The sequence below is a fragment of the Rhizobium sp. IY2 genome, from assembly GCF_047532935.1.
Lineage (GTDB): Bacteria > Pseudomonadota > Alphaproteobacteria > Rhizobiales > Rhizobiaceae > Rhizobium > Rhizobium anhuiense.
This window is the reverse complement of the sequence record NZ_JBLKNU010000008.1, coordinates 167,962-277,238: the sequence shown is the minus strand read 5'-3', so window position 1 is coordinate 277,238 and position 109,277 is coordinate 167,962. Positions and strand designations below refer to the sequence as shown.

General features: G+C 62.3%; 114 protein-coding genes, 1 tRNA gene and 1 pseudogene. 70 read left to right on the top strand and 46 right to left on the bottom strand.

The window, feature by feature from the left end:
• The first annotated feature begins 6 nt into the window (after positions 1 to 6).
• The 3 genes from ACMUVN_RS23675 (at position 7) to ACMUVN_RS23665 (ending at position 6,717) form a co-directional block, all read left to right on the top strand.
• Positions 7 to 3,555, top strand: a complete 3,549-nt coding sequence (locus ACMUVN_RS23675; protein WP_414815505.1) for a DUF5801 repeats-in-toxin domain-containing protein — start codon at positions 7 to 9, stop codon at positions 3,553 to 3,555.
• Positions 3,556 to 3,637: 82 nt separating this feature from the next.
• Positions 3,638 to 5,362 carry a type I secretion system permease/ATPase gene (locus ACMUVN_RS23670; RefSeq protein ID WP_063474800.1) on the top strand — a complete coding sequence of 575 codons (1,725 nt, stop codon included), beginning with the start codon at positions 3,638 to 3,640 and terminating at the stop codon, positions 5,360 to 5,362.
• Positions 5,363 to 5,364: 2 nt separating this feature from the next.
• Positions 5,365 to 6,717, top strand: a complete 1,353-nt coding sequence (locus ACMUVN_RS23665; RefSeq protein WP_245434858.1) for an HlyD family type I secretion periplasmic adaptor subunit — start codon at positions 5,365 to 5,367, stop codon at positions 6,715 to 6,717.
• 18 nt (positions 6,718 to 6,735) lie between these two features.
• Here ACMUVN_RS23665 and ACMUVN_RS23660 read toward each other — a convergent pair whose 3' ends face one another.
• Positions 6,736 to 8,319 carry a peptide chain release factor 3 gene (locus ACMUVN_RS23660; protein ID WP_132573759.1) on the bottom strand — a complete coding sequence of 528 codons (1,584 nt, stop codon included), beginning with the start codon at positions 8,317 to 8,319 and terminating at the stop codon, positions 6,736 to 6,738.
• A 90-nt stretch (positions 8,320 to 8,409) separates the two neighbouring features.
• On the opposite strand from ACMUVN_RS23660, the gene dut reads away from it, so the two are divergent.
• Positions 8,410 to 8,880, top strand: a complete 471-nt coding sequence (dut, locus tag ACMUVN_RS23655; protein ID WP_414815504.1) for a dUTP diphosphatase — start codon at positions 8,410 to 8,412, stop codon at positions 8,878 to 8,880.
• A complete protein-coding gene (locus tag ACMUVN_RS23650; protein ID WP_414815503.1) occupies positions 8,880 to 9,779 on the top strand; it encodes a GNAT family N-acetyltransferase in 900 nt (299 codons plus the stop codon). Before dut ends, ACMUVN_RS23650 begins: the two co-directional genes overlap by 1 nt.
• 35 nt (positions 9,780 to 9,814) lie before the next feature.
• On the opposite strand, the gene ACMUVN_RS23645 is transcribed toward ACMUVN_RS23650, so the two are convergent.
• Positions 9,815 to 10,279 carry an Lrp/AsnC family transcriptional regulator gene (locus tag ACMUVN_RS23645; protein WP_028757687.1) on the bottom strand — a complete coding sequence of 155 codons (465 nt, stop codon included), beginning with the start codon at positions 10,277 to 10,279 and terminating at the stop codon, positions 9,815 to 9,817.
• A 112-nt stretch (positions 10,280 to 10,391) separates the two neighbouring features.
• Here ACMUVN_RS23645 and ACMUVN_RS23640 point away from each other — a divergent pair, with 112 nt between their 5' ends.
• Positions 10,392 to 11,294, top strand: a complete 903-nt coding sequence (locus tag ACMUVN_RS23640; protein WP_028757397.1) for a DMT family transporter — start codon at positions 10,392 to 10,394, stop codon at positions 11,292 to 11,294.
• Between the two features lie 47 nt (positions 11,295 to 11,341).
• Here the strand turns inward: ACMUVN_RS23640 and ACMUVN_RS23635 are convergent, their stop codons facing one another.
• The gene (locus ACMUVN_RS23635) at positions 11,342 to 11,860 is read right to left on the bottom strand and encodes a Dps family protein (protein ID WP_028757396.1); all 519 of its coding nucleotides are present in this window, start codon (positions 11,858 to 11,860) and stop codon (positions 11,342 to 11,344) included.
• Between the two features lie 234 nt (positions 11,861 to 12,094).
• On the opposite strand from ACMUVN_RS23635, the gene ACMUVN_RS23630 reads away from it, so the two are divergent.
• From ACMUVN_RS23630 to ACMUVN_RS23620, 3 genes are all read left to right on the top strand, one after another.
• Positions 12,095 to 12,712 (top strand): LysE family translocator, encoded by a 618-nt coding sequence (locus ACMUVN_RS23630; protein WP_414815502.1) that lies wholly within the window; start codon positions 12,095 to 12,097, stop codon positions 12,710 to 12,712.
• 144 nt (positions 12,713 to 12,856) lie between these two features.
• On the top strand, positions 12,857 to 13,819 hold the full coding sequence (gene cysK, locus ACMUVN_RS23625) for a cysteine synthase A (protein ID WP_097617054.1): 963 nt from the start codon (positions 12,857 to 12,859) through the stop codon (positions 13,817 to 13,819).
• 389 nt (positions 13,820 to 14,208) lie between these two features.
• Positions 14,209 to 15,276 (top strand): DUF4037 domain-containing protein, encoded by a 1,068-nt coding sequence (locus ACMUVN_RS23620; RefSeq protein WP_028757394.1) that lies wholly within the window; start codon positions 14,209 to 14,211, stop codon positions 15,274 to 15,276.
• Positions 15,277 to 15,386: 110 nt separating this feature from the next.
• On the opposite strand, the gene ACMUVN_RS23615 is transcribed toward ACMUVN_RS23620, so the two are convergent.
• The 5 genes from ACMUVN_RS23615 to ACMUVN_RS23595 all read right to left on the bottom strand — a co-directional run bounded on the left by ACMUVN_RS23615 (position 15,387) and on the right by ACMUVN_RS23595 (position 21,806).
• Positions 15,387 to 16,919 (bottom strand): YifB family Mg chelatase-like AAA ATPase, encoded by a 1,533-nt coding sequence (locus tag ACMUVN_RS23615; protein WP_414815501.1) that lies wholly within the window; start codon positions 16,917 to 16,919, stop codon positions 15,387 to 15,389.
• A 172-nt stretch (positions 16,920 to 17,091) separates the two neighbouring features.
• Positions 17,092 to 18,039, bottom strand: coding sequence for a glutathione synthase (gene gshB / locus ACMUVN_RS23610; protein WP_028758391.1), 948 nt, complete (start codon positions 18,037 to 18,039; stop codon positions 17,092 to 17,094).
• An 86-nt stretch (positions 18,040 to 18,125) separates the two neighbouring features.
• The gene (locus ACMUVN_RS23605; protein WP_028757442.1) at positions 18,126 to 19,160 is read right to left on the bottom strand and encodes an ABC transporter permease; all 1,035 of its coding nucleotides are present in this window, start codon (positions 19,158 to 19,160) and stop codon (positions 18,126 to 18,128) included.
• Positions 19,144 to 20,679 (bottom strand): ATP-binding cassette domain-containing protein, encoded by a 1,536-nt coding sequence (locus ACMUVN_RS23600; protein ID WP_049816522.1) that lies wholly within the window; start codon positions 20,677 to 20,679, stop codon positions 19,144 to 19,146. The genes ACMUVN_RS23605 and ACMUVN_RS23600 overlap by 17 nt, the downstream gene beginning before the upstream one ends.
• 140 nt (positions 20,680 to 20,819) lie before the next feature.
• Positions 20,820 to 21,806 carry a sugar ABC transporter substrate-binding protein gene (locus ACMUVN_RS23595; protein WP_028757440.1) on the bottom strand — a complete coding sequence of 329 codons (987 nt, stop codon included), beginning with the start codon at positions 21,804 to 21,806 and terminating at the stop codon, positions 20,820 to 20,822.
• 333 nt (positions 21,807 to 22,139) lie between these two features.
• On the opposite strand from ACMUVN_RS23595, the gene ACMUVN_RS23590 reads away from it, so the two are divergent.
• Positions 22,140 to 23,192 carry a LacI family DNA-binding transcriptional regulator gene (locus ACMUVN_RS23590; protein ID WP_414815500.1) on the top strand — a complete coding sequence of 351 codons (1,053 nt, stop codon included), beginning with the start codon at positions 22,140 to 22,142 and terminating at the stop codon, positions 23,190 to 23,192.
• A 22-nt stretch (positions 23,193 to 23,214) separates the two neighbouring features.
• Here ACMUVN_RS23590 and ACMUVN_RS23585 read toward each other — a convergent pair whose 3' ends face one another.
• The 4 genes from ACMUVN_RS23585 to ACMUVN_RS23570 all read right to left on the bottom strand — a co-directional run bounded on the left by ACMUVN_RS23585 (position 23,215) and on the right by ACMUVN_RS23570 (position 25,266).
• Positions 23,215 to 23,718, bottom strand: coding sequence for a cupin domain-containing protein (locus tag ACMUVN_RS23585; protein ID WP_414815499.1), 504 nt, complete (start codon positions 23,716 to 23,718; stop codon positions 23,215 to 23,217).
• A gap of 117 nt (positions 23,719 to 23,835) precedes the next feature.
• Positions 23,836 to 24,204 (bottom strand): YraN family protein, encoded by a 369-nt coding sequence (locus ACMUVN_RS23580; protein ID WP_028758388.1) that lies wholly within the window; start codon positions 24,202 to 24,204, stop codon positions 23,836 to 23,838.
• Positions 24,194 to 25,111, bottom strand: coding sequence for a 16S rRNA (cytidine(1402)-2'-O)-methyltransferase (gene rsmI, locus ACMUVN_RS23575; protein WP_097543188.1), 918 nt, complete (start codon positions 25,109 to 25,111; stop codon positions 24,194 to 24,196). Before rsmI ends, ACMUVN_RS23580 begins: the two co-directional genes overlap by 11 nt.
• Positions 25,108 to 25,266 (bottom strand): hypothetical protein, encoded by a 159-nt coding sequence (locus ACMUVN_RS23570; RefSeq protein ID WP_184390063.1) that lies wholly within the window; start codon positions 25,264 to 25,266, stop codon positions 25,108 to 25,110. The genes rsmI and ACMUVN_RS23570 overlap by 4 nt, the downstream gene beginning before the upstream one ends.
• Positions 25,267 to 25,359: 93 nt before the next feature.
• Here ACMUVN_RS23570 and dnaN point away from each other — a divergent pair, with 93 nt between their 5' ends.
• The 7 genes from dnaN to ACMUVN_RS23535 all read left to right on the top strand — a co-directional run bounded on the left by dnaN (position 25,360) and on the right by ACMUVN_RS23535 (position 30,847).
• Positions 25,360 to 26,478 carry a DNA polymerase III subunit beta gene (gene dnaN, locus ACMUVN_RS23565; RefSeq protein ID WP_028757665.1) on the top strand — a complete coding sequence of 373 codons (1,119 nt, stop codon included), beginning with the start codon at positions 25,360 to 25,362 and terminating at the stop codon, positions 26,476 to 26,478.
• Between the two features lie 54 nt (positions 26,479 to 26,532).
• Complete coding sequence (locus tag ACMUVN_RS23560; RefSeq protein ID WP_097543186.1) at positions 26,533 to 27,444, top strand: DUF72 domain-containing protein; 912 nt, start codon at positions 26,533 to 26,535, stop codon at positions 27,442 to 27,444.
• Between the two features lie 96 nt (positions 27,445 to 27,540).
• Positions 27,541 to 28,140: a phospholipid N-methyltransferase PmtA gene (pmtA, locus tag ACMUVN_RS23555; RefSeq protein WP_028758385.1), complete on the top strand. Its 600-nt coding sequence runs from the start codon at positions 27,541 to 27,543 to the stop codon at positions 28,138 to 28,140.
• A gap of 1 nt (position 28,141) precedes the next feature.
• The gene (locus tag ACMUVN_RS23550; protein WP_028758384.1) at positions 28,142 to 28,723 is read left to right on the top strand and encodes a histidine phosphatase family protein; all 582 of its coding nucleotides are present in this window, start codon (positions 28,142 to 28,144) and stop codon (positions 28,721 to 28,723) included.
• Between the two features lie 6 nt (positions 28,724 to 28,729).
• Positions 28,730 to 29,437, top strand: a complete 708-nt coding sequence (gene pyrF, locus ACMUVN_RS23545; protein WP_028758383.1) for an orotidine-5'-phosphate decarboxylase — start codon at positions 28,730 to 28,732, stop codon at positions 29,435 to 29,437.
• Between the two features lie 28 nt (positions 29,438 to 29,465).
• On the top strand, positions 29,466 to 29,753 hold the full coding sequence (locus tag ACMUVN_RS23540; RefSeq protein WP_028758382.1) for a DUF1330 domain-containing protein: 288 nt from the start codon (positions 29,466 to 29,468) through the stop codon (positions 29,751 to 29,753).
• Between the two features lie 113 nt (positions 29,754 to 29,866).
• Complete coding sequence (locus ACMUVN_RS23535; RefSeq protein ID WP_063474811.1) at positions 29,867 to 30,847, top strand: complex I NDUFA9 subunit family protein; 981 nt, start codon at positions 29,867 to 29,869, stop codon at positions 30,845 to 30,847.
• A gap of 634 nt (positions 30,848 to 31,481) precedes the next feature.
• On the opposite strand, the gene ACMUVN_RS23530 is transcribed toward ACMUVN_RS23535, so the two are convergent.
• Positions 31,482 to 32,279, bottom strand: coding sequence for an undecaprenyl-diphosphate phosphatase (locus ACMUVN_RS23530; protein ID WP_028758379.1), 798 nt, complete (start codon positions 32,277 to 32,279; stop codon positions 31,482 to 31,484).
• 230 nt (positions 32,280 to 32,509) lie between these two features.
• Here ACMUVN_RS23530 and ACMUVN_RS23525 point away from each other — a divergent pair, with 230 nt between their 5' ends.
• The 3 genes from ACMUVN_RS23525 to ACMUVN_RS23515 are packed head-to-tail and all read left to right on the top strand — an operon-like array spanning position 32,510 to position 35,241.
• On the top strand, positions 32,510 to 33,202 hold the full coding sequence (locus ACMUVN_RS23525; RefSeq protein ID WP_028758378.1) for a glutathione S-transferase family protein: 693 nt from the start codon (positions 32,510 to 32,512) through the stop codon (positions 33,200 to 33,202).
• A 12-nt stretch (positions 33,203 to 33,214) separates the two neighbouring features.
• Positions 33,215 to 34,372 carry a tRNA epoxyqueuosine(34) reductase QueG gene (gene queG / locus ACMUVN_RS23520; protein ID WP_414815498.1) on the top strand — a complete coding sequence of 386 codons (1,158 nt, stop codon included), beginning with the start codon at positions 33,215 to 33,217 and terminating at the stop codon, positions 34,370 to 34,372.
• Entirely contained in the window at positions 34,372 to 35,241 is an 870-nt protein-coding gene (locus tag ACMUVN_RS23515) for an SDR family oxidoreductase (RefSeq protein ID WP_063474813.1), read from the top strand. The genes queG and ACMUVN_RS23515 overlap by 1 nt, the downstream gene beginning before the upstream one ends.
• Positions 35,242 to 35,777: 536 nt before the next feature.
• Here the strand turns inward: ACMUVN_RS23515 and ACMUVN_RS23510 are convergent.
• The gene (locus tag ACMUVN_RS23510; protein WP_414815512.1) at positions 35,778 to 35,978 is read right to left on the bottom strand and encodes a hypothetical protein; all 201 of its coding nucleotides are present in this window, start codon (positions 35,976 to 35,978) and stop codon (positions 35,778 to 35,780) included.
• On the opposite strand from ACMUVN_RS23510, the gene ACMUVN_RS23505 reads away from it, so the two are divergent.
• The 6 genes from ACMUVN_RS23505 (at position 35,920) to ACMUVN_RS23480 (ending at position 42,979) form a co-directional block, all read left to right on the top strand.
• Positions 35,920 to 36,282, top strand: coding sequence for a septal ring lytic transglycosylase RlpA family protein (locus ACMUVN_RS23505; RefSeq protein WP_028758939.1), 363 nt, complete (start codon positions 35,920 to 35,922; stop codon positions 36,280 to 36,282). The genes ACMUVN_RS23510 and ACMUVN_RS23505 overlap by 59 nt on opposite strands.
• Before the next feature lie 122 nt (positions 36,283 to 36,404).
• Positions 36,405 to 37,694: an RsmB/NOP family class I SAM-dependent RNA methyltransferase gene (locus ACMUVN_RS23500; RefSeq protein WP_168332474.1), complete on the top strand. Its 1,290-nt coding sequence runs from the start codon at positions 36,405 to 36,407 to the stop codon at positions 37,692 to 37,694.
• A 238-nt stretch (positions 37,695 to 37,932) separates the two neighbouring features.
• A complete protein-coding gene (locus tag ACMUVN_RS23495) occupies positions 37,933 to 39,210 on the top strand; it encodes an imelysin family protein (RefSeq protein WP_063474815.1) in 1,278 nt (425 codons plus the stop codon).
• A 46-nt stretch (positions 39,211 to 39,256) separates the two neighbouring features.
• On the top strand, positions 39,257 to 40,795 hold the full coding sequence (locus ACMUVN_RS23490) for a di-heme oxidoredictase family protein (RefSeq protein ID WP_414815497.1): 1,539 nt from the start codon (positions 39,257 to 39,259) through the stop codon (positions 40,793 to 40,795).
• Positions 40,795 to 41,895 (top strand): imelysin family protein, encoded by a 1,101-nt coding sequence (locus ACMUVN_RS23485; RefSeq protein WP_063474817.1) that lies wholly within the window; start codon positions 40,795 to 40,797, stop codon positions 41,893 to 41,895. The genes ACMUVN_RS23490 and ACMUVN_RS23485 overlap by 1 nt, the downstream gene beginning before the upstream one ends.
• 4 nt (positions 41,896 to 41,899) lie before the next feature.
• Positions 41,900 to 42,979, top strand: coding sequence for a DUF1513 domain-containing protein (locus tag ACMUVN_RS23480; protein ID WP_414815496.1), 1,080 nt, complete (start codon positions 41,900 to 41,902; stop codon positions 42,977 to 42,979).
• A gap of 56 nt (positions 42,980 to 43,035) precedes the next feature.
• On the opposite strand, the gene ACMUVN_RS23475 is transcribed toward ACMUVN_RS23480, so the two are convergent.
• A complete protein-coding gene (locus tag ACMUVN_RS23475; RefSeq protein WP_414815495.1) occupies positions 43,036 to 44,112 on the bottom strand; it encodes a DUF2252 family protein in 1,077 nt (358 codons plus the stop codon).
• A 267-nt stretch (positions 44,113 to 44,379) separates the two neighbouring features.
• Between ACMUVN_RS23475 and ACMUVN_RS23470 the strand changes: the two genes are divergently transcribed.
• The 4 genes from ACMUVN_RS23470 to rpiB all read left to right on the top strand — a co-directional run bounded on the left by ACMUVN_RS23470 (position 44,380) and on the right by rpiB (position 47,623).
• Entirely contained in the window at positions 44,380 to 44,829 is a 450-nt protein-coding gene (locus ACMUVN_RS23470; protein ID WP_003544704.1) for a PaaI family thioesterase, read from the top strand.
• On the top strand, positions 44,826 to 45,464 hold the full coding sequence (locus ACMUVN_RS23465; protein ID WP_047617570.1) for a 5'-methylthioadenosine/S-adenosylhomocysteine nucleosidase: 639 nt from the start codon (positions 44,826 to 44,828) through the stop codon (positions 45,462 to 45,464). Before ACMUVN_RS23470 ends, ACMUVN_RS23465 begins: the two co-directional genes overlap by 4 nt.
• A 91-nt stretch (positions 45,465 to 45,555) precedes the next feature.
• Positions 45,556 to 47,118: a glutamine-hydrolyzing GMP synthase gene (guaA, locus tag ACMUVN_RS23460; RefSeq protein WP_097543179.1), complete on the top strand. Its 1,563-nt coding sequence runs from the start codon at positions 45,556 to 45,558 to the stop codon at positions 47,116 to 47,118.
• Positions 47,119 to 47,173: 55 nt separating this feature from the next.
• Positions 47,174 to 47,623: a ribose 5-phosphate isomerase B gene (gene rpiB, locus ACMUVN_RS23455; protein ID WP_097543178.1), complete on the top strand. Its 450-nt coding sequence runs from the start codon at positions 47,174 to 47,176 to the stop codon at positions 47,621 to 47,623.
• 53 nt (positions 47,624 to 47,676) lie between these two features.
• Here rpiB and ACMUVN_RS23450 read toward each other — a convergent pair whose 3' ends face one another.
• Positions 47,677 to 48,558: an AraC family transcriptional regulator gene (locus ACMUVN_RS23450; protein ID WP_097543177.1), complete on the bottom strand. Its 882-nt coding sequence runs from the start codon at positions 48,556 to 48,558 to the stop codon at positions 47,677 to 47,679.
• Positions 48,559 to 48,996: 438 nt separating this feature from the next.
• Here ACMUVN_RS23450 and ACMUVN_RS23445 point away from each other — a divergent pair, with 438 nt between their 5' ends.
• Complete coding sequence (locus ACMUVN_RS23445) at positions 48,997 to 49,488, top strand: GNAT family N-acetyltransferase (RefSeq protein ID WP_097543176.1); 492 nt, start codon at positions 48,997 to 48,999, stop codon at positions 49,486 to 49,488.
• 73 nt (positions 49,489 to 49,561) lie between these two features.
• On the opposite strand, the gene ACMUVN_RS23440 is transcribed toward ACMUVN_RS23445, so the two are convergent.
• Positions 49,562 to 50,107, bottom strand: a complete 546-nt coding sequence (locus tag ACMUVN_RS23440; protein WP_063474823.1) for a YbhB/YbcL family Raf kinase inhibitor-like protein — start codon at positions 50,105 to 50,107, stop codon at positions 49,562 to 49,564.
• Positions 50,108 to 50,145: 38 nt separating this feature from the next.
• A complete protein-coding gene (locus ACMUVN_RS23435) occupies positions 50,146 to 51,000 on the bottom strand; it encodes a helix-turn-helix transcriptional regulator (RefSeq protein WP_414815494.1) in 855 nt (284 codons plus the stop codon).
• 249 nt (positions 51,001 to 51,249) lie between these two features.
• On the opposite strand from ACMUVN_RS23435, the gene ACMUVN_RS23430 reads away from it, so the two are divergent.
• Positions 51,250 to 51,525, top strand: coding sequence for an AbrB/MazE/SpoVT family DNA-binding domain-containing protein (locus ACMUVN_RS23430; RefSeq protein ID WP_097543174.1), 276 nt, complete (start codon positions 51,250 to 51,252; stop codon positions 51,523 to 51,525).
• The gene (locus ACMUVN_RS23425; protein ID WP_097543173.1) at positions 51,512 to 51,901 is read left to right on the top strand and encodes a type II toxin-antitoxin system VapC family toxin; all 390 of its coding nucleotides are present in this window, start codon (positions 51,512 to 51,514) and stop codon (positions 51,899 to 51,901) included. The genes ACMUVN_RS23430 and ACMUVN_RS23425 overlap by 14 nt, the downstream gene beginning before the upstream one ends.
• Before the next feature lie 16 nt (positions 51,902 to 51,917).
• On the opposite strand, the gene ACMUVN_RS23420 is transcribed toward ACMUVN_RS23425, so the two are convergent.
• Positions 51,918 to 52,814, bottom strand: coding sequence for a LysR family transcriptional regulator (locus tag ACMUVN_RS23420; RefSeq protein WP_414815493.1), 897 nt, complete (start codon positions 52,812 to 52,814; stop codon positions 51,918 to 51,920).
• 106 nt (positions 52,815 to 52,920) lie between these two features.
• On the opposite strand from ACMUVN_RS23420, the gene ACMUVN_RS23415 reads away from it, so the two are divergent.
• Entirely contained in the window at positions 52,921 to 53,295 is a 375-nt protein-coding gene (locus tag ACMUVN_RS23415) for an Atu4866 domain-containing protein (RefSeq protein ID WP_414815492.1), read from the top strand.
• Between the two features lie 107 nt (positions 53,296 to 53,402).
• Entirely contained in the window at positions 53,403 to 54,137 is a 735-nt protein-coding gene (locus ACMUVN_RS23410; RefSeq protein ID WP_097543261.1) for an SDR family oxidoreductase, read from the top strand.
• Positions 54,138 to 54,158: 21 nt separating this feature from the next.
• Here the strand turns inward: ACMUVN_RS23410 and ACMUVN_RS23405 are convergent, their stop codons facing one another.
• Positions 54,159 to 54,722 (bottom strand): methylated-DNA--[protein]-cysteine S-methyltransferase, encoded by a 564-nt coding sequence (locus tag ACMUVN_RS23405; RefSeq protein ID WP_097543171.1) that lies wholly within the window; start codon positions 54,720 to 54,722, stop codon positions 54,159 to 54,161.
• Between the two features lie 252 nt (positions 54,723 to 54,974).
• Here ACMUVN_RS23405 and ACMUVN_RS23400 point away from each other — a divergent pair, with 252 nt between their 5' ends.
• The 4 genes from ACMUVN_RS23400 to ybaK all read left to right on the top strand — a co-directional run bounded on the left by ACMUVN_RS23400 (position 54,975) and on the right by ybaK (position 57,713).
• Positions 54,975 to 55,583 carry a 2'-5' RNA ligase family protein gene (locus ACMUVN_RS23400; RefSeq protein ID WP_127431548.1) on the top strand — a complete coding sequence of 203 codons (609 nt, stop codon included), beginning with the start codon at positions 54,975 to 54,977 and terminating at the stop codon, positions 55,581 to 55,583.
• A 98-nt stretch (positions 55,584 to 55,681) separates the two neighbouring features.
• Positions 55,682 to 56,743 (top strand): succinylglutamate desuccinylase/aspartoacylase domain-containing protein, encoded by a 1,062-nt coding sequence (locus ACMUVN_RS23395; RefSeq protein ID WP_127431547.1) that lies wholly within the window; start codon positions 55,682 to 55,684, stop codon positions 56,741 to 56,743.
• 116 nt (positions 56,744 to 56,859) lie between these two features.
• Positions 56,860 to 57,210, top strand: coding sequence for an ArsC family reductase (locus ACMUVN_RS23390; RefSeq protein ID WP_063474830.1), 351 nt, complete (start codon positions 56,860 to 56,862; stop codon positions 57,208 to 57,210).
• Positions 57,211 to 57,239: 29 nt separating this feature from the next.
• Positions 57,240 to 57,713: a Cys-tRNA(Pro) deacylase gene (gene ybaK, locus ACMUVN_RS23385; RefSeq protein WP_063474831.1), complete on the top strand. Its 474-nt coding sequence runs from the start codon at positions 57,240 to 57,242 to the stop codon at positions 57,711 to 57,713.
• Positions 57,714 to 57,747: 34 nt separating this feature from the next.
• On the opposite strand, the gene ACMUVN_RS23380 is transcribed toward ybaK, so the two are convergent.
• Positions 57,748 to 58,191 carry a MarR family winged helix-turn-helix transcriptional regulator gene (locus ACMUVN_RS23380; protein ID WP_063474832.1) on the bottom strand — a complete coding sequence of 148 codons (444 nt, stop codon included), beginning with the start codon at positions 58,189 to 58,191 and terminating at the stop codon, positions 57,748 to 57,750.
• An 82-nt stretch (positions 58,192 to 58,273) separates the two neighbouring features.
• Between ACMUVN_RS23380 and ACMUVN_RS23375 the strand changes: the two genes are divergently transcribed.
• Both ACMUVN_RS23375 and ACMUVN_RS23370 read left to right on the top strand, forming a co-directional pair.
• Complete coding sequence (locus tag ACMUVN_RS23375; RefSeq protein WP_063474833.1) at positions 58,274 to 58,957, top strand: glutathione S-transferase family protein; 684 nt, start codon at positions 58,274 to 58,276, stop codon at positions 58,955 to 58,957.
• Between the two features lie 126 nt (positions 58,958 to 59,083).
• Positions 59,084 to 60,337: an aminopeptidase gene (locus ACMUVN_RS23370; protein ID WP_063474834.1), complete on the top strand. Its 1,254-nt coding sequence runs from the start codon at positions 59,084 to 59,086 to the stop codon at positions 60,335 to 60,337.
• 114 nt (positions 60,338 to 60,451) lie between these two features.
• Here the strand turns inward: ACMUVN_RS23370 and ACMUVN_RS23365 are convergent, their stop codons facing one another.
• Together ACMUVN_RS23365 and xseA are read right to left on the bottom strand one after the other, a co-directional pair.
• On the bottom strand, positions 60,452 to 61,045 hold the full coding sequence (locus tag ACMUVN_RS23365; protein ID WP_063474835.1) for an NAD(P)H-dependent oxidoreductase: 594 nt from the start codon (positions 61,043 to 61,045) through the stop codon (positions 60,452 to 60,454).
• 2 nt (positions 61,046 to 61,047) lie between these two features.
• On the bottom strand, positions 61,048 to 62,628 hold the full coding sequence (gene xseA, locus ACMUVN_RS23360) for an exodeoxyribonuclease VII large subunit (RefSeq protein WP_063474836.1): 1,581 nt from the start codon (positions 62,626 to 62,628) through the stop codon (positions 61,048 to 61,050).
• 306 nt (positions 62,629 to 62,934) lie between these two features.
• Between xseA and ACMUVN_RS23355 the strand changes: the two genes are divergently transcribed.
• Positions 62,935 to 63,180, top strand: coding sequence for a hypothetical protein (locus tag ACMUVN_RS23355; protein ID WP_063474837.1), 246 nt, complete (start codon positions 62,935 to 62,937; stop codon positions 63,178 to 63,180).
• Between the two features lie 28 nt (positions 63,181 to 63,208).
• Here ACMUVN_RS23355 and ACMUVN_RS23350 read toward each other — a convergent pair whose 3' ends face one another.
• Positions 63,209 to 65,056: a hypothetical protein gene (locus ACMUVN_RS23350; protein WP_414815491.1), complete on the bottom strand. Its 1,848-nt coding sequence runs from the start codon at positions 65,054 to 65,056 to the stop codon at positions 63,209 to 63,211.
• Positions 65,057 to 65,217: 161 nt separating this feature from the next.
• Here ACMUVN_RS23350 and ACMUVN_RS23345 point away from each other — a divergent pair, with 161 nt between their 5' ends.
• Positions 65,218 to 66,225 carry a glycosyltransferase gene (locus ACMUVN_RS23345; protein WP_097594983.1) on the top strand — a complete coding sequence of 336 codons (1,008 nt, stop codon included), beginning with the start codon at positions 65,218 to 65,220 and terminating at the stop codon, positions 66,223 to 66,225.
• Entirely contained in the window at positions 66,222 to 66,599 is a 378-nt protein-coding gene (locus tag ACMUVN_RS23340; RefSeq protein WP_028757858.1) for a GtrA family protein, read from the top strand. The genes ACMUVN_RS23345 and ACMUVN_RS23340 overlap by 4 nt, the downstream gene beginning before the upstream one ends.
• A gap of 103 nt (positions 66,600 to 66,702) precedes the next feature.
• Here ACMUVN_RS23340 and ACMUVN_RS23335 read toward each other — a convergent pair whose 3' ends face one another.
• Positions 66,703 to 67,689 (bottom strand): Gfo/Idh/MocA family protein, encoded by a 987-nt coding sequence (locus tag ACMUVN_RS23335; RefSeq protein ID WP_414815490.1) that lies wholly within the window; start codon positions 67,687 to 67,689, stop codon positions 66,703 to 66,705.
• A gap of 181 nt (positions 67,690 to 67,870) precedes the next feature.
• On the opposite strand from ACMUVN_RS23335, the gene ACMUVN_RS23330 reads away from it, so the two are divergent.
• Both ACMUVN_RS23330 and ACMUVN_RS23325 read left to right on the top strand, forming a co-directional pair.
• A complete protein-coding gene (locus ACMUVN_RS23330) occupies positions 67,871 to 68,818 on the top strand; it encodes an aldo/keto reductase (protein WP_048338482.1) in 948 nt (315 codons plus the stop codon).
• 15 nt (positions 68,819 to 68,833) lie between these two features.
• Entirely contained in the window at positions 68,834 to 69,277 is a 444-nt protein-coding gene (locus ACMUVN_RS23325; RefSeq protein WP_048338481.1) for a GNAT family N-acetyltransferase, read from the top strand.
• A gap of 8 nt (positions 69,278 to 69,285) precedes the next feature.
• Here the strand turns inward: ACMUVN_RS23325 and ACMUVN_RS23320 are convergent, their stop codons facing one another.
• Positions 69,286 to 69,903 carry a hypothetical protein gene (locus ACMUVN_RS23320; protein WP_048338480.1) on the bottom strand — a complete coding sequence of 206 codons (618 nt, stop codon included), beginning with the start codon at positions 69,901 to 69,903 and terminating at the stop codon, positions 69,286 to 69,288.
• A gap of 150 nt (positions 69,904 to 70,053) precedes the next feature.
• Between ACMUVN_RS23320 and ACMUVN_RS23315 the strand changes: the two genes are divergently transcribed.
• A complete protein-coding gene (locus ACMUVN_RS23315) occupies positions 70,054 to 70,551 on the top strand; it encodes a ferritin-like domain-containing protein (RefSeq protein WP_028757863.1) in 498 nt (165 codons plus the stop codon).
• Positions 70,552 to 70,584: 33 nt separating this feature from the next.
• Here the strand turns inward: ACMUVN_RS23315 and ACMUVN_RS23310 are convergent, their stop codons facing one another.
• On the bottom strand, positions 70,585 to 71,493 hold the full coding sequence (locus tag ACMUVN_RS23310; protein ID WP_047617531.1) for a LysR family transcriptional regulator: 909 nt from the start codon (positions 71,491 to 71,493) through the stop codon (positions 70,585 to 70,587).
• 124 nt (positions 71,494 to 71,617) lie between these two features.
• Between ACMUVN_RS23310 and ACMUVN_RS23305 the strand changes: the two genes are divergently transcribed.
• Positions 71,618 to 72,613, top strand: a complete 996-nt coding sequence (locus ACMUVN_RS23305; protein ID WP_047617530.1) for an aldo/keto reductase — start codon at positions 71,618 to 71,620, stop codon at positions 72,611 to 72,613.
• Positions 72,614 to 72,703: 90 nt separating this feature from the next.
• Complete coding sequence (locus ACMUVN_RS23300; protein ID WP_028757866.1) at positions 72,704 to 73,063, top strand: nuclear transport factor 2 family protein; 360 nt, start codon at positions 72,704 to 72,706, stop codon at positions 73,061 to 73,063.
• A gap of 55 nt (positions 73,064 to 73,118) precedes the next feature.
• On the opposite strand, the gene pheT is transcribed toward ACMUVN_RS23300, so the two are convergent.
• The 5 genes from pheT to infC all read right to left on the bottom strand — a co-directional run bounded on the left by pheT (position 73,119) and on the right by infC (position 78,312).
• Positions 73,119 to 75,554, bottom strand: coding sequence for a phenylalanine--tRNA ligase subunit beta (gene pheT, locus ACMUVN_RS23295; protein ID WP_414815489.1), 2,436 nt, complete (start codon positions 75,552 to 75,554; stop codon positions 73,119 to 73,121).
• Between the two features lie 16 nt (positions 75,555 to 75,570).
• The gene (gene pheS / locus ACMUVN_RS23290) at positions 75,571 to 76,653 is read right to left on the bottom strand and encodes a phenylalanine--tRNA ligase subunit alpha (RefSeq protein WP_028757868.1); all 1,083 of its coding nucleotides are present in this window, start codon (positions 76,651 to 76,653) and stop codon (positions 75,571 to 75,573) included.
• 148 nt (positions 76,654 to 76,801) lie between these two features.
• Positions 76,802 to 77,206, bottom strand: a complete 405-nt coding sequence (rplT, locus tag ACMUVN_RS23285; protein WP_027682113.1) for a 50S ribosomal protein L20 — start codon at positions 77,204 to 77,206, stop codon at positions 76,802 to 76,804.
• Between the two features lie 38 nt (positions 77,207 to 77,244).
• Positions 77,245 to 77,448 carry a 50S ribosomal protein L35 gene (rpmI, locus tag ACMUVN_RS23280; protein ID WP_003570998.1) on the bottom strand — a complete coding sequence of 68 codons (204 nt, stop codon included), beginning with the start codon at positions 77,446 to 77,448 and terminating at the stop codon, positions 77,245 to 77,247.
• Between the two features lie 327 nt (positions 77,449 to 77,775).
• On the bottom strand, positions 77,776 to 78,312 hold the full coding sequence (gene infC, locus ACMUVN_RS23275) for a translation initiation factor IF-3 (RefSeq protein ID WP_080759946.1): 537 nt from the start codon (positions 78,310 to 78,312) through the stop codon (positions 77,776 to 77,778).
• Between the two features lie 177 nt (positions 78,313 to 78,489).
• On the opposite strand from infC, the gene ACMUVN_RS23270 reads away from it, so the two are divergent.
• On the top strand, positions 78,490 to 79,314 hold the full coding sequence (locus ACMUVN_RS23270; protein WP_063474844.1) for an alpha/beta hydrolase: 825 nt from the start codon (positions 78,490 to 78,492) through the stop codon (positions 79,312 to 79,314).
• A 165-nt stretch (positions 79,315 to 79,479) separates the two neighbouring features.
• Entirely contained in the window at positions 79,480 to 80,079 is a 600-nt protein-coding gene (locus ACMUVN_RS23265) for a transglutaminase-like cysteine peptidase (RefSeq protein WP_414815488.1), read from the top strand.
• 159 nt (positions 80,080 to 80,238) lie between these two features.
• On the opposite strand, the gene mbfA is transcribed toward ACMUVN_RS23265, so the two are convergent.
• Positions 80,239 to 81,222, bottom strand: a complete 984-nt coding sequence (gene mbfA, locus ACMUVN_RS23260) for an iron exporter MbfA (protein WP_414815487.1) — start codon at positions 81,220 to 81,222, stop codon at positions 80,239 to 80,241.
• A 171-nt stretch (positions 81,223 to 81,393) separates the two neighbouring features.
• On the opposite strand from mbfA, the gene ACMUVN_RS23255 reads away from it, so the two are divergent.
• Positions 81,394 to 81,861 (top strand): group III truncated hemoglobin, encoded by a 468-nt coding sequence (locus ACMUVN_RS23255; RefSeq protein WP_414815486.1) that lies wholly within the window; start codon positions 81,394 to 81,396, stop codon positions 81,859 to 81,861.
• A 21-nt stretch (positions 81,862 to 81,882) separates the two neighbouring features.
• On the opposite strand, the gene ACMUVN_RS23250 is transcribed toward ACMUVN_RS23255, so the two are convergent.
• From ACMUVN_RS23250 to ACMUVN_RS23240, 3 genes are all read right to left on the bottom strand, one after another.
• Complete coding sequence (locus ACMUVN_RS23250) at positions 81,883 to 82,794, bottom strand: EamA family transporter (RefSeq protein WP_414815485.1); 912 nt, start codon at positions 82,792 to 82,794, stop codon at positions 81,883 to 81,885.
• A gap of 168 nt (positions 82,795 to 82,962) precedes the next feature.
• On the bottom strand, positions 82,963 to 83,514 hold the full coding sequence (gene recX / locus ACMUVN_RS23245) for a recombination regulator RecX (RefSeq protein ID WP_047617521.1): 552 nt from the start codon (positions 83,512 to 83,514) through the stop codon (positions 82,963 to 82,965).
• A gap of 9 nt (positions 83,515 to 83,523) precedes the next feature.
• Complete coding sequence (locus tag ACMUVN_RS23240) at positions 83,524 to 84,549, bottom strand: histone deacetylase family protein (protein ID WP_097594986.1); 1,026 nt, start codon at positions 84,547 to 84,549, stop codon at positions 83,524 to 83,526.
• 135 nt (positions 84,550 to 84,684) lie between these two features.
• Here ACMUVN_RS23240 and ACMUVN_RS23235 point away from each other — a divergent pair, with 135 nt between their 5' ends.
• Positions 84,685 to 85,296, top strand: coding sequence for an HAD family hydrolase (locus ACMUVN_RS23235; RefSeq protein WP_414815484.1), 612 nt, complete (start codon positions 84,685 to 84,687; stop codon positions 85,294 to 85,296).
• Between the two features lie 15 nt (positions 85,297 to 85,311).
• Here ACMUVN_RS23235 and ACMUVN_RS23230 read toward each other — a convergent pair whose 3' ends face one another.
• Both ACMUVN_RS23230 and ACMUVN_RS23225 read right to left on the bottom strand, forming a co-directional pair.
• A complete protein-coding gene (locus tag ACMUVN_RS23230) occupies positions 85,312 to 85,830 on the bottom strand; it encodes a GNAT family N-acetyltransferase (RefSeq protein ID WP_028757878.1) in 519 nt (172 codons plus the stop codon).
• A gap of 23 nt (positions 85,831 to 85,853) precedes the next feature.
• Complete coding sequence (locus ACMUVN_RS23225) at positions 85,854 to 86,417, bottom strand: helix-turn-helix domain-containing protein (protein ID WP_414815483.1); 564 nt, start codon at positions 86,415 to 86,417, stop codon at positions 85,854 to 85,856.
• 137 nt (positions 86,418 to 86,554) lie between these two features.
• On the opposite strand from ACMUVN_RS23225, the gene tenA reads away from it, so the two are divergent.
• From tenA to ACMUVN_RS23205, 4 genes are all read left to right on the top strand, one after another.
• Entirely contained in the window at positions 86,555 to 87,253 is a 699-nt protein-coding gene (gene tenA / locus ACMUVN_RS23220; protein ID WP_132573827.1) for a thiaminase II, read from the top strand.
• Positions 87,254 to 87,329: 76 nt separating this feature from the next.
• Entirely contained in the window at positions 87,330 to 89,162 is a 1,833-nt protein-coding gene (gene lepA, locus ACMUVN_RS23215) for a translation elongation factor 4 (protein WP_028757881.1), read from the top strand.
• A gap of 58 nt (positions 89,163 to 89,220) precedes the next feature.
• Positions 89,221 to 89,451: a type II toxin-antitoxin system CcdA family antitoxin gene (locus ACMUVN_RS23210; RefSeq protein ID WP_047617515.1), complete on the top strand. Its 231-nt coding sequence runs from the start codon at positions 89,221 to 89,223 to the stop codon at positions 89,449 to 89,451.
• The gene (locus ACMUVN_RS23205) at positions 89,451 to 89,750 is read left to right on the top strand and encodes a CcdB family protein (RefSeq protein ID WP_097543152.1); all 300 of its coding nucleotides are present in this window, start codon (positions 89,451 to 89,453) and stop codon (positions 89,748 to 89,750) included. Before ACMUVN_RS23210 ends, ACMUVN_RS23205 begins: the two co-directional genes overlap by 1 nt.
• Before the next feature lie 4 nt (positions 89,751 to 89,754).
• On the opposite strand, the gene ACMUVN_RS23200 is transcribed toward ACMUVN_RS23205, so the two are convergent.
• Entirely contained in the window at positions 89,755 to 90,207 is a 453-nt protein-coding gene (locus ACMUVN_RS23200) for a GFA family protein (RefSeq protein WP_028757882.1), read from the bottom strand.
• 112 nt (positions 90,208 to 90,319) lie between these two features.
• Entirely contained in the window at positions 90,320 to 91,753 is a 1,434-nt protein-coding gene (locus ACMUVN_RS23195) for an MFS transporter (RefSeq protein WP_210212252.1), read from the bottom strand.
• Positions 91,754 to 91,867: 114 nt separating this feature from the next.
• Here ACMUVN_RS23195 and ACMUVN_RS23190 point away from each other — a divergent pair, with 114 nt between their 5' ends.
• The gene (locus ACMUVN_RS23190; RefSeq protein ID WP_127431539.1) at positions 91,868 to 92,344 is read left to right on the top strand and encodes a winged helix-turn-helix transcriptional regulator; all 477 of its coding nucleotides are present in this window, start codon (positions 91,868 to 91,870) and stop codon (positions 92,342 to 92,344) included.
• A gap of 54 nt (positions 92,345 to 92,398) precedes the next feature.
• Here the strand turns inward: ACMUVN_RS23190 and ACMUVN_RS23185 are convergent, their stop codons facing one another.
• Together ACMUVN_RS23185 and ACMUVN_RS23180 are read right to left on the bottom strand one after the other, a co-directional pair.
• On the bottom strand, positions 92,399 to 92,947 hold the full coding sequence (locus tag ACMUVN_RS23185; protein ID WP_127431538.1) for a sugar O-acetyltransferase: 549 nt from the start codon (positions 92,945 to 92,947) through the stop codon (positions 92,399 to 92,401).
• A gap of 12 nt (positions 92,948 to 92,959) precedes the next feature.
• Positions 92,960 to 93,697, bottom strand: coding sequence for a type 1 glutamine amidotransferase (locus ACMUVN_RS23180; protein ID WP_127431537.1), 738 nt, complete (start codon positions 93,695 to 93,697; stop codon positions 92,960 to 92,962).
• A gap of 130 nt (positions 93,698 to 93,827) precedes the next feature.
• Here ACMUVN_RS23180 and ACMUVN_RS23175 point away from each other — a divergent pair, with 130 nt between their 5' ends.
• Positions 93,828 to 94,121: a SelT/SelW/SelH family protein gene (locus ACMUVN_RS23175; protein WP_028756410.1), complete on the top strand. Its 294-nt coding sequence runs from the start codon at positions 93,828 to 93,830 to the stop codon at positions 94,119 to 94,121.
• A 28-nt stretch (positions 94,122 to 94,149) separates the two neighbouring features.
• Here the strand turns inward: ACMUVN_RS23175 and ACMUVN_RS23170 are convergent, their stop codons facing one another.
• Positions 94,150 to 94,563 carry a BA14K family protein gene (locus tag ACMUVN_RS23170; protein WP_097543148.1) on the bottom strand — a complete coding sequence of 138 codons (414 nt, stop codon included), beginning with the start codon at positions 94,561 to 94,563 and terminating at the stop codon, positions 94,150 to 94,152.
• A 168-nt stretch (positions 94,564 to 94,731) separates the two neighbouring features.
• Between ACMUVN_RS23170 and ACMUVN_RS23165 the strand changes: the two genes are divergently transcribed.
• Together ACMUVN_RS23165 and ACMUVN_RS23160 are read left to right on the top strand one after the other, a co-directional pair.
• A tRNA-Leu gene (locus ACMUVN_RS23165) sits at positions 94,732 to 94,818 on the top strand.
• A 240-nt stretch (positions 94,819 to 95,058) separates the two neighbouring features.
• Entirely contained in the window at positions 95,059 to 95,340 is a 282-nt protein-coding gene (locus ACMUVN_RS23160) for a poly(hydroxyalkanoate) granule-associated protein (protein WP_097543147.1), read from the top strand.
• Between the two features lie 563 nt (positions 95,341 to 95,903).
• Here ACMUVN_RS23160 and ACMUVN_RS23155 read toward each other — a convergent pair.
• Complete coding sequence (locus ACMUVN_RS23155) at positions 95,904 to 96,200, bottom strand: DUF982 domain-containing protein (protein ID WP_028756405.1); 297 nt, start codon at positions 96,198 to 96,200, stop codon at positions 95,904 to 95,906.
• Between the two features lie 199 nt (positions 96,201 to 96,399).
• On the opposite strand from ACMUVN_RS23155, the pseudogene ACMUVN_RS23150 reads away from it, so the two are divergent.
• Positions 96,400 to 96,525, top strand: a pseudogene (locus ACMUVN_RS23150) (glutamine--scyllo-inositol aminotransferase); the annotation flags it as partial.
• A gap of 36 nt (positions 96,526 to 96,561) precedes the next feature.
• Here ACMUVN_RS23150 and ACMUVN_RS23145 read toward each other — a convergent pair.
• Together ACMUVN_RS23145 and ACMUVN_RS23140 are read right to left on the bottom strand one after the other, a co-directional pair.
• A complete protein-coding gene (locus ACMUVN_RS23145; RefSeq protein WP_028757897.1) occupies positions 96,562 to 96,891 on the bottom strand; it encodes a hypothetical protein in 330 nt (109 codons plus the stop codon).
• 57 nt (positions 96,892 to 96,948) lie between these two features.
• The gene (locus ACMUVN_RS23140; protein WP_168332491.1) at positions 96,949 to 98,562 is read right to left on the bottom strand and encodes a GumC family protein; all 1,614 of its coding nucleotides are present in this window, start codon (positions 98,560 to 98,562) and stop codon (positions 96,949 to 96,951) included.
• 135 nt (positions 98,563 to 98,697) lie between these two features.
• On the opposite strand from ACMUVN_RS23140, the gene ACMUVN_RS23135 reads away from it, so the two are divergent.
• From ACMUVN_RS23135 to ACMUVN_RS23100, 8 genes are all read left to right on the top strand, one after another.
• Positions 98,698 to 99,747, top strand: a complete 1,050-nt coding sequence (locus tag ACMUVN_RS23135; RefSeq protein WP_127431530.1) for a glycoside hydrolase family 5 protein — start codon at positions 98,698 to 98,700, stop codon at positions 99,745 to 99,747.
• Positions 99,748 to 99,749: 2 nt separating this feature from the next.
• Complete coding sequence (locus tag ACMUVN_RS23130; protein WP_063474854.1) at positions 99,750 to 101,030, top strand: hypothetical protein; 1,281 nt, start codon at positions 99,750 to 99,752, stop codon at positions 101,028 to 101,030.
• Positions 101,031 to 101,198: 168 nt separating this feature from the next.
• Positions 101,199 to 102,215, top strand: coding sequence for an acyltransferase family protein (locus ACMUVN_RS23125; protein ID WP_028757900.1), 1,017 nt, complete (start codon positions 101,199 to 101,201; stop codon positions 102,213 to 102,215).
• Positions 102,216 to 102,477: 262 nt separating this feature from the next.
• Positions 102,478 to 103,362, top strand: coding sequence for a formyltetrahydrofolate deformylase (gene purU / locus ACMUVN_RS23120; RefSeq protein WP_028757901.1), 885 nt, complete (start codon positions 102,478 to 102,480; stop codon positions 103,360 to 103,362).
• Positions 103,363 to 103,479: 117 nt separating this feature from the next.
• Entirely contained in the window at positions 103,480 to 106,407 is a 2,928-nt protein-coding gene (locus ACMUVN_RS23115; RefSeq protein WP_168332493.1) for an aminotransferase, read from the top strand.
• Between the two features lie 522 nt (positions 106,408 to 106,929).
• The gene (locus tag ACMUVN_RS23110) at positions 106,930 to 107,124 is read left to right on the top strand and encodes a hypothetical protein (RefSeq protein WP_003544544.1); all 195 of its coding nucleotides are present in this window, start codon (positions 106,930 to 106,932) and stop codon (positions 107,122 to 107,124) included.
• Between the two features lie 129 nt (positions 107,125 to 107,253).
• Complete coding sequence (locus ACMUVN_RS23105; protein WP_168332494.1) at positions 107,254 to 108,249, top strand: P1 family peptidase; 996 nt, start codon at positions 107,254 to 107,256, stop codon at positions 108,247 to 108,249.
• 54 nt (positions 108,250 to 108,303) lie between these two features.
• Positions 108,304 to 109,224, top strand: coding sequence for a LysR substrate-binding domain-containing protein (locus ACMUVN_RS23100; RefSeq protein ID WP_047617496.1), 921 nt, complete (start codon positions 108,304 to 108,306; stop codon positions 109,222 to 109,224).
• Positions 109,225 to 109,277: the final 53 nt, after the last annotated feature.

Below are 109,277 nucleotides of genomic sequence, written 5' to 3'. Positions count from 1 at the left end.
ATCTCCATGGCACTCGACATCACGACCCAAGACATCATCATCGATGAAACCGCCGGTCTGACCGACGACGATATCAGCCCCTCTGCTCCGCCGCACGTCGGCAACACCACGCTGCAATATCTGTTGGGTCTCGACGCTGCGGGCGGGCTAGCCTCACCGGAGGTCGCCTACCAGAGCAACTTCGTGGTCGCATCGGCGAGCGCTGGAGAAACCATCACCTCGGTCGTTCTCACACAGAATTCTTCCGGGACCCCGTTTTCCACCACAGTCGGCGTCAACAGCGGCATCCGGACGGTGGATGGCAATTATGTCTGGCTGTTCCAGGATCCGACGCATCCAAACGTCGTGATCGGCGTCATTGGTACTGCCAACCCGCTCGCCGAACCCGCCGAGACCGGGCCGCTTGCCTTCTCGCTCGCACTGATCAGCACCAGCGCCACCAATGCGGACCTCTATACGGTTCAATACGTGCCCTTGCTCCATACCGATGCGACCAACCCCGACGACCGCATCGATCTGACCAACAAGGTATTCGCCTCGGTCACCGGAACGTCGGTGGTGAATTTCAGCCAGCTTGACGACGCCCCGTCCGGACACAACAACTGGTATATTCTCGACGCCGATGCAGCGAGTCCGCAGAAGATTCTCGTCACGGCTCACGACGCCGGCGTGCAAGCGGAAGTCAATGTCAGCACGCAAGGCTTCGGTGTCGCATCGCAAGACGTCCGCTTCGGCCGCGAGCTTCAAATCGACTTGATCACCGGCGGCACCCAGAGCGCGGGCAAAGACTTTACCGACACGCCAACCGCGCCTGACTACGGCTCTCACCTCGAGAACGTCTCCAGCGCGGGTTTTACGATCTCGCAGTCCACGCCGACCGACAGCCTGGCTGACATCGAGATCCATGCCTATAACAACAACGACAATGTTGAAGGCGCGGCGTTCCCCGGTGACGACAATGATACCGAGATCAATATCACCGGCGTGACCTTCAAACTGAACGGCGTCGCAACGACTGCCGCGGCGCTCGGCATCACCGTCAACCTCACCGGCAATGGCCTGATCCTGGAGAATGTCGGCGAGGGCGTGACGATCGATTTCACCACCGCGGGCGGGGCTGGCGGAACCTTTGACCGCTTTACCATCGCGAATATCGACACCGAGCATGACTTTTTCGATGTCAAGGAAGTGCATTATGGCGGTGAGGTCAGCAACGCTTATAACGAAGAGGTCGGCTCCTTCATCAACTTCGACGACGACGGACCGACGATGACGGCAACCGGCGTCCCCCCGGAGCTGACGGTCGACGAGACCAACCTGGCCGGCAACGACAGCGCCGACTTCTCGACCTTCTTCACCTCCAATGCCGGTGCAGATGGCGACGACATCACCTATGCGCTCGGCATCAACCAGGTCACCAATGTCAGCGGTCTCACCGACACCGAAACCGGCCAGTCCGTCCTGCTCTTCATCGAAGGCGGCAACGTCGTCGGCCGTGCCGGCTCGGCTGCTGGTGCGATCGTCTTCACCGTCAGCGTCAGCGCTGCCGGCGTCGTCACCCTCGACCAGGCCCGGGCGGTCGTTCACGCCGACGCCACCAACCCGGACGATAGCAGGACCTTGGCTGCCGCCGACCTCGTCACTCTGACGGCGACCATCACCGACGGTGATGGCGATCAGGCCACAGCCACCCACAATATCGGCCAGAACTTCAACTTCGAGGATGACGGACCGACGATCACGGCAACCGGCGTCCCCCCGGAGCTGACGGTCGACGAGACCAACCTGGCCGGCAACGACAGCGCCGACTTCTCGACCTTCTTCACCTCCAATGCCGGTGCAGATGGCGACGACATCACCTATGCGCTCGGCATCAACCAGGTCACCAATGTCAGCGGTCTCACCGACACCGAAACCGGCCAGTCCGTCCTGCTCTTCATCGAAGGCGGCAACGTCGTCGGCCGTGCCGGCTCGGCTGCTGGTGCGATCGTCTTCACCGTCAGCGTCAGCGCTGCCGGCGTCGTCACCCTCGACCAGGCCCGGGCGGTCGTTCACGCCGACGCCACCAACCCGGACGATAGCAGGACCTTGGCTGCCGCCGACCTCGTCACTCTGACGGCGACCATCACCGACGGCGATGGCGATCAGGCCACAGCCACCCACAATATCGGCCAGAACTTCAACTTCGAGGATGACGGACCGACGATCACCGTGCCGTTCGATGGCAACCCCGCTATCACGGGCATCCAGCATGAGACCCTGGCGAATGTGCTCAACGCATCGGCCAGCGGAGCCTTCGGCTACAACATCGGCGCGGATGTTCACACGGCCGCATTCTACACCGGCGGCGGTTCCGACTTCGTCGATCAGAATGGCGCGGCCGGCGTCCAGATCGGACTGACCGGCACGATCACCGGCGGCGGCGGAGGCAACCTCCTCACCTCGAATGTGACGCTTGCGTCGGAGAACCTCACCTCCGCGACGTTCAACTTCACCTTCACCTATGACAAGGACCCGGCGGCGGGCGTCCAGACGGGCACCGCAGGAGGCACCCTGGTCTTCGACAAGGTCGCCGACACCTATACCATCAACCTGACCGACCCGCTCGAAGGCTTCACCTTCGACGTTCTCCACACCAGCGAGCTCTTGTCCAAGGAGCCCACGGGCAATACCGGCCATCCGCAGATCGTGGTGGAACGGCTGCAGGCGGACGACCCGAACACGGCTGCCGATGAAGACTTCTACGTGCAGTTCACGGGCAACGCGATCGGCAGATCCAACCCGTTCCGCCTGACGAACAATGGCGAAGGCACATCGGCCGACGCCACCTTCACCATCGGTGGCCACGAGATGGTCAGCAACAACAATGAGACGTGGGTGTCTGCGACGCAGAGCACCAACGGTGTCGCCGGCGACACGATCCAGAAAGACGAACTGCTCACATTGCGGTTCTTCAACAGCAATGTCGGCATTGCCAACGAGGCCACCGCCCCGACAGCGACCGCCGGCACCATGGCCATCAAGTTCGACGGCATCGGCAACAGCGAGGACCTGATGCTGATCCTCAACCTGATCGACATGAACGGCGCCGACAACATCGCCGGCACTGCGGACGACAACGCGACGATCACGCGGGCCATGTATGTGTCGAATGCCGACATCTACAGGACGGGTCAGGTGCCGGCCCCGTACAATAGCGAGTTCACGCTCGACAATAATGACGGCCTCGTGATCGTCGAGCAGAACGACTACAACGCCGCCGGCGAAGACTACGTGCTGCAGGGTGTCCAGATCATGCAGTCGGGCAACGGGATCACCGGCAACAATACGGCGATCGACCTGAACAGGACGACCGGCTCTGGCGGCGGCAGCAATGCGACCACCAGTCTGGTGAACTTCGACGCCACCGATAACGACGTGCTGAAGATCACGGATATCGGCTTCACCTCGACGGTGACCGAGACGCCGAATGCCAATCTCGACTTCGCCTTCCAGGTGGCGGACGCGGATGGGGACCAGACAGCGATGCAGCACATCCTTGTCGACGTCGCCTGACACTTGAGCAAACGGGGGCAGCCGAGGCTGCCCCCGTACTGTCTTTGCATGCTGTGTAATCTCGTACACCAGAGACATAGTGATGAAAACAAACCAACAGCCCCCTGCCCTGCAGGTGGTGATGAAAGAAGCCAGACGCGCCATCCGGCCGCTGGTCTGGTTCAGCGCCGGCATCAACGTGCTGATGCTGACCGGGGCGCTTTATATGCTGCAGGTCTACCACCGCGTCTTGTCCAGCCACAGCCTGGAGACCTTGCTGATGCTGTCGCTGATGGCGGCGGCGGCCCTGGCGACAATGGCGGGGCTGGAGGTGGTGCGCGGGCGTCTTCTGGCAACCGTCGGATCGTGGATGAACGCGCGCCTGGCGCCGGTTCTCCTGACCGCATCGGTGGAATATGCCGCCACGGCGCCCGGCCAGGCCAATGCCCGGCCGCTGCGCGACCTCGACCAGGTGCGGAATTTCTTCACCAGCCCGAGCATCTTCCCTATCCTTGACGCACCTTGGGCGCCGCTGTTTTTCGCCGCCATATTCTTCATGCACCCTTGGCTGGGCTGGCTGGCGCTGTGCGGCGGGATCGTCCTGTTTGCGTTGGCGTTGCTCAACGAATACCTCACACGCAAGCCGTTGACCGAGGCTGCAAGCGCGCAGTCGCGGGCATACGTCCAGGCCGAGGCGGCAATCCGAAACGCCGAGGTCGTGCAGGCAATGGGCATGTTGAAGCCACTGCTGGAGGGTTGGAAGGTCCAGCAGGACGAGGCAAACAAAGGACAGGTTCTTGCTGCCAACCGTGGCGGCGTCATCGCAGCCCTCGCCCGTTGCCACCGGCTGGCCCTGCAAATGGCCATACTGGGCCTTGGGGCTTATCTCGTCCTTCGGAACCAGGCTTCACCCGGGATCATGATTTCCGCCTCAATCCTGATGGGCCGCGCATTGTCCCCGGTCGAACAAGCGATCGGAACATGGAAGGCGACGGTCGGAGCGCGCGCCGCCTACAAGCGTCTCACCGCCGTCGCCGGGCAGCACCCGGAGGCCACGCCGGTTCTGCCACTACCGCGACCGAAAGGCAGGTTCGAGGCCGACAATATCGTGCTTGGCCGGCAGGGCGGCGAGCCTATCCTGAAAGGCATCAGCTTCCACCTCGAGCCGGGTGAAGCAATGGCGCTGATCGGCCAGAGCGCGGCCGGCAAGACGAGTCTGGCGCGAATACTGGCCGGTGCCTGGCGCCCATCCGGAGGGCGTGCCTTGCTCGACGGCATGGACGTTGCCCAATGGGCAGCGGAGGACCGTGGTCATTATGTCGGTTATCTGCCGCAGGACATCGAGCTCTTCGCCGGCACCGTCTCCGAAAACATCTGCCGTTTCGCAAAGCTCAGCCCGGTGGTCTTCGACAAGGTGGTCAAAGCCGCGCAGCTGGCGGGCGTTCACGAACTGATCAAAGGACTGCCGAAGGGTTACCTCACCGAGATCGGCGAATCCGGCGCGGTCCTCTCAGGCGGGCAGCGCCAACGCATCGGGTTGGCGCGGGCGCTTTACGACGACCCGGCCCTCATCATCCTGGACGAGCCCAATTCCAACCTCGACCGCGACGGTGAGGAGGCGTTGATCGCAGCCCTCGGCACGGTCAAGGCGGCGGGCACGACCGTTATCCTGATCGCGCACCGACCGAACATCATGGAGACGGTCGACAAAATACTCGTGCTCAACCGAGGCCAACAGGACCTCTTCGGCCCACGCGACTATGTCTTCAATGAACTCGCCGCGCGGGTCCGCAAGGTCACCCAGATGCCGACCATCGTGGCGAAATAGGCATGAAAATGAAAACAGACATGAAGGACATGAAGGTCGTCCCCTTACCCGTTTCGCCACCCGCTGCGCCGGTACCGTTGCGTCTTGCGGGCGTGACCTTCGCCGGATTCGCGATCATGTTCCTGTTCTTCGGCGGGGCCCTGGGTTGGGCAGCGCTTGCACCGCTGGACAGCGCCGCAGTGGCGCCTGGCGTCATCAAGGTTGCCGGCGACCGCAAGCTCATCCAGCACCTCGAGGGCGGCATCATCGCGGAGTTGAATGCCGCCAACGGCGATATCGTCGAGACGGGTAAGGTCCTCATCCACCTCGACAGCACACAGGCAAAGGCGAAGCTTGATCTGATCCAGAACCGGATAGCAACGCGCGAGGCGCTGGCAGCTCGCCTCAAGGCCGAGCGTGATGGCAAGGCCGAGATCGAGTATGATCCCGCCTTGCTCGCAAACTCCGCCAAAGCGGCAAAGGATGCGGTGGCCTCACAGCGTGACGTCTTCGCGGCAAAGCACCACAATTTGCAGGACGAGCGGGAAATTCTCAGCCAGCGCCGTCGCCAGACCGCGGAAGAGATCACCGGACTGGAGGAACTTATCATCACCGAGGACAAGCAGATCGAGGCGCTCGAGGGCGAAACCAAAGACCTCGACAGTCTGCTCAAGCGGGGGTTGGTCACGCGCGAACGGAACCTGCTGCTCAAACGGCAACAGCGGGAGATCGAGGGAGAGCGCGCCACCAACGTCGCGGCCATCGCTCGCGCCAAAAGCGCCATGGCCGAGATCGACATGCAAAGCTTGAACCTCGGCACGGTGCGGCTCAACGAGGCCGTCGAGGAGTTGAGCAAGGTCGAGGCGGAGTTGTTCGACCTCAGACAGGAGGAACGTACCGCCAGGGACGTGCTTGCCCGCACCAATGTGGTCGCACCCGTTGACGGCATCATCATGGACCTGAAGGTCCACACGGCGGGCGGTGTCGTGAAACCCGGCGAGACACTGATGACGGTCGTGCCGCTCGGGCAGCAGCTCGTGGTCGAGGCCATGGTCAGACCGGAGGACGTCGAGACGATCGCTCCCGGCCAGGCCGCGCGCGTCAGTTTCCCGGCCTTTGCCCGCTACAACCTCCCGCCACTCGACGGCGTCGTGGAGATCATCTCGGCTGACCGGATGGTGGAGGAGCGCAGCGGCGCGCCCTATTTCGCCGCGACCGTCCTGATCGACAAGAGCGAACTCGCCAAGCTGGAGGGCCGCAAGCTGCTGCCCGGCATGTCGAGCGAGGCGATGATCCGGACGGGCGCCCGCACCGTGCTTGCTTATCTGGCTGAACCGATCACCCAGAACTTCCGCCGGGCGCTGCGGGAAAAATAGCCCCAGGCCGCCAACCGATCACGCCGCCTTTGCGGCGTGATATTCCTTGATGGCGACCATCTTGATCGCCGGATAACGCTCGGATTCATAACGCAGCGAGAAACCGTCCTGGGCGAGGAAGACCGGATCGCCGTCGAGATCGCGGGCGATGTCGCCGCGCTTGACAGTGAGGAACTTGTCGAGATCGGCCGGCTGCTCGGCCGAGATCCAGCGGCAGACGGAGAAACGCGACATTTCAAAGGAGACCGGCAGGCCGTATTCGGCCATCAGCCGCTCCTTCAGCACGTCGAGCTGCAGGGCGCCGACGACGCCGACGATCGCCGGCGAGCCGTCTTCCGGCGAAAACAGCTGGACGACGCCTTCCTCGGCCATCTGCTGCAGGGCTTCCTTGAGCTTTTTTGCCTTCATCGCGTCTTCCAGGCGCACGCGGCGCAGAATCTCAGGCGAGAAGTTCGGCACGCCCTGGAAGACCAGGGATTCGCCTTCGGTCAGCGTATCGCCGATCCGGAGCGTGCCGTGGTTGGGAATGCCGACGACGTCACCGGCATAGGCGGTGTCGGCGAGCTGGCGCTGCGAGGCGAAGAAGAATTGCGGCGCCGTCAGGCCAAGCTGCTTGCCGGTGCGGGCGAGCCTGGCCTTCATGCCGCGCTCGAGCTTGCCGGAGCAGATGCGGGCAAAGGCGATGCGGTCGCGATGGTTGGGGTCCATGTTGGCCTGGATCTTGAAGACGAAGGCCGTCATCTTGTCGTCGGTCGCATGCACGGTCCTGGTATCGGCGACCTGGTCACGCGGCGGCGGCGCGAAATCGCCGAGCGCATTGATGAGGTCGCGAACGCCGTAATTGCGCAACGCCGAACCGAAGAAGACCGGCGTCATATGGCCTTCCAGGAAGGCCTGGCGGTCGAAGGGGCGGCAGGCCTCGATCGCGAGCTCCGTCTCCTCGACGAATGCCTGGCGCTCGTTTTCCGGCAACCGGCCAGCCACGCTCTGCGGGCCGTTGACCGGCGTTCCCTCGATTTCGGTATCCGACCCGCGCACCGTGTTGGCGGCAATATTGTAGGAACCGCAGAAGGTCTTCGAGCGGCCGACCGGCCAGGTGATCGGCGCCGTATCCAGCGCCAGCTTCTCTTCCACCTCGTCGAGGATCTCGAAGGGATCGCGGCTTTCGCGGTCCATCTTGTTGATGAAGGTGATGATCGGGATATCGCGCATGCGGCAGACTTCGAAAAGCTTCAGCGTGCGCGGCTCGATACCCTTGGCGGCATCGATGACCATGACGGCGGCGTCGACGGCCGTCAGCGTGCGATAGGTGTCGTCGGCGAAATCCTCGTGACCCGGCGTGTCGAGGATGTTGAAGACATTATCATTATATTCGAAGGTCATCACCGAGGTGACGACGGAGATGCCGCGTTCGCGCTCGATCTTCATCCAGTCGGAGCGCGTCTGCATGCGATCCTTCTTGGCCTTGACTTCGCCGGCAAGCTGAATGGCGCCGCCGAACAGCAGCAACTTTTCGGTGAGCGTCGTCTTACCCGCGTCCGGGTGGGCGATAATAGCGAATGTGCGGCGGCGGGAGACCGCCTCGGCGAGACTTTCGGCCATAATGTGAATCCTGTGGAATTGCCGCTTAACTAGCGACTAAAGCCCGGCTTTGCAATTGACCTTGCCCGCGCAGGCGCAAAGTAATGGGCCATGACCATTCATCACGATATAAGACCGACGCTGAACCTCATCCGCTTGGCCAACGGCGAAGGCCTCGACCTGCCTGCCTATGAAAGCAGGGGAGCGGCCGGCATGGACCTGCGCGCCGCCGTCGACGAGGCGGCCCCGCTGACGCTTCTGCCCGGCAAACGGGCGCTGGTGCCGACCGGCTTCATCTTCGAGATTCCCGAGCATTTCGAGGGACAGGTGCGGCCGCGCTCCGGCCTGGCCTTCAAAAACGGCATCACCTGCCTGAATTCGCCGGGTACCGTCGACAGCGACTATCGCGGCGAGGTGAAAGTGCTGCTCGCCAATCTCGGCGAAGAGCCCTTCGTTATCGAGCGCGGTATGCGCATCGCCCAGATGGTGATCGCGCCGGTGACGCAGGCGCGGGTGGTGGAGATCACCGAGGCCAGCGAAACGCTGCGCGGCGCAGGCGGCTTCGGCTCCACCGGGGTGTGATGACCAGGCGCTTCGACAGCGCTGGCCTGACCTTCCGGCAGGATTATTTCGGCGATCCCGCCGGCTGGGCGGCGCTGGTCAACCTGCTTCAGGATATTTTCGGCATCGATATCGGGCCGCTGCAACAGCTCGGCGGACCCGATCCCTCCAGCATGCCTTTCGGCTGGTTTGACGGCGATGGCGAGCTTGCGGCGAATATCTCGGCCTTTGCGCTGCCCTTCGTCATTAACGGCAGGATCGTCCATGCCGCCGGGCTGCAATCAGGCGCCGTGCGGCCGCCATGGCGTGGCCGCGGGCTCTATCGCGACGTGACGGTAAAGGCGCTCGACTGGTGCGAACGGCAGGGTTTTGAAGCCGTCATCCTCTATACCGACAAGCCGTCTCTCTACGAACCCTATGGTTTCCGCGCGATACCGCTGCACCGATACGAGGGAGCGGCGCCCGCCCCTTCGGCATCAGCCGCACCCGCCCGGCTGCTTGCGCCGACGCATGCGGATGATCTTGCACTGCTGCACTCGCTGCTGAAAAGACGAAGCCCGGTTTCGACGTCGCTCGGTGTCACCGTCAATGCGGCGATGTTTCTGATCAATACCCAGCTCGATCCCGATATCCGCCTCAGCTTCCTGGAAGACCGGCAGGCGGCCATCGCCTGGAAGATCGACGAGACGGGCCGCTTCCGTCTTCTCGACGTGGTGGCGGCGGAGATGCCGTCGCTCGCAGCAATCCTCGGCGGGCTGGAGATCGCGCCTGCCGCCGTCGAGGTGCTTTTCTGTCCCGACAGGCTCGGCTGGGCAGGCGTCCCGCAACCGTTGGAAAGCGGCACGAGGCTGATGCTGCGCGGGCTTGGCGATACTATCCCGAATTTCCCGGCGATGCTGTCGCCGATGGCGGATTTTTAGAGCAGCTCCAGCAAAGGGACCGGTTCTGTCGACGTTTACTTTTTCCGGGAAAGCGGCGGCAGGCGGCGTTTGACCGGTGAGGCCTTGATCATCGAGGTGTTGGTTTCTGCCCTTTCGGCAACCCGGTCGAGCAGGCCGTCGAGCTCCGCCATCGAGCGGATGACCAGGCGGGCGATGAAGCAATCCTCACCGGTCACCTTGTCGCATTCGACGATTTCGGGAATGTCCTGGATGATGCGCTCGACGATGTGCAGCTGCCCCGGCAACGGACGCACGCGCACGATCGCCTGCAGGGGATAACCGACGGCGGCGGGATCGAGATCGATGGTGAAAGCCTTGATGACGCCGCGCTCCTCCAGCCGGCGCAGGCGCTCGGCGGCACTCGGCGAGGACAGGCCGACCTGCTGCGCCAGCTCCTTCAGCGAGATTCGAGCATTGCCGGCCAGCGCTTCGAGGATGGCCTGATCGACCTCGTCGAGCGATTGCACATCATTAGCCATGGCGATCCACTTTCCTATGATGATTAGGCGATATCGATCATCTTCCTTTTTATCCTTATATAATGTCGCTTCCGGCCGCAATATTATCATGCCATCAAAGGCGGAGGTTATCATGGGTAGCGACATCAGACGGGGCACGGTGGAAATGACGGCAGCGATGCTGATCTCGGGGACGATCGGCTGGTTCGTCGTCATGTCGGGACAGCCCGTCAGCGGCGTGGTCTTCTGGCGCTGCCTGTTCGGCGCGCTCACCTTGCTTGTCATCTGCGGCGCTCTCGGGCTGCTGCGGCCCGGTATCATCACGCTGCGCGCCTTCGGCATCGCCATTTTCGGCGGCGTCGCCATCGTTTTGAATTGGCTGTTGCTGTTTGCCTCCTATTCGCATGCGACGATCTCGATCGCGACGACTGTTTATAACACCCAGCCTTTCATGCTGCTGGTGCTCGGTGCGCTCTTCCTCGGCGAGAAGATCACCGCCACCAAGCTGTTCTGGCTGACGCTCGCCTTCGCCGGCATGATTGCCATCGTCGAGGCAAAACCGGAGGCGGGCGGAGCGATATCGGAGGGCTACGGCCTCGGCATCCTGATGGCGCTCGGCGCCGCCTTCTTCTACGCGCTGGCAGCGCTGGCCGCGAAATGGCTCAAAGGCACGCCGCCGCATCTGATCGCGCTTATCCAGGTCGCCACCGGCATGCTGATGCTGGCGCCGATGACCGACTTTTCAAATCCGCCGCAGGATGTCGGCGGCTGGGCGATCCTCGTCACCGTCGGCGTCGTCCATACCGGGCTGATGTATGTGCTGCTCTACGGCGCGATCCAGAGGCTGCCGACGCATCTCACCGGCGCGCTGTCCTTCATCTATCCGATCGCCGCAATCCTCGTCGACCGGCTGGCTTTCGGCCACGCGCTGCAGCCGATGCAGATCGCCGGTGCGGCGATCATCCTGCTTGCCGCCGCCGGCATGAATCTCGGCTGGACGCCGCGCTGGCTGCGGCCGCGGGCGCTCGAGGGCTGAGAGCCGGGCGTCCCGACAGCGACGGCTGAGACGTCCGGTTGCCGATGTTACCTCTGCGGGCGTGTCGTTTCGAACAGGAACCAGGTGCGGCGCTCGCCCTCGTCGATCCAGTTCTCTATCAGGCTGGCGGTCGCGACGTCATTATGCTCGTCGCAAAGGCCATGCACCTCGCGCAGCAGCGAAACGAGCTGCGCATTGTCCTCGCGCAATTCCGACAACATGTCTTCGGGCGTAACGAAATCGGCGTCATTGTCCGAAAGGCGCTGCTGGCGGGCGATCTGGCCAATGGAGCGCAGCGTCGTGCCGCCGATCTTGCGGGCACGTTCGGCAATGTCGTCGGTCATGGCGAAGATCTGTTCGGCCTGTTCGTCGAGCAGCAGATGATAGTCGCGAAAATGCGGGCCGGACATGTGCCAGTGGAAATTCTTGGTCTTCAGATAGAGCGTGAAGACATCGGCAAGCAGGGCGGTCAGCGCCGCCGAAATATCGGTAATGGCGTTGGTCGACAGGCTGGACGGCGTCTTGAGCGGCGAAAGCCTGCGGGTTTCGGCTGAGCTGGGGGACATTCATTTTCTCCTTGGTGATGAAAATCTCCGCGGCGTTGCGCTCCCTTTCGGGAGGCGCGGAGGACGCTGATCGCGCATTTGCAGAGGGAGAGATAGCAAGGGGGGGTCGCTTTCCAAGTAGATGATGGTTCAGCAGACCTATTCTTTATGGTTATGGACAGATCAGCGCCAAAGCATTGATGAGGGCGCAGCGCTTGCCTATAGAGGGCGGCAGAAGCCCTGTGGGTTAAGAAGATGAGCCTCACCGTCCTGATCACCTATGCCGGAGCGCTGTTCATCGCCGCGGCCATTCCCGGACCTGGGATCACCGCGATCGTCGCACGCGCGCTCGGCTCGAATTTCCGCGAGACCTTCTTCATGGGCCTCGGCCTGGTGCTCGGCGACATGACCTATCTCACCGCGGTCATTCTCGGCCTCGCCTTCGTGGCGCAGACCTTCACCGAGGTGTTCATCGCCATCAAGATCGCCGGCGCCCTCTATCTCGGCTACATCGCCTGGAAGCTCTGGACGGCGGGATTGCTGCCGCAGGATATCGCGGCGCGCAAATCCACCAATATCGGCCTGTCCTTCCTCTCCGGCCTGCTGGTGACGCTCGGCAATCCGAAGACGATGCTGTTTTATGTCGCCCTGGTGCCGACGCTGATCGATATCGGCCATATCGGCTTGTCAGACTATGCGCTCCTGCTCACTGTTACCTTCGTGGTGCTGATCGTCGTGCTGGTGCCCTATATGCTGCTTGCCTCGCGAGCCCGGACGATGCTGAGAGAGCCGCGGGCCTTGCAGGCGCTGAACCGGGTTGCGGCCGGTATTCTGGCGGGCACGGCGGCCTTCATCGCCACGCGGGCTGCCTGAAATAAACATTCGGCAAGAAGCGGTTTTCAAAGGTTATTTTCTCCGCGGACCGCATCTCCAGGCCGAACGCGCTCTGGCCTAGACCGGCCTTTGACCCTATTCTCCCCTCGATTCCAGGGGCAGGATTTCAAAGGGAGAGCACCCATGTCGCACAAACCCGGCCGCGGCCGCATCTATTCCTCGATCACCGAAACCATCGGCGATACGCCGCTCGTGCGCTTCGACAAGCTGGCGCGGGAAAAAGGCGTCGTGGCGAACCTGATCGGCAAGCTCGAATTCTTCAACCCGATCGCCTCGGTCAAGGACCGCATCGGCGTCGCGATGATCGAGGGCCTCGAAGCGCAAGGCAAGATTACTCCCGGCAAGACGGTGCTGATCGAGCCGACCTCCGGCAACACAGGCATCGCGCTTGCCTTTGCCGCCGCCGCCAAGGGTTATCGGCTGATCCTCACCATGCCGGAAACGATGTCGGTCGAGCGCCGCAAGATGCTGGCGCTGCTCGGCGCCGAACTGGTGCTGACCGAGGGCCCGAAGGGCATGAAGGGCGCCATCGCCAAGGCCGAGGAACTGGCGTCGTCGCTGCCCGATGCCGTCATTCCACAGCAGTTCGAAAACCCGGCCAATCCGGAGATCCACCGCAAGACGACGGCCGAGGAAATCTGGAACGATACCGACGGCACGGTCGACATCGTCGTCTCCGGCATCGGCACCGGCGGCACGATCACCGGCGTCGGACAGGTGCTGAAGAGCCGCAAGCCCGAGATCAAGATCATCGCCGTCGAACCCGCCGACTCGCCGATCCTGTCCGGCGGCAACCCCGGCCCGCACAAGATCCAGGGCATCGGCGCCGGCTTTGCGCCGAAGATCCTCGATACCGGCATCTATGACGAGGTCGTCACCGTCACCAATGACGAAGCCTTCGAACAGGCGCGCCTCGTCGCCCGGCTCGAAGGCGTGCCGGTCGGCATCTCCTCGGGTGCGGCACTGACGGCGGCGATCAAGGTCGGCGTCCGTCCCGAGAACGCCGGCAAGAACATCGTCATCATCATCCCCTCCTTCGCCGAGCGTTATCTCTCGACGGCGCTGTTTGAGGGGCTGGGGAGCTGAGGCAGAGCTTGGCCGGGCATTCATCTTCTTACGTGGCGCGGCGCTTCGGTCATGCTCGGGCTTGTTCTGCAGCCCGGTTGATATCCAGCGGATCCTCGCATCAGGCTACGGCAGTCCGGTTTGCGCCGAATGACTGCCCCTCACCCTAACCCTCTCCCCGTAAACGGGGCGAGGGGACGTGCCCTGAGAGGCGGGAGAGGAACGGAGAGGTTACGGCTATCCCCCTTCGCCCCGCGAGCGGGGAGAAGGTGGCGGCAACCGGATGAGGGGCTGGCCTCGGCAATCTCCTTGACCGAGGTGTCGAAGATGACCACACCGATCATTTTCGGTTGGCCCTCTGAGGCGGCTGCGTTCCAATCGTAATGGCATCAAGACCACGGCGAGAAGTCATGCAAGGGATCGAATTATCACGCGGTTTCTATACTGATATCGTTCGGCCCTGGTTGAGCGAGGCTGCGCCAGAGCTCCGCTATTCCGCCGCACTGATCGGCTATGGTTCGGAGCTCATCGGTTTTGACGACGAGGTTTCCAAGGACCACAATTGGGGGCCACGCGTCCACATCCTCCTGAGCCGAGATGATTTCGGCAATTGTGCACGGCGATTGGTCGATGAATTTTCCAAATTTGCGCCGGCTGACTATCTTGGAGAACCTATCGGCTGGCGCAGCCGACCACATCCGGCGTCAAATAGCGTCGAGGCAGCCGGAGCGCTTGAACACGGACTGGAATTTCATACGCTCGAAGCGCTACTGGAAGGCCACTTCGCCGTTCGGTCGGTGGAAAACCTCAACGCGCTTCAATGGCTGGGCTTCGCAGAGCAAAAGCTTCTCGCCTTCACATCAGGCGCCGTCTTTCATGATGACGACAGCCGCTTGAGCCAGGCCCGTGATCGCCTGGGATATTTCCCAGAAGACGTGTGGCTCTACAAGATTGCGTGTCAGTGGCGGCGCATCGCTGAAGAGCAGGCATTTGTCGGTCGCGCGGGGCAAGTCGGAGACGACCTGGGTTCGCGGGTCATCGCCGCGCGGCTGGTGCGGGACGTGATGAGAATGGGGTTCCTGCTCGAGCGCCGGTACGCCCCCTATTCGAAATGGCTCGGCAGCAGCTTTGCCAGGCTCCCGATCGCAGAGGCGCTCTCACCCCACCTGAAGCGGGCCTTACATTCGAATGCATGGACGGAGCGAGAGGACGCGCTCGCTTGGGCTTACCTGGAATTGGCGCACAGGCAAAATGCGATCGGCATCGCCTCCTTCGAGCCAATCGTGGGTCCATACCACGACCGGCCATTTACGACCATCAACGCTGACGATGCGGTAGAGACCACGTGTTCAGCGATAGCGGACGCGTCGATCAGACAGTTGCCGATTGTCGGCTCTTTGGATCAGGTCAGCGACCTTACGCCCTTGCTTGAAGACGCCAAGCTCTCTCAAAGGATGATGAGCCAGTTACGCAGTTGATCGCTCTGTCATTCCGAAAGCGGGCCGTTGCACAGCGTGTGTTACTATCCTGCGCATGACGAATTGAAATTCATTTTACAGAGTATTTGAGTGCTTCGGCGCCCCTTTTCCTACGCCGCCGCCGTCAGCCTCTCCCCGGCGATCCTGTAGGAGATCGCTTCGGCGAGATGGATGCGGCCGACCGTCGGTTTGCCGTCGAGATCGGCCAGGGTGCGGGCGACCTTGAGGACGCGGTGGTAGCCGCGGGCGGAGAATTTCATCTTTTCGGCGGCATCGCGCAAAAGCTGTAGGCCGGCGGCGTCAGGCTCGGCCATTTTCTCGATCATTGCGGTGGAGCAGCGGGCATTGGTGCCGATGCCTTTTGCGCCGGCACTTTCGAAGCGCTCCTGCTGGATCTCGCGGGCGCGGGCGACGCGGCGGGCGACGTCGGCGCTGCTTTCGGCCGCCATCGGCCGGATGAGATCGGCGGCGGAGACGGCCGGCACGTCGATGCGGATATCGATGCGGTCCATCAGCGGGCCGGAGATGCGGGCCTGGTAATCGCTCATGCAGCGCGGGCCGCGGGCGCAGCTATGACCGGGCTCGCCGGCCATGCCGCAGCGGCAGGGGTTCATTGCCGCGATCAGCTGGAATTTCGCCGGATAGGAAACGCGGTGATTGGCACGCGCGATGACGCACTCGCCGCCTTCGAGCGGCTGGCGCAGCGCATCGAGCGCCTGCGGCGTGAACTCTGGAAATTCGTCGAGAAACAGCACGCCGTGATGGGCAAGCGAGGCTTCGCCCGGACGGGCGCGCAGGCCGCCGCCGACGAGGGCGGCCATGGTGGCGGAATGATGCGGGGTGCGGAAGGGCCGGCGGTCGGAAAGCTTGCCGCCGGAGAGCTGGCCGGCGATCGAGTGGACCATCGACACCTCCAGCAGTTCGGCGGCCGAAAGCGGCGGGAGGATCGACGGCAGCCTGGCCGCCAGCATCGACTTGCCGGAGCCGGGAGGCCCGACCATCAGGAGATTATGGCCGCCGGCGGCTGCGACCTCCAGCGCCCGCTTGGCGCTTTCCTGGCCCTTGATCTCGGCAAGGTCCGGCAGGTTGGCTGCATTGGCGCGGATCGATGCCTCCGGCCTCGACAGCACCTGCGTGCCGCGGAAATGATTGGCAAGGGCGATCAGGCTGCGGGGCGCGAGGATATCGACATCGGCGCCCGCCCAGGCAGCTTCGGCGCCGCTTTCGGCCGGGCAGATCAGCCCCTTGCCGAGCGCATTGGCGCCGATCGCGGCCGGCAGCGCACCTGCGATGGCGGCGATCGTGCCATCGAGGTTGAGCTCGCCGACGACGACAAAATCCGACAGCGCATCGGCGGGAATGGCACCGAGGGCGGCCATCAGCGCAAGCGCGATCGGCAGATCGAAATGCGAGCCTTCCTTCGGCAGATCGGCGGGCGCCAGATTGACGGTCACGCGCTTGGCCGGCAGCGCCAGGCCGGAGGCATGGAGGGCCGCCTGCACCCGCTCGCGGCTTTCGGCAACCGCCTTGTCAGGCAGGCCGACGATCTGCATGCCGACCTTGCCGGGAGCGACCATGACCTGAACCTCGACCGGCACGCCTTCGATGCCCTGGAATGCCACCGTGCTGACACGCGCGACCATAAACCCATCCCCTTGCCGCAAACTCTTATACCGCCCCCGGCCCTTGAAAGCCAGCGGTTGCAATCTGGCATGGAAGCGGGAATAAAACAAGAACAATCAAGGAACGTATCTGGATATCCGCGGCGACCGGGTTGTACCCGGCCGCGGGATCAAAACGGGCATGATTTGCCGGTCAGCCGCGTTTGCGTTCGATCGCATCCCAGAGCAGGCTTGATATATCGGCGCCGCCGAACTTCTTGACCTCGCGGATGCCCGTGGGCGAGGTGACGTTGATCTCGGTCATGTAATCGCCGATCACGTCGATGCCGACGAGCAGGAAGCCGCGTTCTCTCAGCGCCGGGCCGATGCGGGCGCAGATTTCCTGTTCGCGCGGCGTCAACTCGGTCGCCTCGGCGCGGCCGCCGACATGCATGTTGGAGCGGCTGTCGTGCTCGGCCGGGACGCGGTTGATGGCGCCGGCAAATTCGCCGTCAACGAGGATGATGCGTTTGTCGCCCTTGCGCACGTCGGGCAGATATTGCTGGGCGATGAAGGGTTCGCGGAACAGCTGGCCGAACATCTCCAGCAGCGAGGAGAGGTTGCGGTCGTCGCGGGTCGAATGAAACACGCCGGCGCCGCCATTGCCGTAGAGCGGCTTCAGGATGATATCGCCCATCTCGTCGCGGAAACGGCGGATCTCGGCCGGGTCCTTGGTGATCAGCGTCTTCGGCATCAGGTCGGAAAATTCGGTGACGAAGATCTTCTCCGGCGAGTTGCGCACCCAGGCCGGATCGTTGACGACGAGCGTCTTCGGGTGAATGCGCTCGAGCAGATGCGTCGAGGTGATATAGGCCATGTCGAAGGGCGGGTCCTGGCGCAGCAGCACGACATCCATGGTCGCGAGATCGACGCGCTCCGGCGCGCCAAGCTCGAAGTGGTCGCCCTTGACGTCGCGCAGCAGCATCGGCTCGACGCTGGCAAAGAGCTTGCCGTCGCGGAAGCTCAGGCGGTCGGGCGTATAATGGAAGAGCCGGTAGCCGCGCGCCTGGGCTTCCAGGCTCATGGCGAAGGTGGAATCACCCGCGATATTGATGCCGGCGACATGATCCATCTGGACCGCTACATTGGTGATCTTGGCCATTTCCGTCCCTTCCTGACTGCCGGACAGATGTAGGTCGGCCAGATTTCAAACGCAACGGCCAATCAAGGCCTTCCGGCGCACCCTGATCATCGCGTCTCAAGGATGCGCATCAGCCGGCCGCGATAGCTGTCGAGAATGACGGCGAGCACGATAACGGCGCCGATGACGATCGGCTTGATATTGTCGTCGGCGCCGAGCAGTTGCAGTCCCGTCGACAGCACCTGCAGAATGCAGGCGCCGACCAGCGTGCCGATGATCGAGCCTTTGCCGCCTGAGAGGCTGGTTCCGCCGATAATGACGGCGGCGATGGCGTTCAACTCATAGCCGATGCCGGCAACCGGGCTGCCGACATTGAGGCGGAGCAGATAGACCATGGCGGCAATGCCGGCGGTCAGCCCGGAGATCGTGAAGACCGCGATCTTGTATCTTTTCGGCTGATGCCCCGACAGCCGCACCGCCTCTTCATTGGTGCCGATCGCAAAGACGAAGCGCCCGAAGACGGTGTAGCGCAGCACGAACCAGCCGATCAGGACGACGACGATCGCAATCAGGAAGATCGACGGAAAGATGCCCCAGAAGATCAGGTTGCCGAAATCGACGAAAGGCTGCGGCAGGCCTGTTATCGTGGAGTTGTCGCTGACCACGCGGGCCAGGCCGCTGGCGACGTTCAGCATGCCGAGGGTGACGATGAAGGACGGAAGCTTCCACTTCTCGCAGATCCAGCCATTGACCGCGCCGAGGATGGCGCCGGTGCCCATCGACGCCAGACAGGCGAGAACAATCGCCTGCCATGGCGAAAACGCCGGATTGATCATGATCGTCGCACCGATGACCGTGCAAAGGGCAAGCAGCGAGCCGACGGAGAGATCGATGCCGCCGACGAGGATGACGAAGGTCATGCCCGCGGCCAGCACGGTGTTGATGGCGATCTGCACGAAGATCTTCAGAAAATTCTCCGGCGTCGCGAAATAGGGCGCCGTCGCCGAGAAAAACGCCAGGATCAGGATGAGGGCGATGGCGACGCCCGCTTCCTTCATCGAGATCCGGATCAGCTTGTCCCAGACGCTCACCTCTTTCGCCCCAGTTTTCGCCTCGGTCTGTTCTTCAATGTTGGCGGACACGGCTATACTCCTTGTAGGCGAGCGAAAGGATCCTGCTCTCGTCGAATTGGTCCCGGGCTATTTCCCCTGCGATCTTGCCGTCGGAAAAGACGATGATGCGATGGCAGATGCCGATCAGTTCCGGCAGATCGGAAGACACGACCAGCACACCCTTCCGCTCGGCCGCAAACTTCCACAGGAGCTCATAAATCTCGGCCTTGGCGCCGACATCGATCCCGCGGGTCGGCTCATCGAAAATCAGCACCTTGGGACCGCGGAACAGCCATTTGGCAATGACGACCTTTTGCTGATTGCCGCCGGAAAAGGTCCTGACGGCCTGACGGATGGACGGGGTCTTGATCCGCAGCTCACGCACGAGGCGCTGCGCGTGATCCTCCTCGGCCCTTCGCTTGATCAAGCCGTTGCGGGAGATCTTGGCGAGATCGGTGATGGTGGTATTTTCGGCGCAGCTCATATCGAGCATCAAGCCCTGCATCTTGCGATCTTCGGTCGCCAGGCAGAGCCCGGCCGCAACGGCATCCTGCGGCGAATTGATCTCGACCGGCTCGCCATTCAGGCGAATTTCGCCGGCCGCCTTGGCGTCGGCGCCGAATATGGCGCGAACCGCCTCCGTCCGGCCGCTGCCGACGAGACCGGCAATACCGACAATCTCGCCCTTTGCCACGGAAAATGACAGTTCCGGGCTATGGCGCGTCACCTTCAGGCCGGAGACGCCGAGCGCCTCGCCTGAGACCACGCTGTCGCCGCGGAAAATGCCGTGATCCGAAAGCTTCCGCCCGACCATGAGCTCGACGATGTCGGGAATAGCCAGTCCTGCCAGCGGCCGGGTGATCACGTGCTGGCCGTCGCGCAGCACCGTCACATCGTCACCGACTTCGAAGATCTCCTCCAGCCGGTGCGAGATATAGAGCGTGGTGACGCCACGCTGCTTCAGGCGTTTCAGAATTTCAAAGAGGCGATCGACCTCCTTGGAGGTCAGGGTTGCCGTCGGTTCATCGAGAACGAGAAGCTTGCTTTCGTAACAAAGCGCCTTGGCGATCTCGACCAGCTGAAGCTGCGCGACGCTGAGGCGGCTTGCCAGCGTCGTCGGGGCCACGTCGAGGCCGACCTCTTCCAGGAGTTCGGCTGCCCTCTTGTTCATTTCCTTGTAGTTCACCAGGCCGTAGCGGCGCGGCAGATGCTCGAAGAGCAGGTTTTCGGCAACCGTCAGGTTGGAAAGCGGATGCAGTTCCTGGTGAATGACCCGGATGCCCGCCTTGAACGCCTCCAACGGCGAGGCAGGATGGTATGGCTTGCCGTCAAACAGGATGTGGCCGTCATCCGGCCTGAAGACGCCGCCGAGCAGATTGATCAGGGTCGACTTTCCAGCCCCGTTCTCGCCCAGAAGAACATGCCCCTTGCCGCGGCCGATCCGCATGGAGACATCCTTGAGCGCCACAACGCCGGGGAAGCGCTTGCCGATCCCCTCCAGCCTCAGAATGTCGTCATCTGCTGTGTCTGACACGTCGACCTCATGCATGGTCTCTTCAAACCTCGGCTCAACGCGCATCGGAGAGGCTCGAACGAGCCTCACCCGGAGCGATCAACGCGTCAATCGGTTGGTGGAAATGGCGTCGGCCGCAGCCGGCGCCACATTTGCTTTTGGGGCTGGCAATCCGACTATTTCAGATCGGCTGCCGTGACCAGCTTGACGTCGGTCTTGACCCAGCCGGTGAATTTTTCGCCGGCCAGTTCCCGCATGCCATAGTCGATGCCCATGACCGCCATCTGCGCGCCATACTGCTCGACGGTGGCAAGCATCTTACCGTCCTTGATCAGCGGCTGAACCGGCGGGATGTTGTCGAAGCCGACAACCTTGATCTTGCCGGCCTGGCCGGCCGCATCGAGCGCCTTGACGACGCCGAGGGCCATGGAGTCGTTGGCGGCCATCACGCCCTGAATATCCTTATATTTCGTCAGGAAATTCGTCATGACGGTATTGGCTTCCTCGGTCTCCCAATGGGCCGTCTTGCTGTCGAGAAGCTCAAGCTTGCCCGACTTGACGGAATCCATGAAGCCTTCCTTGCGCTCCTTGGCATTGTCGGCCTCGGGATTGCCCTCGAGGATGACGACCTTGGCGCCCGGCCCCAGATCCTTGGCCAGTGCATCGCCGGCAAGCTTTGCCCCTTCCTGATTGTCAGGGCCGAAGAAAGCGAGATCGATCCCCGCCTTCTTCTTGGCATCGGCATCGAGCGGCACGTCGATGTTGATGACCTTGACGCCGGCCTTCACAGCCTTTGCCAGCGGGGTCGCCATCGCCTTGGAATCGGCGGGCGCCACGACGATGATATCGTATTTCTGCGTGACGAAGTTTTCGACGGCATCGACCTGCGAGGCGAAATCGCGCTCGTCCTTCATGCCGACGGCCTTGAAGTCGAACTTGTCCTTGTTCTCGGCCGCATATTTGTCGGCGCCGGCCTTCATCTGCTTGAAGAACTCATTGGACAAGGACTTCATGATCAGGCCGACCTTCGGCTTGCCGGCGGCAAAGGCGGGCGACACGCCGCAGGACAGCGCCAGCGCCAGGGCGCCGGCAAGTCCGACCTTCAATGCCGTACGGCGCGGCGCACTGATCAAGACGGATTCACGCTTCATAGAATGGGACATTTTTCTCCTCCCGAACGGTTCTGGGCTCAGCTCCATCTGAGTTGCCCGCGGCAATGAACCGTTTCCAACGCCATCTGGGTAACACGCTCCAAAAAATTGTCAAGCTGCCGAATTCGGGCCGAATGACCTCAAGGATGACCCCGCCGAAAACATCTAAAAGCGTGAACGATGAACCGTTTCCATTGCGCGTGGCGGTGCTCATGCTATGGATGATGGGCCGTCCCAATGAAATTCGGCCCTTTGACGAGAGCCGCAAAGACCATTAGCTGGAAGCCTCGATCAGACGCCCCGGGCGTGTTGTGAAGGCGAAGATGAAGGGCCACTGTTTCCGTTATGTCAAAGGTCGGAATTAGAGACGTTGCCAAGCTTGCGGGCGTTTCCACCGGGACCGTTTCCAGGGTTTTGAACGATCATCCCTCGGTGACGAAGGAATTGCGGGCGCGCGTTACCGGGATCATCAAAGAGCTCGGCTATATGCCGGACCCGTCGGCGCGAAGCATGCGCAGCAAGGTCAGCCGCCTCATCGGCATCATCATTCCGGATCTGACCAATCCGTTCTTCTCGGAACTTGTCCAGTCCGTGGAACAGGCAGCGGCCAATCACGGCTATAATATCATCGTCATGACGTCGCTCGATCATGCGGCCAAGGAGGCTGATCGCATCAAGCAGCTGACAAGCCGAAAGGTCGACGGGATCATTCTGGTTCCGAGCATCGATTTCCATACGATCAAGCTGCCGAAAGGATTGCCGATCGTCGTCATCGACCGTCTCATGCCAGGATATTCCGGTATTGCGGCCGATCACCGCAATGGCGTTCGCCTTGGCGTCGAGCACCTTCTGCAGCTCGGCCATCGCCGCATCGGCTTCATTTCCGGGCCCAGCCACTCCGTCCCCGCCAATGATCGCCTCAGAGGCTACCTCGATGCTATCGAGCAGGCTGGCGAGCAGGCTGGCGAGCAGGCTGGCGGCCAGGCGGACGGCCGCTCGGCAATGGCGGGATCACCGCTGATTGCCGAGGCGGCTTTCGACTATGAGAGCGGCCGTTCGGCAGGAAATTATCTTCTGGCGCGGGCGCGCAACGAGCGGCCGACGGCGATCTTTGCAAGTTCCGACCAGCAGGCGATCGGCTGCATGCGGGCGGCGCATGATCTGGGAATCCCGATACCGGCAGCCCTTTCCGTCATGGGCTTCGACGGCATCCCGCTCGCCAGCATGACCACGCCGCGCCTGACGACCGTGAAGCAGCCGATTCAAGACATGGCTGCAGCGGCGGTCGCCGTTCTGTTGAACAAGCAGACTGCGCCTGATCTCGACAATCCGATCCTGTTTGCGTGCGAGATTCTCAAGGGGGAGACGACCGCCCCGCCCCAGCCCGATAAGCACTAACCTCGAAAATCGAAATCGATCTTCAGGCGGCGATGCCCTGGTTGCCGCCATTGCGCAGCATGTTGCGGAGGCGGTAGGCGATCGCCAAGGGCTTTGGGAAAGGCTTGCGCAGGAAGGCGACTTTGCGGACGTAGTTGTCGACCCGCCAGCTCGCCCAGGTTCCACCGGCGAAAAAGGCGACGTCGCCGGTGCTGAGGGTTCGTTCGGTGCCGTCCTCGGCGGTGATATGGACCTCGCCCTCGAGGATCATTACCGTCTCGTCCCAGCCGAAATACCAACGGAATTCGCCCGCCGTGCAATCCCAGATCGCCGTCAGCGACGCCTCGTCATGACCGCGGGAATGTTCGGCGGTGCGGGCCTGCGGGTTGCCGCTGACGATCCAGTCCGGGTTGATCGGCGTGGACTTCAGCGGCAGCAGGCCGCTCGCATGGGCAACGAAGGATTTCCCGGCCGGCTTCGCCGCGGCATAAGGCACCGAGCGCGCGGCCATGGCGACCGCACTCGCAAGCATCAGCTTCCAGGCCATGAAACAATCCCCAATTGTTATCCCTACCGAGATTTGGGGTAGCAGAGAGTCGTAAGAAGCTGGTTCACGCGGGAACTAAAAGTTTAACGATCCGGAAATCCGATGGGTCGAAAGAGGTCAGAAGGCGTCAATGAAGTGCCGCGGCAGCCGGCCCGGCATGATCGCCACGATATCGTAGCGCAGGGAAAGACGGGCCTGATCCGCCTGGCGGGCGAGCCAGAGATCGCTTGCCGCCCTTATCCGCTTCTGCGCGGCGATGGAGACGGCGTCGACCGCCGCAGCTTCGCCCCGCCGGGCCTTGACCTCGACGAAGACGGCGAGATCGCCCTTGCGGGCAATGATGTCGATCTCGCCGAGCCGGGTGCGGTGGCGCAGCGCCAGGATGCGGTAACCCTTCAGCATCAGGAAGACGGCCGCGACATATTCCGACATGCGGCCCCGGCGCAGCGCCTTCCTCCTGATGGCGGTGAGGTCGCTATCGGCCATCGGCGTTCTTGATCTCCAGCAGGCGCTGATAGAGCACCTTGCGCGGCAGGCCGGTCAGGCGGGCCGCCTCGGTCGCGGCGCCTGCCGTCGGCATTGATTTCGACAGGTCGGCGAGCACGGCGTCGACGTCGGCCTCATCCGTCTCGACCGGCTCCGGCGGACCGATGACGAGAACGATCTCGCCCTTGACGTTTTCCACCTGCTGATAATGGGCGGCAAGGTCGGCAAGCGTGCCGCGGCGGAACTCCTCATAGGTCTTGGTCAGTTCGCGGCAGACGGAGGCGGATCGCGTGGCTCCGAGGACGTCTGCAGCGGCGACAAGCGTAGCGCCGATGCGATGCGGCGATTCAAAGAAGATCAGCGTCGCGGGGGCTGCGGCAAGCTCACCCAGACGATCGCGGCGGGCCTTGTCCTTTGCCGGCAGGAAGCCGGCGAAAAGAAACGCATCGTTCGGCAGGCCGGAGCCGACAAGGGCTGCGAGCGGCGCGGAGGCGCCGGGAATGGGAATGACGCGGTAACCTGCCGCTATCGCCTGCTGCGCCAGTCGGTAACCGGGATCGGAAACCAGCGGCGTGCCGGCATCGGACACCAGCGCCACCGACCGGCCGGCTTCGAGCGCCTGCAACAGCCGCGGGCCGGCCTCGTCGGCATTGTGCTCATGATAGGCGAAAGGGCGGTTCTGGATGCCGTAGCGGTCGAGCAGCACGCGGGTGACGCGGGTATCCTCGCAGGCGAGCACATCGGCGCCGGCCAGCGTTTCCAGCGCACGCAGCGTGATGTCGCCGAGGTTGCCGATCGGGGTGGCGACGAGATAGAGCGCCGGCTCCAGCGGCCGCGCGGGCACCGTCGCATTGTGCAGGCGGAAGCTTCGCCGGGTGGCGGCATCCGCTGTGGTTTCCTCATTCATGCCATTTGCTTTCGTCCCGCCGTCATCGAACCCTTATGGGCGAGCGGCACCACTTCGGCAAGGGTTCGGATTTCTGTGAGCATTGCTCTGGAAAACCGCAAATGCAGGCGCCCGGCCGTGCATGCCTCTTGCAAAGCCATGCTGAAGTCTGCCATTTTGCCCGTCCACTCCCCCGGCCTCAAGTCGGGACAGCATTCTTCGGGTGCTCGATGCGCCCGGACAGTCACGGTCGAAAGCGGTAGCATCCCATGCGTATTACTATTGAGCGGTCAAACCTGTTGAAATCGCTGAACCACGTCCACCGCGTGGTCGAACGTCGCAACACGATCCCGATCCTGTCCAACGTATTGCTCAAGGCCGATGGCCAGAACCTCGACATGAAGGCGACCGACCTCGACCTCGAAATCACCGAGGCGACGCCGGCAAGCGTCGAGCAGCCCGGCGCCACCACCGTTCCGGCCCACCTTCTCTACGACATCGTCCGCAAGCTTCCCGACGGTTCGGAAGTGCTGCTTGCCACCAGCACCGATGGCGGCGCGATGACCGTGCAGTCCGGCCGCTCGAAATTCTCGCTGCAGTGCCTGCCGGAATCGGACTTCCCTGATCTCACCGCCGGCACCTTCACGCATAGCTTCAAGCTGAAGGCGGCCGACTTGAAGATGCTGATCGACCGCACCCAGTTCGCGATCTCGACGGAAGAGACGCGCTACTATCTCAACGGCATCTTCTTCCACACGATCGAGAGCAAGGGCGAGCTGAAACTTCGGGCGGTCGCCACCGACGGCCACCGGCTGGCGCGCGCCGATGTCGACGCGCCCTCCGGCTCCGAAGGCATGCCCGGCATCATCATTCCGCGCAAGACGGTCGGCGAATTGCAGAAGCTGGTCGACAATCCCGAGGCTGTCGTGACGGTCGAGGTCTCCGACGCCAAGATCCGGCTGACGATCGGCTCGATCGTCATGACCTCGAAACTGATCGACGGCACTTTCCCGGATTACCAGCGCGTCATCCCCACAGGCAACGACAAGGAAATGCGCGTCGATTGCACGAGCTTCGCCCAGGCCGTCGACCGCGTCTCCACCATCTCCTCCGAACGCGGCCGCGCCGTGAAGCTGGCGCTTTCCGAGGGCCAGCTGATGCTGACCGTCAACAATCCCGATTCCGGCAGTGCGACCGAGGAAGTCGCCGTCGGTTACGACACCGATGCGATGGAAATCGGTTTCAACGCCAAATACCTGCTCGACATCACCGCGCAGCTTTCCGGCGAAGAAGCGATCTTCCTGCTGGCCGATGCCGGCTCGCCGACGCTGATCCGCGACACGGCAGGCGACGATGCGCTCTACGTGCTGATGCCGATGCGCGTCTGACCGGAACGAAGGCCGCCCGCCTCCGTTTTTCCTCCTGTCAAAGCGGAGGATCCGATGACGAAAAAGACGGGAACGGTGCGTATCGGCATATCCGGCTGGACCTATGCGCCCTGGCGCGGCCAATTCTACCCGGAAGACCTGCCGCAGAAGCAGGAGCTTTCCTACGCCGCCCGGCATTTCCGTTCGATCGAGATCAACGGCACATTCTACAGCTTGCAGCGGCCTGAAAGCTTCGGCCGCTGGCGCGACGAAACGCCGGATGATTTCGTCTTTGCGGTCAAGGGACCGCGCTTCATCACCCATATGCTGCGGCTGCAGAATATCGAGACGGCGCTCGCCAATTTCCTCGCCTCGGGTCTGCTGCGGCTTGGCCCCAAGCTCGGGCCGATCCTCTGGCAATTCCCGCCGAACATGGCTTTCGATCCCGATCTTTTCGAAAATTTCCTGGCGTTGCTGCCGCATAACGGCGAAGCGGCGGCAAACCTGGCCCGGCGGCACGACGGACACGTCAAGGGGCGAGCCTGGCTTGAAATCGACGGACGACAGCCGATCCGCCATGCCCTGGAGATTCGCCACGAGAGCTTCCGATCACCCGCCTTCATCGACATGCTGAGGCGCCAACAGATCGCCCTCGTCTGCGCCGATACGGTGAAATGGCCGCTGCTGATGGATATCACCGCCGATTTCATCTATTGCCGCCTGCATGGTTCCGAACAGCTCTATGTCAGCGGCTATGAGGACGAAGCCCTCGACATCTGGGCGCAACGCATCCGCGCCTGGGCAACCGGCGGAGAACCGGAGAATGCGACGCGGGTGCTGGCGCCGCTTGCGGCGCGCAGCAAGGGCCGCGACGTCTATCTCTATTTCGACAATACCGACAAGAAGCTGCGCGCGCCCGTCGACGCCGATCACTTAAGCCAGAGGCTCGCCGATCTCATGCCTCGCTCCCACCCAAAAGCGGCATGAGTTGTTGATGCCGATGTCCTTGTTGCGAAAATCCTTGTCCCTTCAGCGACAAGCGGCATATTAAGGGCATTCGATCAACATGCGGATGGGTGGAGAATGAGCTTACGGGTCAAGGTGAAGGAACGGCTGGGCAAGAAGTTCGATGACGAAATCCGCTTCTTCAGGGGCATGATGCAGGGGCCGAAAACGGTGGGCTCGATCGTGCCGACCTCCTCGATCACCGCCAAGCGCATGGCAAGCGTCGTCGACATCCATTCCGGGCTGCCGGTGCTCGAACTCGGACCGGGCACAGGCGCCATCACCAAGGCCATCCTCGGCCGCGGCGTCCGGCCGGAAAATCTCGTCGCAATCGAATATTCGACGGATTTCCACAAACATCTGCTGCGGACCTATCCCGGCGTGCACTTCATCAATGGCGATGCTTTCGATCTTCAGGCCACGCTCGGCGACTATGGCGACCGGACCTTCGATTGCGTCATCTCCTGCATTCCGCTGCTGAACTTCCCGATGGCGATGCGGGTGTCGCTGCTCGAAAGCCTGCTCGACCGCCTACCGGCCGGACGGCCGGTGGTGCAAATCTCCTACGGCGCGATCTCGCCGATCGCCGCCAATCCCGACCGCTATCACATTCAACATTTCGACTTCGTCGTCCGCAACATTCCGCCGGCGCAGCTGTGGATCTACAAGCGAGGCTGAGATGTTCGGGATCTATGTCACCCATCCGCAGGTCAAGATCGACGCGAACGTGCCTGTGCCGAAATGGGGGCTTTCCGATGTCGGCGCCGAACGCACTCGTAAGGCTGCGTCGAGCGATTGGGCCAAGCGGCTGACCCGCATCATTTCCAGCGACGAGACGAAGGCGATCGAGACGGCTGAGATCCTGGCAGTCGCCTCCGGTCTAAGCATCGAGGTCGTGCCCGCCATGCACGAGAACGACCGCTCGGCCACCGGCTTCCTGCCGCCGCCGCAATTCGAAGAGGCGGCCGACTGGTTCTTCGCCCATCCGGAACAGAGCTTCAAGGGCTGGGAGCGCGCCGTCGATGCGCAGGCCCGCATCGTCGAGGCATTCGACGCCGTTCTTGCCACGCATGATGCGGCTGCACCCATCGCCTTTGTCGGCCATGGCGGCGTTGGCACGCTGCTCAAATGCCATCTGGCCGGCCGACCGATTTCGCGCGACCGCGACCAGCCGGGCGGCGGCGGCAATCTCTATGCTTTCGGCCTTGCGGATCTCGGCCTAACATGCGACTGGACGCCCATCGAAGACTGGCGGGGGTGACTTCACATGGACGCACGCGAGCGATTGATCGTCGGCCTGGATGTTCCAACGATCGGCGAGGCGGAAAGACTGGTTTCGACGCTCGGCGACGACATTCTCTTCTACAAGATCGGTTATCAGCTGGTCTTTGCCGGCGGCCTGGAATTCGCCCGCGATCTTGCCGCAAGCGGCAAGAAGATCTTCCTCGACATGAAGCTGCTCGACATCGACAACACGGTTGCCTCCGGCGTCGAGAACATCGCCAAGATGGGCATGTCGATGCTGACGCTGCATGCCTATCCGAAAGCGATGAGGGCGGCGGTCGAGGCGGCCGCCGGCTCCGGCCTCTGCCTGCTTGGCGTCACCGTGCTGACCTCGATGGACGCCGACGACCTTGCCGAGGCCGGCTACAGCCAAGATCCGCACAGCCTGGTGCTGCGCCGCGCCGAACAGGCGCGCGCAGCCGGCATGGGCGGTATCGTCTGTTCGGCGGCGGAAGCGGCCGAGGTGCGCGAGATCGTCGGCCCCGACATGGCGATCGTCACCCCCGGCATTCGCCCGGCCGGCAGCGACAAGGGCGACCAGAAGCGGGTGATGACGCCTTTCGACGCACTGAAGGCGGGGGCGACGCATCTCGTCGTCAGCCGGCCGATCGTCAAGGCGCCCGATCCGAAAGAGGCCGCCCGCGCCATCCTCAGCGAGATGGTGAGTGCGCTCTGGCCGGCAAACCGCTAATCGTTTCAACGACAAAAGGGAGAAGACCATGGCCAAGGGATACTGGATCGCCCGCGTCGACGTTCGCGATGCCGAGCGCTACAAGGATTATGTGGCGGCCGCCAAGCCGGCCTTCGAAAAATATGGGGCGAATTTCTTGGCGCGGGGCGGCGCCTTCACCGAACTCGAGGGAAAGGCGCGCGTGCGCAACGTGGTGATCGAATTTCCCTCGCTGCAGCATGCGGTCGACTGCTATAATTCGCCGGAATACCAGATCGCCGCGAAAATCCGCCAGGAAGTGGCCGATGCGGAAATGGTCGTCGTCGAAGGCGTCTAGAGCAGCCTCGCATCCCGCAAAACTGACGGTACGATGGGCCTTCCCGTCGCGTCGGGATTGGGCTAAGACGAGAGCCAATTAAGCATCCCGCCAAGCCTCTCGAGGAGCCTGCCATGACCCTTGCCAACCTGCCGCCGCTCGTCACCGTGTTCGGAGGGTCCGGCTTCGTGGGCAGGCACGTGGTCCGGGCGCTGGCCAAGCGCGGCTACAACATCCGCGTCGCCGTGCGCCGTCCCGATCTCGCCGGCTTCCTGCAGCCGCTCGGCAATGTCGGCCAGATCTCCTTCGTGCAGGCGAACCTGCGCTATCGCAACTCGATCGACCGCGCCGTCGACGGTGCGAGCCATGTCGTCAACTGCGTCGGCATTCTGCACGAGGCCGGCCGCAACACTTTCGACGCCGTGCAGGAATTCGGCGGCCGTGCGGTCGCCGAAGCTGCGCGCGGGGCAGGCGCGACGCTGACCCATATTTCGGCGATCGGCGCCGACGCGAAATCCGATTCGGACTATGGCCGCACCAAGGGTCGCGCCGAAACGGCCATCCTCTCGGTCAAGCCCGATGCAGTGATCTTCCGTCCGTCGATCGTCTTCGGACCGGAGGACAGCTTCTTCAACAAATTCGCCGAGATGGCGCGCATGTCGCCGATCCTGCCGCTGGTCGGCGGCGGCAAGACGAAATTCCAGCCTGTCTATGTCGAGGATGTCGCCGAGGCCGTCGCCCGCGCCGTCGACGGCAATGTCGCCGGCGGCAAGATCTATGAGCTTGGCGGGCCCGAGGTGCTGAGCTTCCGCGAATGTCTCGAGACGATGCTGAAGGTGACGTGCCGCAAGAACCCACTGGTATCCCTGCCTTTCGGCATCGCTTCAATGATCGGCAGCATCGCCTCGCTGGTCCCCTTTGTGACGCCACCGATCACGCCGGATCAGGTGCGCATGCTGAAGCGCGACAATGTCGTCTCCGGGGAAGCCGAGGCGGAAGGCCGCACGCTGAAGGGCCTCGGTATTACGCCCACCATGGTGGCATCGGTGCTCGGCTCCTACCTCGTCCACTATCGCCCGCACGGCCAGTACACCGGCACCGGCAAGGCCGCCTGACCAATTTTACAGCCTTCTGACAACGCCGTTCGCAGACAATGCGGACGGCGTTTTGCCGTCGGCCGGTCATATTACGCGGCGTTGCATAAAAGACGCATCGGAAATTTTGTGGAATTAACGCCAAATTTAGCAGGAACGTTTATTGCTATTTGTCATTCCACTGACTACCAAACCCGCGCGCCTTCGGACGGTTTCAACGCCTGCGATAGCGTGCGGCAATCACTGTGAAAGGCATTTCTCGATGGGCAAGTCAATCGCGCTCCTTTTTGCGTGTGCGGCGCTAATTATCCTGGCAGGCTCCTTCGTTGCGCCCGGTTCGGTCGCGGCGGTAAAGGGTGACTGCTCGCCGGCCTATGGCGTCGATCCTTGCTCGACGGCTTCGATCAGCCATTGACGAAAAGGCCGGCCCTCTGCGCCGGCATCTCATAAAGACAAGCCGTCGGGAACGCCGAACAAGGGCGCTCCACAATGAACGCTCGTTCTTGCCTGCTTCAAAAGCAGCGGCAGACGCCTATTCTCAATATAGCTATCTGAAAAATCGACGCTTGGCGGGGCGCGGGTATTCGTTCGCCACCTTCCGACAGGCACTGCATTCGCGCCGGGAGTTGCGCGAATGCAGACTCGTAAGGAAGCCTCAACCAATCAAGCCGGTCGCAGCCATGCCGAGCAGCAAGACACCGAGAATGATGCGGTAGACGGCAAACAGCGTGAACCGGTTGCTTCTGATATAGGCAAGCAGCCATTTGACCGCGACGAAGGCGACGATGGTGGAAACGACGAAGGCGATGCCGAGCGCCGTCCAGTCTTCGCCAGCCGCGCCGCCATCCTTGAACGTCTTCAGCAATTCATAGCCGCTTGCGGCATACATTGTGGGGATGCCGACGAGAAAGGCGAATTCGGTTGCCGCAGCACGATTGCCCGTGCCGGCCAGCATGGCGACGAAGATGGTGGCGCCGGAGCGCGACGTTCCCGGGAAGACGCCCGCAACGATCTGGGCGATGCCGACCAGGATGGCGACAAGCCAGGTGATCTCCTTGTGCGGTGGCCTGCGTGCGGCCGCCCATTCGGCAAAGATCATCCAGATGCCGCCGATGATCAGCGCCCAGGCTATCGGCGTTGCAGTCTCGGGAAGTTCGAAGCCGAGCTTCTTGACCACAAGGCCGAGAATTGCGGTGATGAGAAATGCGACGATCAGCTTGGCGGCATAATCGCGATTCTGCGGCTCGCGCCAGCCGAGCACCAGATCCAGCAGACGACGCCAATAGATGATGGTGACGGCGAGGATGGCGCCCGCCTGAATGACGATATTGAACATGTCCGACCGGTGTCCGAGCCATTGCTCGGCGATGATCAGGTGGCCGGTGCTCGAGATCGGCAGAAATTCGGTGATCCCCTCTATGATACCGAGAATTGCAGCATTTATATAATCCATACATCGTCTCCGGTTTAAAGTTCGGCCGGGCCTGAGCGCTTGGGTCGATCAGGCTGCCGCTTCCATTCGTTCGTTAGACCGTGTTTCGCCATCGTCAGATGGGGTAAAATCCGATTCGCTTGTATTGGCGGGGCCAAGCTCCTATAGCTTCAACCAATGAGTCATGACTAGGGCGCTATAATTGAGCTGCCACACAGTCCTGTAACAGCAATCACAAAGCCCGAGTATCGATGCCCACGCTTTATCATCATCCCATGTCATCCGCATCTCGCTTCGTCCGGCTGATCCTGGCGGAATACGGCTATCAGGCGGATCTGATCGAGGAGCAGACATGGGAGAAGCGCCGGGATTTCCTGGCGCTCAATCCGGCCGGCACGCTGCCGGTCTATGTCGACGACAGCATGCGCGCGCTCTGCGGCGCGAGCGTCATTTCCGAATATCTGGACGAGACGCACGGCGTGTTGAAACGCGACCGGCGGCTGCTCGCCGAAGACCCTTTCCAGCGGGCGGAAATCCGCCGGCTGACCGAGTGGTTCATGCAGAAGATGGAAAACGACGTGACCAAGCCGCTCGCCCGCGAGCGTGTCTACAAGTTGCAGATGACCGCCGATCAGGGCGGCGGAGCCCCGGATTCGAAGATTTTGCGCACGGCCCGCGCGAATATCCGCCAGCATATGCGTTATCTCACCTGGCTTGCCGGCTCGCGTCAGTGGCTGGCGGGCGAGCGGATGAGTTATGCCGATCTTGCCGCTGCGGCCTCGATCTCAATCCTCGACTATCTCGGCGAAATCGAGTGGGCGGACGCGCCCGTCGTCAAGGACTGGTACCAGCGGCTGAAGTCGCGTCCCTCTTTCCGGCCGATGCTGACCGAGCGCGTGCGCGGCCTGACACCGGTTTCACACTATGCCGATCTGGATTTCTGACGAGGGCTCTTCATGCCCGAACCGAAGAATGACGACAAAGAGCGCCGCCGCCGCGACAATTTGACCGAGTTCGTTCGGGCGGAATCCGCCGCCAAGGGCTTCGATCTTTGCCGCATCACCCGTCCGGATGCGATCCCCGAGGCCAAGGAGCGGCTCGGCCAGTTCATCGATGCCGGGCGCCACGGGACGATGGAGTGGATGGCGGAGACGCGCGACCGGCGCGGCGATCCGCGCACACTCTGGAGCGAGGTGCGCTCCGTCGTCGTCTTCGGCCTGAATTACGCTCCGGAGGAGGATCCGCGCGGTATCCTCGACAAGACTGACAAAGCCGCGATCTCGGTCTATGCCCGCAACCGCGATTATCACGACGTCATCAAGGGCCGGCTGAAGGAGATCGCCACGCGCTTTGCGGCGCGAGCCGGCGCCGATGTGAAAGTCTTCGTCGATACGGCGCCTGTCATGGAGAAACCGCTGGCGGCGGCCGCCGGGCTCGGCTGGCAGGGCAAACATACCAATCTCGTCAGCCGCACGCACGGTTCCTGGCTGTTCCTCGGCACGATGTTCACCACTGCCGATCTTGCCATCGACGCGCCGGAGAGCGATCATTGCGGCTCCTGCCGCGCCTGCCTCGACATCTGTCCGACGGCTGCCTTCCCGGCGCCTTACCAGATCGACGCGCGGCGCTGCATCTCCTATCTCACCATCGAGCACAAGGGACCGATCGACGCCGATCTGCGCGTGCTGATCGGCAATCGCATCTATGGCTGCGACGACTGTCTTGCCGCCTGTCCCTGGAACAAGTTCGCAAGCTCCGCCTCCGAGATGAAGCTGCAGGCGCGGGAAGAGTTGAAGGAACCGTCGATCGCCTTTCTGCTGACGCTTGACGATGCCGCCTTCCGCACCTTCTTCAGCGGCTCGCCGGTGAAGCGGATCGGCCGCGACCGTTTCATCCGCAACGTGCTGATCGCCGCCGGCAATTCCGGCGAGACGGCGCTGATCGGGCAATGTCGCATGCTCGCGAGCGATCCCTCGCCTGTCGTGCGCGGCATGGCGGTCTGGGCGCTTTCACGGCTGATGGAGGCTGGCGAATTCTCTGCCTTTGCCGCACAAAGGGCTCACGAGAGCGATGACGACGTCTTGAACGAATGGCGATTGGCGGGAGTGGGTTGATGCATGTGATGATTTTTGGCTGCGGTTATTCCGGCACGGCGATCGCCAAGGCCTTATCAGGCGACGGCGTGCGTATTTCCGGCACGACGCGTTCGCCAGACAAGATGGACGTGCTCCGCCAGAACGGCATCGACGCATTCCTTTTCGACGGCGAGACCATGGAAGAAGGGCTGCGCCGGGCTTTGGCCGATGTCACGCACCTCGTGCAGTCGATCTCGCCCGGCCAGGCCGACCCGCTGCTGCGGCTGCTTGGCAAAGATGGCGCCAGCCTGCTGCCTCGTCTCAAATGGATCGGTTATCTCTCCACCGTCGGCGTCTATGGCGATCATAAGGGCGCCTGGGTGAACGAGGAAACGCCCTGCCTGCCCGTTTCCGGGCGCTCGAAGGAGCGGCTCGAGGCGGAAGAGGGCTGGCTGGCGATGGGCCGGGAGCGCGGTGTGCCGGCGGCCGTGCTGCGCCTTTCCGGCATTTATGGGCCGGGCCGCAACGCCTTCTGCAATCTGGAAAAGGGCACGGCGCGCCGGCTGATCAAGAAGGACCAGGTATTCAACCGCATCCGCGTCGAAGATATCGGCGCGGCGACCCGCTTCCTGTCGGAGCGCGGGCTCGGCGGTATCTATAATGTCACCGACGACCGGCCCGCCCCGCCGCAAGACGTGATCGTCGAGGCAGCCCGCCTGATGGGTGTCGAACCGCCACCGGAGCAGGCTTTTGAGACCGCCGAACTATCACCGATGGCGCGCTCCTTCTACGGCGAGAACAAACGCATCTCGAATGCGAAACTCAAGGCCACCGGCTTCCAATTCTCCTTCCCGAACTATCCCATGTCGCTTGCGCAATTGTGGCAGGACGGACGCTGGCGCGGCTAGAGCCTTTCCGGGTTAGTTTGCAGCATTCTGTTGGCTCAAACGGAGTCGGATGGTCGACCGGCCGGCGCGCGTCGTAGCCCAGCTCTACGGCCAAGCCGGCCGGTCGATCAGCCGGCCCGTTTCAGCCAACCCGAAGGGCCGGGCATCTTTGCGCCAGGACAAAGGCGATCGGCTCGACCGTACCAAGAGGTATGCCCTTCGCCAATCGCCTCTGTCCTGACGAAAACCTGCTCCGGCAGAATGCTTCAATCTAATCCGGAAAGGCTCTAGATCAGGCTGCTGTTTGCAAACGGGGATTACTCACCCAAAATGAGTAGGAAATTCCTACTTTCGCGCTTTGGTGGGACAATTTTCGCCGCATACTATGGTTAACGGCCTTTGAATTTGCCCAAATGTGGCAACAAATATGGCGAAATCGGAAAAATATTTTTGCGATTTTCGTGAACGCCAGGGCGTTAACTACTTCTTCGGAAAATTCATTCGTATTTTAACTGATTTCATTATGTTTTTTCCACATTGACGATTGCCGTCGATTTCTAAAATTTCGCCGACACGCTCACGCATGTTACAGATTGTAATATTCCGTGAACGATGGCGGCACTTTTTCGCCACTTTTTAACAGATTTAAGCCCCGCCGCCTGCAAGGGCGTGAGTTCAATAGTTGAGGGATACTCTGTTTTGAAGAAAATACGTCGTTCTATTATCGCCGCGGCAACTATTGCAGCCTGTTCTTCCATGCTTCCGGCGGAAGGTTTTGCTGGCAATGGTTGCGGCGGTGCTTCATGGTACGCACTTCGCTCCAAAACTGCTTCCGGGGAACGTATGAACCCTGCCATCTTGACTGCCGCACATCGTTCGCTTGCCTTCGGCACCAAGGTGAAAGTCACCAACCGCAACAATGGCCGCACCGTCGTCGTTCGCATCAACGATCGCGGTCCGTTCATCCGCGGCCGCGTGCTCGATCTGTCGCGCGCCGCCGCCCAGAATATCGGCATGGTGAGCTCCGGCACTGCGAAAGTCTGCTACCAGGTCATCAGCTGAGCCCAACCCTTGCTCTTGCCGTCAATCGTGGCTACCACGCGGTTGAGACTTGTGAACAATCCGCCCGCGACTGTCGCGCCTGTTGCGGATCATCGCACGCCACGGCAACAGGAGACATGTGAATGCGTTTGGGCGGCCGCCTCGAAGGGGCGATTTCTGTGCTCGCGGACATCGATGCCCGCAAGCGCCCTGTCGCCGACGCGCTGAAGGACTGGGGCCTTGCGCACCGCTTCGCCGGCTCCGGCGATCGTGCTGCGATCGGCAACATCGTCTATGACGCCCTGCGCATGCGGCTTTCCCATGCCTGGCTGATGGACGACGACAGTGCTCAGGCCATTGCCCACGCCGTCATGTTCCGCCAATGGGGTTTTACTCCAGACAGTCTTGCCACCGAACTGGCGGGTGACAAATTTGCGCCGGCGCCGCTTTCGGCCGAAGCCGTCTCCGCCTTTGAAAGCCGCTCGCTTGACGATGCGCCGCCGCATATCCGCGGTGATATTCCCGAATGGGTCCAATCCTCCTTCGAACAGGCCTTCGGCGCCGACTGGCTCGCCGAGGCACAGGCGCTTGCCGCCCGCCCGACGCTCGATCTGCGCGCCAACAGCCTCAAGGCGTCCCGCGACAAGGTCGTCAAGACGCTCGACAGGGTCGGCGCGCATGCAGCCAGGATCGCCCGCTACGGCATCCGGATTGCCGCCGGCGAAGGCGCCTCGCGTCTTCCCAACGTCACAGCCGAGCTTTCGTTCCAGAAAGGCTGGTTCGAAGTTCAGGACGAGGGATCGCAGATCGTCGCCGATCTGGTGCTGGCGAGCGACGGCGAGCAGGTTCTCGACTATTGCGCCGGCGGCGGTGGCAAGACGCTCGCCATGGCGGCGGCCATGCAGAACAAGGGGCAGGTTCACGCCTACGACGCCGACCGCAAACGGCTAGCGCCGATCATCGAACGGCTGAAGCGGGCGGGCACGCGCAATGTCCAGGTGCATGACGACGCCAGGGCGCTTTCCGGCCTTGCCGGGCGCTGCGACAAGGTGCTGGTCGATGCGCCTTGCACCGGCACCGGCACGTGGCGTCGCCGTCCCGATACGAAATGGCGGCTGACGGCAAAGAACCTCGACGAACGCACCGCCCAGCAACAGGATGCGCTGACGCAGGCGAGCGGCTTCGTCAAGTCAGGCGGCGAGCTGATCTACGTCACCTGCTCGGTACTGCCTCAGGAGAACGAGGAACAGGTGCGCCGCTTCACCGCCGACAATCCCGATTTTCAGATCGTCAGCGCCCTGCCCGCCTGGGATCAGCTCTTTGGAAAAGACACCCCGAGTCCGCATTCTTCCGACGGCCTGACTGTGACGCTGACGCCGGCCTCCACCGATACGGACGGCTTCTTCTTCTGCCGCATGCAGCGCAAGGGCTGAGACGGTCAGCCAGGGCCAATAGCGGATCGTGACGCCCGCGGCGGAATGACGCTGCGCAGGACGGCGAGACGGCGCAGATGCTGCCGACTTTTCAAACAGATGCCGTTCAAAAGGCGCGGCTTTGCCAACACCCGTCCATCCTTAAAACCATTCCAAACTAGAGCGTTTGACACCAGTTTACTTTTGCGCGAAGAGACGGAGCCCGATTAGACGGAAGATCCCGTCACAGGAGAGGATCATGAAGCTCAACCGCAAATTCCGCGCAGCCGTGCTGGCGATTGCCCCCGCCGCCCTGCTCGCCCTTCCCGCGCATGCCGAGACCGATGCTGCCGCCGTGGTGAAACACTATGCCGACGTGGCGCATGCGAAATACGAGGATTCGCTGACGACGGCAAAGGCGCTCGACGCCGCCATCGACGCCTTCCTGAAGGCGCCTGATGACGCGACGCTGAAAGCCGCCAGGGACGCCTGGATCAAGGCGCGCGTTCCCTACCAGCAGACGGAAGTCTATCGCTTCGGCAATCCGATCGTCGACGACTGGGAAGGCAAGGTCAACGCATGGCCCCTCGATGAAGGCCTGATCGACTATGTCGATGCCTCCTACGGCAGCGAGAGCGACGAAAATTCTCTCTATGTGGCCAATGTCATCGCCAACAAGACGATCAAGATCGACGGCAAGGATGTCGACGCTTCCAAGCTGACGCCGGAATTCCTCTCCGGCACGCTGGCCGAGGCCGGCGGCATCGAAGCCAATGTCGCGACCGGCTATCACGCCATCGAATTCCTGCTCTGGGGCCAGGATCTGAACGGCACGGGCCCCGGCGCCGGCGACCGCCCGGCAACGGATTACGACCTGAAGAACTGCACGCACGGCAATTGCGACCGCCGCGCCGAATATCTGAAGTCCGCCTCCACCCTGCTCGTCTCCGATCTCCAGGAAATGACCGACAACTGGACGCCGGATGGCGCTGCGACGAAGAACGTCGAAGCCGATCCGAAGGCCGGCCTGGTGGCGATCCTGACGGGCATGGGTTCACTGTCCTACGGCGAGCTTGCCGGCGAGCGCATGAAGCTCGGCCTGCTGCTGCACGATCCGGAAGAAGAACATGACTGCTTCTCCGACAATACCTACAACTCGCATCTCAATGACGCGATCGGCATCGCCGCCGCCTATACCGGCAACTATACCCGCGTCGACGGCACCAAGCTCAGCGGCCCGTCGCTGCACGATCTGGTGGCCGCCAAGGACAAGGCGCTCGATGCCGAAGTGGAAGGCAAGCTCAACAAGACGCTCGACGCGATGAACGCCATGGCTAAGCGCGGCGAGACGGTCGAGAAGTACGACCAGATGATCGGTGAAGGCAACAAGGAAGGCAACGCCGTCGTCCAGGCTGCCATCGACGGGCTGATCGACCAGACGAAATCGGTGCAGCGCGTTATTGCCGCACTCGATCTCGGTACGGTTCAGCTTGAAGGTTCCGACAGCTTGGATAATCCTAACGCCGTCTTCAAATAAGCAAAAAGGCGGGCCGCTTCGAAGCCGGAGCGGCCCGGACCCTGAAATGTCGCATGCCCCGGCCCGCCGATTGATCGCCAGCGCAGCCCTCTGCGCCACGCTTGCCGGTTTTTCCGCAGCCATCGCCGCCGGTTTCGATCTGCCGGCGAAACGCACCGATCTTTCCGAAACCGATCTGAAACGTGTCGCCGACGTGACCCGACCGACGGCGGATTTTTCCAAGGCAGAACAATACGAAGCGATGCAGGCGGGTGCGACCACCTCGATCGACCCTGTCACCGAGGATAGCTTCTCGCATATTTCGGCCAACATCCCCTTCGAGGAAGAGCAGAATTTCAAGCTCGGCAACGCGCTCTTCCGCAAGCTCTGGGTTTCCGCTCCCTCCTCGACGCAAGCCTCCGATGGTCTCGGGCCGCTGTTCAATGCCCGCTCCTGCATGAGCTGCCATGTCAATGATGGCCGCGGCAAACCGCCGGAAGGAGGCCCGAGCGCCACTTCGATGCTGCTGCGGCTTTCCCGCGCGGCCAGGACGCCGGCGGAAGAAAAGGCGATTGTGCAATCTGATGTCGTCAATTTCCCCGATCCGGTTTACGGCCACCAGCTGCAGGACCTCGCTGTTCCCGGCCTTGCCGCCGAAGGAAGGATGGCGATCAGCTACCAGGAAGAACCAGTGACGCTGAGCGACGGCGAGATCGTGTCGCTGCGCCGGCCGAGCTATGCGGTCGTCAATCCCGCCTACGGGCCGCTTGATCCGGCGACGACGATTTCGCCGCGTGTCGCCTCGGCGATGATCGGCCTCGGGCTGATCGAGGCCATTCCCGAGGCTGACATCCTGACCCATGCCGATCCCGACGATGCCGACGGCGACGGCATTTCGGGAAAGGCGGCGATCGTGCGCGATCATCGCAGCGGCAAGATTGCCCTCGGCCGGTTCGGCTGGAAGGCGCAGAACGCCACGGTGCGCGACCAGAGTGCCGATGCCTTCGCCAACGATATCGGCATCTCGACACCCGATCAGCCGAATGCGCAGGGCGACTGCACCAAGGCGGAAGAAAAGTGCCTTGCTATGCCGACCGGTGTGCAGAAACGTCTGGGCAAAGAAGAGGCGCCGGGTTCCATTCTCGACCTCGTGACCTTCTATTCCGAAAATCTCGCCGTCCCGGCGCGCCGCAAGGCGAGCTTTCCCGAGACGCTGCATGGCAAGCGGATCTTCTACGAAAGCGGCTGCATTTCCTGCCATGTGCCGAAGTTCGTCACCCGCCGCGATACGCCCGAAAAGGCCCAATCCTTCCAGCTGATCTGGCCCTATTCCGACTTCCTTCTGCACGATATGGGCGACGGCCTTGCCGACGGACAGCAGGTCGGTCTTGCAAGCGGACGTGAATGGCGCACGCCGCCGCTATGGGGTATAGGACTGACCCGGACTGTCAGCGGACACAGCTTTTTCCTGCATGACGGCCGTGCGCGGAGCCTCACCGAAGCGATCCTCTGGCATGGCGGCGAAGCTGAAAAGGCCCGCAACGCTTTCTCCTCCCTGTCTAAAGACGACAGGGTGGCCCTGATTACATTCCTGGAGTCACTTTGATGCGCCTTTGGCACCCCCTGCTCTGCCTCACTCTGATCGGCCTCGCCACATCGGCGGCCGCCCAGACCGCGGCTCCCCCGGCGGGGCTGAACGAGGATGCCGTTCCCGCCGTCATGCAGCGCGCCGTCGACGAGGTGATCCGCCCGGGCTATCGCAACATGCAGCAATCTGCCGCCCGGCTGACGACGGCGATGAAGGATCTTTGCGCCGACGGCACGCAACAGACGCTCGACAAGGCGAAATCCGCCTTCGACGATACGATCCGCTACTGGTCGATCGTCGAGATCGTCCAGACCGGACCCGTCATCCAGGACAATCTCTTCGAGCACATCCTGTTTTATCCCGACCGCAAGGGTGTCGGCCTCAAGCAGGTGCAGGCGCTGATCGCCAAGGCCGATCCGAAGGATGCGACAGTCGATGCGATCGCCGGCAAGAGCGTCGCTTTGCAGGGCCTGACGGCGCTGGAATATGTGCTCTACGGCAACGGCTCCAACGATCTCGTCGGCCAGAAAAATGGATTCCGCTGCCTTTACGGCCAGGCGGTTGCCGGCAATATCCAGCGTGAGGCCGGCGAAGTCGTCGCCGCCTGGGAAAAGCCCGACGGCGTGCAGGCGAGCTGGAAACATCCCGGACCGCAGAGCGACGATTTCATGGACAACAAGGAAGCGGTGACGGCGCTGCTCGGCATTCTCGTCCATGGTGCGGAGAATGTCCGCGACCAGCGGCTGGAGCAGTTCTACAAGGGCAAGGACAGCGCGCCGCGGCCGCGCATGGCGATCTACTGGCGCTCCAAAAATACCTGGAAATCCATGGCCGCCAATCTGGAGGGCCTGCGCACGCTCTGGCAGAAGGCCGGCATGGCCGAGCTTCTGCCGCCGGACAAGCAGCCGATCGCCGCCGCAATCGACGAAGACTTCAAATCGCTGCTCGACAGCGTGCCGAAGCTCAATCCCGACATCGACGTGGCGACAAGCGATGCGGAGAAGGCCAAGCTCGATACGCTGCTTGCCGAGAGCCGTGACCTGATCACCCGGATCAGCGACGAATATGGCGCAGCGATCGGTCTTTCGGCTGGCTTTTCCTTCTCGGACGGAGATTGAGACAATGATACGAAGTGCCGCGATCAACCGACGCAGTTTCGTCAAGGCAGCCGGCCTCGGCTTCCTTGCGGCCTTGACGCCACGGGCACTGATGGCCCTGGAGCGGACTGACGCGGTCTATGCCTCGGGCATTCGTACAGCCGACGGCTCCTTTGCCATTGCGACCGTGACCGAGCGCGGCGAGATCGTCGATCAGCTGGCGCTTCCCGCCCGCGCCCACGGCATGGCCTTCAGCGCTGCCACCGGCAAGACCGTCGCCTTCGCGCGCCGGCCCGGCACCTTTGCGATGGTCTTCGATCCCTGGAATAAAAGCGAGCCTGTTGTCATCAACTCCAGGGAGGACCGGCATTTCTACGGCCACGGCGCCTTTTCCCCCGATGGCCGCCTGCTCTATGCCAGCGAGAACGACTTCGACGGCAATCGCGGCATGATCGGCCTCTACGACGCCACCGACCGCTTCACCCGCATCGGCGAATTCGAGACCTACGGCATCGGTCCGCACGACATGACCGTGTCCGACGACGGGCGCCTTCTGATCGTCGCCAATGGCGGCATCGAGACACATCCGGATTTCGGCCGCACCAAGCTCAATCTCGGCGAGATGCAGCCGTCGCTGGCGCTGATCGATGCGGCGACCGGGGCGCTGGTCGAAAAACATGTGCTGCCGGCTGAATGGGCGGAACTCTCCACCCGCCACGTCGATCTCGACGGCGACGGCCGCATCTGGTTCGCCTGCCAGTATGAAGGCCACCGCAAGGATTTGCCGCCGCTTGTCGGCCATTTCGCCAAAGGCGAAGATCTCTCCTTCATCGATCTGCCGGAGGAGACGACGCGCCGGCTTGCCAACTACGTCGGGGCGATCGCCGTCAATCGCAGCGAGGGCCTCGTCGGCATCACCTCGCCAAAGGGCGGCGCCTCGGTGACCCTTGACGCAAAGTCGGGCAAGGTGCTGGCCGAGACCGTCGTTCCCGATGCGGCGGGCATCGCCCCGGCAAGAAGCGGCTTTGCCGTTTCTTCCTATGATGGCGATTTCCTGTCGACCCGCAGCGACGTCGCCTGGGATCAGCACATCGTGCGGATCTAAATCAGAGAAGCGCAATTCCGGACGCGAAACCGCTGCACACTTTTGCTGGCATTGCTTTAGCCGGCGCGCGAATAGGCTTTCTGCTCGGCGCTGACGCTCGATGCCGCGGCCCTGGACGCGTCGTGCAGCCATTCGTTTCCCCGCACCGCCAAGTCCTTCAGGATCGCCGCAACCGCCGCCGCATCGTTGGAATGGCAATTGGCGATCTCGAAGCCCATCAGTTCCAGCATCGTCGGCGAAAGCAGGATCTCGGGATGCCGGGCGATTTCGATTTTGCAGCTGTTCGGCGAGAGCCTGCGCACGAGGATGCGGCCGGAGACCCGGTAGTGAGGATCGGCTGAGCGCGCCCGTCCATTGGCGATCTCGTCCGCATGGATCGCCACGTCCTGCTTCCTCTGGCGAAGCGACCAGACGGACGGCAGCAGCGCCTTTGCCTCGCGCAGCACCGGCCCACCCTGCCACTCGGCATAGGCGACGAAACGCGGCCGGCCGAGACTGCCGGTGCCGCCGCTGCGCGGCTTCGGCACGAAGGGCCCTGTCCCGGACGGCAGCGCGCCTGTGAGCGCCATGACATAGGCTGATGGTGGCGGCTTGCTGCCGGGACGCAACATTTCGTATTTCTCCCAGAATTCCCGGCGTTCGGAATTTGGCAGCATCAGCGCCTTGCGCAGCCATTTGTGGTCGCGCTCGAGGATGACGGGCAATGGATTTTCAAGGCCCCTGCGATAGCCGCTCAAGATCAATTCGCCGATCATGCGAGCCGAGGGACCGTCGTCGCCGCGGGCCAGGATGGCGCTTGCCGCAAGACGAACGAGATCAAATGCATAGGGCATCACCGCCGCGTCGTCGAAATCATTGACGCCCCAGACGAGCCGGCCTTCGACATCTCGCCAGGTGCCGAAATTCTCCAGATGCGTATCGCCGATCGCCAGCACCTCAGGCGCGCCTGACAGTTCCGGGCAGATATCGAGGATGATCTCGCACCAGCGCCAATAGGTGGCGCGCAGGAAGACGAAATCCCCGCTTCGCATCTTCTCGTGCTTCTCGCGCAGATCGTCCTTGACGAGATCGTCGCCGAGTTCGCCGGCCAGCCAAGTCTCGAAATTCCGGACCGATTGCGATATCGTCGTCATGCCGGCGCTCCATCATTTCGCGATCCGATGCGGAGAATACGCGCACCGCGCGAAGGTGCAATCGTCTTCGCATCGGATCGCCACAATCCAGCGGTACTGGCCAGCGGTACTGGGCAGCCGTACCGACTTGCACGGCAAGGGAAAGGTGAAAGGTTGCCCCGGCGACACGGACGCAGCTTTCCATCGCCGCCCGGACCGATTTCAGCAATGTCCAGCTTGTCGAATCCGGCGCACCATGCCACTTTCGCGGCTGCAAGAGGGGCAGACATGAGCGAGACTGACAGGGGCGATTTCCGCGCGCGAATTCGCCGCAATTTTGCGCGGCAGGCGGCGATGGAGACGATCGGCGCGGAGTTGACGCGCGTCGAGCACGGCGTCGTCGAGATCGAGCTTCCCTTCGACGTCAAACTGACACAGCAGCACGGCATCCTGCATGCGGGCATCATTTCCGCGGCGCTCGATTCGGCCTGCGGCTTTGCGGCCTACAGCGTCATCGACCCCGAAGCCTCGATCCTGACGATCGAGTTCAAGGTCAATCTCATGTCGCCGGGGCGTGGCGATCGTTTCCTGTTTCGCGGGGAAATCACCAAACCCGGCTCCACCATCATCGTCGCCGACGGGCGAGGCTACGCGATCAGCGACGGGCCGGCCAAACTCATCGCCTCCATGACCGGAACGATGATGGTGATCCGCGGTAGGGAAGGAATAACGGGATGAAGTTCGAACTGAAATCGGTCGCGGGGAAATCCATCCTGTTCGTCATGGCGGCCGAGGCCGAATACGGTCCCTTCCTGCGTTCGCGCATCGAACCTTTGATGACCGGCGTCGGCCCGGTCGAGGCGGCGGTGGCGCTGACCAAGGCGCTGGGGCGGCTGGATGCCGCCGACGACCTGCCCGATCTCGTCGTTTCGCTCGGCTCAGCCGGCTCGGCGAAACTGGAGCAGACCGAAATCTATCAGGTCACCTCGGTTTCCTACCGCGACATGGACGCCTCGCCGCTCGGTTTCGAAAAGGGCAAGACCCCCTTCCTCGACCTGCCCGCGGTGCTCGAGCTGCCGTTGCGCATTCCCGGCATTCCGGAAGCAAGCCTTTCCACCGGCGGCAACGTCATCTCGGGTGCTGCCTATACCAATATCGACGCCGACATGGTCGACATGGAGACCTTTGCGGTGCTGCGCGCCTGCCAGGGCTACAAGCTGCCGCTGATCGGCCTTCGCGGCATTTCCGACGGCGCAGTCGAACTGCAGCATATTTCCGGCTGGACCGAATATCTGCATATCGTCGACCGCAAGCTCTCCTACGGCGTCGACAGCCTGTTCACGGCGCTGGAGGACGGCGTTTTCTGGTTCTAGGCTTAAATTCTGGGACAATCGGAACAATAAAAACCCGATGCCGCCGATTTCCCGCATTGCAAGGCGAAGCGCTTTTCATTAAAGCCTCGCCATGACCCAGACAGCACATCCCGACTCCGTTCTCATCGTCGATTTCGGCAGCCAGGTGACCCAGCTCATCGCACGGCGTGTGCGCGAGGCTGGCGTCTATTGCGAGATCGTTCCCTTTCAATCGGCCGAAGAGGGCTTCCAGCGCCTGCAGCCCAAGGCCGTGATCCTGTCCGGCAGCCCGGCTTCGACGGTGGACGAGGGATCGCCGCGAGCGCCTGACATCATCTTCGACAGCGGCTTGCCGGTCTTCGGCATCTGCTACGGCCAGCAGACGATGTGCATGCAGCTCGGCGGCAAGGTCGAGAGCGGCCATCACCGCGAATTCGGCCGCGCCTTCCTCGATGTCGACAAGGATTGCCAGCTGTTCGAGGGCCTCTGGTCCTCCGGGTCTCGTCATCAGGTCTGGATGAGCCATGGCGACCGCGTCACGGCGCTGCCGGATGGTTTCGAGGTGGTCGCCACCTCCTCCAACGCGCCCTACGCCTTCATCGCCGACGAGAAGCGCAAATATTACGGCGTGCAGTTCCATCCCGAGGTTGTGCATACGCCCGATGGGGCCAAGCTGATCGGCAACTTCATTCACAACATTGCCGGCATTAGGGGTGACTGGTCGATGTCGGCCTATCGCCAGAAAGCGGTCGAGCAGATCCGCGAGCAGGTGGGCGACAAGCGCGTCATCTGCGCGCTTTCGGGCGGCGTCGACAGTTCGGTCGCAGCCCTGTTGATCCATGAGGCCGTCGGCGACCAATTGACCTGCATCCTCGTCGACCACGGGCTGATGCGCAAGGACGAGGCGGCAAACGTCGTCGCCATGTTCCGCGAGCACTACAATCTGCATCTCTTGCATGTCGATGCCTCCGATCGCTTCATCGGCGAGCTCGAAGGCGTCAGCGACCCGGAAACCAAGCGCAAGATCATCGGCCGGCTGTTCATCGAGACCTTCGAGGAAGAGGCCAAGAAGCTCGGCGGCGCCGATTTCCTCGGCCAGGGCACGCTTTATCCCGACGTGATCGAGAGCGTCTCCTTCACCGGCGGCCCGTCGGTGACGATCAAATCGCACCACAATGTCGGCGGCCTGCCGGAGCGCATGAAGATGCAGCTCGTCGAGCCGCTGCGCGAACTCTTCAAGGACGAGGTGCGCGCGCTCGGCCGCGAACTCGGCCTGCCCGACAGCTTCATCGGCCGCCACCCGTTCCCAGGCCCCGGCCTTGCCATCCGCTGCCCCGGCGGCATCACCCGCGAAAAGCTGGAGATCCTGCGCGAGGCCGATGCGATCTACCTCGACGAAATCCGCAAGGCCGGCCTCTACGACGCCATCTGGCAGGCCTTCGCCGTGCTGCTTCCCGTCCAGACGGTCGGCGTCATGGGCGACGGGCGCACCTATGAATTCGTCTGTGCGCTGCGCGCCGTCACCTCGGTCGACGGCATGACGGCGGATTTCTACCACTACGACATGGAATTCCTCGGCCGCGCCGCCACCCGCATCATCAACGAGGTGCGCGGCATCAACCGCGTGGTCTACGACGTCACGTCGAAGCCGCCCGGTACCATTGAGTGGGAGTGATGCCGAGCCGATCCGACCGCCGCCAAATTGCTTCGGGAAACGGGACGACTTCTCCATGACAACCGGCAACCGCATCGTGCTTTCCAGCGATCACGCCGCCATTCAGCTCCGACAGACCATTGCCGCTCATATCGCGGCGCAGGGCTGGGTGGTGGTCGACATCGGGCCGACGACGCCGGAGAGCACACATTATCCTGAGCACGGCGAGGCGGCGGCGCGGCTCGTCGCCTCCGGCGATTGCCGGTTTGGCATCATCCTATGCGGCACCGGCCAGGGCATCATGATGGCGGCGAACAAGGTAAAGGGCATCCGTTGCGGCGTCTGCGCCGACACATTCTCAGCCCGCATGATTCGCCAGCACAACGATGCCAACATGCTGTCGATCGGCGTGCGCGTAGTGGGCGAAGGGCTGGCGCTCGATATCGTCGATGCGTTCCTGACCGCCCAATTCGAGGGCGGCCGGCATGCGACGCGGGTGGAGATGATCGGGGCACTGGAAGGGTAGCGCTTTTTTGCTTCTTCCTTGGAAGAAGATGCTTTCAGGACCCACCCCCGGTGCTATTTCAGCGGCAGAAACAGGTCCGCCACCGCCTCATGCTCCGGCACTTCGGGGAAGAAGCTCAGCCGCTGGCAATAGATCGGGAAGTCGCGTGCTTCTTCGCCGCTGGCCGGAAGCCAGTTGCGATAAAGATAGAGCGCGGCAGGCTCCAGATTGTCGGTGTTGCCGACGACACGCAGCACCGCGCAGCGTCCGCCAGGAATCACGCCGGCTTTGACCTCTCCGCCGTCCGCCTCGATCGGTTGGCCGGTCCCGACACAAAGATCCACGCTGTAATCGGCAGGCGACGCAGGGCGCCGCTCGGAACGCCAGACATTGAAGGTCGGACTTGTTCTGGGATGCAGGCCAGCGGCCGTGCGCCAGGCGATGAACCGCTGGATGGTGGCGCCGAGCGTCGCCGGGTCGCCCCGGTGCTCCATGATCGCCACCGGCGTGGGAGGCACATCGCGAATCGTCACATCGTCCGTGGTAAAAGTCTTTTGCATGAGCTTGCTCCTTGCGTTGTCGAGAGGCCCGAAGGCCGCAAGCCACGGCTCCCAGTCGGGAGACTTCCGGAACGACGAAGGCGATTGCCCGAACCGTTGCCGAAAGGCGCGGGCGAAGGCATCCGGTGCGTTGTAACCGGCATCCATCGCTATCTCGGTGACGCTTTGGGCGTCCCTGTAGGCCAGCCGGTGCGAAGCGCGCTTCAGCCGGGCAAGCTTGACATAGCGATGCACTGACAATCCGAAGGTCGCCGCAAACTGCCGGTGGAAATGAAACTTCGAAAAGGCCGCAACACGGCTCACCGTTTCCAGGTCCAGATCACAGTCGAGATGCCGGTCGATATAGTCCAGCACCCGCCGCATCCGGGCCTGATAGTTTTGAAGCGTCGCCTTCATCGTCCCTCCTCCGTGGCGGCTCCATCTAGCCGCTGACGGCCATGAGGTGCTCGACCGATCTTGCGGTTTGGCATGGACTAGCGAAAACTTCCAACGACCGCTTACACGCAAGTCTTATCTAGGGCAGACGGCAATAATGATCATGAGCTGTCGGACCTTGTCGATCTGGCGCTTCCTAGGGCGAGCGCGGCCACGAAGGCCTTTCCGGGTGGCGCGGTGGCACAGATCCATCGGCCGGCGTGAGAGGTCGCCGAATATCTTGCGGTGCTCGCATCGGACTGCTATTCGCATTTAAGTCTTAGAGGAGAATGCCTTTGTTTGCCGTCGCAACGATCCAGAACTCACCGGCTGTGGCGGCAGGGATGAAGGCGCTCGGCATCGTGACCGAGAGCTGATCCTCACTCTATCGCTCGGCCTTAGCGCGCCCAATGCTGGCGCATGTCTAATGTCGAGAAGACCATGATCATCGAACTAACCACTCATGACTTCGAAGCGCTGCTGAAGGGCATTGCGCCCCGTCATCTGCGCCTTGTCCCGGACAGTGCGATTGCGCCTCCGGAGATACTGGGGATGTTGAACCGCCTCGCGACGGAGATAAACGCTGAATTTTCGCCGTCGGCCTGGATGATCGTCGAGGATGGCGAGATCGTCGGCCTCTGCTCCATCGTTCGGGTTCCGCAAGATGGAAACATCCATATCGGCTATGGGGTTGCGCCGTCCCGCCAGGGTCTTGGATCCACCACGCGGGCCATTGCGCAATTGCTGGAGTGGGCGTGGAACGACCCTCGCGTGGCGCTGATCTCTGCAGAGACCGGGTTGGAGAATATCGCCTCACAGCGTGTCCTCCAACGCAATGGATTCATCCGCACCGGCGAGCGTATCGATGCCGAAGACGGTCCGTTGATTTGTTGGGAAGCAGTGACGGGCTAGGTTTGCAGAATAAGCCCGCATAGGAACGACCGGCCGAGGTTCAGTTACCTCGGCCGGCGATCCTGAGCCGGCCTCAGCGGCCGTAGGTGACCTCGACGGAAGCCTTGTCGAGCGTGTTTGCCCGGACATAGAAGCCAACCATGGCGGCCGGCGCCGTATCGGGAAGCGGGAGCTTGTCGACCGAGAGCGCGTAGACGGTGAACTGGTAGTGGTGCGGCTTGTCGCCGGCCGGCGGGCATGCGCCGCCATAGCCTGATGTCCCAAAGTCGGTGTGACCTTCGATAGTGCCGACGGGAAGCTTTTTGTCACCGCTGGCGCCGGTGGCGATCTCCGAGGCATTTGCGGGAATGTTGAACACCGACCAATGCCACCAGCCCGAGCCGGTCGGCGCATCCGGATCGTAAGCCATGATGGCGAAGCTCTTGGTTCCCTGAGGAGCGCCCGACCAGGTCAGTTCCGGCGAGACGTTTTTGCCCGAGCAGCCGAAGCTGTTGAAGACCTGCGCATCGGCCATCGCCTTGCCGGGGGTCAAGTCCTTCGAGGTGAGCTTCATTTCGGCCTGTGCGGCCGTTGCGCCGAAGATGGAGGCGGCGAGAAGTGCTGCTGTGATAAAACGCATGCTGTTTTCCTGCGGTTGATGATGCAGGAAATCTATCGTCACCGAACAAGCGCATCTGCCCCGCTATGCTCAACTTCTGCCCCGATCCGCTCAAAACGCTCGGAGCCGCCGCGCACATGGCGTGGATTGACGCCAAACCGCTCCTTGAACCGCGCCGCGAATTGAGACGGCGAATCGTAACCGACCTCAAAGGCAATCTGCGCCATCGGCAGGGTTGTGGTTTGAATGAGGCCCAAGGCGCGGTTCATCCTTGTATCGCTCAGGATCTCACTGAAGCCGGTGTTCTCGGCGGCCAGTTTGCGCCTCAGCGTCGCTTCGCTCATGTTGAACGAGCGCGCCGCCTGCCGGAGCGTCCAAGCAAAGGCCGTATCGCTTTCGATCATCTGCCGCAGCCGATCCTCGATCCGAGGACTTTGCTTTTGGCCGAGCACCGCTCCGCAGAGCGCAAACCAGGTGATCAGCTCCATCAAACGAGCCTTGGCAATCGCGCCGGGAAGCCTCGTCAGATTGCCGGGCTGACAGCAATAGTCAAACAATGCCGCGGCTTCCTCCGGCAGCTTCGAGGTGCCTGCCGGTACAGGCCTCGATGGAACGGCGATCGATCCCATCCTGCTGTAGGCTTCCTCGAAGAGCTGGCGCGGAACGGGAAGTGCCAGGGTCTGATACTTCTGCGGCGCCTTGGGAATGTTCTCCATCGTCAGGGGACGATAGTCGGGCAGCAAGCCATAGGCGCCCGCCTCGAGGCGCAGAGCCTTATCATCGGCCATGACGATCTTCGTTCCCGATTGCACCTGTATCAACAGGGGGCTGGTGTTGACGAGCCGAAAGAAACAGGCGCGCCCGCCCTGGCGGATCAAGGCTCTGGTCGGAACGGGAAAGACGTCGTCCAGCATATGTTCTCCGACAATGGGGTGGATCAGAGCGGCAACCGGGAGAGCCGGCATGAAGACGACCGCTGATCCGCGAGGCTCGGGAATACCAGAACCCAGTGCCGTGGGCAATCTTCAGCCACAGGCTACAGACTACAGACTACAGACTATGTAAATCGCCTCTCGGACGGCTGCTGCTGGCATCCGCGATAGTTCTTGAATAACGAAAGCGATACACCTATCTTACTTTCGTCTTACCAAGAAAGGCAAAAGATGACACGGGCTGAAAGCCTCATTACCACCGTCTCCACCAAGGGACAGGTCATTCTTCCCAAAGCCGTGCGCCAACGGCGGGAGTGGGCGGCTGGAACGCGCCTGATTGTCGAGGAAACCGCGGAAGGGGTGCTGCTGAAGCAGGCCCCTGCCTTTGCGCCGACAGACCCAAGCGATGTCTTCGGCATGCTTCCCTTCAGCGGCGAGCCCAAAACACTTGATGATATGGAAGACGGCCTATTGGCCGAGGCCCGCCGCCGTCATGATCGCGATTGATACCAATCTCGTCGTCCGATATCTCACGGGCGATCATCCGGAACAATCTGTCCGCGCCCGTGACATCATTGACGGACAGGCCGTTTTTGTCGCCGTGACAGTGGTGCTGGAGGCCGAATGGGTGCTGCGCAGCGTCTATGGCTACAGCAGTGCAGAGGTCGCGCGTGCCCTTCGCGCCTTTGGCGGGCTGTCCACGGTGACGATCGAGGATTCTGCAATCGTTGCTCTTGCCTTCGCTCTCACTGAGAACGGAATGGATTTTGCCGATGCGTTGCACCTGACCAAAGCGGCCCATTGCGAAGAGTTCGTTACCTTTGACCGCAAATTTATGAAAGCAGCCCAAGCGGCAGGCTTCGAGACGGTGCGGGAAGCCTGAGGGGGCGCAGACCGCATTACCGCCTACGGGACCTGCCGATATAATCGACCAATGCGCGCAGCTTCAGTGGCTGCCTCTGGCGCCTGGGATAGTAGAGATAGAAGCCCGGAAAGGGCGGACAGAAACCCTCCAGCAGCGGCACGAGTTCGCCGCGTTCCACATAGGACTGGAAGGTTTCCACCATGCCGAAGGTGATGCCGGCTCCGGCGCAGGCCATGCGGATCATCATTCCCATGTCGTTGGTGGTGACGGCGGGGTCGACCGCGACGTCGAAATCGCGATCGTTTTCGGTGAACTCCCAGCGATAGGGTGCGGTATCCGGGCGCGGCCGCCAACCGATGCAGGCGTGATCCTGCAGTTCGCGGGGATGGCGGGGATGGCCGCGGCGCTCGAGATAGCTGGGGGATGCGGCCGCACATTGTCGCTGCTCTTCGGAGACGGAGATTGCAATCATATCCTGTTCGATCACTTCGCCCAGCCGGACGCCGGCGTCGAAGCCGGCCTCGACGATATCGAATGCGTCATCGGTGATGGTGATATCGAGTTTGATCTCGGGGCAGGCTTCCATGAAACCGGCCAGCAACGTGCCGGACAGGAAGTTCTCGGCGATCGAGGACACGGTGATCCTCAGCAAGCCGCTCGGGCGGACCTGCATTTCCCGGATCGTTTGCATCGCATCCTTGACCTGGCGGACCGATGGCCGAACCGCGTCGAAAAACACCTCGCCGGCCTCCGTCAGGCTGACGCTGCGCGTCGTGCGCTGGACCAGGGCAACGCCGACCCGATCCTCCAGGCGCTGCAGGGCCTGGCTGACGGCGGAGCGGGTGACGCCAAGCCGCTCGCCGGCGAGCCGGAAGTTCCGCGCCTCCGCCACCGCAAGAAAGACTGAAATGCCTTCGAGATCATCCGCCATTGGTTAGCATATCTAACCAAGGCATCCTGGATTGGCAACTTAATCGCCGGAGGTGAGGGCGCTATCTTTCAAGTCGCGGTCAACGGAGGCTTCGAGAGGAAGATCGATGCGCAACATTTCCAACAGTCCTGTTCTGCATTTTTTCGCCGCAACCACCTTAGCCGGCACGCCGATCGGTTCGTCCGCCGCCGATGCCGTGAACGGCCGAGACTCTCGGCAGTCACAAATAAGCGAGAACAGAATGCAACAGCATCCCTATGTCGGCATGTGGGTGACGGATGACGGCCGCGTCCGCCACGAACTTCTGCCCAATGGCCGTTACGACGAAGCCCGCGGCAGCCGGGAGAGCGCCTATCGAGGGCGCTACGAAGTCACCGGCAGCCACATCGAATATTGGGACGACACCCGCTTCACCGCCGATGGCGATTTCGTCGACGGCAATACCCTCCATCATGGCGGCATGGTGCTCCGGCGCAGATGACGTGCCGCCATGACGGCGCGCAAATTTCGACGCCTGGGCGGAGACGACGCTCAGCGCCGATTTCCCAAGCTGACCGCCACGAAAACCTCAATCTAATGGAGCTTGAAATGTCTGATATCGACGGAAAAGTCATTGCCATCACCGGGGCCAGCAGCGGCATCGGAGAGGCTACGGCCAAGGTGCTGGCTGCGGCCGGCGCGCATATCGTGATCGGCGCACGCCGCACCGATCGCCTGGAGGAACTTGCCGGCGACATCGCCGCAAAGGGCGGGACGGTGCGCCTGCGACAGCTTGACGTCACCGAACGTTCGCAAGTGGAGGCCTTCGCAGGTTTTGCCAGATCCGAATTCGGACGGCTGGATGTGATCGTCAACAATGCCGGCGTCATGCCGCTCTCGCCGCTCGAGGCCCTCAAGGTCGACGAATGGGACCGGATGGTCGACGTCAACATCAAGGGCGTTCTCTACGGCATCGCGGCGGCGCTTCCGATCATGAAAGCGCAGGGATCAGGGCAGATCATCAACCTGTCTTCGATCGGCGGCCACAGCGTCTCTCCGACGGCTGCCGTCTATTGCGCGACGAAATTCGCGGTGCGGGCGATTTCGGACGGATTGCGACAGGAGACCGATCGCATCCGCGTCACCGTCATTTCCCCCGGCACGACGACATCTGAACTGGCCGAGACTATTACCGATCCGATGGCGCGGGACGCGATGAAGGCTTTCAGAGCGATCACGATCAGCCCGGAGGCGATTGCCAATTCGATCCTCTACGCCATCAGCCAGCCTGATGACGTCGATGTCAGCGAGATCATCATCCGGCCGACAGCCAGCCCGCATTGAGGGCCAGCGTCCCGTCGCCGCCTAAAAACCCAGCGACTGCTGGGCGGGCGGTGGCGGTGCGAGGTTGACGCCTTCGAGTTCCAGCATGCGGGCCTTCGATGTCGAACCGCCGGGAGCGGAGAAGCCGCCGATCTTGCCGCCGGCAGCCAGCACCCGGTGACAGGGAATGATCAGAGCGACCGGGTTTTTCGCCATCGCCTGGCCGACGTCGCGGGCGGCTTCCGGCCCGGCGCCGAGTTCTTTCGCCAGGGCGCCGTAAGTGGTGGTGCGGCCCCAGCCAACCCGCCGTGCCGCCGCATAAATATCCCGGAAGAAGGCATCCTGGCCGGCAAGATCGAGTTCGACGCCGGAAAAATCCGTCTCCTCGCCCTGGAAATAGCGCTTCACGGCGGCAACTGTCTCGAGCACAGCGGGCGTCGGCGCGCCGGGTTCGGCATCCGGCAAGCGGCGCAGCAGCAGCCGTTCGGTCGCTTCCGCTGATTTGGTCGGCAGTTGGAAGCGGGCGATGCCGGCGTCGCTCCAGGCAATGCCGCAGAAACCGCCCGCGGTTTCGAAGATGAGATAGTGGTGCGTCGTCTCAGCCATGACACAGCCTCCGCGTTTTCGATTGCCATCAAAATCGTATGGGATGGCCGCTGTTTCAACCCGTTTCTTGCGCGCGCTGGACTTTTAGAAAGTCCGCTTCATCCGGCGCCGAGGCAATGGTTCGGATGAATTTAACGCCACGCGTATCGGGAAATTATGTTCTCTTTTTGTTCTTGATGTGTCGCCCTGTCAGGAATATCCTTCATCGCATTTTGAAACCGACGAGGCGGGTCATGACGACCCTGAGGGCCTATGAACCAGATTTCCCTCGATTTCGGGTACGACAAAAACCGTCGGGCGCGGCCGGGCGAAAGCCACGTCAGCGGACATCGGCTCTTCTTCGCCCTCTGCGCTCCCGATGCCGTCGAGCAGCAGGCGGCCAAGATCGCCGATGACTACGGCAAAGCTTTCTCTCTTTCCGCAAAACCACGCCTGACGACGCTGCACATGACGATCATCGGCATCGATGACTATGAAGAATTACCGGAGGACGCGGTCTTTGCGGCGCGCCAGGCCGGCGCGACGGTGGAGAGCGCACCGATCACGATCACCTTCGACAGGATCATGAGTTTCAAGCGGGAGGGCAAGGCGCGGCCGCTCGTGCTTTGCGGTGAAGGCGGACGAAAGCCGCTCACACGGCTGCATGTCCAACTCGGTGTCGGCATGCACAATGCCGGATTGCAGCACAATATAAGCCGGGATTTCACGCCACATATGACGCTGCTCTACGACCGCAAGGCCGTGCCGCCGACAAGCCTCGGCAGACCGGTTTCATGGACGGCCGCCGAATTCCTGCTCGTCCACAGTGTTCTCGGAAAGACCGAACATCGGATCATCGATCGCTGGCCGCTGCTCGGCTGAGGGCAATGATGGGGATCGCGGCTTGCGCTTGCCCGATTTCCGCGCATAAAGCTCTGAAGGCCTGTTCCGGCATGGATGCAAACGGGAGCGAAAGCGGCATGGACATTTCAGAGATCATCATCCCGGGCGATACGCCGGGAACGGAGTGGCGGCTGCCGGTGCTGCGCTTTACGGGCCGCGATGCGAAGGCGCCGAAGACCTATATCCAGGCGGCACTTCATGCCGGTGAGCTGCCGGGAACGGTGCTCCTGCATTTCCTCTGCGAGCGGCTGCGGCAGGCAGAAAGCCAGGACGGGATCGCCGGCGATATCACCATTGTGCCGCAGGCCAATCCGATCGGTGCGGCGCAGTCGCATTTCGGCGAATTGCAGGGCCGTTTCGACTTGGGTTCACGCACCAATTTCAACCGGGATTTCCCGCTGATCTCCCTTGTCGATCGGGCCTTGTTGATCGAGGACCTCGACGATTATCCGGCTACCGACAGATTGAAGCGGCAGCTGCTGCATATGGCGCTCGGCGCCGATCTCGTGCTCGACCTGCATTGCGACGACGAATCCCTGCAATATGCCTATATCGACGAGGCCTTCTGGCCTGAGGCGGCCGATCTCGCCGCCGCGCTCGACATGGAGGCCGTGCTGCTTTCGGATGGCGAAAGCTCGGCCTTCGAGGAGTCCGTCGGTTTCGCATGGAAGTATCAGGTTCCCGGCGAACGCCAGTCCCGATTGCCCGGCAAACTCTCCGTCACCGTCGAGCTGCGCGGCAAACGCGATGTCGATCCGGTGCTGGCGAAAAGGGATGCGGACGGGCTCTGGCGCTTCCTGGCGGCACGGGGGATCGTCGGCGACGGGAAACAAGGGTCAACGGCATTTTCCGGGCCGGCCGTGCCGCTCGACAATGTCGAGATCATTCGCGCCGGAGGAGGTGGCGCCGTGCTCTTCCATCGCAATATCGGCGAGAGGGTTGCGGAAGGCGATCTTCTTGCGACGATCGTCGCCCGGCCGGGGCAGCCGGGTGGCAGCATCGAGCTCACCGCGCCGCAGGACGGGCTGATCCTGACCCGAACCTCCGACCGGCTGGTGCGGCGGCGCGGCGACCTGATGAAGATCGCCTGCGAGAACCCAAGCCAGGCGGCGCGCAAGGCCGGGGCGCTGGAGAATTAAGCGGGGCGGTTTTGCCTGCCGCGATCATCGGCGCGCGGGGGATAAATCGTCGCACGGCGTTTGCGCCGACCGGCCTGCATGTTATCCCGCTGTCATCACAGGGAGATCGTTCGGGCATGGCCGTCACCATCTATGGCATCAAGAATTGCGACACGATGAAGAAGGCCCGCAGCTGGCTGGAAGAACATAGCGTCGCCTATGAGTTTCACGATTATAAGGCGCTCGGTATCGACCGTGCCCATCTCGAAGCCTGGATCGACAAGGCCGGCCTCGATACCGTGCTCAACCGCGCCGGCACCACCTTCCGCAAACTGCCCGATGCCGAGCGTGAGAACCTGACCCGGGAAAAGGCGATCGCCCTGATGCTCGACCAGCCGTCGATGATCAAGCGGCCGGTGCTGGAGGCTAGAGGCAAGCTGCTGGTCGGCTTCAAGCCGGAGATTTACGCCGGTACGTTCGGCGGCTGACAGACGGCTCGCTGAGCTCAGGGGGAGAGATGTCCAAGACCACGCGCGCGACACAGCTTCTTTCGCAGGCAGGTATCGCCTTCACGGTCCATGCCTATGATTACGATCCCAATGCCGAGCGCGTCGGGCTGCAGGCGGCCGAAGCGCTCGGCGAGGCGCCGCACCGGGTGCTGAAGACGCTGATGGCGGAGGTGGACGGCAAACCGGTCTGCGTCGTCGTACCGTCGGACCGCGAGGTCAGCATGAAGAAGCTCGCCAACGCCTTTCACGGCAAATCGGCCAACATGATGAAGCCCGCCGATGCCGAGCGGTTGACAGGTTATCATGTCGGCGGCATCAGCCCGTTCGGCCAGAAGAAGACGGTGCCGACGGCGATCGAGGAAGCCGCCCTTGCCGAGCCGCTGGTCTTCATCAATGGCGGGCAGCGCGGGCTGCAGGTGCGGATCGATCCGAAGGATGCGTTGACGGTGCTCAAGGCCGTCGCCGCGCCGCTGATTGCCTGATCAGAACAGGATGCCGATGCTCTGGCGATTGAAACTATAAGAAGCGGTCGAGCAGGCCGGCGATCGTCTTCGCCTCGCTTTCGGCAAGCCTGCAGCCGATATGGGTCTCGATCGATCTGGCATAGACGGCCCACATGCGCTCGCGAAGCTTTCGGCCGGCATCCGTCATCACCACCCAGCGGCCGCGGCCATCGCTGGCGAAGGTTTCGCGCCGGACCAGGCCCTCGCTTTCCAGCCGGTCGATCAGCCGGGAAAGATTATACTGCGCCAGCAAGGTCCGCTCCTCGATCTCGTAGGGGCGCAGCCTGCCGTCTTCCGAGCGCGCCAATTCCCACAGCACGTCGTACCAGGCAAGCGGCGGGAGGCCTGCCGCTTTCAGGTCGGCTTCAATCGCGCCAAGCAAGCGCTCGCGGGCGCGCATGATGCTCGTCCAGGCAGAGGTGACAGCTTCGCTCGGATTCGGCGTTTTTTCGGACATAAATGCAATTACATCTACCTTGAATTCAGCCGCAAGTGATATTACATGCAATTACATCTATTATCATCCCGTGGAGACCGCCATGAGCAAGCTTACTCTCGTCAGCCATCACCTCTGCCCCTATGTGCAGCGTTCCGCGATCGCGCTTCTCGAAAAGGGCGTGCCCTTCGAACGCATCAACATCGATCTTGCCGACAAGCCGGACTGGTTCCTGAAGATCTCTCCGCTCGGAAAGGTACCGCTGCTCAGGATCGAAGAGGAGGACGGCAGCGAGGCCGTGCTGTTCGAAAGCAGCGTCATCTGCGAATATCTCGAGGAAACGCAGATTGGCGTCGCCTTGCATCCCAAAGACGCGCTGACGCGTGCCCGCCATCGCGGCTGGATGGAATTCGGCTCGTCCGTGCTTTCCGATCTCTGGGGCTATGAAACGGCCGAGGATGCCTCGCAGCTGGAAATCAAACGCAAGGCGCTCATCGCCAAATTCGCGACAATCGAGACGGTGCTGACGGACGGGCCTTATTTCGCCGGCAACGGCTTCAGCCTGGTCGACGCCGTGTTCGCGCCGGTCTTTCGTTATTTCGATCTCTTCGACACGCTCGGCGACAGCGGCATCTTCGAAGGGCTGGAGCGGGTGAGGCACTGGCGCAAGGCGCTGTCCGAACGGGCAAGCGTCAAGGCCGCCGTCAGTGCGGACTACCCGCAGCGGCTGGTCGAATTCCTCGAAAAGCATAACTCGATCCTGCTCAGGCTGGAGGCGGCCGCCTGAAGCCCGCGCTGCGGCCGGACGTCCATCCGACCGCTTGCAATTTGGCGGCGATACGCTTCATTTTCGCCGCAAACGGGTCTAAGTCTTCCAGCCTCTCACCGTTAATGACAGAAGGCAGGTTGAACCATGACTTTCATGCCCCAGAGCCAGAACACCGTTGATCCCGACAAGCTGGAAAAGCTTGCGGAAGTCGCCGTCAAGGTCGGGCTGCAGCTGCAGAAGGGTCAGGATCTGGTGGTCACCGCGCCTGTCGTGGCGCTGCCGCTGGTGCGCCTGATCACCAAACACGCCTATCAGGCCGGCGCCGGGTTGGTCACCGCCTTCTATTCCGACGAGGAAACGACGCTGGCGCGCTATCAATATGGCGGCGACGAGAGCTTCGACCGCGCTTCCGGCTGGCTCTACGAGGGCATGGCCAAGGCCTATGCCAACGGGGCGGCCCGTCTTGCCGTCGCCGGCGACAATCCGATGCTGCTTTCCGAGCAGGATGCCGGCAAGGTCGGCCGCGCCAATCGCGCCAACTCCACCGCCTACAAGCCGGCGCTGGAGAAGATCTCGAATTTCGACATCAACTGGAACATCGTCTCCTATCCCAACCCGTCCTGGGCCAAGGTGGTCTTCCCCGACGATCCGGAACCGATCGCGATCGCCAAGCTTGCCAAGGCGATCTTTGCCGCCTCGCGCGTCGATGTCAGCGATCCGGTCGCCGCCTGGGCCGAACACAATGCCAATCTCGCCAAGCGCTCCGCCTGGCTGAACGGCGAACGTTTCGCCTCGCTGCATTTCCAAGGACCGGGGACGGACCTGACGGTCGGCCTTGCCGACGGGCATGAATGGCATGGCGGCGCTTCCACCGCCAAGAACGGCATTACCTGCAATCCGAACATCCCCACCGAGGAAGTCTTCACCACGCCGCATGCGTTGCGCGTCGAAGGCCATGTTTCCAGCACCAAGCCGCTTTCGCATCAGGGCACGCTGATCGACAATATTCAGGTGCGTTTCGAGGGCGGACGGATCGTCGAGGCCAAGGCATCGCGCGGCGAGGAGGTGTTGAACAAGGTGCTCGATACCGACGAGGGGGCGCGCCGGCTCGGCGAAGTGGCGCTGGTGCCGCATTCCTCGCCGATCTCGGCCAGCGGCATCCTGTTCTACAACACCCTGTTCGACGAAAACGCCTCGTGCCACATCGCGCTCGGCCAGTGCTATTCCAAATGCTTCCTGAACGGTGCGACGCTCAGCCAGGAGCAGATCAAGGCGCAGGGCGGCAATTCCAGCCTGATCCATATCGACTGGATGATCGGCTCCGGCAAGGTCGATATCGACGGGATCAAGCCGGATGGTTCGCGGGTTCCGGTGATGCGGCAGGGCGAATGGGCCTGAGCGGCGTCATCCTACGCTGACAGTATGAAGCGCTGACCGCAGGACCGTGCTCATCACGCTGACTGAAAGGGCTCGCGACGGTGCCTGCCGCGCAAGTTCCTTTCGGACGCCGAGTCATCGGATCGCCGATAGCAGCTTGCGCACGCGATCGAGATGCGCCGTCCGCTTTGCATTGGTGGCACGGTCCATGTCGTGCAGGCTGAGCATCCGGAAATTCAACCGCTTCGAGCAGAAGGCGGCGATGCCGCGCTTCAACAGCCGGCGCACCGGATCGCCCATATAGAGACGCACCAGCCACCAGGGCGAACCTGTCGTCGTCAGCGCGTAGAGCAGCCTGATATTGGTGAGCTGCGGCACAATACGGCCTCCGGCGGCATCATGGGTGAAGGCGACCCCCGGCGCAAAGATGCGATCGAAGAAGCCCTTCAGGACAGCAGGGAAATTGAACCACCATTGCGGAAAAACGAGAACGAGGCCGTCGGCGGCCTTCAGTCGGTCCACGATGCCGGCCACGGCTGAACTATCGTAGGGCACGTCGAAATAGCCGCGGCGCTCGGTCTCGGACAAACGCGGATCGAAATTCTCGGCGTAGAGATCGAGCAAATCGACGGCATGCCCGGCGGCTTCCAATGCTTGGCGGGCGGTGCGCGCCACGGAGGCGGCAAAACTGTCCGGCAATGGGTGGGCAAGCACCAGCAGGATCCGCATCGTCAGAACAGGCTTCCCTGTTTCTGCGGTTCTGCGGGTTTTGCGCTGCGCTTCTTGGCACCGGCCGGCGGTGTGCCGCCTTCCGTGGTCATCGCGCCGACACGACCGTCGGCGAATTCGATGGCGATGCCCATGCCGGCGGAAATTTGAGCAGCCTGCGAGACCGGCCTGTTATCCTCATCGCGAATGACGGCGTAACCGCGCTTCAGCACATTCTTATAGGAGAGCGACTGCAGCACGCGGTCCTGCGAAGAAAGCTCGGCGCGCGCACGGGTCAGCTGGTGACGGATCGCCGTATCGGCATGGCGCGAAAGATTGCCGAGCCGTTCGCGGCCGCGGTCGGTCTGGGTCTTCAGCCGGGCAGGCAGCGAGGCGAGGATTGCTTCGGCGCGCTCAACGCGCGATTTCGAACGGTCGATCAGCCGTTCGACCATACGCTCGGCCCGCACGATCCGCTCGTTCAGCGTCTGGCGGCGTTCGGCGATGCGATTGGAGAGCACATCGGGGCGCAGATGCGCGGCGACGCGCTCGAAGCCGCGGCGCTTGTTGATGGTGTTGAGTTCCAGCCCGCGGCCAAGGCCGGCAGCCGCTTCGTCGAAACGCCGGCGTGGCAAGGCGAGAAGCTGATCGAGCGACGGCAATGCCCGCATCAGGGCACGGACGGACTGACGGCGTTGATCCATCTGCCGGTTCATGCAGCCTTGCAGGCGTGCGGCGAGAGCGGCGGCCTGCGCCTCGAGCTCCGCCTTGACCGGCACCGCCATTTCCGCGGCACCGGTCGGCGTCGGGGCGCGGACATCGGCGGCATAGTCGATCAGCGTCCAGTCGGTCTCATGGCCGACGGCCGAGATCAGCGGTATCCGGCTTTCGGCCGCAGCACGCACGACGATTTCGTCGTTGAAACTCCAAAGATCTTCCAGGCTGCCGCCGCCGCGCGCGACGATCAGCACATCGGGGCGCGCAATGGTACCTGCCGGCTCCAGCGCATTGAACCCGCGGATGGCGTTCGCCACCTCCTCGCCGGACCCCTCGCCCTGTACCTTCACCGGCCAGACGAGGACATGTACGGGAAAACGATCGGAGATGCGGTGAAGGATATCGCGGATGACCGCCCCGGTCGGCGACGTGACGACGCCGATAACCCTCGGCATGAAGGGCAGCCGCTTCTTGCGGGCGGCATCGAACAGGCCCTCGGCGCCCAGCTTGCGCTTGCGCTCCTCGATCAGCGCCATCAGCGCGCCGGCACCGGCCGGCTCCAGCGTCTCAATAACGATCTGATATTTCGAAGAACCCGGAAAGGTGGTGACCTTGCCCGTGGCGATGACCTCCATGCCCTCTTCCGGACGGAACTTCAGCCGCGAGAAGGTGCCCTTCCAGATGACGGCGTCGATGCGGGCGCGGTCGTCCTTCAACGCGAAATAGGCATGACCCGAAGAATGCGGCCCGCGATAGCCGGAGATTTCGCCGCGCACACGAACCTGGTCGAAGGCGGTTTCGACGGTGCGCTTGATCGAGCCGGAAAGCTCCGAAACCGAATACTCGGCAAGGTTGGTCGGCGAATCGCCGTCGAAGACGTTGCTCATCTCACCTTTTTATGTCGATCAGCAGCAAACGGGAAGCTCGGCATCGATGCAGAGGCCGTTTTCCCGGCTTTGAACTCGGCAACGGGCCGACGTCATCGCCGCTCCGCTGAGTTCGGCCGCGATGGCGGCCGACACCGAACGCGATAAATCCGTTTTGTTGCGGAACGGATAGGTACAATTCGCGTTTTACCCGAAAGGGATTGCTAACCACCGCAATACAAAGGCTTTTCGGGCAAGATCGCCGGTAAATCTTTGTTAGTTGGCGCTTCCTATTCTTCCCCTCGTTATCTCTGGGAAGGTGCTGAAATGATTATTCTCACAGCAGCAGCATTGGGCATCAGCGCCGGGCAAACGCGCTCGGCCAGCGCAATCGCGTTGGTCGCGGCGCTGATCGGAATGACATTCGCGCTGGCGGCGATAACCTCGCCCGGTCCGGTGTCCATTCTGGCATTCGTCTATGCCGTGCTCGGCTATAATGGCGGCCTCATGCTCTTCGTGCTTGGCCTCTATGCCAACCAGCGTCTTCGTCGCGCCATGCGCGTCTCGAACTAACAATCATCCATGCTGAGGACGGCCCGCGTCAATTCGTCGTCGGCCGATAGCGAAAGAACTGCACGCCTGCGTCGGCCGGTTTCGGCAGCGGTTCCAGATAGCGCGGGATATTGCCTTTGCCGAGCGCAGCATAGAGCCCATCCGGCTTCAGCTTGGCGATCTCGCGCGTCTGCGGGTCTTTGGGGCAGAAGGCTAGCACGGTCACCCCAGCCCCCTTCAAGAAAGCTTCCGCCTCCTGCGGCTCCGCCAGGCCGATATGCAACTCCGTCAGCATGCCGCCCTGATTGCGATGATAGGGCGCCGAGAGAACCCGGTTCTGGGTGAAGCGGAGAATGGGGACGCCCATTTCCGATGGTGCGGAGACCAGCCCGGCCGGAAGCCCGGCAAGCGGGGCCAGCGCCTCCTGCGATGTGCAGGAAATCTTCTTTGCCGGCTCGGCCGTCTTCTTCTGCGCGGCATTCTCCGTCTGCATCGAGATAAGCCCGCCGCCGACGGCCCAGGCGGCCGGAACACTTGCGAGCACGGTCACGATGTAGACGAAGGCGGCGGCGACATTCTCGCTGTCGCCGTTCGAAATGCGCCTGATATCGATGATCAGCAGCGCAAGCGGCAGGATGGAGATGAGGTTCGAGAAGGTCGCGCCGCGCACCTGGACCAACGCGATTGCCCAGCTCGTCGTCAGCAGCAGGAGCAGGACCAGATGGATTTGCACGCGGTCACGCTGAACGATGCGGAAGATGCAGACGGCGATGCCGAAGAGGCCGGCCGCATAGAAGGCGCCGAGAGAGAAAGGATCGGTGCGCCCGAGGACGAAAACCGACTGCGCTTCCGAAACATTCTTCAGCCAGAGCTCGACCAGCATCGGATCGAGACTGGCCAGCGGATCGCTCAGGCATTGCGGTGCGATCACGATCGCCGAACCGAAAACACCGGCGCCGACGACGGCGAGCGCTGCAAAACGCAAGGGACGGGTGAGGCGGCTGGCAAAAACCGCCGAAAACAACAGCAAACCGCCGCCGATCGCCGCCAGGCTGTAATAGCCGAGCGAGAGATTGTCGCAGGTGACCATCGAATAAAGCCGGGGCGGTACCGTTGCGAAGAACAGGATGCTGATCGCCAGCGCCAAAGCCAGCCCGAAGGCCTTCGCAACAGCGGCAAAATCTTCGCCCTCCCAGGCCCAGAGCAGAGCGACGGTCAGGCAGACGGCGGCGACAAAGGGGGTCGTCTCGGCGCCGATGGCAATGGCGATGGCTGCCGCGACGCCGGCGACCGCGTAGCTCCAGGCGCGACGCTCGGGATCCAGCAGCATCGCTATCATCGTGGCGACCAGCGCCAGCTGCGCATTGTGATGATCGATGGCGCCCGGCGCGAAACGGTTGCCGGCGTAGATGACAAGGCCGGTCAAGCCGAGGCTGATGTGCATGCCGGCGACACCGCCAATGCGCCGACCGGCCACGGCCATGGCGAGCATGGCGGGCAGGATGAGCGATACCGGCCAGACAGCGAGCGCCAGCGCCTCGGCCGTCTCGCGGGGTGCAAACAGACCGAAGAACCAGATCAGCGAGGCGATCGGCAGATCGATCAGCCGCGACCAGTGCATCAGCGTGCCGCCGGTGAGACCGAGCCGGTATTGCATCAGATCGAACCAGCCCTGCCCGGCGAGAAAATCGCGAACCTCGACGAGACGCATTCCGTCGTCATTGTCCGGGCCGACATAATCGGTGGCGCCGGAAAGCCTGGTGACGAGAATGACGGCGGCGAAAATGACGCTATAAGCGATGACAGTTGGCCAGAGACGCGTCAGCAGGTCGCGTATCCTGCCCCGAGGGGTATCGATCGCGGATGATGCATGGGTGATCGGCTGCACAGCGTTCATTGTGGTTAGCGGTTCGTTTCCGGATGAGGCAAGCTTAGCCGCCGCCGATCAAGAAAGTGTAAAGCCGTTGCGACGACCGCCGATTTTGCCTGCGTCATAGGGTCTTATTAACGCCGGATGATTTAGGCTGAGCGCGGCTTTTAAGTGTAACGAGTAGAGTCATGGCCCGATCGCGTACCGACAATCTGAATATTGCCGTCCTGCTTCCCTGCTATAATGAAGCCGCGACGATCGGCCCTGTCGTCCGGGGCTTCCGGGCAACGCTGCCGGATGCCGCGATCCACGTCTACGACAACAATTCCACCGACGGCACCGCGCTGCAGGCAATGCTTGCCGGGGCGCATGTCGTGCGCGAGCGGCGCCAGGGCAAGGGCCATGTCGTGCGCCGCATGTTCGCCGATATCGAGGCCGACATCTACATCATCGCCGACGGCGACGGGACCTATACGCCTGATGATGCCGAAGAACTGGTGCGCACGCTGCTGACCGAGCGCGCCGACATGGTGGTCGGCACCCGGCGCGGCGTGCACGACGATGCCGGCCGTCAGGGCCATGCGCTCGGCAACCGGCTTTTCAACCTGCTCTACAGGACGATCTTCGGACCCGACTTCACCGATATCTTTTCCGGCTACCGCGCCTTTTCGCGCCGCTTCGTCAAGAGCTTCCCGGCGGTATCCGGCGGCTTCGAGATCGAAACCGAAATGTCCGTGCATGCCTCCCGGCTGAAGCTGCCGGTCAGCGAACTGGAACTCGACTATGGCCGCCGGCCGGAAGGTTCGCATTCCAAACTGTCGACCTTCCGCGACGGCGCCAAGATCCTCTGGATGTTCGCGATGCTGATGAAGGAAACCCGGCCCTTCGCCTTCTTCAGCGCGATCAGCGCCACCTTCATGCTGGCGAGCCTCGGCTTCATGGCGCCGGTGCTGGCGGAATATTTCCAGACGGGTCTCGTCAGCCGCATGCCGACCTGGGTGCTGTCGACGGCGCTGATGATGATTTCCTTCATGCTGTTCACCGCCGGCGTCATCCTGGATTCCGTTGCGCGCGCCCGCGCCGAACAGCTTCGTATCCATTATATCGGCCTGGAGACGCCGAGTGCGATGAAGACGCCGCTGAGCCACGCCGCGCCGGTATCGCGCGCCGGCCGCGGCAAGGCGGATGCTGCATGAGAAAGCTCATCCGCTTCGCGATTGCCGGCGGCATCGGCTTCGTCGTCGATGCCGGCACCCTGTCGGCGCTGCTCCATCTGACGCCGCTCGGGCCTTTTCTGGCGCGGCTCATTGCGATCGCCTTCGCCATGGCGGCGACCTGGGCTTTCAACCGGACCTTCACCTTCGATCGCTCCGGCCATTCGCTTGCCGCCGAAGGCTTCCGCTACGGCTCGGTCGGGGTGACGGCAGCGCTCGTCAATTACGGGCTCTATTCAGCGCTTCTGCTGTCGCTGCCATCCCTGCAGCCGCTTGCGGCGATGGTGATCGCCACCGCCGCCTCGATGGTCTTCAGCTTCTTCGGCTATTCGCGCTTCGTCTTCCGCGCTGAGTGATTAGAGCGCCGCGCGTCCAAGAGGACGCGCAAAGGACGCTCTAACACTTTAAATTGGCGCATAATCCTTTCCGAAAATCGATCTCGATTTTCGGGGTTATGCGCTAAACTGCTTCCCAGCCATCCTTCTCGCTGGCCCGGTAGATCGCGTCGATCACCTTCTGGTTCAGCTTCGAATTTTCGAGCGTGACGATCTCTTCCTTGCCGTTCGTCACCGCCCGGGCGAAGGCCTCGACCTCCCGCCTGTACTGGCGGCTGTCCTGGAAGCGGAAGATGCGCGATTCGGTGTGGCTGCGGTTGGCAAGCTCGATCTCCTCGGGCCCCCAGCGATTGGCGTTGAACGGCGACTTGACCTCGATGTAGCCGTCGGTGCCGTGGAAGACCATGATCTGGCGGTTGGCCATCTGCGTCGAGATATAGAAGCTCAGATCGAAATCGCCGAAATCGGCCTTGACGCTTGAATAGATATCCGTGCCGAAATCCGCATCGCGCTCGGTGACCGCCTGGATCCTGAGCGGCTCCTTGCCGGTGGAAAAACGCGTGCCCATGACGGGATAGACGCCGATATCGGGCAGGCCGCCGCCGCCGAGCTCGGGAACGTTGCGCATATTGGCGGGGTCGCGGTTGAAATAGGTGAAGGCGCCCTGCACATGGCGGAGCGAACCGATCGCGCCCTCGGCGATCAGCGCGCGGACCTTCTGCCAGACCGGGGAATAGGTGATCATATAGGCTTCGGTGACCACCACCCGATTACGGTCGCGCGCGGCGATCACTTCGTCGATATCATCGGCTTTCAGCGCTATGGGCTTTTCGCAGAGCACGTGCTTGCCGGCATCGGCGGCTTTGATCGACCATTCGATATGCTGCGAGGTCGGCAGCGGGATGTAGACGGCATCGATGACGTCGGAAGCCAGCATCTCCTCGTAGGAGCCGAAGGCATGCGGCACGGAGAAGCGGTCCGCCACCTCCCTTGCGCGCGTGAGATCACGGCTCGCAATCGCCGTAACGACGCAATTCTCCGCATCCTGGATCGCGGGAATGACATTGTCGCGGCCGATCCTCGCCGTTGAAATGATACCGAAACGCAGCATGATCCAAGCCTCCCAGAACTGATTTCGGCGAACCATATGCAGGCCTTCGCTGCGGCGCAATGGCGAGACCTCAAATCACGGAAGTTTGCCTTTCCTCACGCGCCGATCGCGCTAAGTTTGGGCGAGGGCGGCGTTCCGCCGTATCCGCGATTTCAATCACATCACCTTACTGGAGAGCGTCATGGAAATGCGCCGGCTTGGAAAAACAGGTCTTTCGGTCGCGCCGATCGTCATCGGCGGCAATGTGTTCGGCTGGACGGCCGACGAGAAAACATCCTTTGCCATTCTCGACGCCTTCTTCGATGCGGGCCTGAACACGATCGATACGGCCGATGTCTATTCCGCATGGGTTCCGGGCAACAAGGGCGGCGATTCCGAGGAAATCATCGGGCGCTGGCTGAGGCAGGCAAGGGTTTCCCGCGACAAGGCCGTCATCGTCACCAAGGTCGGCTCCGACATGGGACAGGGAAAGACGCTGAAGGAGACCTATATCCTGAAGGCGGTCGAGGATTCGCTGCGCCGGCTGCAGACGGACTATATCGACCTCTATCTCTCGCATTGGCCGGATGCCGATACGCCGCATGAGGAAACGCTCGGCGCCTATGCCAAGCTGAAGCAGCAGGGCAAGATCCGCGCCATCGGCTGCTCGAATTATGATGCAAAGTTGTTCCAGGCGTCCTTCGACGCGGCCGAAAAGGCCGGCCTGCCGCGTTACGACGTCCTGCAGCCGGAATATAATCTCTATGAGCGCGCAAGCTTCGAAGGGCCACTCGCCGAGCTCTGCATCGCCCAGGATATCGGCGTCATCACCTATTTCAGCCTCGCCGCCGGCTTTCTCACCGGTAAATACCGCAGCAAGGCCGATACGGAAGGCCGCGCACGCGAGGGCCGGGTTTCGAAATATCTCGACGACAAGGGCCTGCGCATCCTGGCCGCGCTCGACAAGGTTTCGACCGAGACCGCCGCCAGCCCGGCGGAAATTTCGCTCGCCTGGCTGCTGCGCAAGAAGGGCGTGACGGCACCGATCGCCAGCGCCACCAGCCTTTCGCAGCTTGAAAGCCTGGTGAAATCGGCGACACTGGCGCTTTCCGATGATGCGATGGCGCTGCTCGACGAAGCCGGCGGCTGAAGAAAGGGAGAGCCCATGACCGCGACCATACGCGATGCCCGCCCCGAGGACGAAGCCCGTTGGCGCGAGCTCTGGGCGGCCTATCTCGCCTTTTACGACGTCACGGTCGATGCCGATATCACCGATCAGACATGGCGCCGGGTCTTCGATCCGGCGTCGGCAATTTCGATGCGCGTCGCCGAGGTCGATGGCAGGATGATGGGCTTTGCACTCTATCTCACGCATGAGGGCACGTGGATCCGCGGCAGAGACTGCTATCTCGAAGACCTGTTCGTCGATGCCGATGCGCGCGGCAAGGGCCTTGGGCGGGCGCTGATCGACGATCTCATCGCCACCTCGAAAGCCAAGGGCTGGTCGCGGCTCTACTGGCATACGAGCGAGCAGAACAAGACGGCGCGGGCACTCTACGACAGCTATGTCGAAAGCGACGGCCACATCCGCTACCGCATCAGTTTCTGAGCGGGGCATCAGTTTCTGAGCGGGGGAAAACCTTCGTAGACAGCGGCGTGATCGCCTTCCCAATTGGCCATGCCCGGTTTGGTGAGGATGCCGCGTGGCCTGACATAACTCTGGATCACCCGCTTCGGGCGTTCGTGCCACTGGATATTGAAGGCCCAGAGCTTCGGGAAGAAGCAGAGCGAGGCATAAGGCAGGTGGTCGTGAATCCACCAGGCGAGCCGCTGCCAGTCGCTTTCATCGCGGTAGCGGTCGAGCATCCATGGCACGACAATGCAGACCGCAGCACCCATGCAGCCGTCAAAATCCCTCATATCCCAGATGTGATGCGCTGATGTGGCGGCATTGGTCGAGCAGTTCAGATTGTTCTCGTTGCCAAACCTGTTCACCCCCGGCGAGCGATAGCCGGAGCGGATATGCAGGCGCCCGAACGTCGCCTGCAGCGGCTCCAGCAATTCCTCGCAGAGCCTCTTGCCTGCCTCGATCGCCAGATCGGGATCCTCGGGGATGTTGGGGATGCGGTAGAAATCGGCGATTTCGGAGTGCAGGAAATCGCGAAGGAAGAAGTTTTGCGACAGCCTTACGCGGCCAAGATCTTCCAGCCCCTTCATCGAACCCGGCTTTCGCATGACGTTATCTTCCTCCCATACCGATGGCCGGAATCATCGCCTGGAGCCCTTTTCCAGTCCACCCGAAATCGATCGGGAACAATTAGCGCGATCCTCGCTTCTTAATGTGTCGCCGCATTCGCGGTTTTTCCCAAAACAAGGATCGAGAAAATGGCCAAGGAAAAGACGTTGGAAGATCTATTCCACGACACACTCAAGGACATCTACTTTGCCGAACGGCAGATTTTGCGCGCCCTGCCAAAGATGGCGCGCGCCGCACAATCCACCGAACTGAAGGCGGGCTTCGAAAAACACCGTGAGGAAACCGAAGCTCAGGTCGAGCGGCTGCAGCAGGTTTTCGAACTGATCGGCAAACGCGCACAGGGCAAAACCTGCGAGGCGATCCAGGGCATTCTGGCCGAGGGCGAAGAAATCATGGAGGAATTCAAGGGCACATCGGCCCTCGATGCCGGTCTGATCTCGGCTGCCCAGGCCGTCGAACATTATGAAATCGCCCGCTACGGCACGCTGAAGACCTGGGCCGCAACGCTCGGCCTCAAGGATGCCGTCCGCCTGCTCGACCAGACGCTGCAGGAAGAAACGGCCACCGACAAGACCCTCTCCCAGCTCGCCACGACAGCAGCAAACCAGAAGGCGAAAGCTGCCTGATGACATGATGCCAACGGGCGGCTGTCCCAATATTTATCGGCCGCCCGAATCCTTCTCGGCAAGCTTGAAGAAATCGATGAAGGCGCGCAGTGCCGGGCGCATCTGCCGCCGGGTGGGATAGTAGATAAACGGGCCGGGATAGGGCGCGCACCAATCCTCCAGCACCCGCACCAGACTGCCGGCCGCCAGCTCGGCGTGCACCCGCATGTCGAAGAGATAGGCAAGACCGGCGCCGTTCAGCGCTGCCAGCAAGGCGAGACGATCCTCGCTGACGATCAGCGGCCCGTCGACCGAAACGACCAGTTCCTGCCCATCCTTCTCGAATTCCCAGCGATAGATCGAGCCATTGGTGAAGCGCCGCTTGATGCAGCGGTGACGGACGAGATCGCGCGGGTGCTCCGGTTTCGGATAGCGCTCGAAATAATCGGGCGAAGCGGCAATCACCGTCGTCAGATGGGGAGAGATCCTGACCGCGATCATATCGGCCTCCAGGCTCTCCTCCAGCCGGATGCCGGCATCGAAACCCTCCTTGACGATATCGGTGAAGCCGTCCTCGTTGGCGATCTCCAAAGTGATATCGGGATAGAGGTTGAGGAAGTCGCCGAGGCGAGGGGCAAGCAGGATATCGGAGGCGAAACGCGGCGCAGTGATGCGCAGATTTCCGGCGGGCTTGCCGCGCGTGTCGCGGACGGCCTCCAAGGCAATGCCGATCTCTTCGAGCGCCGGCCGCAGTCTTTCGAGCAGCAGGCGACCCTCCTCGGTCGGCGCGACGCTGCGGGTGGTGCGCGCCAGAAGCCTGACACCCAGACTTTCCTCGAGGCTGGAGATCGCATGGCTGACGGCCGAGGGCGCGACGAGGAGTTCCTTCGCCGCAGCTCGGAAGCTGCGATGTTCCGAGACGGCGGCAAGAACGGCGAGTTGCGAGAGCTGTGTTCTGTTCATTGATCGAAATGATAGAACAGCCTGTTAGAAACTGCATGTATTTTCTGATTGATGCGCCAGGAATATGGTCTGCCCGTACCGCAAGCGATCAAGCGGTTCACAATCAGCTCAAAAGGAGCGCATCATGAAAACCCGGAAACTCGGAAACGACCTGACGGTCTCTGCCGTCGGCCTTGGCTGCATGGGCATGAGCTTTGCCTATGGCGCCAGCGACGATGCGGAATCGATCAGGACGCTGCATCGCGCCATCGATCTCGGCGTCACCTTCTTCGACACCGCCGAGGTCTACGGCCCCTTTACCAACGAGGTTCTTCTCGGCAAAGCGTTGAAGCCGTTCCGCGACCGCGTGGTGATCGCCACCAAATTCGGCTTCAAGATCGATGCCAGCAAGCCGGGCACCGCCGCCATCACCGGCGTCGACAGCCGCCCCGAGCATGTGCGTGATGTCGCCGAGGCCTCGCTGAAACGCCTCGGCATCGAGACCATCGACCTCCTCTACCAGCACCGGGTCGACCCCAACGTGCCGATCGAGGAGACCGTCGGCGCCATGGCGGAACTGGTCAGGGAAGGCAAGGTCCGCGCCCTCGGGCTTTCGGAAGCCGGCAGTGCCACCATCCGCCGCGCCCATGCGGTCCATCCGATCGCAGCCCTCCAGAGCGAATATTCGCTCTGGACCCGCGATCCCGAAGAGGAGGTGCTTGCGACATGCCGCGAACTCGGCATCGGCTTCGTGCCCTACAGCCCGCTTGGCCGCGGCTTCCTGACCGGGGCGATCCGCAAGGCGGAGGATCTCGACGCCGACGATTTCCGCCGCCAGGTGCCGCGCTTCCAGGCGGAAAATTTCGACGCCAATGCCGCCCTCGTCGCAACACTCGAGCGGCTTGCCGGCGAAAAGGGCGTGACGGCGGCGCAACTGGCGCTGGCCTGGGTGTTGAGCCGGGGCGACGACATCGTGCCGATCCCCGGCGCCCGCAAGCTTCACCATCTCGAACAGAACGCCGCGGCCGCCGATATCGTGCTCAGCCCGGCGGAACTTGCGCGGCTTGAAGAGATCATCCCGGCCGGGCAGGTTGCCGGCAAACGTTATTCGGACGCCTCGCTTGCGATGACGAACCTGTGAGCGGGCAAGCCCGGCCTGATGCAACCGGCCGGGCTTGTCTTCGGGACTGGCGAAACTATCTAACGCCATCTCGGAGAACGGGATGAAAACATGTCGGACAGGCAGGCAGTCGAACAGACGGTTCATCTCTATGTCGAAGGCATGGCCTTCGCCAATGAGGCAGCCTTGAAAAAGGCCTTTCATCCGCAAAGCGCGATCATCGGTCATTATGAGAATGCCGTCGAATGGCTGACGCGGGACGAGTTCATCGCTGCGATCCTGGCGGAGGAGCCGGCGCCGCCCGGCACGCAGCCCTACATGGATATCCAGAGCGTCGATGTCGAAGGCGATGCGGCAAGCGTCAAGGTGACCGACGATTTCGCCGGAATGCGCTTTACCGACTATCTCTCGCTGCTGAAGATCGACGGCCGCTGGATGATCGTCAGCAAACTCTTCCATCTGCATCTGTGAAAAGACCGGCCGCTATCGCGACCGGTCCATTGTCTTTTGTCGAAGGCTGTAAAGCTCAGCTTCTGAGCACGCCGCCGGTGAATTTCGTGACGCTGGCGACGATCTTCTGCGTCAGCGCCTCGAAATCCTCATCCGTCAGCGTGCGCTCGACCGGCTGGATCTGAACCTCGATCGCCACCGACTTCTTGCCGTCGCCGACCGATGCGCCCTCGAAAATGTCGAAGACATTGACGCCGGTCACCAGCTTGCGGTCGGCGCCGGTGGCCGCCTTGACGATGGCGCCGGCTTCAACAGTCTTGTCGACGACGAAGGCGAAGTCGCGCCGCACCACCTGGAAGGGCGACAGTTCGAGCGCCGGCTTGGTGCGCGTCGCCTTGCGCTTGGCGTCCGGCATGGCGTCGACATAGACTTCGAAGCCGCAGAGCGCGCCGGAGACATCGAGCGCTTCCAGCGTCAGCGGATGGAATTCGCCGAAATAGCCGAGCACGACCTTCGGCCCCATCTTGATCGTGCCGGAGCGGCCCGGATGATACCATTCCGGCCCGCCCTGCTCGATCTGGATATTGCCCATCGGCAGGCCGCAGGCTTCGATGACGGCGAGCGCGTCGGCCTTGGCGTCGAAGACGTCGACCGGCTTGCCGCCGCCCTTGGCGGCGTTCGACCAGGCGCGGCCTGCGCCGGCAAGCGAGGCCGTGCCGCGGCGGATGCCGCCGGCCACCCGGCGCTGGCCGTCCGGCCTGTCGTTCTCATACGTGCCGGAGACCTCGAACAGGGCGACGTCGGCATAACCCTTGTCGGCATTGCGCTGGGCAGCGGTCAAGAGGCCCGGCAGCAGCGAGGGACGCATATCCGACATTTCGGCAGCGATCGGGTTGGCAAGCTTGAGGGCAGGCGAACCGCCGCCGAACAGCTTGGCCTGGTCTTCCGGAATGAAGGACCAGGTGACGGCTTCGAGCATGCCGCGCGCCGCCAGCGCCCGCTTGGCGAGGCGAGTGCGGATCTGCAGCGTCGTCAGGATCTTGCCGTTGACGGCCGCATGGCCTTCGAGCGGCGCCGGCTTGATATTGTCGACGCCGTGAATGCGCATGACCTCCTCAACGAGATCGGCCTTGCCGTCGACATCGGGACGCCAGGACGGAACGGCGACTCGGACAGACGAAGAGCCGATATCGCTATTCCCAAGAACCTTGAAACCAAGGCGGGTGAGGATCGTGTCGCTTTCCTCATTCGAAACGTCGAGGCCCGTCAGGCGCTTGACCTCGGAATAGGGGAAATCGACGATCTTCGGCTGGTAACCCTCGTAACCGACGACCTCGGCCTTGGCAGCCGTGCCGCCGCACAGCTCCAGCACCAATTCCGTCGTGCGTTCGAGACCGGGGACCATATATTCCGGATCGACGCCGCGTTCGAAGCGGTAGCGGGCATCGGTGATGATGCCGAGGCTGCGGCCTGATTTGGCGATGTTCATCGGGTCCCAGAGGGCGGATTCGATCAGCACGTCGACGGTGTTTTCGTCGCAGCCGGAATGTTCACCACCCATGATGCCGCCGATCGATTCGATGCCATCGTCATCGGAGATGACGACGTTGTTCGGCGAGAGCTTGTATTCGCGCTGGTCGAGCGCCAGCACCGTCTCGCCGTCGGCAGCGCGGCGGACGGTCAGGTTGCCGTTGATCTTGGCGGCATCGAAGACGTGGATCGGCCGGCCCTGATCGAAGGTCATGTAATTGGTGACATCAACAAGCGCGTTGATCGGCCGCAGCCCGATGGCAATCAGCCGCTGCTGCATCCAGCGCGGGCTGGGGCCATTCCTGACGCCGCGCACCAGGCGCAGCGCAAAGCCCGGGCAAAGCTTGGGATCGTCGAGATCGAGCGTCAGCTTCACCGGCGTCTCGCCTTCGACGGCGAAGGACGGTGCGGGCCGCGTCTTCAACGTGCCGAGGCCGGAAGCGGCAAGATCGCGGGCGATGCCGTGGATCGAGGTGCAATCCGGCCGGTTGGGCGTCAGGTTGATCTCGATGACCGGATCGTCGAGATGGGCATAAGCCGCATAGCTCTGACCGACCGGCGCATCCTCGGGCAGATCGATGATGCCATCGTGACTGTCGGAAATCTGCAGTTCCTTTTCGGAGCACATCATGCCACGGCTTTCGACGCCGCGGATATTGCCGACGGCGAGCGTCACATCGATGCCGGGAACATAGGTTCCGGGTGCTGCGAAGGCGCCGAGGAGACCGGCGCGCGCATTCGGCGCGCCGCAGACGACCTGCACCGGCGCGCCGGAACCGGTGTCGACCATTAGCACCTTCAGGCGATCGGCCTGCGGATGTTTTTCCGCCGAGACAACTCTGGCGATGACGAAGGGCTTGAACGCCGCCTTGTCGTCGACATCCTCGACCTCCAGCCCGATTTCGGTGAGGCGCGTGCAGATTTCATCGAGGCCGGCATCCGTTTCCAGATGCTCTTTCAGCCAGGAGAGCGTGAATTTCATCGTCCCAATTCTCCGTTCAAGCGCTGAGGCCGCCGAACAGCGTCGGCATGTCGAGCGGGCGGAAGCCGTAATGCGTCATCCAGCGGACGTCGGCGTTGAAGAAGTCGCGCAGGTCGGGCATGCCGTATTTCAGCATGGCGATGCGATCGAGGCCCATGCCCCAGGCAAAACCCTGATATTCGTCCGGATCGAGGCCGCCGTAACGCAGCACGTTCGGGTGAACCATGCCGCAGCCGAGGATCTCCATCCAGTCGGTGCCTTCGCCGAATTTGACGATCGGGCCGGAACGGTCGCACTGGATATCCACCTCAAAGGATGGCTCGGTGAACGGGAAGAAGGACGGGCGGAAACGCATCGTCACGCTGTCGACCTCGAAGAAGGTCTTGCAGAATTCCTCGAGCACCCAGCGGATATTGGCGACATTGGCCTTCTTGTCGATGACCAGGCCTTCGACCTGATGGAACATCGGCGAATGCGTGGCATCGCTGTCCTGGCGATAGGTCTTGCCAGGAATGATGATGCGGATCGGCGGCTTCTGCGTCTCCATGGTGCGCACCTGCACCGGCGAGGTATGGGTGCGCAGCACCTTGCGCTCGCCATTCTCATCCGGGTTGAAGAAGAAGGTGTCGTGCATCTCGCGGGCCGGATGGCCTTCGGGAAAATTCAGCGCGGTGAAATTGTAATAATCGGTCTCGATGTCGGGACCTTCGGCGATCGAGAAGCCCATGTCGGCGAAAATCGCGGTGATCTCGTCGACGATCTGGCTGATCGGATGGATGCGGCCGCGTTCGGCCGGCGAAGAGCGCACCGGCAGGCTGACGTCGACCGTCTCGGCCTTCAGCCGGGCATTGATCGCCGCTTGCTTGAGCGTTGTCTTACGGGCGGCGAGCGCCTCGGTCACCGCATTCTTCAGAACGTTGATCGCCGCGCCCTTGGTCTGGCGCTCTTCCGGCGTCATGGCGCCGAGCGTCTTCAGGAGTTCGGAGATCGAGCCCTTCTTGCCGAGGGCGGAAACGCGCACGGCTTCGAGCGCCGTCTCGTCATTGGCGGCGGCGATTTCGGCGAGCAGCGATGCGTTGAGCTGGTCGATATCTGACATTGTCACTTCTTTCCGTCCAGTATCAGGCGGGCGATCGGGAGGCAGGCGGCGCCGGCCGGCGCCAGGAATATAAAGAAAGAAAAACCCGCGCTAGCCCAAACCAGCGCGGGTTCCCAAAATCAAAAATTCAAAGCTTGGGAAGCGCTGGTTACTTGACCGCGCCTTCAAACTCGTTCGCCGTGCCGGCTTCCTTGAGATACTCAAGAGCCTTCTTGGCAGCGTTGACCAACGCGCCGAATGCTTCCGGCTCGTGGATCGCCATGTCGGAGAGAACCTTGCGGTCGACTTCGATGCCAGCCTTGTTCAGGCCGTCGATGAAGCGGCCGTAGGTCAGGCCGAATTCGCGCACAGCGGCGTTGATACGCTGGATCCAAAGCGCACGGAAGTTGCGCTTGTTGACCTTGCGGTCGCGGTAGGCGTACTGCTTCGAACGGTCGACAGCGGCCTTGGCGGTACGGATGGTGTTCTTGCGGCGGCCGTAAAAGCCCTTTGCGGCCTTCAGAACCTTCTTGTGCTTGGCGTGAGAGGTGACGCCTCTTTTTACACGTGCCATATCATGATCTCCTTAAATCTAGCGTTCGCGGACGAGTCTCAGAGACCGTTCGGCAGGTAATTCTTGATAACCTTGCGGCCATCCGGTTCTGCGAGAACCATGGTGCCACGTGCATCGCGAATGAACTTGTTGGTACGCTTGATCATGCCATGGCGCTTGCCGGCAGCGGCAGCCTTAACCTTGCCGGTTGCGGTGATCTTGAACCGCTTTTTGGCAGAGGACTTCGTCTTCATCTTGGGCATTTTGCTACTCCTTCTGTCCTCCCTGCGCGCTTTATCAAAAAAGCCCTTCTCGCGAAGTCCGGTTCTCCGGCCGTCGCAACAAGGTGCGGGAGCGTTTGTTGTTGATCCGCGGCATCGGCGACGAACCGTTCCGCAAGCATTCGAAACTGCCACGGCATGCCCTGCCGGTCAGTTCGGACGCGCGCTTATAACCGCAGCGTCCTGAAAGTGCAACGGGGCCGCGGAGGAATCTTCGCAACCTCCGAAAACACCCTTCTTGAAGCAATAAGGGCAGAAAGCGCAAAAGCCGCCCTTGCGGACGGCCTTGGGCGAAAAAGTGCCTGGCGCTTACTTCGGCGCCAGCACCATCATCATCTGACGGCCTTCGAGCTTGGGCTCGGCTTCGACCTTGGCGAACTCGATCGTATCGGCCTTGACCTGCTGCAGAAGCTTCATGCCGAGTTCCTGGTGGGCCATTTCACGGCCGCGGAACTTCAGCGTCACCTTGACCTTGTCGCCTTCATCGAAGAAGCGACCCATCGCCTTCATCTTCACCTCATAATCATGGGTGTCGATGTTCGGGCGCATCTTGATTTCTTTGACTTCGACGATCTTCTGCTTCTTGCGCGCCTCGGCAGCCTTCTTCTGGTTGGCATATTTCAGCTTGCCCAGATCGAGGATCTTGCACACCGGCGGTTCGGCATTGGGGGAAATTTCGACGAGATCGAGGCCGGCTTCTTCCGCCATCTTCAAGGCCTGGTCGGTAGGCACGACGCCCATATTCTGTCCGTCAGCCGCGATCAGCTGAACTTTGGGAATGCGGATTTCACGGTTCGAGCGCGGTCCGTCCTTCACGGGCGCGTCGGTTTTAAAAGGTCTGCGAATGGTCGTATTCTCCTCGCGTTGTTTCGGAACGTTGCAGCATCGCGCTCCCAATCAGGGTGCACAAACGTGTCGCGTCATCGCTGCAACGGAGTCAATATCATCCTTTAGCGGAAAAATCACCCGCTGTCAGCCTGCCAAGAATCTGTTTTATAGGCCAAAACAATAGGAGTTTCGCCGATGTCCGATCAGATGCCCGATGCCCAACCGCAGTTCTTGACGGTCGGCGAGGGCGAAGCAGCGCGTGAGATCGCCATGATCGCCCGCCCGGCGCAGGCCGGCAATGGCGCGCCGACGCTCGTCTGGCTGTCCGGCTACCGGTCCGACATGAGCGGCACCAAGGCGGTGGAACTCGACGGGCTGGCGGCGCAACTGGGCGTCGCCTGCATCCGCCTCGACTATTCAGGCCACGGACTTTCCGGCGGCAGCTTCGGCGACGGCACGATCTCGCGCTGGCTGGAGGAGGCGCTTGCCGTCATCCACCATATCGCCCCCGATCGGGTGATCCTCGTCGGCTCCTCGATGGGCGGCTGGATCGCGCTCAGGCTGGCGCAGGAGCTTGCGCGGCAAGGCGGCCCAAAGCTTGCAGGCATGGTGCTGATCGCACCCGCACCCGATTTCACCTCCGAGCTGATCGAACCGAACCTCAAGGCCAAGGAGCGCAAGTCGCTAGCCGAGCGCGGTTATTTCGAAGAGCGTTCGCCATACAGCCCGGAACCGAATATCTATACCAGGGCGCTGATCGAGGACGGCCGCGCAAACCGGGTGCTCGACGGCATCATCGAGACAGGCTGCCCGGTGCACATCCTCCAGGGCATGAAGGACCCCGACGTGCCGCATGCACATGCGATGAAACTGGTCGAACACCTTCCCGCCGACGACGTGGTGCTGACCTTCATCCGCGACGGCGACCACCGCCTGTCGCGCCCCGGCGATATCGCGCTTCTCTTGAGCGCCGTCAAAGGCATCATCCGTTCATCAACAAATAGGCAGATGCCCGCCTGAAGGGCATCGGCGTATAAATTCGCCTGATGCAGGTTCCCAACCCGTTGCATTTTAACCATGTCGGCGGGTCGCAAGGTCCTCCCAATAAGTAACGATTGACTCTTTCCGGCCCTCTCCATTAACACTTTGTTAATAAATAAGGGGCGATGCAAGGAAAGAGCGGGCGTGCGGATCAAGGGTGTCTTTGTGGCCATGATGGCCGTATTTGCGATGGCAACGGCCGCCATACCGGCCCCAAGCAGAAATGCTTCAATGGTAACGGGCAATGCCACTTCACAGCCCATCGGGCACTATGATTTCTGTCAGATCCACCGCAATGAATGCGGCGCAAACCGCAACGCCGGCCCGGTTGAAATGACCCCGGCAAAGTGGTCGCTGGTGCGTTCGGTCAACGCCACGGTCAACCGCACGATCACGCCGATGTCCGACAAGGAAATCTACGGCAAGGACGAAGTCTGGGCCTATCCGACCACCGCCGGCGACTGCGAGGATTTCGCGCTGCTGAAGCGTCGCATGCTGATTCAGCGCGGCTTTTCGGCCGCCGACCTGCTGATGACCGTCGTGCGCAAGCCGGATGGTGAGGGCCATGCCGTGCTGACGCTGCGCACCGCCGAGGGCGATTTCGTGCTCGACAACCTCGCCTCCGACGTCAAGCCGTGGTTCGGCACGCCCTATTCCTTCGTCAAGCGCCAGTCGAGCTACAATTCCGGTCGCTGGGTCACCATCGAGAACGGCCGCGACGTTCTGGTCGGCGCGCTGCGCTAAGGGTCAACAGAGAATATGGAAAGGCCGGCGGTTTGCCGGCCTTTTTCGTTTTGTTGGTTTGGGATGCCACACCGTCTCCCGGCCCTTCGCTTTGGGCTCAGGGCGTTCGTCGCTGCGATCGATTCGCTGAATCGATTGCTCGGCTTCGCTGACCGCAACTCACCCGTTGCCAATCAATATCCCCGCGCCGAGCACTAAACCGCCGCCGAGCACCACCTGGAAGGCGGCGCGCAGGAAGGGGGTTTCCATGTAGCGGTTCTGGATGAAGGCGATGGCCCAGAGTTCGAAGAAGACGATGATGGCGGCGGTGATCGTCGCCGTCCAGAAATGCGGGATCAGATAGGGCAGCGCGTGGCCGAGGCCGCCGAGCGCGGTCATGATGCCACAGGCAAGGCCGCGTTTGACCGGCGAGCCTCTGCCGGAAATCTTGCCGTCGTCATGGGCGGCTTCGGTGAAGCCCATCGAGATACCGGCGCCGACGGAGGCCGACAGGCCGACGAGAAAGGTCTGCCAGGTATCCTGCGTGGCGAAGGCGGCGGCGAAGATCGGCGCCAGCGTCGAGACCGAACCATCCATCAACCCGGCAAGACCCGGCTGCACATAGGTCAGCACGAATTGCCGATGCACCGCCTCGTCCTCGCCGCGCTTGACGTCTTCAGGCGTATGTTTGTCGCCCAGCATGCGGGCGATATCTTCATGCCCCTGTTCGGCAAGGGCGAGATCGCCGAGAAGCTCACGCGTCGAGGCGTCCGAGGTCCGCTTTGCCGCCTCGACATAGAAACGATAGGCCTGCTCCTCCATCGCCTCGGATTCCTGCCGCATCGCGTCCAGCGAAAGATTTGCCCTCAGCCAGTCGGGCTTGCGCTCGTAGAAGCCCTGCACATGTTCGCGCCGGATCAGCGGAATGCGCTCGCCGAAACGCTGGCGATGGATTTCGATCAGCGACTTGCGATGCGTATCCTCGACCTCGGCCATATCCTCGAAGACTTTGGCCGAAGCCGGAAATTCGCGACGCAACCTGTCGGCATAGGCGAGATAGATACGGGCATCGTCTTCCTCGGAGGCAATCCCGAGGGCAAGGATCTCCTGCTCGGACAGTGATTCGAAAGATCGTTTCGAGGATCTGAAAAACCGCGCCAGCATGACTTTCTCCAAAATTTAGAATTATTCTAAATCTAAAGAAGCAGGCGATGACGGTCAAGGGCAGGGGGAAGAATGCTGACAGATTGCCGCAAGCGGGCACGGACGACTTTGGCTCGTTGCGATAAACACCTATATGAGGGCTGCCGCATCACGCGGCGCCGGGGTTTTCGAATGGACAATGACATTCAGGGCCGCCCCGCCCATATCGCGGCGATCCGCGAAAGGGCGGAGGCCGAAATGCGGGAAATGGGCGTCGACGAGGCCTTCATCGACAGGCTGGTCGAGACTTTCTACGCCCGCGTGCTGGCGCATCCCGATCTCGGCCCGGTGTTCGACGCCAGGCTATCCGGCCGCTGGCCGCAGCATATGGCGAAGATGAAGAGCTTCTGGTCGGCTGTCGCCTTCCGCAGCGGCGCCTATGGCGGCAAGCCGGTGCAGGCGCATACAGGTGTTGCAAACCTGACGCCGGAGCTCTTTCCGAAATGGCTGTCGCTGTTTGCCGCAACGCTGGACGACATCGCCCCATCGCCGGAGGCCAAGGCCTGGTTCATGGCGACGGCGGAGCGGATCGCCAAGAGCCTGACGCTTTCGCTGTTCTACAATCCGGCGCTCGACGATCCCAAGCGCACACCCGGCTGATCTATATTCTAAATCTTTATGCTAAGTTTTCGCCGCCGAGGCAGTGGCGCCGGCGCTGGCCGCCACCACGAGCGCGGTGCCCAGCATCTGCAGCGCGGTCATCGGCTGGGCCAGGATCAGAAAGCCGGCAAGCGCGCCGAGCGCCGGTTCGAGGCTCATCAGGATGCCGAAGGAGGCCGACGGCATGCGCCGCAGCGCCACCATCTCCAGCGCATAGGGCAGGAGCGGTACGAGGATGGCGAGGCCGAGAACCTCCACCAGCCCCTTCAAGGTGAAGGCGCCGCCTGTCTCGGCAAGGCCGAAGGGGGTTGCGACGAGGCCGGCAACGATCAGCGACATCGACAGGCCTTCCAGCCCCTTGAAGGCAGCCCCGACCTTCTTCGTCAGCAGGATATAGACCGCCCATCCCACAGCCGAGCCGAGAGCGAAGAGGACGCCAGGGAGATTGCCGACCCAGCCTTCGCCGTCATGGGCGAGGAAGAGGATGCCGGCCGCAGCAATCAACGGCCAGAGCAGGCGCCAGGTCAGGCCGTAGCCGAAGACGGCGACCGAGAGCGGCCCGAGGAAATCGATGGCGATCGCCAGGCCGAGCGGCAGCCGCTGGATCGCCGCGAAGAAACACAGCGTCATTGCGGCGGTCGTCGTGCCGAGCAGCAGGGTCGCCCGCCACTGGGCGCCGCTATAACGCAGGAGCGAAGGCCTGACGACAACGGCCAGGATGATCGCCGCGAAAGCAAGCCGCAGCCAGGTGGCGCCGGCAACGCCATAGGTCGCAATGGCCGGGGACGACAGCGCCGCGCCGAACTGGATCGAAGACATCGACATCAGGCACATCGCGACACCGGCCGCCAGGCCGCCCGAAGACGACGCCATACCCGGCTGCGGCATCAAAGCTGCGCCATCCGTCCCGGTCTCGATAGTCTTGATGTCCATGTGGCCCCCGATCCTGGCGCGGTTCTAACCCGAAGACGGGGGAGAACCAAATTCAAACTTTTCATGCCGGGATCAAGAGCGCTGATGCTGGGGAATGCCAGGATCGACAGGTGATGCGGTAGATCGAGTTCACGCTTTAACCAGGCGATCGCCGATGGTGATGCAATATCACCGGCGGCCAGCAAGGATGACTTCTTCGGCGTCTTCGAAGCTCATGTCGAAGACCCTCCTGCCGATGTCGAAGCTGAAGCCGTTGCGGGCGAAGGCTGAAAGCTCTTTAGCCTTTCGCTTGTCGTCGAGCTCGACCCGGCGGAAAGGGCCGAAGGCGCGTTTGCGGGCAAATATCGCGGCCGCATAGAGATCGTCGGCCTGCTCAAGTGCTGCCTCGACCTTGTCGCTGGAGACGCCCTTGACGGCAAGTTTCTGGGCGATCGCGCGTTTTGATTTGCCGCCGCGCACGGCAGAGCGGGTGCTGATCTCCGCATAGGCGCTATCGTCGAGCACCTTGTTGTCATAGGCAAATTTGACGGCGAAATCGGCAACGGCTTTCACTTGCGCCGCGCTGATATCTTCGAATTTCTCCTTCGCCTTGCGGGTGATGGCGTCAAACAGCTGCTTTTCCGTCATCATCCGCCGCTCCAGGCGATAGATGGCGGAATTGCGCGCCCAGCTCAGCATGCGGGGTGTCGGGATGTCGGAGGGAACTGTCTCATCGGTCATCGGCAGTGATCAGGCTTCCAGACCCTTGAGGACGTTGGCGACGTTGATGCCGATTTCCGGCACGCCGTAACCGCCCTCCATGCAGGCCAGCACCGGCAGGCCGGCGGCTGATATCATCGCGCCCATGCGGGTGAAATCATCGGAAGTCAGGCTGAAAAAGGAGATCGGATCGCGCTCGAAGGTATCGACCCCAAGCGCCACGACGATCGCCTCGGCGCCGAAGTCTTTGATCCGCGCCAGCGCATCGTTTAGCGCCGAAGACCAGACATCAAAGGGCGTGCCCGGTGGCATTGGATAGTTGCGGTTGGCACCAACGCCCTCCCCCTCGCCTTCCTCGTCGGCATGGCCGAGGAAATAGGGAAAGGCGTGCATGGGATCGCCATGCAGAGAGGCGGTGAAGACATCGCCTCTGTGATAGAAGAGATCCTGGGTGCCGTTGCCATGATGGAAATCGACATCCAGCACCGCAACCTTCGCCGCACCATGATCGCGCAGCCGCTGTGCGGCGACGCCCGCATTGTTGATGAAGCAGTAGCCGCCGAAGAGATCGATGCCGGCATGGTGGCCGGGTGGGCGGCAGAGCGAAAAGGCGAAACGATTGCCCTCGGCCAGCCAGTCGGCGCCGGTGACGGCACAGCGCATGGAGGCGATCGCCGCCTCGTAGGACCCCTTGGTGATCGAGGTGTCGGCGGCATTGGCATAATGGCCGATCGCGCCAACGATATTGTCGGGCACGCGCTGGCTGGTGCGGCGAACGGGAAAGGAATTGGCGATCGCCTCGCCGGTGAAGCCGGCGGCCACCCAGCGATCCCAGACGCTGGCGAGAAAATCCAGATAGGCGGGATCATGCACCTTCAGGGCCGTTTCCAGCCCGTGCGCATCGGGCGCCACCACGTCGGTAAAGCCCGCCTCCTTGACCGCCGCCAGGATCCATTCGGCACGGAACGGCGCCTCGAAGGGCGTCACCAGTTGGCCGGCATGCAGTTCCGTTTTGGCATCGCGCAGCTTGTGGTCTTCGGAATAGATGACGCGCATTTCAGATCCTGCCCCTTGATTGACAATCGAGACTTACACGGCTCGGCCGCGACAAAAAAGCGGAACGGCGCTCTTGATCGTCAAGCTATATGACGCCACCTTCGCCGGTGTTTTGAGAACGAGGAAATTTTCCGCATGAAAGTGCTGATGGTCGATGTCGACGGCGTGCTCATTCATGGTCGACCGACCGACGGGCTGCCGCACTTCACCTATCTGGAGCGCGATCTCGGCCTGCGTGTCGACCTGCTGCAACAGGAATTCTTTCAGACCCACTGGCGTGAGATCATTGTCGGCCGCGCGGCGCTGGAACCCAGGCTCGCCGGCGTGCTCGCAAAGATCGCGCCGCATCTCAGCGCCGAAACGCTGATCGACTACTGGTTCGAAAACGATTCCCGCCTCGACCGCAATCTGCTGGAAGAGCTCGCTATCCTCCGGCAAAGCGGCATCACCCTTTTCCTGGCGACCAACCAGGAGCATAGGCGGGCGCGCTACCTGATGGAGCAGGCCGGCCTGGACGCGCATTTCGACGACATCATCTATTCCGCAGCACTCGGGCACAGCAAGCCTTCGCCCGATTTCTTCCGGCTGGCGACCGAACGCGCCGGCGTGGCGCCCGGCGACATCGCCTTCATCGACGATATGGCCGAAAATATCGAAGCGGCGCGGCAGTTCGGCTGGAATGCTGCGCAATGGACGGCGGGCGCGACGCTTGGCGGCGCGCTTCCCGTCTTCGCCAGGCCGGCCTGAGCGAGGCCGGGGCAATCAGGCAAGCCGCTTGTAGAACAGGGTGGTGGCGCAGAAGCCGCCTTCCGGCCACAGCGCATAATCGGGAATGACGCCGACACGCTGCCAGCCCAGGCGCGGATAGATCGCCTCGGCATCGCTGCCGGTTGCCGTATCGAGCACGAGCAGGGTCTTGCCACGCTTGGCCGCCTCGCGCTCGGCGGCATCCATCAGCAGCCGGGCGAGGCCCTTGCCGCGGGCGGAACGATGCACCAGCAGCTTCTTCAGATCACCGCGATGCGGCTGGTTCGGCATCTGCGCGGCCCCCACCTGCACGGTCCCGACGATCCTGCCGTCGAGTTCAGCGACCAGCAACAGGTTGCCGCCGGAGGCGACGGCATCGGCGACATCGCGCCAATAGGGCTCGGCATCTTCAGGCCCATAGGGCTGCATGAAGCCGACGGAGGCGCCGCCTGCGACGCAATCGGCCAGCACCTGCGACAGCGCCGGCACGGCGGCTCGGGCCTCGTCGGCGGAAAGGGTACGAATGTCGGGCATGCTGCTCTCCTGAATAGATGCTGTTATCGGCCGCCGCGATCGAGCACGACGCAATAACGCGCCGGCGCGTTGCCGGGATTGTGGAAGATGTGACCCTCGCCGACCGGCATGAAGAGGCAATCGCCCGGCCGCAGCCGGTAGACCGTTTCACCCGCCGTCATTTCCAGCTCGCCATCGAACAGCCAGATATGCTGCGTCATGCCGTGGGAGGCGGCATGCGGGGGGAAGCTGACACGCGCGCCAGCGGGGAATTCGACCTCGACGATATCGACATCGGAGGCAGTGCCGGAGATCGAGCGCCTAATATAACCGGTCTCCGGGTCGCGCCAGACCTGCTGCTCCTGCCGGCGAACAAGCGGCGAGGCCTGCTGTCCCTCCTCCGCGAAGAAGGCCGACAGCGACAGGCCGAGCGCCGCACAGATCCTTGCCAGCAGCGAGGCGGTCGGGCTCGCCTCCGCCCGCTCGATGCGCGAGATCATCGCGCGGCTGACCCCGGAGGCCGCGGCAAGATCATCCAGCGTCAGACCTTTTTTGACCCGCAGCGTGCGGATGCGGATGCCGATCGCCTGTTCGAGTTCCGGTTCCATCTCTCAATCCATGATTCTACTATAAGAGAAATACATTATCCGATGATGGAATCAAGTCTCCTCGCGCGGCGAAACCCGCCTTGCTTTCACCACGGCAGCGTCGATATATGACGGCGCAATCGAGGTAGGAGGCAATGATGGACGCCAGCACGCAGAGCACGGACCTGACGGGAAGCTTCACAGCTGCCGCCTGGGACAGGATCGCCCCTGTTATGGCTGAAATCGAGGCCTTGCCGCTGCTGCTGCGCCTTTCGGACGGCACGCTGCCGCCGGAGGTCTTCCGGCACTATATCCTTCAGGATGCGCTCTACCTGAAGCATTATGCGCGATGCCTCGCCATCGTTGCGGCCAAGGCGCCCGACAATGCGCAGGTGCTGCGCTTCCTCGGTTCGGCGCAGAAGGCCATCACCGTCGAGCAGGGCCTGCATGCCGGCTTCCTCACCCAGTTCGGCATCACGTCGGCGGATGTTTCAGCCGCAGAACCCTCGCCTGCGGGCTTTGCCTATACCAACTTCCTGCTTGCCACCGCCTATCACAGTTCCTACGCGGTTGCGCTTTCCTCCATCCTCCCCTGCTTCTGGATCTACTGGCACGTTGGCGAAGCGATCAAGAACCGGCCTGCTATCGAGGGCAATGCCTTCCAGGCCTGGATCAACACCTATGGCGATCCGCAATTTGCCGCCGGCGCCCGTGAAGTGATCGCGCTGACCGACATCGCCGCCCGCGCCGCATCGCCGGTGGAGCGTGCCCAGATGACCGATGTCTTCGTGCGGGCCTCGCAATATGAATGGATGTTCTGGGATTCGGCCTGGCGGCTGGAGACGTGGCCGGTCTGACGCGCGTCCGACAAGCTGCAAAATAGCGTAAACAGCGGGCTAATTACCGCTTTGCGGCAAGGGGCGGCGCTGCTATATGGCGCGCATGAGCACCAATTCGACTACTCCGCTTTCCCATATCCGCAACTTTTCGATCGTGGCCCATATCGACCACGGCAAATCGACGCTGGCCGACCGCCTGATCCAGACGACGGGCGGGCTTGCCGAGCGCGAAATGTCCGAGCAGGTGCTCGACAATATGGATATCGAGCGCGAGCGCGGCATCACCATCAAGGCCCAGACCGTGCGCCTGCACTACCAGGCAAACAATGGCGAGAAATACATTCTCAACCTGATCGACACGCCCGGCCACGTCGACTTCGCCTATGAAGTCTCGCGGTCGCTGTCGGCCTGCGAGGGTTCGCTGCTCGTCGTCGACGCCAGCCAGGGCGTCGAAGCGCAGACGCTCGCCAATGTCTATCAGGCGATCGACAACAACCACGAGATCGTCACCGTCCTCAACAAGATCGACCTGCCGGCCGCCGAACCCGACCGCATCAAGGAACAGATCGAGGAAGTGATCGGCATCGACGCCTCGGAGGCGGTGCTGATTTCGGCCAAGACCGGCCTGGGCATTCCCGATGTGCTGGAAGCGATCGTCCACAAGCTGCCGGCGCCGAAGAGCCCGGGCGGCGACAAGGCGCCGCTGAAGGCGCTGCTCGTCGACAGCTGGTACGACACCTATCTCGGCGTCATGGTTCTCGTGCGCATCATCGACGGCGTGCTGACCAAGGGCCAGACGGTGCGGATGATGGGCACCGATGCAAAATACCAGGTGGAGCGCGTCGGCGTGCTGACACCGAAGATGGTCACTGTCGACAGCCTCGGCCCCGGCGAGATCGGCTTCATCACCGCCTCGATCAAGGAAGTGGCCGATACCCGCGTCGGCGATACGATCACCGAGGACAAGCGGCCAACGGCCGCAGCGCTGCCGGGCTTCAAGCCGGCGCAGCCGGTGGTGTTCTGCGGCCTGTTCCCGGTCGATGCCGCCGATTTCGAGGATCTGCGCGCCGCCATGGGCAAGCTTCGCCTCAACGACGCCTCTTTCTCCTTCGAAATGGAATCGTCGGCCGCCCTCGGCTTCGGTTTCCGCTGCGGCTTCCTCGGCCTGCTGCATCTCGAAATCATCCAGGAACGGCTCGAGCGCGAGTTCGACCTCGACCTCATCGCCACCGCACCCTCCGTCGTCTACAAGATGTACATGACCGACGGCACGGAGCGCGAACTGCACAATCCGGCCGACATGCCCGATGTCGTCAAGATCTCCGAAATCCATGAGCCGTGGATCCGCGCGACGATCCTGACGCCGGACGATTATCTCGGCGGCATCCTGAAGCTTTGCCAGGACCGGCGCGGCATCCAGATCGAGCTCACCTATGTCGGCACGCGCGCGATGCTGACCTACGACCTGCCGCTCAACGAAGTCGTCTTCGATTTCTACGACCGGCTGAAGTCGATCTCCAAGGGCTATGCCTCCTTCGACTATGCGCTGACCGACCACCGCGAGGGCAACCTCGTGAAGATGTCGATCCTCGTCAACGGCGAGCCGGTCGACGCGCTGTCGATGATGGTGCACCGGACGGCCGCCGAAAAGCGCGGCCGCGACATGTGCGAGAAGCTCAAGGAGCTGATCCCGAAGCACATGTTCAAGATCCCGATCCAGGCGGCGATCGGCGGCAACGTCATTGCCCGCGAGACGATCTCGGCGCTGCGCAAGGACGTGACCGCGAAATGCTACGGCGGCGACGCCACCCGCAAGCGCAAGCTGCTCGACAAGCAGAAGGCCGGCAAGAAACGCATGCGCCAGTTCGGCAAGGTGGAGATTCCGCAGGAAGCCTTTATTGCTGCTCTGAAGATGGGCGACGAATAACGCTTCTCAACGACATTTTATGCGCATATGATCTGCGCATAAAATTGAGGAGATCGCTGTGGCTCAGCGACCAAGAAAAGCAGCAAACCTGTCCCTCGATGAAGGTCTCCTCTCCCAGGCGCGCGAACTCCAGATTAACATATCTCGGGCGGCGGAAGATGGCATCGCACAGGCAATAAAGGCCGAGCGCGAGCGGCTATGGCGTATCGAGAACGCCGAGGCTATCCGGCTGGAAAACGAATATGTTGAAAAGCACGGCTTGCCATTCGCCAAATACCGTCAGTTTTAATGGCACGCTTTCACGTCTATCGCCTTAAAAGCGGGAATGTCCTGGCCATCGATCTTCAAGCCAATCTGCTTGACGATCTGCCTTCGCGAGTCATGGTCCCGCTGCATCCGGTGCAAGAGCTGAGCTGGTCGATCTCGCGACTGAACCCACGCTTTGCCATCGAGGGTGAAACCTATGTCATGGCCACCCAGCGCATGGCATCGATCCCGACGGCGGAAATAGGAAAAATAGTCGCAGATCTATCGGGCAAAAGCGATGCCATCACCAGCGCCGTAGATTTTCTCTTCCAGGGCTTTTGAGCGTTCACCCCCTGCCCATATATTCCTTCACCAGCCCCTCATAGGCGTTCATCTCCGGCAGCGCCGCGTAGCTGTGCACCGCGCCGGTCTCGGCGAAGGACAGCTTCTCGCTTGTCCATGTCTCGATGAAGGGCGTGAACCAGCTTGGGTCGTCGAGCATGGTTGCGCGCAGATTGACGAACCAGTCCATGCCTTCCGGCCGGGTGAACATCCAGCTCATGCAATGCGGGCAGAAATAATGTTTCGTAACGCCGTGCAGGCCGCCGATCACCGGCTCGCCTTTTGTGACCTCGAAGCCTTCGCTGGGAATGGCGGCGCTCAGCGAATAGGCGCTCGCGGTCATCCTCTGGCAGCCCGTGCAATGGCAGGCCATGGTCAGCAGCGGCGGGGCGCTGATCTTCAGCCGCACCTGGCCGCAACGGCAGCCGCCTTGCATGGGTAGATTCAGTTCGCTCATGATTTTCCTCCCGTTTTGCCCTTTGATCTAGCGGAGCTTTCGCCGCTGTCGAGATGACAAGGCCACTGCGGACGGCAAGGCCGCCGCGAAATGGGTGGCCTTGTCGAGCGCCTTAAGCGACGGCTTCGCGGCGGGAGCCGTCACGGCCGCGCAAGCCCGTCGCCATCACCAGCGCGCCAAGCGCGGCGGCGGCGAGCGGCACCAGAAGGGCGACACGCAGGGATTCCAGCCGCGCTTCTGGAGAGACTTCGTCACCCAGCATATAGGCGCCGATCGCGCTGACGCCGGAAAGCCCGAGTGCGGCTCCGAACTGGGTTGCTGTATTGACCAACCCGCTGGCAAGCCCGTGCTCGTCCTCGGCAATGCCGTCGGTCGCGACGATGGTCAGCGGGCCATAGCCGAGCGCGAAGGCAAGGCCGAGCAGCAGCATCGACGGGAACATGGCGGCATAGGTCCAGTCGAAGCCCATGCGCAAGAACAGCCCATAGCAGGCAAGCGCCAGCAGGAAACCGGCGAGGATGACGCGGACATTGCCGAAGCGGTCGACAAGCCGCGGCGTCAGGATCGGCGCGACCACCGCATCGATGCCGATCGCCATCAGCGCCAGGCTCGTCTGCATCGGCGTCCAGCCGAGCAGTTCCTGCAGATAAAGCGAGGCGATGAACTGAAAGCCGAAAAAGGAGCCGGTAAACAGCAGGGCGCCGAGATTGGCGCGGATCAGCGCGGCCGAACGCAGGATCCCAAGGCGCACCAGAGGAGCGGACGAGCCGCGCTCGATCAGGATGAAGGCAAGCCAGAGCAGCGCGCTCACTGCAAAGGCGGCGATCGTCCATTCCGTACCCTCGCCCGGATTCTCGAGCCGGATGACGCCATAGGCGGCCAGCAGCATGGCGCCGGTCAGCGCGATCGCGCCTGATATATCGAATTTTCCCCGGGCGGTTCCCGCATCCCTGTCTGTGATCAGCCGAGGGCCGACGGCAAGCAGGATCGCCGCCAGCACCACCGGCGCGAAGAATACCCAGCGCCAGTCGATGGCAGCAAGCAGGCCACCGGCGACGAGGCCGAGCGAGAAGCCGGCCGAGGCCGTCGATGCATAGATCATCACCGCCCTGTTGCGCTGCGGCCCCTCCGGGAAATTGGCGGTAATGAGCGCAAGGCCTGCTGGCGTCATGAAGGCGGAGGCGGCGCCGGTGACGAAACGCGCGACAAGCAGCATCCAGCCCTCGCTCGCGAAACCACCGAGGCCGGAGAAGGCGAGGAAGATCGTCAGCGCCGTCAGGAAGACCCGCTTCTTGCCGAAGATATCGGCGGCCCGGCCGCCCAGCAGCATGAAGCCGGCATAACCCAGCACATAAGCGCTGACGACGGCGCTGAGCGTCGTTGTCGACAGGCCGAGATCGGCGCGGATCGCCGGCAGCGCGATATTGAGCATGGCGACATCGATGCCTTCGAGGAAGATCGCGCCGCAGAGCACGATCAGCGCACCGGCTACGCGGGCGTTCATGCGGCCTTCACTCGACTTGGTGGGGGAAGATGGGTTGGACATGAAATCCGTTCCTTCGGTTGACACGCTGAAACAACGGGGCGAGGCATGAAAGTTACTTTTCATGCCTCGGTTCCCTCTTGTAACCGATGCTTAGGTAAGACATGATCCGGCACCATGGAAGAAGGCACTTCAAACTCACCGAGTGACATTTGCAGCACCGGCCAGGACGACAACGTCCTGCCCGGCAAGGACGATAGCGTCCTGCCCGGCAAGGACTACGACGTCCTGCAATGGGATGCGCGCGAGGAGTGCGAGGTCCGGCAGATCCTCGACCGGATCGCCGACAAGTGGTCGCTGCTCGTCATTGCGTTGCTCGAAAAACGCACGCTTCGCTTCACTGAATTGAAGAGGAATATCGACGGCATCAGCCAGCGCATGCTGACGACGACGCTCAGGCACCTGGAGCGAGACGGCATCATCGAGCGCACCGTCTATCCCGTCGTGCCGCCGAAGGTCGATTATGCGTTGACGCCGCTCGGCTGCACCCTGCACGAGACGATCCGTTCGCTGGTGCTGTGGACCGAGCAGAACCAGGCCGGCATTATCGCCGCGCGGCAACGCTACGACGAACGGGCCAGCGATGGTCTGTAGCCGGAGAATGAATTCTGTCGGCCGTTAGGGATAGTTAATGTTGCATCGTCCGAACTACCGGATGCGGGCCGGGTTGCCGACCACGGTGGCGCCGGCCGGCACATCCCTGGTCACCACCGCGCCGGCGCCGACGATCGCGCCCTCGCCGATCGTGATGCCGCCGAGGATGATGGCGCTTCCCCCGATCCAGACTTCGTTGCCGATCGTGACCGGCCGGGCGATCTCGATGCCGGTGCTGCGAAGCGCGGCATCCTTGTGGTGCTCGGCGCAGTAGATCTGCACGCCGGGGCCGAACATGCTGCGATCGCCGATCGTCACCCGGCCGGAATCGAGAATGGTGCAGCCGGCATTGAAATAGACGCGCTCGCCGAGGGTGATGTTGATGCCGTAGGAGCAGTGAAACGGCGCTTCGATGAAGACATCCGATGCTGCCTGCGCAAACAGCGCCCTCAGGGCCGGCGCCATCGCGCCGCGCTCATCCGGCGGCATTGTATTGTGTGCGTGGACGGCCAAGCGCGCCTGCCGGCGCAAATGATCGAGCTCGTCATCGAGGCAGCAATACCATTCACCTGCCGCCATTTTCTCGCGTTCGCTCGCCGGCATGACATCACTCCCTCACGCCGAAGCCTGCGACAGAATTTCGACCTCTTGCCGTTCGATCAGGCTGACCCAGGCCCGCGCAATGGCAAGGCCGGCGGCATCGGCTGCACGCCCATGTCTTGCCGCCAGTTCGGCGTGGCTCTCCAGCCAGCCGGGGGCGATGCGCGCGATCGTCTCGGGGAATTCAGCCTTCCATTGTTCGACGACCGCTGAATTGGCCTCGAAATGGAACTGGGTGCCATAGACGGCGCGGCCGATGCGGAACGCCTGGTTTTCGGCGACGGGGCTCGAGGCAAGACGGACCGCCGCCTCGGGCAGGGAAAACGTGTCGGCATGCCATTCGAAGATGGTGAACTCGCCGCCCAGCGAAGACAGCAGCGGATCGGCCCGGCCCTCGGCGGTAACGCCGATCTTATGCCAGCCGAATTCGCGGGCGGTTCCCAGATGATTGTCGGCGCCATAGGCGCGGGCGAGGATCTGGCTGCCCAGGCAGATGCCGAGCACCGCCTTGCCGGCATCGCCGAAGCGCCGCGTAAGCCGAACGAGCTCCGGCAGATAGGCGTGTGTCTCATCATCCAGCGCGCTCTGCTCGCCGCCGAGAACGACCAGCGCATCATGGCCCACTACATCCCGCGGCAGGATGCCATCCTGCCACACCCGGAACCACTCGATGTCAGCGCCCGCCTCGTCGAGGGCCTGGGCAAGCGCGCCGAGGCCGGTATTCCTCATGTTTTCGATGACTGCGACGCGCATGGACTTTCCCTGATATGGCCGACGACGGGAAGAGATCATGCCGGCGGGCAGCACGCAAGACGCTTGTGTAAGGGGCGATTGCGCATGCGCACCACAGAGCTTAAATCTCGTCAAACGAAAGGAAATCGCCATGACCGAAAAAGCCCGTGTCTCGATCCTCTACTGTACCCAGTGCAACTGGCTGCTGCGCGCCAGCTGGATGGCGCAAGAGCTGCTGTATACTTTTTCCGACAGCCTCGGCGAAGTGGCGCTGATCCCCGGCACCGGCGGCAATTTCGAGATCCGCGTCAACGGCGATCTCATCTGGGAGCGCAAGCGCGACGGCGGCTTTCCCGGGCCGAAGGAGCTGAAGCAGCGGGTCCGCGACATCGTCGAGCCCGGCCGCGATCTCGGCCACGTCGACCGAGCCTCGCTCGAAAGCTGAGCAGAGCTCGGCGCCAGCGCGAGCGGCCTCAGCGAAAAGGCGAGCGGCAGACCCTGTAGACACCCTCATAGGTGAGGAAGTGATCCGTCCTCGGATTGTAGGAGCGGTATTCGTTGGTGCACCAGGCGATATGCTTGTTCGGATCCTTCGGCTGCACGCGGCGCACCGGCGGCGGATCATAGGTCAGTTGCGGCCGTCCGGCAGCGCCCGGCAGGTAGTAGGTCGGGCCTGCGCCCCTCGGCCGGTAATTCGGCTGGACATAGGCCGGACGATGCCATTGCTGCGGCCCGAAACCGAAGCAGCCGCGAAAATCGCAAAGCGTGGAGCCGGTGTTGAGCGGACCGACCCCTGGCTTGCCCAGCTTCAGCGAATCGGCCCCGGCGATGCCGGGTGCGAGAACAGCCAAAAGACCGGCGAGCAGAAGCGTGCGAGAAACGGCCATGATGCAATCCTTTCGGTATTTCCTTTATATAGGGCGCACCAAACGGAGCGCTATGCCCATTCTCCGGCCCTCTCCCGCATGTGATCGGCTGCTTTTTTGTCAACTGTCAGGAAAACTTCAAAAACCCAGTTGACAGTCAGGAGCCGCCCCCTTACATCGCTCTCCGTCGCCCAGATGGCGGAATTGGTAGACGCGCCAGCTTCAGGTGCTGGTACCCGAAAGGGTGTGGAGGTTCGAGTCCTCTTCTGGGCACCATTCCATTCTTGATCGCTACCAAGATCAAGGAGTTAAGCCTTTTCAGATAGGTTGCGCATTTGATGCCTTGTCACAAAGGCCAATCACGATGCGCTTAGGGCTTGGCCGCTAGATAGCTCCCAAGAACGCGCCGAAACCCTCAATTCCAGAATGCATGTCCTGCCACTCTGGAGAGCTGCCCTCCATTGACTCCCTCATCCCCAAATGCGAACATAAAGCGAACAGAATGGAGTCTTGCCAATGATCCGATACGCCGCATCCGCTGACAGCCGCCCTGAGCCTCCACAGGCCCGCGTGGTGTCAGCCGCCAAGCCGGCCCTTGAAATGCGATCCCTCACGCCGATCATTGATACAGCCGTTACCGCACCTGCGGCGGGTCTGCTACCGCCCAGCCCCGAGTCAGGCGAGATCGGCTCCGACACTCGACCGAAAACCCCCAAGCCGCCGCGCCGTGCAGCAACAAAACGCAAGCCTAAGGTCGAAGCGGACGACACTTCGCTCCAGCTTAGTTTAGATGCCTAGTCCCATGTTGCCGATGCCGGAAGCGCCGGCGCTGGAAACCTCCGCGACCCGAGGGCGAACCGCCCTCTTTTGATCTGTCGGAAATCATCAAGCCCGACAGGACATTCGCACCGCGATCATGGGAACTCCCACCATTATCTATAGAGCACTTCGGGATCCCGAAATTGGTTGCCGGATTGAAATTATTGAATATTTGCTCACGGCGAGACCGCTGAAAATGCGACGAATTTCGGAATCCCGAAGCGGGGGAATTTCGGAATCCGAAGTGGGATTTTTTCTTGGTGCGAGGCGCCAGCCTCTGTCGGCAACCATCGGCCATCGGTATCCAGCACCGTCCTATCGGGATCAGCCGCTTCTGTTCGGATCAACTGCGCCTGCTTGGCGCCCTTCGTAAAGCGGAAGGACGCACCTTCGGCACTCGGGAGACGCTCGAACGGCGGGGAGCGCAGTCTACGAACCAGGGATGCGAGGGCCGTTTCCCTTATCGGGCGATTCGCTGTATCGGCATCCGGATAGGCATCAGCGCGGCTTCGACCAACGCATGGCGGCGTGGTTCCGGCTTTTCAGGCGGCCATGTGGGGCGTCGTCTTCCCGCTGTCGGGAATAACGGTCAAAACCCCCAGGCCGGCTTCTCTGGCGGCGCTGAGGAGCAATTCCCTCAGCTCGCCCGTCTCGATCTGCCCGGTGATGGCATCGGCGCAGGCCTTTACGGCCACGACGTATTCCTCTCCATCTTCAAACGGCCAGTCCATCATCAGAACTTCGGCTGCGTCCCGGATCGTCCTGACGATCTTGTACTTTTGCCGGCCGCCGAGAAAGAGAACAAGAGGCGCAAAATCCGCCGATGTGTTCCATTGCATGGCATTTTCTCCCTGAGAGTTAGAATATTAGTAACAATGCAAGAAGAATGCCAGTGGAGGCGGAGGCGGTTTTTAGAGGTTTTGCGCGCCAGTCGCCGGGATCGTCGGCAGAGGCCGCGCAATCGCGGCCTTCGGCTTCACAACCAGGACATCTAATAAGGAGCTTTCGGCCCTGCCCGGCAGCACCCGCGAGTTGGCCGAGAACGTCAACGCCTGGAGTATTCCGAAGCGGGCGATCAACCTGTCGAGCTATCACGACATGAGCGAGGCCGATATCGAGCGGGTGGCGGCGATGCTGATCGATCTCGCGTCGACGCGGATCTGACACAACGGCACGACATTGCCGCCCGAGGAGATCCCCTCAGCGCACCGGCTGATAATGGCCGCGCAGCGGCACCTTGTCGTCCATCGAGATGAAGCCGTCGCGTTCGCAGACATACATCAGCGTCGGCATGCCGCCCGAACGGAAGATCTCATCATAACGGCGGCGGACCTGAACGGTTTCGGTGCGGCAATTATACGATTCTTCCTCCTTCTTCTCCGGCTGCGCCTTGACGCCGGGAAGACCCTTGTAGGGATAGAGGGGCTGAACGCCGGAATCGACGGATTTCGTCCAGTCGACGGCAGAGGCGGATGCCGGGGCGAGGCTCGACACGGCAACCAGCGATATCAGAATCATCAAAAGCCGCACGGAGCTCTCCTGCCGACTATGGGCGCTCTCCAGATGTAGGAAAACCGAAGACCGTCATCAAGCGGCCGAAGCCGGCGACTTCCTGAAATAACTTCTGATGACGGGATGGCCGAAGAGGCCGGCAAGGATGGCAAAACCGGCACCGACGACGAAACCGGCGAGAAAACCGCCGATGATGCCGGCAACCAGCAGGATCATCTTCCCCGGACCATCGGCCTTAACAGGCGGCTCGGCCGGCGAGATGACGCGAATGTTACTCTGGCTGAGGTTCTGCTCCTCGCTCGTCTGGCTGGAGCGTTTCAGAACCGTCTCGTAGATATCGCGCGCCGCAGTCGCCTTGCGCTGCAATTCGTTCAATTCCACCTGCTTGTCCGAGGTACTCGCCTGCAGCGCCTTCTGCACCGCAAGTTCCTTGGCGATGCTGTCTTCGGCGGCCTTTGCCTGCTCGTATTCGCCCCGTGCCGAGGTGGCGAGCCGCTGCAATTCGCCCTTGATTTCGCCTGATATGCTCTGGAGCGAGGAGCGGGCCGCCTGCAGGCGCGGATGACGCGTGCCCATCTGGCTTTCGAGGCTGCCGACGGCGGCCGCCTGGGTGGCATATTGCTGACGCAGGCTGACGAGCGGCGAGGTGACGCCGCCTTCCGTCTGGTTGCCGGCGACGATGTCCTCGACGCGGAGATTGGCGACGGCATCGGCGCGCGCTTTCGCCTGGATGGTCTTTTCCTGTGCCGTCACCAGCATCGTGTTCAACGAGACGAGCCGCTGATCGGAAATCAGATTGCCCTCGGTCGCAGCCATGTCGTTGTCGGCGCGGAAGGTTTCGACGGCCTGCTCGGCTTCCAGCACCTTCTGGCGCAGATCGTCGAGGCGTCCGTCGAGCGTCGAGGAGGTGTTTTCGTAAATGCCGTTCGAGGCGTTGTTCTCCTCCTCGGTGAAGGCGGTGACGACCTGGTTGGCAAGCCTTGCGGATTTTTCCGGATCATTCGTCGTGGCGGCAAGCGTGACGACATAGGTGCTGGCCTGGCGGGTGATCACAAGTGCTTTCTGCAGGGCGCCGATCACGGCGGCGCCATCGGTGCGGCCGCCGGTGAATTCCGGATCCTGGTCGAGCTTCATCGTCTCGACGACGCGGCGCAGCACATTGCCCGAGGTCAGGATCTGCACCTGGCTGTCGATCAGAGTCGAGATCATTTCCGGCGAGGGTCCGGAGGATTGCGCGCCGGCATCGGCAAGGCCGATCTGGCGCGGATCGAAATAGAGGCTGCTGACGGCGGTGAATTTCTGAGCGATCCGCGGTGCCACCACAGCGCCGGCAGCGGCGCCGAGCAGTGCCAGACCCAGCACGACCAGCCGCCGGCTCCAGATCGCGGCGATGCTGGAGCGGAGGTCGAGAAGCGGTGCGACAGGTGGGGAGGCTGCGTTCGACGGCGCGTCGACGACGGGCTCTCTTGCCGGCGGAGGCGGAGGCGCCGGACGCTCATATTGACGGCTTTCCGCCATGCTTGCCGGCGGCACAAAAGGGGGCGGGGTCGGTTCAGGCGCCGGACGGGCGTAATCATCCGGGCGGACGACAGGACTGCGCATGCGTACGCCTTCCGGCGCAGTCTGAGGCGGCTCATAACTGCGCCAGCCAGGGAGCCGGCTTACCCTGTTCCTGTCATACTGGTTCATACGCGCACTCGTGTCCCGCCCAGCGTGAAAGACTGAAGCCGAGGTGCTGAGACTTTAGAAATTCTTAGCTAACGGACCGTTAAAATAATCTGGAGCGACGCCGATGTTGCGATTTTCCGCGATTGCGAGGATGCCATGAGGACGACACGACATCTGACAGCGCTGCTGCTTGCGGCGGCTCTCGTCCCGTCGCCGGCCCTTGCGGTCGGGGCGCCCTGCTACCGCGGCGTCAATCTTTCCGGCGGTGAATATGGCGAGCGCGGCGGTACCTACGGCACCAACTACACCTATCCCAGTGAAGAGACGATCGGCTATTTCGCCGAAAAGGGCATGACGATCATCCGGCTGCCCTTCCGCTGGGAACGGCTGCAGCCCGCACTCGGCGGGCGGCTCGACGAGGACGAGCTCCAGCGGATCAAAGACACGATCGGCCTGATCCGCAAGCGCGGCATGGCCGTTCTGCTCGACCCGCATAATTTCGGTTATTACGACAAGACCCAGGTCGGCACGGCGCCGGCGACGGATGCCGCCTTCGGTGACTTCTGGGCGAGGCTCGCCGTCGAATTCGCCAATCAGGAGGGCATTGTCTTCGGCCTGATGAATGAACCACACGACATCAAGGCGACAGACTGGCTGGATGCGGCCAATGCCGCGATCCGCAGTATCCGCGCTGTCGGCGCGCGCAACCTCATCCTGGTGCCGGGCACAGCATGGAGCGGCGCGGCAAGCTGGGAGAAGGACGTGATCGGCGGCGCCAACGGCACTGTGATGCTCGGCGTGCGCGATCCACTGGATTTCTACGCCTATGAGGTCCACCAGTATCTCGACGCCGATTCCTCCGGAACCCATCCGACCTGCGAAGGTGCCGATGCCGCAGTCGAGGCGATCGCCGGGGTCACCGCCTGGCTGAAGCGGAACCACAAACGCGGCTTTCTCGGCGAATTCGGCGCCTCCGCCGACAAGGACTGCATGAGCGGGCTGACCGAAATCTATGCCACCATGACAGGTAATGGCGACGTCTGGCTCGGCTGGTCCTATTGGGCGGCGGGCGATTGGTGGCCCGCGAACGAGCCGTTCAACGTCCAGCCGCGAAAGGGCCCCGCGCGGCCGCAGATGCGGCTTCTCGCCCAATCGGCAAAAGCCGATGCCGGCACTTGTTCCGCCGTCAAGCCTGTGGGGAATTGACCATGGCGGTCGTCGACCAGAAGGCAGCGCCTTTTACTGCCGCCGGCAACCGGCTCGATGCTGCCGGGGCGGCGTCGCGCACCGATTACCTGGTGCTCTGGCTCGGCCTGCTCTCAGTGCTTTACAACGGCATTCTCGCCTTCATCAACCACAACATCATGCCGCTGTCGTTGACGCATGTCGCTGCCAGCGAAGGCCTGATCATGGCGAGCGCCATCATCTACATCCTGCACAAGGGGATCTACGAAACCGACCTGCCAGCCTTCCTGTTCCTGCTGTTCACGCTCGTGGTGACCATCTATGTCAGCGTCCTCAACCGCATGCTGTTCATCGATCATTTCCGCAACGTGCTGATCATCTTCTGCTTCACCGGGCTCGGCGGCTGGAGCAACGAAAGGACGATGAAGCTCGTCTTTCGCTGGGCAAGCCTCGTCGTCATGATTTTCCTGATTTTCGAGATCGTCAGCGTGCCGTTCTATGTCAGCATCGTCCATCCGTCCGACTATTTCGCCAATACGCGCGGGCTGCTGCCGCTGAGCTACAACACGACAGGCCTTTTCCAGAATGCGCTCGGCTTTCCCGAACGCTTCTCCTTCGGCATCATTGACCATCGTTCCTCCTCGATCTTCCTCGAACAGGTGTCGCTGGCCAATTTCTGCGGGGTGATCGCGGTCTACCTGATTTCGATGTGGGAGAGGCTTGGCCGCTGGGACCGGTTGCTGATGATCAGCACGGCAGTCCTGATCCTGGTGACGAACGACACGCGCACGATGCTGATCTTCTGCTTTGCCTGCATCGTCGGCTATTTCGTCTTTCCGAAGATCCCGAAGAATTTCAATCTGGCGCTGATGCCGCTGATCGTCGCCGCGGGCTTCCTCGTCTACGTGCTGAAACCCAACGCGACCGGCGACAATTTCACCGGCCGCATCAACCTGACGATGAAGAAGATCATGGAACTCGATCCGCTCGCCATCCTCGGACTTTCGGTCGACCGGGTCGCCGAGTTCGCCGATAGCGGCTATGTCTACCTGATCTATGCCGCGACGATCTTCGGCGTCATCGCCCTGTGGCTGTTCGTCTGCCTCTTTCCCGCCGGACGCACGGCGGCGCAGCGGCGCTGCGCCCATTCACTTTCTCTTTTCATTTTTCTGAATATGATGATCGGGGGAACCGCAGTCTTTTCGATGAAGATCGCCGGTCTCCTGTGGTTCGTCGTCGGATATATGCGTTTCCACGACAACCCGCGCATCCGGCAGGGTCGTCCGACAAATGTATTGAGTTGACCGCAGCGGCGCGGCTGAGACCGGCGCCCGCGCGAGCCCTAGAACAGGATGATTTTAGGCCGGATTGGCCTAAAATCTGAATCCTGTTCTAAATCAAAGAAATAGAGCATGATGTCGTCCGAAAACCGCCCACACTTTTCGGCATCATGCTAGGGAGCAAGACGCTCGATGCTTGTCCAGCTTCAATATCTGCGCGCCATCGCGGCGCTGATGGTGGTCTATTTCCATGCGATATTGCAGCTCGCCAAGGTCAATCCGGCCGTCGACGCCACCGCCTTCATCTATGGCGAAACCGGCGTCGATATCTTCTTCGTTTTAAGTGGTTTCGTGATGTGGCTGACGACGAGCGGTCGCGCAATGAGCCCGATCGATTTCGCCCGCCGGCGCATCAGAAGGATCGTGCCGCTCTACTGGCTGGCGACATTGTTTTCGGCCGCGGTGGCGCTGGTGGCCCCGTCATTGCTGAAATCGACGGTGTTCGACCTGCCGCACCTCGTCGCCTCACTGTTCTTCCTGCCATGGAGCAATCCCGCCGATCCCAGCACGATCACTCCAGTCGTCGTTCCGGGCTGGACGCTGAATTACGAGATGTTCTTCTATTTCGTGTTCGCGCTGCTGCTGCCGCTTTCGGAAGTCCGCCGCATCCCGGCGATGTTTGCCGTCTTTACCGTCATTCTGGTGGCCTGCCGGCTGCTGCCGGAATCGACGGTGACCCGGTTCTACGGCGAGCCGATCATCCTGGAATTTCTCGCCGGTGTCGTGCTCGCCTGGCTCTATGGGCAGAAGATGCTTCTGCCGAACCGCTGGGCTTGGGCGGCACTCGCCATGGGCTTTGCGTTTCTCTTCATCAACGAGGCGCTGATGCAGCCGGAAAGCCGGTTCTATGCCTGGGGAATCCCGGCGATCTTCATCATTTACGGCGCCGTCTCCATCGATTTTTCCAGGCTGCCGGTCCTGGGATGGCTGAACTATCTCGGCGACTGCTCCTACAGCATCTATATCACCCACGCCTTCACGCTCGCCTTCTTGAGGGTGGCAGCAGATCGCCTGCCGATCGGCATCCTGCAGCAGCCGGTGCTCTTCGTGATCCTCTCATTGGTGCTCTCGTCGATCGGCGGCGCGATCATCCATGAAATCACCACGCCGCGCCGGAAAGCGGCCGTGGCGAGCCGCCCGCCGGCCTAACGCGCATCGATTCTGTCAGATTCGTTTGCCGCGCTTTAGCGCTGTTTCCGTACCGAAGGCGAGAATACGCATCCAAGCGGCGCTGACGGTACAGTTTTTTGCGCAACTTCTCCTAAGCTTCAGACTTGGCAATGAGAGAACTTGCAGAAGCGTGATGGTTTCTCTTGCAATTTGTCGCAGGAATGAAAGCGCGCCGGCCTATTCGCGGCACAGGCTTTGATCTAAGCACGGCTGCGGCCTTGAAGAAGGAAGAGGGAGAGACATGAGAAACTATGTATTGACGGTATCCTGCAAATCGACGCGCGGCATCGTTGCGGCGATTTCGAGCTATCTGGCGGAGAAGGGCTGCAACATCATCGACAGCTCGCAGTTCGACGATCTCGATACCGGCAAGTTCTTCATGCGCGTCAGCTTCATTTCGGAAGAAGGGCTTTCGGGTGCCGATATCGACGCCGGTTTTACAGCCGTCGCCGCGCCCTTCGAGATGGATTACGAGTTTCACGACAGCGAGAAGCGCATGAAGGTGCTGCTGATGGTGTCGCGCTTCGGCCATTGTCTCAACGACCTGCTCTACCGCTGGAAGATCGGCGCGCTGCCGATCGACATCGTCGGCGTCGTCTCCAACCATTTCGACTACCAGAAGGTCGTGGTCAACCACGACATCCCCTTCCACCATATCCCGGTCACCAAGGCCAACAAGGTGCAGGCCGAGGCCCGGATCATGGAGGTGGCCGAGCAGACCGGCACCGAACTGATCGTGCTCGCCCGCTACATGCAGATCCTGTCGGACGAGATGTGCCAGAAGATGTCCGGCCGGATCATCAACATCCATCATTCCTTCCTGCCGAGCTTCAAGGGCGCCAATCCCTACAAGCAGGCCTATGGCCGCGGCGTCAAGCTGATCGGGGCGACGGCGCATTACGTCACCGCCGATCTCGACGAAGGCCCGATCATCGAGCAGGACACGGCGCGCATCACCCATGCGCAGTCGCCCGACGATTATGTCTCGATCGGCCGCGACGTCGAAAGTCAGGTGCTGGCGCGCGCCATCCACGCCCATATCCATCACCGCACCTTCATCAACGGCAACCGCACCGTGGTCTTCCCGGCAAGCCCCGGAAGCTACGCCTCCGAACGCATGGGTTGAGCGCGGGCAAAGAGCTACATCTCTTCTGCTGGCAAACGACAATCTCCCGTTGCCTGCCAGCAGCAAGTATTTGATTATCGCGTGAGGTAATCGAATCATGCTGCGGGAGGGGGTGTCATGACCGACGAGGTGCTGGTTGACCGCATGGCGCTGCCGCGTCCCGACGTTACCGTTGCGGATGCGGAAGAGATCCTTCTTGCCCATTACAGCCTGTCCGGCACGCTGACCGAACTCGGCAGCCAGCAGGATCGGAATTACCGCGTCGATAGCGATCGCGGTCGCTACGTCCTGAAGATCTGCCATGCTGCCTACGAGACCCGCGAGCTCGAAGCGCAGAACGCGGCGATCCATCATCTCAAAAGCAGGCAAGATGCGCCGCGCGTTCCGAACGTGATCTCCACGAATGACGGGCGGGAGATCGTCGTCCTGACCGTGCGCGGGCAGGGCTACCAGGTGCGGCTGCTCGAATATCTGGAAGGCCAGGGGCTGACGGAGCTGACCTATCTGGCGCCGGCTTCGGTCGCAGCACTTGGTGCGCTCTGCGCGAGGCTGGCCCAGGCGCTTGCCGATTTCAACCATCCCGGTCTCGACCGCAGCCTGCAATGGGATCTCCGGCGCGCCGGACCGGTCGCGGTGCAGCTGCTGTCTGCGATCACCGACAGTGCGGCGCGCGACCGGATCGCCAAGACCATGGTAATGGCCATTCGTCGCATCCAGCCGTTGGCGCCATCGCTCCGGCTGCAGGCCGTGCATCACGACGTCACCGGCGACAATGTCGTCGGTCACCGCAATACCCGTGGTCACATAGTCCCTGACGGGGTGATCGATTTCGGCGACATCATCCGCGGCTGGCTGGTCGGCGACCTCGCCGTCACCTGCGCTTCGCTGCTGCATCAGACGGATGGCGACCCTTTTCATGTCCTGCCCGCCGTCACCGCCTATCAGGCGATCTATCCGCTGACCGAGGAGGAGCTGAAGGCGCTCTGGCCATTAGTCGTCGCACGCGCCGTCATTCTCGTCGCCAGCGGCGAGCAGCAGATTTCGGTCGATCCCGATAATGACTATGTCCGCGGCAATCTCGCGCACGAGTGGGCGATCTTCGATGCGGCGATGTCCGTTCCCTTCGAACTCATGGAAGCGGCAATCCTCAAAGCGGCCGGCCTCGACGTCGCCGCCCCGGAAGCATCGGGATGGCTGCCGTTGCTGCCCGACATCGATCCCGCCGAGATCGCCTATGTCGATCTTGGGGTGCGCAGCCCGCATTTTTCCGCCGGCAACTGGTTGAATGCCGACATGGACTGGCGGCTGCTTGCCCGCGCCGCGACCGAAAACGGCACGGCGGCAACGCGCTACGGCGAATATCGGCTTTCCCGCGCGAGCCTGGGAAATGCGAAGGAACAAGCGACCTGCGCGCTGCATATCGATATCTGCCTTGCTGCAGGCAGCGCGGTTGCGGCCCCCTTTGCCGGCCGGATCGGCTGGAAGGACCAGCATCTGACGCTCGCCGGCGACAGCATCACCTTGCATCTCGATGGGCTTGACCTCTCGGTCGAGGATGGCGCCGAGGTTGCCGGCGGTGATCCGCTCGGCACGGTTTTCGGAGAGGCTTCGTCGCTCGGCGGGCTGCGTGTCCAGTTTTGCAGTGTCGCCGGTCTCGAACCGCCGCTCTTTGCCACACCGCGCGAGGCGGCGGCCTGGTCGGTGCTCTGCCCTTCGCCGTCACTCCTTCTCAGCCCCGGAGCGGATGCGCCGAAACCTGATACTGCAGGACTGCGCGCCAGGCGGCAGGCGCATCTCGCAAGGCCGCAGAAGAATTATTACGCGGCACCGCCGCAGATCGAGCGCGGCTGGCGGGAACACTTGTTCGATGTCGAGGGCCGCGCCTATCTCGACATGGTCAACAACGTCACCATTCTCGGCCATGGCCATCCCAAGTTCGCGGCGGCGATCAGCGCGCAATGGCTGCGGCTCAACACCAATTCCCGCTTTCACTATGCCGCGATCACGGAATTTTCCGAACGCCTCGCCGCCCTTTCGCCGGATGGACTCGACGCGGTCTTCCTGGTCAACAGCGGTTCGGAGGCGAACGATCTGGCGCTTCGGCTGGCGCAAGCCCATAGCGGCGCGCGCAATATGCTGTGCCTGCTCGAAGCCTATCATGGCTGGTCGGCAGCGAGCGATGCCGTCTCCACCTCGATCGCCGACAACCCGCAGGCTCTCACCACTCGGCCGGACTGGGTGCATGCTGTGGTGTCGCCGAATATCTATCGCGGCGCATTCCGCGGTGCCGATACGGCAGCGCACTATCTCAGCGCCGTAACCCCGGTGCTGGAGGCGATCGACGCCAGCGGCGACGGGCTTGCGGGCTTCATCTGCGAATCGGTCTACGGCAATGCCGGCGGCATTCCGCTGCCGGACGGTTATCTCAGGGACATCTATGCGCAGGTACGCGCCCGCGGCGGCGTCTGCATCGCCGACGAGGTGCAGGTCGGTTATTCCAGGCTGGGGCATTATTTCTGGGGCTTCGAGCAGCAAGGGGTCGTGCCCGACATCATCACCATCGCCAAGGGCATGGGCAACGGCCATCCGCTCGGCGCCGTCATTACCACGCGGGAGATCGCCCAATCGCTGGAGAAAGAAGGCGCGTTCTTTTCCTCCACCGGCGGCAGCCCCGTCAGCTGCGTCGCCGGCATGACGGTGCTCGACATCATGGCCGAGGAAGAGCTGCAGGAAAACGCCAGGACGGTCGGCGATCATCTGAAGGCGCGGCTCGCCGCGCTGATCGACCGCCATCCGATCGCGGGCGCCGTGCACGGCATGGGGCTCTATCTCGGCCTCGAATTCGTCCGCGACAGAACGACGCTGGAGCCGGCGATGGAAGAGACCGCTGCCATCTGCGACCGGCTTCTCGAACTCGGCGTCATCATGCAGCCGACCGGCGATCACCAGAATGTGCTGAAGATCAAACCGCCGCTCTGCCTCGCCATCGAAAGCGCGGATTTCTTCGCCGACATGCTGGAGAAGGTGCTCGCCGAGGGCTGGTGACACAGCGCTTCCGGCGTTAACCAAATCGGTCATTTCGAGGCGTTTCGATTTTTAATGAAATGGGCCATTGCCTGATACGGCAAGGCTTCCTATGTCTGCCGCGGTGATCGATCAAACTCTGATTCTGTCATGCGAATTTTACGAAGAGCTGATATGTTTCTTTCTGTAAGTTCGGGTTACGACGGAATGAATTTTTTCGGATCGTCGATATTTTGACACGTTTCGGAATATGTTTCTGACAGGCTATCGGGTAATCTCTACCAAGTTAGTGGATTATTGAAGACAGCCATCACCGGCCCCGGGCTCTTCCGGGACCACTCAAGTGCAACGCCAACGCAAGGAACGAGACATGATAGACATCGATATTCTCGCCGATCTGCCTGGGCGATTTGTGCTTGGCAATGACCGTCCGGGCGCCCTCTCCCGCCCGAGCTGTCGAATGTGACGTTCGTCCTCCTTTCAACGGTACCAGACAAGTCAATTCGCCATGGCTGCGCATGTCGCGCGGCAGGAGTTCTATCCATGAAGAAGCAAGTTATCGAATATGCAGGCGTTCCCGTCGGGATCGTCATTCCCGATGAAGACCGGCTGAAGTTCATCGCCGTGAAATTTCATGTCCACGACCTCGACGAGCAGCGTTTCGGCTCGCCCGACGAGGTGCGGCTGGCCATTCATGACCTGATGACCCGCCGTCATCCGAAGCCGCTTCATGCCTGAGGGCATGAGGCCACGATTGACATTCACGGCTTTTCCCGATGTCCGACCGGTCCCGCCAAATGGGGCCGGTCTTGTTTTTTGAGGGCAATTGCAGTCCTATCGGCGGCCTTTCTGCATAAGGATCCGCCCTTGCCCGATCTTCTCAACCTCATCACCGACATCGAAGGCGTTTCCGTCGGCCACGCGACCGACCTTGCGCTCGGTTCCGGCGTCACCGTCATCGTCTTCGACGAACCGGCCGTCGCCTCCGGTACCGTGCTCGGCGGGGCGCCTGGCGGGCGCGACACCGGCCTGCTCGATCCGTCGATGACCGTCAATGCCGTGGATGCCTTCGTGCTCTCCGGCGGTTCCGCCTTCGGGCTGGATGCGGCCGGCGGCGTCCAGGCGGGCCTGCGCGAACTCGGCCGCGGATTTGCCGTCGGGTCGGTGCGCATACCGATCGTGCCGCAGGCAATCCTGATGGATCTGCTGAACGGCGGCGACAAGGATTGGGGGCTCCACTCGCCCTATCGCGACATGGGCTATGCGGCATTGAAGGCAGCGGCCAAAGGCGCCTTCGCGCTCGGCACGACAGGGGCCGGCACAGGGGCGACGACCGCCACCTTCAAAGGTGGGCTCGGCTCGGCCAGCGCCGTCAGCAGCGCCGGACACCGCGTTGCAGCTGTTGTCGCGGTCAACGCGCTCGGCTCGGCAACGATCGGCGACGGTCCACATTTCTGGGCCGCACCTTTCGAAAAGGACGGCGAATTCGGCGGGCTCGGCATTCCTGCGGTGGCCGACCACCGGATGCGGCTCAAGGGCATGAACACGACCGCGACGACGATCGGCGCTGTCGTGACCGACGCGCAGCTGACCAAGGCCGAGGCGCACCGGCTTTCGCTTGCCGGCCATGACGGGTTTGCCCGGGCACTGCTGCCGGCGCACCTGCCGCTCGACGGCGACACCGTCTTTGCCGCATCGACGGCCAGGCATCGAAGAGACGACATGGCGAGCCTGATGGAGCTTTGCCATCTCGCCACCATCGTCATGGCGCGGGCGATCGCCCGTGGCGTCTACGCGGCGACCGCACTGCCGGTCGAAGGCGCGCAAAAGGCTTGGTGTGACCGCTATCCGAATGGTCATTGATTGAATAGGGTCCGAACCGGCAGACCGAATATGCCGAATGGCGGAGAGACGTGAATGCAGATCCGGGCGCTGATGTATTTCGACGAGCTGGTCAGGACCAATTCCATGCGCCAGGCGGCCGAGAACCTCAATGTCGCGCCGACGGCGATCAGCCGGCAGATCGAGAACCTCGAATATCACTTCGGCGCGCCGCTCGTCGAGCGCAGCGCCCGCGGCGTCAAGCTGACGGCAGCCGGCGAGCTGCTTGCCGCCCGCGCCGGCCGGACGCTGCGCGAACTCGATCACGTGCAGCAGCTGATCGAAGACCTGAAGGGCCTGCAGCGCGGCCGTGTCAGCATCTATGCCAATGGCGCCACCGTCGCCAATCTGCTGGCGCCGGCGCTTGCCGAATTCAGCCTGAAATATCCGAAGCTGCGTTTTACCGTGACGATCACCAGTGCGCGGCAGGCCGTCGATGCCGTCAACAGCGCCGAGGCGGATATTGCGGTGACGTTGTTTGCACCTCCCATGTCCGGCACCAAGGTGCGGCTGCGCTCCGAGATCGCCTATGATCTCATCGTCACGCCGCAGCATCCGGCCGCCGCGCATACCGAGATCGCGGTGCGGGAGCTCGCCGATCATGCGCTGGCGTTGCCCGACCAATCTTTTGGTTTCCGCCAGGCCTTCGATACTTTGTTCGAGAAGGAGGGGTTGAGCCTCGATCCCGTCTTCGTCACCAGCTCGCTCGAAATGCTGAAGGAACTCGTGCTCAGCGGGGCTGCGGCGACGCTGCTGCCGGCGCTCACCGTCCGTCGCGAGATCGAAGCGGGTCAGCTTCTCGCCATTCCGCTTGCCGGCAAAACCGGCATCCGCACCCATGTCGATCTCTGTGTCGCGCCGGACCGGCAGCTGTCCTTTGCCGCGACGAAACTGCTCGACTTCATCGAAAGGTTCATGCGGGAGCGCACGAACCGCCGAGGCGAGACGAAAGACTGACGCTCCAAGCTTGCATTGCCCGCGAATTTCAGGTGTAGCTTTTTCGGCTACAC

Excerpts from the sequence above, each read along its gene's own strand:
- ACMUVN_RS23140 (WP_168332491.1), bottom strand. The coding sequence starts at position 98,562 with ATGAACCAGTATGACAGGAACAGGGTAAGCCGGCTCCCTGGCTGGCGC.
- ACMUVN_RS23345 (WP_097594983.1), top strand. The coding sequence starts at position 65,218 with ATGGCCCGATCGCGTACCGACAATCTGAATATTGCCGTCCTGCTTCCC.
- ACMUVN_RS23235 (WP_414815484.1), top strand. The coding sequence starts at position 84,685 with ATGAAAGTGCTGATGGTCGATGTCGACGGCGTGCTCATTCATGGTCGA.
- ACMUVN_RS23470 (WP_003544704.1), top strand. The coding sequence starts at position 44,380 with ATGAGCGAGACTGACAGGGGCGATTTCCGCGCGCGAATTCGCCGCAAT.
- ACMUVN_RS23380 (WP_063474832.1), bottom strand. The coding sequence starts at position 58,191 with ATGTCCGAAAAAACGCCGAATCCGAGCGAAGCTGTCACCTCTGCCTGG.
- pheS (WP_028757868.1), bottom strand. The coding sequence starts at position 76,653 with ATGTCAGATATCGACCAGCTCAACGCATCGCTGCTCGCCGAAATCGCC.
- ACMUVN_RS23365 (WP_063474835.1), bottom strand. The coding sequence starts at position 61,045 with ATGCGGATCCTGCTGGTGCTTGCCCACCCATTGCCGGACAGTTTTGCC.
- ACMUVN_RS23420 (WP_414815493.1), bottom strand. The coding sequence starts at position 52,814 with ATGGCGGATGATCTCGAAGGCATTTCAGTCTTTCTTGCGGTGGCGGAG.
- ACMUVN_RS23630 (WP_414815502.1), top strand. The coding sequence starts at position 12,095 with ATGAGCCTCACCGTCCTGATCACCTATGCCGGAGCGCTGTTCATCGCC.
- ACMUVN_RS23125 (WP_028757900.1), top strand. The coding sequence starts at position 101,199 with ATGCTTGTCCAGCTTCAATATCTGCGCGCCATCGCGGCGCTGATGGTG.
- ACMUVN_RS23465 (WP_047617570.1), top strand. The coding sequence starts at position 44,826 with ATGAAGTTCGAACTGAAATCGGTCGCGGGGAAATCCATCCTGTTCGTC.
- ACMUVN_RS23170 (WP_097543148.1), bottom strand. The coding sequence starts at position 94,563 with ATGGCCGTTTCTCGCACGCTTCTGCTCGCCGGTCTTTTGGCTGTTCTC.
- ybaK (WP_063474831.1), top strand. The coding sequence starts at position 57,240 with ATGTCCAAGACCACGCGCGCGACACAGCTTCTTTCGCAGGCAGGTATC.
- ACMUVN_RS23250 (WP_414815485.1), bottom strand. The coding sequence starts at position 82,794 with ATGGACATCAAGACTATCGAGACCGGGACGGATGGCGCAGCTTTGATG.
- ACMUVN_RS23155 (WP_028756405.1), bottom strand. The coding sequence starts at position 96,200 with ATGCAATGGAACACATCGGCGGATTTTGCGCCTCTTGTTCTCTTTCTC.
- dnaN (WP_028757665.1), top strand. The coding sequence starts at position 25,360 with ATGCGTATTACTATTGAGCGGTCAAACCTGTTGAAATCGCTGAACCAC.
- pmtA (WP_028758385.1), top strand. The coding sequence starts at position 27,541 with ATGAGCTTACGGGTCAAGGTGAAGGAACGGCTGGGCAAGAAGTTCGAT.
- ACMUVN_RS23450 (WP_097543177.1), bottom strand. The coding sequence starts at position 48,558 with ATGAAGGCGACGCTTCAAAACTATCAGGCCCGGATGCGGCGGGTGCTG.
- ACMUVN_RS23305 (WP_047617530.1), top strand. The coding sequence starts at position 71,618 with ATGAAAACCCGGAAACTCGGAAACGACCTGACGGTCTCTGCCGTCGGC.
- ACMUVN_RS23510 (WP_414815512.1), bottom strand. The coding sequence starts at position 35,978 with ATGGAAGAACAGGCTGCAATAGTTGCCGCGGCGATAATAGAACGACGT.
- ACMUVN_RS23370 (WP_063474834.1), top strand. The coding sequence starts at position 59,084 with ATGACTTTCATGCCCCAGAGCCAGAACACCGTTGATCCCGACAAGCTG.
- ACMUVN_RS23590 (WP_414815500.1), top strand. The coding sequence starts at position 22,140 with ATGTCAAAGGTCGGAATTAGAGACGTTGCCAAGCTTGCGGGCGTTTCC.
- rpmI (WP_003570998.1), bottom strand. The coding sequence starts at position 77,448 with ATGCCCAAGATGAAGACGAAGTCCTCTGCCAAAAAGCGGTTCAAGATC.
- ACMUVN_RS23300 (WP_028757866.1), top strand. The coding sequence starts at position 72,704 with ATGTCGGACAGGCAGGCAGTCGAACAGACGGTTCATCTCTATGTCGAA.
- ACMUVN_RS23530 (WP_028758379.1), bottom strand. The coding sequence starts at position 32,279 with ATGGATTATATAAATGCTGCAATTCTCGGTATCATAGAGGGGATCACC.
- ACMUVN_RS23355 (WP_063474837.1), top strand. The coding sequence starts at position 62,935 with ATGATTATTCTCACAGCAGCAGCATTGGGCATCAGCGCCGGGCAAACG.
- ACMUVN_RS23390 (WP_063474830.1), top strand. The coding sequence starts at position 56,860 with ATGGCCGTCACCATCTATGGCATCAAGAATTGCGACACGATGAAGAAG.
- ACMUVN_RS23160 (WP_097543147.1), top strand. The coding sequence starts at position 95,059 with ATGATCCGATACGCCGCATCCGCTGACAGCCGCCCTGAGCCTCCACAG.
- ACMUVN_RS23180 (WP_127431537.1), bottom strand. The coding sequence starts at position 93,697 with ATGCGCGTCGCAGTCATCGAAAACATGAGGAATACCGGCCTCGGCGCG.
- ACMUVN_RS23185 (WP_127431538.1), bottom strand. The coding sequence starts at position 92,947 with ATGCCGGCGAGCGAACGCGAGAAAATGGCGGCAGGTGAATGGTATTGC.
- ACMUVN_RS23650 (WP_414815503.1), top strand. The coding sequence starts at position 8,880 with ATGACCAGGCGCTTCGACAGCGCTGGCCTGACCTTCCGGCAGGATTAT.
- ACMUVN_RS23550 (WP_028758384.1), top strand. The coding sequence starts at position 28,142 with ATGTTCGGGATCTATGTCACCCATCCGCAGGTCAAGATCGACGCGAAC.
- ACMUVN_RS23110 (WP_003544544.1), top strand. The coding sequence starts at position 106,930 with ATGAAGAAGCAAGTTATCGAATATGCAGGCGTTCCCGTCGGGATCGTC.
- lepA (WP_028757881.1), top strand. The coding sequence starts at position 87,330 with ATGGCGCGCATGAGCACCAATTCGACTACTCCGCTTTCCCATATCCGC.
- ACMUVN_RS23415 (WP_414815492.1), top strand. The coding sequence starts at position 52,921 with ATGCGCAACATTTCCAACAGTCCTGTTCTGCATTTTTTCGCCGCAACC.
- mbfA (WP_414815487.1), bottom strand. The coding sequence starts at position 81,222 with ATGCTGGCGCGGTTTTTCAGATCCTCGAAACGATCTTTCGAATCACTG.
- ACMUVN_RS23205 (WP_097543152.1), top strand. The coding sequence starts at position 89,451 with ATGGCACGCTTTCACGTCTATCGCCTTAAAAGCGGGAATGTCCTGGCC.
- ACMUVN_RS23515 (WP_063474813.1), top strand. The coding sequence starts at position 34,372 with ATGCATGTGATGATTTTTGGCTGCGGTTATTCCGGCACGGCGATCGCC.
- ACMUVN_RS23620 (WP_028757394.1), top strand. The coding sequence starts at position 14,209 with ATGCAAGGGATCGAATTATCACGCGGTTTCTATACTGATATCGTTCGG.
- ACMUVN_RS23560 (WP_097543186.1), top strand. The coding sequence starts at position 26,533 with ATGACGAAAAAGACGGGAACGGTGCGTATCGGCATATCCGGCTGGACC.
- ACMUVN_RS23225 (WP_414815483.1), bottom strand. The coding sequence starts at position 86,417 with ATGGAACCGGAACTCGAACAGGCGATCGGCATCCGCATCCGCACGCTG.
- ACMUVN_RS23330 (WP_048338482.1), top strand. The coding sequence starts at position 67,871 with ATGGAAATGCGCCGGCTTGGAAAAACAGGTCTTTCGGTCGCGCCGATC.
- ACMUVN_RS23240 (WP_097594986.1), bottom strand. The coding sequence starts at position 84,549 with ATGCGCGTCATCTATTCCGAAGACCACAAGCTGCGCGATGCCAAAACG.
- ACMUVN_RS23320 (WP_048338480.1), bottom strand. The coding sequence starts at position 69,903 with ATGCGAAAGCCGGGTTCGATGAAGGGGCTGGAAGATCTTGGCCGCGTA.
- ACMUVN_RS23270 (WP_063474844.1), top strand. The coding sequence starts at position 78,490 with ATGTCCGATCAGATGCCCGATGCCCAACCGCAGTTCTTGACGGTCGGC.
- ACMUVN_RS23100 (WP_047617496.1), top strand. The coding sequence starts at position 108,304 with ATGCAGATCCGGGCGCTGATGTATTTCGACGAGCTGGTCAGGACCAAT.
- ACMUVN_RS23255 (WP_414815486.1), top strand. The coding sequence starts at position 81,394 with ATGGACAATGACATTCAGGGCCGCCCCGCCCATATCGCGGCGATCCGC.
- ACMUVN_RS23335 (WP_414815490.1), bottom strand. The coding sequence starts at position 67,689 with ATGCTGCGTTTCGGTATCATTTCAACGGCGAGGATCGGCCGCGACAAT.
- ACMUVN_RS23595 (WP_028757440.1), bottom strand. The coding sequence starts at position 21,806 with ATGTCCCATTCTATGAAGCGTGAATCCGTCTTGATCAGTGCGCCGCGC.
- ACMUVN_RS23500 (WP_168332474.1), top strand. The coding sequence starts at position 36,405 with ATGCGTTTGGGCGGCCGCCTCGAAGGGGCGATTTCTGTGCTCGCGGAC.
- ACMUVN_RS23445 (WP_097543176.1), top strand. The coding sequence starts at position 48,997 with ATGTCTAATGTCGAGAAGACCATGATCATCGAACTAACCACTCATGAC.
- ACMUVN_RS23495 (WP_063474815.1), top strand. The coding sequence starts at position 37,933 with ATGAAGCTCAACCGCAAATTCCGCGCAGCCGTGCTGGCGATTGCCCCC.
- ACMUVN_RS23430 (WP_097543174.1), top strand. The coding sequence starts at position 51,250 with ATGACACGGGCTGAAAGCCTCATTACCACCGTCTCCACCAAGGGACAG.
- ACMUVN_RS23580 (WP_028758388.1), bottom strand. The coding sequence starts at position 24,204 with ATGGCCGATAGCGACCTCACCGCCATCAGGAGGAAGGCGCTGCGCCGG.
- ACMUVN_RS23645 (WP_028757687.1), bottom strand. The coding sequence starts at position 10,279 with ATGGCTAATGATGTGCAATCGCTCGACGAGGTCGATCAGGCCATCCTC.
- cysK (WP_097617054.1), top strand. The coding sequence starts at position 12,857 with ATGTCGCACAAACCCGGCCGCGGCCGCATCTATTCCTCGATCACCGAA.
- ACMUVN_RS23405 (WP_097543171.1), bottom strand. The coding sequence starts at position 54,722 with ATGGCTGAGACGACGCACCACTATCTCATCTTCGAAACCGCGGGCGGT.
- ACMUVN_RS23340 (WP_028757858.1), top strand. The coding sequence starts at position 66,222 with ATGAGAAAGCTCATCCGCTTCGCGATTGCCGGCGGCATCGGCTTCGTC.
- xseA (WP_063474836.1), bottom strand. The coding sequence starts at position 62,628 with ATGAGCAACGTCTTCGACGGCGATTCGCCGACCAACCTTGCCGAGTAT.
- dut (WP_414815504.1), top strand. The coding sequence starts at position 8,410 with ATGACCATTCATCACGATATAAGACCGACGCTGAACCTCATCCGCTTG.
- ACMUVN_RS23400 (WP_127431548.1), top strand. The coding sequence starts at position 54,975 with ATGAACCAGATTTCCCTCGATTTCGGGTACGACAAAAACCGTCGGGCG.
- rsmI (WP_097543188.1), bottom strand. The coding sequence starts at position 25,111 with ATGAATGAGGAAACCACAGCGGATGCCGCCACCCGGCGAAGCTTCCGC.
- ACMUVN_RS23570 (WP_184390063.1), bottom strand. The coding sequence starts at position 25,266 with ATGGCAGACTTCAGCATGGCTTTGCAAGAGGCATGCACGGCCGGGCGC.
- rpiB (WP_097543178.1), top strand. The coding sequence starts at position 47,174 with ATGACAACCGGCAACCGCATCGTGCTTTCCAGCGATCACGCCGCCATT.
- ACMUVN_RS23640 (WP_028757397.1), top strand. The coding sequence starts at position 10,392 with ATGGGTAGCGACATCAGACGGGGCACGGTGGAAATGACGGCAGCGATG.
- ACMUVN_RS23600 (WP_049816522.1), bottom strand. The coding sequence starts at position 20,679 with ATGCATGAGGTCGACGTGTCAGACACAGCAGATGACGACATTCTGAGG.
- ACMUVN_RS23310 (WP_047617531.1), bottom strand. The coding sequence starts at position 71,493 with ATGAACAGAACACAGCTCTCGCAACTCGCCGTTCTTGCCGCCGTCTCG.
- ACMUVN_RS23435 (WP_414815494.1), bottom strand. The coding sequence starts at position 51,000 with ATGCTGGACGACGTCTTTCCCGTTCCGACCAGAGCCTTGATCCGCCAG.
- ACMUVN_RS23675 (WP_414815505.1), top strand. The coding sequence starts at position 7 with ATGGCACTCGACATCACGACCCAAGACATCATCATCGATGAAACCGCC.
- ACMUVN_RS23480 (WP_414815496.1), top strand. The coding sequence starts at position 41,900 with ATGATACGAAGTGCCGCGATCAACCGACGCAGTTTCGTCAAGGCAGCC.
- ACMUVN_RS23485 (WP_063474817.1), top strand. The coding sequence starts at position 40,795 with ATGCGCCTTTGGCACCCCCTGCTCTGCCTCACTCTGATCGGCCTCGCC.
- ACMUVN_RS23115 (WP_168332493.1), top strand. The coding sequence starts at position 103,480 with ATGACCGACGAGGTGCTGGTTGACCGCATGGCGCTGCCGCGTCCCGAC.
- ACMUVN_RS23175 (WP_028756410.1), top strand. The coding sequence starts at position 93,828 with ATGACCGAAAAAGCCCGTGTCTCGATCCTCTACTGTACCCAGTGCAAC.
- ACMUVN_RS23585 (WP_414815499.1), bottom strand. The coding sequence starts at position 23,718 with ATGGCCTGGAAGCTGATGCTTGCGAGTGCGGTCGCCATGGCCGCGCGC.
- ACMUVN_RS23475 (WP_414815495.1), bottom strand. The coding sequence starts at position 44,112 with ATGACGACGATATCGCAATCGGTCCGGAATTTCGAGACTTGGCTGGCC.
- ACMUVN_RS23375 (WP_063474833.1), top strand. The coding sequence starts at position 58,274 with ATGAGCAAGCTTACTCTCGTCAGCCATCACCTCTGCCCCTATGTGCAG.
- ACMUVN_RS23200 (WP_028757882.1), bottom strand. The coding sequence starts at position 90,207 with ATGAGCGAACTGAATCTACCCATGCAAGGCGGCTGCCGTTGCGGCCAG.
- gshB (WP_028758391.1), bottom strand. The coding sequence starts at position 18,039 with ATGGCCAAGATCACCAATGTAGCGGTCCAGATGGATCATGTCGCCGGC.
- rplT (WP_027682113.1), bottom strand. The coding sequence starts at position 77,206 with ATGGCACGTGTAAAAAGAGGCGTCACCTCTCACGCCAAGCACAAGAAG.
- ACMUVN_RS23535 (WP_063474811.1), top strand. The coding sequence starts at position 29,867 with ATGACCCTTGCCAACCTGCCGCCGCTCGTCACCGTGTTCGGAGGGTCC.
- pyrF (WP_028758383.1), top strand. The coding sequence starts at position 28,730 with ATGGACGCACGCGAGCGATTGATCGTCGGCCTGGATGTTCCAACGATC.
- ACMUVN_RS23410 (WP_097543261.1), top strand. The coding sequence starts at position 53,403 with ATGTCTGATATCGACGGAAAAGTCATTGCCATCACCGGGGCCAGCAGC.
- ACMUVN_RS23130 (WP_063474854.1), top strand. The coding sequence starts at position 99,750 with ATGGCGGTCGTCGACCAGAAGGCAGCGCCTTTTACTGCCGCCGGCAAC.
- ACMUVN_RS23540 (WP_028758382.1), top strand. The coding sequence starts at position 29,466 with ATGGCCAAGGGATACTGGATCGCCCGCGTCGACGTTCGCGATGCCGAG.
- ACMUVN_RS23615 (WP_414815501.1), bottom strand. The coding sequence starts at position 16,919 with ATGGTCGCGCGTGTCAGCACGGTGGCATTCCAGGGCATCGAAGGCGTG.
- ACMUVN_RS23440 (WP_063474823.1), bottom strand. The coding sequence starts at position 50,107 with ATGCGTTTTATCACAGCAGCACTTCTCGCCGCCTCCATCTTCGGCGCA.
- queG (WP_414815498.1), top strand. The coding sequence starts at position 33,215 with ATGCCCGAACCGAAGAATGACGACAAAGAGCGCCGCCGCCGCGACAAT.
- guaA (WP_097543179.1), top strand. The coding sequence starts at position 45,556 with ATGACCCAGACAGCACATCCCGACTCCGTTCTCATCGTCGATTTCGGC.
- ACMUVN_RS23325 (WP_048338481.1), top strand. The coding sequence starts at position 68,834 with ATGACCGCGACCATACGCGATGCCCGCCCCGAGGACGAAGCCCGTTGG.
- purU (WP_028757901.1), top strand. The coding sequence starts at position 102,478 with ATGAGAAACTATGTATTGACGGTATCCTGCAAATCGACGCGCGGCATC.
- ACMUVN_RS23315 (WP_028757863.1), top strand. The coding sequence starts at position 70,054 with ATGGCCAAGGAAAAGACGTTGGAAGATCTATTCCACGACACACTCAAG.
- recX (WP_047617521.1), bottom strand. The coding sequence starts at position 83,514 with ATGACCGATGAGACAGTTCCCTCCGACATCCCGACACCCCGCATGCTG.
- ACMUVN_RS23395 (WP_127431547.1), top strand. The coding sequence starts at position 55,682 with ATGGACATTTCAGAGATCATCATCCCGGGCGATACGCCGGGAACGGAG.
- ACMUVN_RS23490 (WP_414815497.1), top strand. The coding sequence starts at position 39,257 with ATGTCGCATGCCCCGGCCCGCCGATTGATCGCCAGCGCAGCCCTCTGC.
- ACMUVN_RS23195 (WP_210212252.1), bottom strand. The coding sequence starts at position 91,753 with ATGTCCAACCCATCTTCCCCCACCAAGTCGAGTGAAGGCCGCATGAAC.
- ACMUVN_RS23670 (WP_063474800.1), top strand. The coding sequence starts at position 3,638 with ATGAAAACAAACCAACAGCCCCCTGCCCTGCAGGTGGTGATGAAAGAA.
- tenA (WP_132573827.1), top strand. The coding sequence starts at position 86,555 with ATGGACGCCAGCACGCAGAGCACGGACCTGACGGGAAGCTTCACAGCT.
- ACMUVN_RS23525 (WP_028758378.1), top strand. The coding sequence starts at position 32,510 with ATGCCCACGCTTTATCATCATCCCATGTCATCCGCATCTCGCTTCGTC.
- ACMUVN_RS23425 (WP_097543173.1), top strand. The coding sequence starts at position 51,512 with ATGATCGCGATTGATACCAATCTCGTCGTCCGATATCTCACGGGCGAT.
- ACMUVN_RS23230 (WP_028757878.1), bottom strand. The coding sequence starts at position 85,830 with ATGCCCGACATTCGTACCCTTTCCGCCGACGAGGCCCGAGCCGCCGTG.
- ACMUVN_RS23635 (WP_028757396.1), bottom strand. The coding sequence starts at position 11,860 with ATGTCCCCCAGCTCAGCCGAAACCCGCAGGCTTTCGCCGCTCAAGACG.
- ACMUVN_RS23135 (WP_127431530.1), top strand. The coding sequence starts at position 98,698 with ATGAGGACGACACGACATCTGACAGCGCTGCTGCTTGCGGCGGCTCTC.
- ACMUVN_RS23665 (WP_245434858.1), top strand. The coding sequence starts at position 5,365 with ATGAAAATGAAAACAGACATGAAGGACATGAAGGTCGTCCCCTTACCC.
- pheT (WP_414815489.1), bottom strand. The coding sequence starts at position 75,554 with ATGAAATTCACGCTCTCCTGGCTGAAAGAGCATCTGGAAACGGATGCC.
- ACMUVN_RS23190 (WP_127431539.1), top strand. The coding sequence starts at position 91,868 with ATGGAAGAAGGCACTTCAAACTCACCGAGTGACATTTGCAGCACCGGC.
- ACMUVN_RS23350 (WP_414815491.1), bottom strand. The coding sequence starts at position 65,056 with ATGAACGCTGTGCAGCCGATCACCCATGCATCATCCGCGATCGATACC.
- ACMUVN_RS23660 (WP_132573759.1), bottom strand. The coding sequence starts at position 8,319 with ATGGCCGAAAGTCTCGCCGAGGCGGTCTCCCGCCGCCGCACATTCGCT.